General features: G+C 70.3%; 96 protein-coding genes, 1 tRNA gene and 1 pseudogene. 67 read left to right on the top strand and 31 right to left on the bottom strand.

Annotated elements, in window-relative coordinates; translation table 11 throughout:
* From ACTIF1_RS17285 to otnI, 5 genes are all read right to left on the bottom strand, one after another.
* Window positions 1-381: ISAs1 family transposase (locus ACTIF1_RS17285; protein WP_439597693.1), on the bottom strand; the 381-nt coding region annotated here is incomplete at its 3' end.
* Between the two features lie 116 nt (window positions 382-497).
* Entirely contained in the window at window positions 498-1,373 is an 876-nt protein-coding gene (locus tag ACTIF1_RS17280) for a helix-turn-helix domain-containing protein (protein WP_439597688.1), read from the bottom strand.
* Between the two features lie 301 nt (window positions 1,374-1,674).
* A complete protein-coding gene (locus tag ACTIF1_RS17275; RefSeq protein ID WP_439597687.1) occupies window positions 1,675-2,559 on the bottom strand; it encodes a 2-hydroxy-3-oxopropionate reductase in 885 nt (294 codons plus the stop codon).
* 23 nt (window positions 2,560-2,582) lie between these two features.
* Window positions 2,583-3,206 (bottom strand): nicotinamidase, encoded by a 624-nt coding sequence (locus tag ACTIF1_RS17270; protein ID WP_439597686.1) that lies wholly within the window; start codon window positions 3,204-3,206, stop codon window positions 2,583-2,585.
* A gap of 26 nt (window positions 3,207-3,232) precedes the next feature.
* Window positions 3,233-4,012: a 2-oxo-tetronate isomerase gene (gene otnI, locus ACTIF1_RS17265; RefSeq protein WP_439597685.1), complete on the bottom strand. Its 780-nt coding sequence runs from the start codon at window positions 4,010-4,012 to the stop codon at window positions 3,233-3,235.
* Between the two features lie 146 nt (window positions 4,013-4,158).
* On the opposite strand from otnI, the gene ACTIF1_RS17260 reads away from it, so the two are divergent.
* The 6 genes from ACTIF1_RS17260 to ACTIF1_RS17235 all read left to right on the top strand — a co-directional run bounded on the left by ACTIF1_RS17260 (window position 4,159) and on the right by ACTIF1_RS17235 (window position 10,922).
* A complete protein-coding gene (locus ACTIF1_RS17260; protein WP_439597684.1) occupies window positions 4,159-5,232 on the top strand; it encodes an AI-2E family transporter in 1,074 nt (357 codons plus the stop codon).
* 94 nt (window positions 5,233-5,326) lie between these two features.
* Window positions 5,327-6,925: an ABC transporter substrate-binding protein gene (locus ACTIF1_RS17255; RefSeq protein ID WP_439597683.1), complete on the top strand. Its 1,599-nt coding sequence runs from the start codon at window positions 5,327-5,329 to the stop codon at window positions 6,923-6,925.
* 68 nt (window positions 6,926-6,993) lie between these two features.
* Window positions 6,994-7,977, top strand: a complete 984-nt coding sequence (locus ACTIF1_RS17250; RefSeq protein WP_439597692.1) for an ABC transporter permease — start codon at window positions 6,994-6,996, stop codon at window positions 7,975-7,977.
* Window positions 7,978-7,979: 2 nt separating this feature from the next.
* Window positions 7,980-8,909 carry an ABC transporter permease gene (locus tag ACTIF1_RS17245; protein ID WP_439597682.1) on the top strand — a complete coding sequence of 310 codons (930 nt, stop codon included), beginning with the start codon at window positions 7,980-7,982 and terminating at the stop codon, window positions 8,907-8,909.
* The gene (locus ACTIF1_RS17240; RefSeq protein ID WP_439597681.1) at window positions 8,909-9,895 is read left to right on the top strand and encodes an ABC transporter ATP-binding protein; all 987 of its coding nucleotides are present in this window, start codon (window positions 8,909-8,911) and stop codon (window positions 9,893-9,895) included. The genes ACTIF1_RS17245 and ACTIF1_RS17240 overlap by 1 nt, the downstream gene beginning before the upstream one ends.
* On the top strand, window positions 9,888-10,922 hold the full coding sequence (locus tag ACTIF1_RS17235; protein WP_439597680.1) for an ABC transporter ATP-binding protein: 1,035 nt from the start codon (window positions 9,888-9,890) through the stop codon (window positions 10,920-10,922). Before ACTIF1_RS17240 ends, ACTIF1_RS17235 begins: the two co-directional genes overlap by 8 nt.
* Before the next feature lie 167 nt (window positions 10,923-11,089).
* On the opposite strand, the gene trpE is transcribed toward ACTIF1_RS17235, so the two are convergent.
* Entirely contained in the window at window positions 11,090-12,595 is a 1,506-nt protein-coding gene (gene trpE / locus ACTIF1_RS17230; protein ID WP_439597679.1) for an anthranilate synthase component I, read from the bottom strand.
* Window positions 12,592-14,493, bottom strand: a complete 1,902-nt coding sequence (locus tag ACTIF1_RS17225) for a SurA N-terminal domain-containing protein (protein ID WP_439597678.1) — start codon at window positions 14,491-14,493, stop codon at window positions 12,592-12,594. The genes trpE and ACTIF1_RS17225 overlap by 4 nt, the downstream gene beginning before the upstream one ends.
* 95 nt (window positions 14,494-14,588) lie before the next feature.
* On the opposite strand from ACTIF1_RS17225, the gene tpiA reads away from it, so the two are divergent.
* The 8 genes from tpiA to ACTIF1_RS17185 all read left to right on the top strand — a co-directional run bounded on the left by tpiA (window position 14,589) and on the right by ACTIF1_RS17185 (window position 20,148).
* On the top strand, window positions 14,589-15,320 hold the full coding sequence (tpiA, locus tag ACTIF1_RS17220) for a triose-phosphate isomerase (RefSeq protein ID WP_439597691.1): 732 nt from the start codon (window positions 14,589-14,591) through the stop codon (window positions 15,318-15,320).
* A 44-nt stretch (window positions 15,321-15,364) separates the two neighbouring features.
* On the top strand, window positions 15,365-15,697 hold the full coding sequence (gene secG, locus ACTIF1_RS17215; RefSeq protein WP_439597677.1) for a preprotein translocase subunit SecG: 333 nt from the start codon (window positions 15,365-15,367) through the stop codon (window positions 15,695-15,697).
* 103 nt (window positions 15,698-15,800) lie between these two features.
* On the top strand, window positions 15,801-17,435 hold the full coding sequence (locus ACTIF1_RS17210) for a CTP synthase (RefSeq protein ID WP_439597676.1): 1,635 nt from the start codon (window positions 15,801-15,803) through the stop codon (window positions 17,433-17,435).
* A 3-nt stretch (window positions 17,436-17,438) separates the two neighbouring features.
* Window positions 17,439-17,603: a hypothetical protein gene (locus tag ACTIF1_RS17205; RefSeq protein WP_439597675.1), complete on the top strand. Its 165-nt coding sequence runs from the start codon at window positions 17,439-17,441 to the stop codon at window positions 17,601-17,603.
* 58 nt (window positions 17,604-17,661) lie between these two features.
* A complete protein-coding gene (locus ACTIF1_RS17200; protein ID WP_439597674.1) occupies window positions 17,662-17,967 on the top strand; it encodes a hypothetical protein in 306 nt (101 codons plus the stop codon).
* 116 nt (window positions 17,968-18,083) lie between these two features.
* The gene (locus ACTIF1_RS17195; RefSeq protein WP_439597673.1) at window positions 18,084-18,296 is read left to right on the top strand and encodes a hypothetical protein; all 213 of its coding nucleotides are present in this window, start codon (window positions 18,084-18,086) and stop codon (window positions 18,294-18,296) included.
* Between the two features lie 76 nt (window positions 18,297-18,372).
* Window positions 18,373-19,650, top strand: coding sequence for a phosphopyruvate hydratase (eno, locus tag ACTIF1_RS17190; RefSeq protein ID WP_439597672.1), 1,278 nt, complete (start codon window positions 18,373-18,375; stop codon window positions 19,648-19,650).
* A gap of 144 nt (window positions 19,651-19,794) precedes the next feature.
* The gene (locus ACTIF1_RS17185; protein WP_439597671.1) at window positions 19,795-20,148 is read left to right on the top strand and encodes an FtsB family cell division protein; all 354 of its coding nucleotides are present in this window, start codon (window positions 19,795-19,797) and stop codon (window positions 20,146-20,148) included.
* An 83-nt stretch (window positions 20,149-20,231) separates the two neighbouring features.
* On the opposite strand, the gene ACTIF1_RS17180 is transcribed toward ACTIF1_RS17185, so the two are convergent.
* The gene (locus tag ACTIF1_RS17180; RefSeq protein WP_439597670.1) at window positions 20,232-21,425 is read right to left on the bottom strand and encodes an MFS transporter; all 1,194 of its coding nucleotides are present in this window, start codon (window positions 21,423-21,425) and stop codon (window positions 20,232-20,234) included.
* Window positions 21,426-21,665: 240 nt separating this feature from the next.
* On the opposite strand from ACTIF1_RS17180, the gene pdhA reads away from it, so the two are divergent.
* The 8 genes from pdhA to ACTIF1_RS17140 all read left to right on the top strand — a co-directional run bounded on the left by pdhA (window position 21,666) and on the right by ACTIF1_RS17140 (window position 29,639).
* Window positions 21,666-22,709, top strand: a complete 1,044-nt coding sequence (gene pdhA / locus ACTIF1_RS17175; RefSeq protein ID WP_439597669.1) for a pyruvate dehydrogenase (acetyl-transferring) E1 component subunit alpha — start codon at window positions 21,666-21,668, stop codon at window positions 22,707-22,709.
* Between the two features lies 1 nt (window position 22,710).
* Window positions 22,711-24,060: a pyruvate dehydrogenase complex E1 component subunit beta gene (locus ACTIF1_RS17170; protein WP_439597668.1), complete on the top strand. Its 1,350-nt coding sequence runs from the start codon at window positions 22,711-22,713 to the stop codon at window positions 24,058-24,060.
* 12 nt (window positions 24,061-24,072) lie between these two features.
* Complete coding sequence (locus tag ACTIF1_RS17165) at window positions 24,073-25,401, top strand: pyruvate dehydrogenase complex dihydrolipoamide acetyltransferase (RefSeq protein WP_439597667.1); 1,329 nt, start codon at window positions 24,073-24,075, stop codon at window positions 25,399-25,401.
* 105 nt (window positions 25,402-25,506) lie between these two features.
* Window positions 25,507-25,992 (top strand): GNAT family N-acetyltransferase, encoded by a 486-nt coding sequence (locus ACTIF1_RS17160; protein WP_439597666.1) that lies wholly within the window; start codon window positions 25,507-25,509, stop codon window positions 25,990-25,992.
* Window position 25,993: 1 nt separating this feature from the next.
* On the top strand, window positions 25,994-27,388 hold the full coding sequence (gene lpdA, locus ACTIF1_RS17155; RefSeq protein ID WP_439597665.1) for a dihydrolipoyl dehydrogenase: 1,395 nt from the start codon (window positions 25,994-25,996) through the stop codon (window positions 27,386-27,388).
* Window positions 27,389-27,392: 4 nt separating this feature from the next.
* On the top strand, window positions 27,393-28,364 hold the full coding sequence (gene lipA / locus ACTIF1_RS17150; RefSeq protein WP_439597664.1) for a lipoyl synthase: 972 nt from the start codon (window positions 27,393-27,395) through the stop codon (window positions 28,362-28,364).
* Window positions 28,364-28,834 (top strand): type II toxin-antitoxin system RatA family toxin, encoded by a 471-nt coding sequence (locus ACTIF1_RS17145; protein ID WP_439597663.1) that lies wholly within the window; start codon window positions 28,364-28,366, stop codon window positions 28,832-28,834. Before lipA ends, ACTIF1_RS17145 begins: the two co-directional genes overlap by 1 nt.
* 7 nt (window positions 28,835-28,841) lie before the next feature.
* Window positions 28,842-29,639, top strand: a complete 798-nt coding sequence (locus tag ACTIF1_RS17140) for a phosphodiesterase (RefSeq protein WP_439597662.1) — start codon at window positions 28,842-28,844, stop codon at window positions 29,637-29,639.
* 28 nt (window positions 29,640-29,667) lie between these two features.
* Here ACTIF1_RS17140 and ACTIF1_RS17135 read toward each other — a convergent pair whose 3' ends face one another.
* Window positions 29,668-30,666, bottom strand: coding sequence for a TraB/GumN family protein (locus ACTIF1_RS17135; protein ID WP_439597661.1), 999 nt, complete (start codon window positions 30,664-30,666; stop codon window positions 29,668-29,670).
* A gap of 112 nt (window positions 30,667-30,778) precedes the next feature.
* On the opposite strand from ACTIF1_RS17135, the gene ACTIF1_RS17130 reads away from it, so the two are divergent.
* Together ACTIF1_RS17130 and ACTIF1_RS17125 are read left to right on the top strand one after the other, a co-directional pair.
* Window positions 30,779-31,426 (top strand): glutathione S-transferase family protein, encoded by a 648-nt coding sequence (locus ACTIF1_RS17130; protein ID WP_439597660.1) that lies wholly within the window; start codon window positions 30,779-30,781, stop codon window positions 31,424-31,426.
* A gap of 55 nt (window positions 31,427-31,481) precedes the next feature.
* On the top strand, window positions 31,482-32,549 hold the full coding sequence (locus ACTIF1_RS17125) for a threonine aldolase family protein (RefSeq protein ID WP_439597659.1): 1,068 nt from the start codon (window positions 31,482-31,484) through the stop codon (window positions 32,547-32,549).
* A 6-nt stretch (window positions 32,550-32,555) separates the two neighbouring features.
* On the opposite strand, the gene ACTIF1_RS17120 is transcribed toward ACTIF1_RS17125, so the two are convergent.
* The 6 genes from ACTIF1_RS17120 to ACTIF1_RS17095 are packed head-to-tail and all read right to left on the bottom strand — an operon-like array spanning window position 32,556 to window position 38,774.
* Window positions 32,556-33,347 carry a substrate-binding periplasmic protein gene (locus tag ACTIF1_RS17120; RefSeq protein WP_439597658.1) on the bottom strand — a complete coding sequence of 264 codons (792 nt, stop codon included), beginning with the start codon at window positions 33,345-33,347 and terminating at the stop codon, window positions 32,556-32,558.
* Window positions 33,347-34,660 (bottom strand): LLM class flavin-dependent oxidoreductase, encoded by a 1,314-nt coding sequence (locus ACTIF1_RS17115; protein WP_439597657.1) that lies wholly within the window; start codon window positions 34,658-34,660, stop codon window positions 33,347-33,349. Before ACTIF1_RS17115 ends, ACTIF1_RS17120 begins: the two co-directional genes overlap by 1 nt.
* Before the next feature lie 19 nt (window positions 34,661-34,679).
* Complete coding sequence (locus ACTIF1_RS17110; RefSeq protein ID WP_439597656.1) at window positions 34,680-35,804, bottom strand: enolase C-terminal domain-like protein; 1,125 nt, start codon at window positions 35,802-35,804, stop codon at window positions 34,680-34,682.
* Entirely contained in the window at window positions 35,801-36,541 is a 741-nt protein-coding gene (locus ACTIF1_RS17105; protein WP_439597655.1) for an amino acid ABC transporter ATP-binding protein, read from the bottom strand. The genes ACTIF1_RS17110 and ACTIF1_RS17105 overlap by 4 nt, the downstream gene beginning before the upstream one ends.
* Window positions 36,542-37,201, bottom strand: a complete 660-nt coding sequence (locus ACTIF1_RS17100) for an amino acid ABC transporter permease (protein ID WP_439597654.1) — start codon at window positions 37,199-37,201, stop codon at window positions 36,542-36,544. It abuts the gene before it with no gap.
* Window positions 37,202-37,205: 4 nt separating this feature from the next.
* On the bottom strand, window positions 37,206-38,774 hold the full coding sequence (locus tag ACTIF1_RS17095) for an amidohydrolase family protein (RefSeq protein WP_439597653.1): 1,569 nt from the start codon (window positions 38,772-38,774) through the stop codon (window positions 37,206-37,208).
* A gap of 119 nt (window positions 38,775-38,893) precedes the next feature.
* Here ACTIF1_RS17095 and ACTIF1_RS17090 point away from each other — a divergent pair, with 119 nt between their 5' ends.
* Window positions 38,894-39,580: a GntR family transcriptional regulator gene (locus tag ACTIF1_RS17090; RefSeq protein ID WP_439597652.1), complete on the top strand. Its 687-nt coding sequence runs from the start codon at window positions 38,894-38,896 to the stop codon at window positions 39,578-39,580.
* Window positions 39,581-39,587: 7 nt separating this feature from the next.
* Here ACTIF1_RS17090 and ACTIF1_RS17085 read toward each other — a convergent pair whose 3' ends face one another.
* Genes ACTIF1_RS17085 through ACTIF1_RS17065 form a run of 5 tightly spaced genes read right to left on the bottom strand, consistent with a single transcriptional unit; the run spans window position 39,588 to window position 44,704 of the window.
* Window positions 39,588-40,976: a dipeptidase gene (locus ACTIF1_RS17085; protein ID WP_439597651.1), complete on the bottom strand. Its 1,389-nt coding sequence runs from the start codon at window positions 40,974-40,976 to the stop codon at window positions 39,588-39,590.
* The gene (locus ACTIF1_RS17080) at window positions 40,973-41,470 is read right to left on the bottom strand and encodes a CinA family protein (RefSeq protein WP_439597650.1); all 498 of its coding nucleotides are present in this window, start codon (window positions 41,468-41,470) and stop codon (window positions 40,973-40,975) included. The genes ACTIF1_RS17085 and ACTIF1_RS17080 overlap by 4 nt, the downstream gene beginning before the upstream one ends.
* Window positions 41,470-41,916: a phosphatidylglycerophosphatase A family protein gene (locus ACTIF1_RS17075; RefSeq protein WP_439597649.1), complete on the bottom strand. Its 447-nt coding sequence runs from the start codon at window positions 41,914-41,916 to the stop codon at window positions 41,470-41,472. Before ACTIF1_RS17075 ends, ACTIF1_RS17080 begins: the two co-directional genes overlap by 1 nt.
* Window positions 41,913-42,749, bottom strand: a complete 837-nt coding sequence (locus ACTIF1_RS17070; protein WP_439597648.1) for an alpha/beta fold hydrolase — start codon at window positions 42,747-42,749, stop codon at window positions 41,913-41,915. The genes ACTIF1_RS17075 and ACTIF1_RS17070 overlap by 4 nt, the downstream gene beginning before the upstream one ends.
* Window positions 42,746-44,704, bottom strand: coding sequence for a transglycosylase SLT domain-containing protein (locus ACTIF1_RS17065; protein WP_439597647.1), 1,959 nt, complete (start codon window positions 44,702-44,704; stop codon window positions 42,746-42,748). Before ACTIF1_RS17065 ends, ACTIF1_RS17070 begins: the two co-directional genes overlap by 4 nt.
* Window positions 44,705-44,810: 106 nt before the next feature.
* On the opposite strand from ACTIF1_RS17065, the gene dapA reads away from it, so the two are divergent.
* From dapA to ACTIF1_RS17040, 5 genes are all read left to right on the top strand, one after another.
* Window positions 44,811-45,689 carry a 4-hydroxy-tetrahydrodipicolinate synthase gene (gene dapA / locus ACTIF1_RS17060; RefSeq protein WP_439597646.1) on the top strand — a complete coding sequence of 293 codons (879 nt, stop codon included), beginning with the start codon at window positions 44,811-44,813 and terminating at the stop codon, window positions 45,687-45,689.
* Complete coding sequence (gene smpB, locus ACTIF1_RS17055) at window positions 45,689-46,180, top strand: SsrA-binding protein SmpB (RefSeq protein ID WP_439597645.1); 492 nt, start codon at window positions 45,689-45,691, stop codon at window positions 46,178-46,180. Before dapA ends, smpB begins: the two co-directional genes overlap by 1 nt.
* A gap of 107 nt (window positions 46,181-46,287) precedes the next feature.
* The gene (locus ACTIF1_RS17050; RefSeq protein ID WP_439597644.1) at window positions 46,288-47,136 is read left to right on the top strand and encodes an alpha/beta hydrolase family protein; all 849 of its coding nucleotides are present in this window, start codon (window positions 46,288-46,290) and stop codon (window positions 47,134-47,136) included.
* A 148-nt stretch (window positions 47,137-47,284) separates the two neighbouring features.
* Window positions 47,285-47,956 carry a sulfite oxidase-like oxidoreductase gene (locus tag ACTIF1_RS17045; RefSeq protein ID WP_439597643.1) on the top strand — a complete coding sequence of 224 codons (672 nt, stop codon included), beginning with the start codon at window positions 47,285-47,287 and terminating at the stop codon, window positions 47,954-47,956.
* Window positions 47,949-48,494 carry a glutathione peroxidase gene (locus tag ACTIF1_RS17040; protein ID WP_439597642.1) on the top strand — a complete coding sequence of 182 codons (546 nt, stop codon included), beginning with the start codon at window positions 47,949-47,951 and terminating at the stop codon, window positions 48,492-48,494. The genes ACTIF1_RS17045 and ACTIF1_RS17040 overlap by 8 nt, the downstream gene beginning before the upstream one ends.
* A 183-nt stretch (window positions 48,495-48,677) precedes the next feature.
* Here ACTIF1_RS17040 and ACTIF1_RS17035 read toward each other — a convergent pair whose 3' ends face one another.
* A complete protein-coding gene (locus ACTIF1_RS17035; protein ID WP_439597641.1) occupies window positions 48,678-49,331 on the bottom strand; it encodes a uracil-DNA glycosylase in 654 nt (217 codons plus the stop codon).
* Window positions 49,332-49,371: 40 nt separating this feature from the next.
* On the opposite strand from ACTIF1_RS17035, the gene folK reads away from it, so the two are divergent.
* The gene (folK, locus tag ACTIF1_RS17030) at window positions 49,372-49,881 is read left to right on the top strand and encodes a 2-amino-4-hydroxy-6-hydroxymethyldihydropteridine diphosphokinase (RefSeq protein WP_439597640.1); all 510 of its coding nucleotides are present in this window, start codon (window positions 49,372-49,374) and stop codon (window positions 49,879-49,881) included.
* Window positions 49,882-49,885: 4 nt separating this feature from the next.
* On the opposite strand, the gene ACTIF1_RS17025 is transcribed toward folK, so the two are convergent.
* The gene (locus ACTIF1_RS17025) at window positions 49,886-50,488 is read right to left on the bottom strand and encodes a hypothetical protein (RefSeq protein WP_439597639.1); all 603 of its coding nucleotides are present in this window, start codon (window positions 50,486-50,488) and stop codon (window positions 49,886-49,888) included.
* A gap of 7 nt (window positions 50,489-50,495) precedes the next feature.
* On the opposite strand from ACTIF1_RS17025, the gene ACTIF1_RS17020 reads away from it, so the two are divergent.
* From ACTIF1_RS17020 to era, 7 genes are all read left to right on the top strand, one after another.
* Window positions 50,496-50,891: a hypothetical protein gene (locus ACTIF1_RS17020; protein ID WP_439597638.1), complete on the top strand. Its 396-nt coding sequence runs from the start codon at window positions 50,496-50,498 to the stop codon at window positions 50,889-50,891.
* Window positions 50,892-50,972: 81 nt separating this feature from the next.
* Window positions 50,973-51,368, top strand: a complete 396-nt coding sequence (rpoZ, locus tag ACTIF1_RS17015; RefSeq protein WP_439597637.1) for a DNA-directed RNA polymerase subunit omega — start codon at window positions 50,973-50,975, stop codon at window positions 51,366-51,368.
* Between the two features lie 67 nt (window positions 51,369-51,435).
* The gene (locus ACTIF1_RS17010) at window positions 51,436-53,706 is read left to right on the top strand and encodes a RelA/SpoT family protein (protein WP_439597636.1); all 2,271 of its coding nucleotides are present in this window, start codon (window positions 51,436-51,438) and stop codon (window positions 53,704-53,706) included.
* 9 nt (window positions 53,707-53,715) lie between these two features.
* On the top strand, window positions 53,716-54,153 hold the full coding sequence (gene acpS / locus ACTIF1_RS17005) for a holo-ACP synthase (protein ID WP_439597635.1): 438 nt from the start codon (window positions 53,716-53,718) through the stop codon (window positions 54,151-54,153).
* A gap of 91 nt (window positions 54,154-54,244) precedes the next feature.
* Window positions 54,245-54,997, top strand: a complete 753-nt coding sequence (gene lepB, locus ACTIF1_RS17000; RefSeq protein WP_439597634.1) for a signal peptidase I — start codon at window positions 54,245-54,247, stop codon at window positions 54,995-54,997.
* 80 nt (window positions 54,998-55,077) lie between these two features.
* Window positions 55,078-55,749 carry a ribonuclease III gene (rnc, locus tag ACTIF1_RS16995; protein ID WP_439597690.1) on the top strand — a complete coding sequence of 224 codons (672 nt, stop codon included), beginning with the start codon at window positions 55,078-55,080 and terminating at the stop codon, window positions 55,747-55,749.
* Complete coding sequence (era, locus tag ACTIF1_RS16990; protein ID WP_439597633.1) at window positions 55,746-56,672, top strand: GTPase Era; 927 nt, start codon at window positions 55,746-55,748, stop codon at window positions 56,670-56,672. Before rnc ends, era begins: the two co-directional genes overlap by 4 nt.
* Here the strand turns inward: era and ACTIF1_RS16985 are convergent, their stop codons facing one another.
* Window positions 56,673-57,290 carry a DUF6498-containing protein gene (locus ACTIF1_RS16985; protein ID WP_439597632.1) on the bottom strand — a complete coding sequence of 206 codons (618 nt, stop codon included), beginning with the start codon at window positions 57,288-57,290 and terminating at the stop codon, window positions 56,673-56,675.
* 59 nt (window positions 57,291-57,349) lie between these two features.
* Here ACTIF1_RS16985 and recO point away from each other — a divergent pair, with 59 nt between their 5' ends.
* From recO to ACTIF1_RS16970, 3 genes are read left to right on the top strand one after another with little or no spacing between them, the layout of a single operon-like run.
* Window positions 57,350-58,093: a DNA repair protein RecO gene (gene recO / locus ACTIF1_RS16980; RefSeq protein ID WP_439597689.1), complete on the top strand. Its 744-nt coding sequence runs from the start codon at window positions 57,350-57,352 to the stop codon at window positions 58,091-58,093.
* Between the two features lie 33 nt (window positions 58,094-58,126).
* Entirely contained in the window at window positions 58,127-60,370 is a 2,244-nt protein-coding gene (gene parC / locus ACTIF1_RS16975; protein WP_439597631.1) for a DNA topoisomerase IV subunit A, read from the top strand.
* A gap of 57 nt (window positions 60,371-60,427) precedes the next feature.
* Window positions 60,428-61,555, top strand: coding sequence for an alpha/beta hydrolase (locus ACTIF1_RS16970; protein ID WP_439597630.1), 1,128 nt, complete (start codon window positions 60,428-60,430; stop codon window positions 61,553-61,555).
* A gap of 3 nt (window positions 61,556-61,558) precedes the next feature.
* On the opposite strand, the gene ACTIF1_RS16965 is transcribed toward ACTIF1_RS16970, so the two are convergent.
* The 3 genes from ACTIF1_RS16965 to ACTIF1_RS16955 are packed head-to-tail and all read right to left on the bottom strand — an operon-like array spanning window position 61,559 to window position 65,212.
* Window positions 61,559-62,335, bottom strand: a complete 777-nt coding sequence (locus ACTIF1_RS16965) for an arginyltransferase (protein WP_439597629.1) — start codon at window positions 62,333-62,335, stop codon at window positions 61,559-61,561.
* A gap of 38 nt (window positions 62,336-62,373) precedes the next feature.
* Window positions 62,374-62,853, bottom strand: coding sequence for an RDD family protein (locus ACTIF1_RS16960; protein ID WP_439597628.1), 480 nt, complete (start codon window positions 62,851-62,853; stop codon window positions 62,374-62,376).
* Window positions 62,854-62,872: 19 nt separating this feature from the next.
* Window positions 62,873-65,212: a penicillin acylase family protein gene (locus tag ACTIF1_RS16955; protein ID WP_439597627.1), complete on the bottom strand. Its 2,340-nt coding sequence runs from the start codon at window positions 65,210-65,212 to the stop codon at window positions 62,873-62,875.
* A gap of 393 nt (window positions 65,213-65,605) precedes the next feature.
* On the opposite strand from ACTIF1_RS16955, the gene ACTIF1_RS16950 reads away from it, so the two are divergent.
* The 4 genes from ACTIF1_RS16950 to ACTIF1_RS16935 all read left to right on the top strand — a co-directional run bounded on the left by ACTIF1_RS16950 (window position 65,606) and on the right by ACTIF1_RS16935 (window position 67,427).
* Entirely contained in the window at window positions 65,606-66,004 is a 399-nt protein-coding gene (locus ACTIF1_RS16950; protein ID WP_439597626.1) for a hypothetical protein, read from the top strand.
* 19 nt (window positions 66,005-66,023) lie between these two features.
* Complete coding sequence (locus tag ACTIF1_RS16945) at window positions 66,024-66,401, top strand: hypothetical protein (protein WP_439597625.1); 378 nt, start codon at window positions 66,024-66,026, stop codon at window positions 66,399-66,401.
* Between the two features lie 42 nt (window positions 66,402-66,443).
* Window positions 66,444-66,830: a hypothetical protein gene (locus ACTIF1_RS16940; RefSeq protein ID WP_439597624.1), complete on the top strand. Its 387-nt coding sequence runs from the start codon at window positions 66,444-66,446 to the stop codon at window positions 66,828-66,830.
* A gap of 150 nt (window positions 66,831-66,980) precedes the next feature.
* Window positions 66,981-67,427 (top strand): hypothetical protein, encoded by a 447-nt coding sequence (locus tag ACTIF1_RS16935; protein ID WP_439597623.1) that lies wholly within the window; start codon window positions 66,981-66,983, stop codon window positions 67,425-67,427.
* Between the two features lie 19 nt (window positions 67,428-67,446).
* Here the strand turns inward: ACTIF1_RS16935 and ACTIF1_RS16930 are convergent, their stop codons facing one another.
* The gene (locus ACTIF1_RS16930; RefSeq protein ID WP_439597622.1) at window positions 67,447-68,958 is read right to left on the bottom strand and encodes an aldehyde dehydrogenase family protein; all 1,512 of its coding nucleotides are present in this window, start codon (window positions 68,956-68,958) and stop codon (window positions 67,447-67,449) included.
* Window positions 68,959-69,105: 147 nt separating this feature from the next.
* Here ACTIF1_RS16930 and ACTIF1_RS16925 point away from each other — a divergent pair, with 147 nt between their 5' ends.
* The 3 genes from ACTIF1_RS16925 (at window position 69,106) to ACTIF1_RS16915 (ending at window position 72,248) form a co-directional block, all read left to right on the top strand.
* Window positions 69,106-70,314: a CaiB/BaiF CoA transferase family protein gene (locus ACTIF1_RS16925; RefSeq protein ID WP_439597621.1), complete on the top strand. Its 1,209-nt coding sequence runs from the start codon at window positions 69,106-69,108 to the stop codon at window positions 70,312-70,314.
* Window positions 70,315-70,342: 28 nt separating this feature from the next.
* Window positions 70,343-71,161, top strand: a complete 819-nt coding sequence (locus tag ACTIF1_RS16920) for an alpha/beta fold hydrolase (RefSeq protein ID WP_439597620.1) — start codon at window positions 70,343-70,345, stop codon at window positions 71,159-71,161.
* A 100-nt stretch (window positions 71,162-71,261) separates the two neighbouring features.
* Window positions 71,262-72,248: a Bug family tripartite tricarboxylate transporter substrate binding protein gene (locus ACTIF1_RS16915; RefSeq protein WP_439597619.1), complete on the top strand. Its 987-nt coding sequence runs from the start codon at window positions 71,262-71,264 to the stop codon at window positions 72,246-72,248.
* 3 nt (window positions 72,249-72,251) lie between these two features.
* On the opposite strand, the gene ACTIF1_RS16910 is transcribed toward ACTIF1_RS16915, so the two are convergent.
* From ACTIF1_RS16910 to ACTIF1_RS16900, 3 genes are read right to left on the bottom strand one after another with little or no spacing between them, the layout of a single operon-like run.
* Window positions 72,252-72,533 carry a hypothetical protein gene (locus ACTIF1_RS16910; protein WP_439597618.1) on the bottom strand — a complete coding sequence of 94 codons (282 nt, stop codon included), beginning with the start codon at window positions 72,531-72,533 and terminating at the stop codon, window positions 72,252-72,254.
* Entirely contained in the window at window positions 72,530-73,534 is a 1,005-nt protein-coding gene (gene hemB, locus ACTIF1_RS16905; protein ID WP_439597617.1) for a porphobilinogen synthase, read from the bottom strand. The genes ACTIF1_RS16910 and hemB overlap by 4 nt, the downstream gene beginning before the upstream one ends.
* Window positions 73,531-74,826, bottom strand: a complete 1,296-nt coding sequence (locus ACTIF1_RS16900) for an O-acetylhomoserine aminocarboxypropyltransferase/cysteine synthase family protein (protein WP_439597616.1) — start codon at window positions 74,824-74,826, stop codon at window positions 73,531-73,533. The genes hemB and ACTIF1_RS16900 overlap by 4 nt, the downstream gene beginning before the upstream one ends.
* A gap of 236 nt (window positions 74,827-75,062) precedes the next feature.
* Here ACTIF1_RS16900 and rpiB point away from each other — a divergent pair, with 236 nt between their 5' ends.
* The 10 genes from rpiB to ACTIF1_RS16850 all read left to right on the top strand — a co-directional run bounded on the left by rpiB (window position 75,063) and on the right by ACTIF1_RS16850 (window position 83,488).
* Window positions 75,063-75,524, top strand: a complete 462-nt coding sequence (gene rpiB, locus ACTIF1_RS16895) for a ribose 5-phosphate isomerase B (RefSeq protein WP_439597615.1) — start codon at window positions 75,063-75,065, stop codon at window positions 75,522-75,524.
* Window positions 75,521-76,822 (top strand): serine hydroxymethyltransferase, encoded by a 1,302-nt coding sequence (gene glyA / locus ACTIF1_RS16890; RefSeq protein ID WP_439597614.1) that lies wholly within the window; start codon window positions 75,521-75,523, stop codon window positions 76,820-76,822. Before rpiB ends, glyA begins: the two co-directional genes overlap by 4 nt.
* Window positions 76,823-77,015: 193 nt before the next feature.
* Window positions 77,016-77,468, top strand: a complete 453-nt coding sequence (gene nrdR, locus ACTIF1_RS16885; RefSeq protein WP_216838428.1) for a transcriptional regulator NrdR — start codon at window positions 77,016-77,018, stop codon at window positions 77,466-77,468.
* Between the two features lie 3 nt (window positions 77,469-77,471).
* Window positions 77,472-78,572 (top strand): bifunctional diaminohydroxyphosphoribosylaminopyrimidine deaminase/5-amino-6-(5-phosphoribosylamino)uracil reductase RibD, encoded by a 1,101-nt coding sequence (gene ribD, locus ACTIF1_RS16880; RefSeq protein ID WP_439597613.1) that lies wholly within the window; start codon window positions 77,472-77,474, stop codon window positions 78,570-78,572.
* Complete coding sequence (locus ACTIF1_RS16875; RefSeq protein ID WP_439597612.1) at window positions 78,573-79,175, top strand: riboflavin synthase; 603 nt, start codon at window positions 78,573-78,575, stop codon at window positions 79,173-79,175.
* Window positions 79,172-80,299 (top strand): 3,4-dihydroxy-2-butanone-4-phosphate synthase, encoded by a 1,128-nt coding sequence (gene ribB / locus ACTIF1_RS16870; protein WP_439597611.1) that lies wholly within the window; start codon window positions 79,172-79,174, stop codon window positions 80,297-80,299. The genes ACTIF1_RS16875 and ribB overlap by 4 nt, the downstream gene beginning before the upstream one ends.
* 40 nt (window positions 80,300-80,339) lie before the next feature.
* The gene (ribH, locus tag ACTIF1_RS16865) at window positions 80,340-80,837 is read left to right on the top strand and encodes a 6,7-dimethyl-8-ribityllumazine synthase (RefSeq protein WP_439597610.1); all 498 of its coding nucleotides are present in this window, start codon (window positions 80,340-80,342) and stop codon (window positions 80,835-80,837) included.
* A complete protein-coding gene (gene nusB, locus ACTIF1_RS16860; protein ID WP_439597609.1) occupies window positions 80,834-81,346 on the top strand; it encodes a transcription antitermination factor NusB in 513 nt (170 codons plus the stop codon). Before ribH ends, nusB begins: the two co-directional genes overlap by 4 nt.
* Before the next feature lies 1 nt (window position 81,347).
* Window positions 81,348-82,307: a thiamine-phosphate kinase gene (thiL, locus tag ACTIF1_RS16855; RefSeq protein WP_439597608.1), complete on the top strand. Its 960-nt coding sequence runs from the start codon at window positions 81,348-81,350 to the stop codon at window positions 82,305-82,307.
* The gene (locus ACTIF1_RS16850; RefSeq protein ID WP_439597607.1) at window positions 82,307-83,488 is read left to right on the top strand and encodes an MFS transporter; all 1,182 of its coding nucleotides are present in this window, start codon (window positions 82,307-82,309) and stop codon (window positions 83,486-83,488) included. Before thiL ends, ACTIF1_RS16850 begins: the two co-directional genes overlap by 1 nt.
* Before the next feature lie 45 nt (window positions 83,489-83,533).
* On the opposite strand, the gene ACTIF1_RS16845 is transcribed toward ACTIF1_RS16850, so the two are convergent.
* Complete coding sequence (locus ACTIF1_RS16845; protein ID WP_439597606.1) at window positions 83,534-84,079, bottom strand: outer membrane protein assembly factor BamE; 546 nt, start codon at window positions 84,077-84,079, stop codon at window positions 83,534-83,536.
* A gap of 107 nt (window positions 84,080-84,186) precedes the next feature.
* Here ACTIF1_RS16845 and ACTIF1_RS16840 point away from each other — a divergent pair, with 107 nt between their 5' ends.
* The 9 genes and pseudogenes from ACTIF1_RS16840 (at window position 84,187) to ACTIF1_RS16800 (ending at window position 89,697) form a co-directional block, all read left to right on the top strand.
* On the top strand, window positions 84,187-84,720 hold the full coding sequence (locus ACTIF1_RS16840; protein WP_439597605.1) for a ubiquinol-cytochrome C chaperone family protein: 534 nt from the start codon (window positions 84,187-84,189) through the stop codon (window positions 84,718-84,720).
* Window positions 84,717-85,244 (top strand): YceD family protein, encoded by a 528-nt coding sequence (locus tag ACTIF1_RS16835; protein WP_439597604.1) that lies wholly within the window; start codon window positions 84,717-84,719, stop codon window positions 85,242-85,244. Before ACTIF1_RS16840 ends, ACTIF1_RS16835 begins: the two co-directional genes overlap by 4 nt.
* Before the next feature lie 103 nt (window positions 85,245-85,347).
* Window positions 85,348-85,548, top strand: a complete 201-nt coding sequence (rpmF, locus tag ACTIF1_RS16830) for a 50S ribosomal protein L32 (RefSeq protein ID WP_439597603.1) — start codon at window positions 85,348-85,350, stop codon at window positions 85,546-85,548.
* A 43-nt stretch (window positions 85,549-85,591) separates the two neighbouring features.
* On the top strand, window positions 85,592-86,662 hold the full coding sequence (gene plsX, locus ACTIF1_RS16825; protein WP_439597602.1) for a phosphate acyltransferase PlsX: 1,071 nt from the start codon (window positions 85,592-85,594) through the stop codon (window positions 86,660-86,662).
* Between the two features lie 10 nt (window positions 86,663-86,672).
* Entirely contained in the window at window positions 86,673-87,647 is a 975-nt protein-coding gene (locus tag ACTIF1_RS16820; protein WP_439597601.1) for a beta-ketoacyl-ACP synthase III, read from the top strand.
* 137 nt (window positions 87,648-87,784) lie between these two features.
* Window positions 87,785-88,105 (top strand): integration host factor subunit alpha, encoded by a 321-nt coding sequence (locus ACTIF1_RS16815; RefSeq protein ID WP_168026892.1) that lies wholly within the window; start codon window positions 87,785-87,787, stop codon window positions 88,103-88,105.
* Window positions 88,102-88,384, top strand: a pseudogene (locus tag ACTIF1_RS16810) (MerR family transcriptional regulator); the annotation flags it as partial. The gene ACTIF1_RS16815 and the pseudogene ACTIF1_RS16810, both read left to right, overlap by 4 nt.
* A 192-nt stretch (window positions 88,385-88,576) precedes the next feature.
* A tRNA-Pro gene (locus ACTIF1_RS16805) sits at window positions 88,577-88,653 on the top strand.
* A gap of 96 nt (window positions 88,654-88,749) precedes the next feature.
* On the top strand, window positions 88,750-89,697 hold the full coding sequence (locus ACTIF1_RS16800; protein ID WP_439597600.1) for a Bug family tripartite tricarboxylate transporter substrate binding protein: 948 nt from the start codon (window positions 88,750-88,752) through the stop codon (window positions 89,695-89,697).
* Window positions 89,698-89,712: the final 15 nt, after the last annotated feature.

The raw sequence follows: 89,712 nt of genomic DNA, 5'->3' as shown, positions 1-89,712 counted from the left end.
CTGGGTGGCCGCCCCGGCCTCGAAGGCGCCGCGCAGTGATTTGCCGTCGATCGCCACCGTCTGCCCGGCCAAGCCCTCCTGCCCTGAGAGGCGGGCGGCGAAGGCCTCCGTGAAGCGCCGGAATGCCGCTTCGAAGGCCTCAGGGTCCAGCAGGCGAAACAGGCGAGAGAAGGTGTCGTGGCTCGGCACGCCGTGCGGCAAGGCCAGCACCTCGCGCAGCATTGCCAGCTTCGACGTGCCGAATTCCGCCATGTCGGCGCAGGTTTCAGCCCCTGCCAGCGTCGCCGCGAAGGCAATGAACAGCACTTCCGAAAGATCGTGCCGTGCATTCGCCGCCCGCGGATCCGGCACCGACGCAAACATCAACCCCAGACCCCGCATCCAACCCTCCAGCTCCGCCGTCGGGTCAGACACAGAATCCATACGTCACCTCAGCGCCAGCGCTTTCAGCAACGCCATATGCGATTCCCCTGCCCTTCAGGGGGAGGGAGCGGCTTTCAACCCGCCGTGGTGCGGATCAGGTCGCGGACGCGGGCGGCGGCGGCGGCGCCCTTCAGCGCGTCGCGCCAGGCCACTTCCGCCACGCGCTGATGCGCCGCCACGGCCTCATCCGCCGCGGTGATCGAGCCCACGCCGAGCCCGCCATTGGGCGGCGTATCCGCGGCGAAGGGGGAGGAGACGACATGCGCGCGTTCCCGCCCGCGCATCACCATGAAGCCCCCCGTGGGCTCGGTGCCGGAGGCGAGGCCGAGCTGCACGCCGATCGGCACGCTTTCCATCATGGCGGCGATCGCCTCCGCCTCGGCCCGCGCGGCGGCCAGGCAACGCTGGCGGGTACGCTCCGGAACGGCGAGGCCGGCGGCCACGCCATCCTGCAGGAAGCGGCGCAGCGAGGCCTCGCCCAGGATGGCGATGATGGTCGGCCGGCGGGCGGCATGCAGGCGCTTGCGGGCGGAAAGCAGGCCGAGCGCCTGGTCCGCGCTGGCGCGGGCCTGCAGGCGTTCCGGCGCGGCATCCGCGGCCTCCGTCCAGGCTTCGCCCACCGCGCCGTCGAAGGCATCCGTGGTGGTCTGGTAGCAATAGGCGCCGCCGACGATCAGGATCTGGTCGGCCTGCTCCTCCACCTGCCGCAGCCGTTCCTGGAAGGCGAGCGGACGGGCGAAATATTCGACGCCGATGCCGAGCAGCGACAGCGGGGAGATCTTCAGCAGCTCGGCCAGGCGCCGGATCGTGTCCAGCTTGATGACCTCGCCCTTCTCATACCGGTAGAGCGCGGCCCGCGAGACGCCCAGCCGCGCCGCGATCTCCTCCGCCCGGAGGCCCGATTCGAGGCGATAGGCACGCAATTGCTGACCTATATCCGCGAAACGCATGCAATCCCCCGTAGGTCCATTGATCCAGATACAACCATGATGCCGGAGACAGAATCTCAGGGACCACGCAACCGGCGCTAAAATGCGGGACGTGCGCGCCGGACGCAACGCGAAAAACACGGGAAAATTGTAGCCATATGGTGAAGACTACCCGTGGGGGTTGTGCGGCCGGCCGGTGCCTGCCCTTCGGGCGGGAGCGCGTCGCCGGGTGACGCGGCAGGCGGGATCAGCCGCCGCGTCCTTTCCGCTTCCTGGAACGACCCCCGGCCGGGGGCCGCCGAGACCTTGAAAGTCGGGGGGCTCAGGCGTCGGGGGCCACCTTGTGCGCGGCCAGCGTCTCCAGCGCCTTGACCATGCCGGAATGATCGAGCGCGGCGCCGCCCATGGCGGCACAGGCGGCGAAGAGTTGCGCGGTGGAGGCGGTGTTCGGCAGCGCGACTCCCAGCTCCTTGCCCGCCTGCAGCGCCAGGTTCAGGTCCTTCTGGTGCAGCTCGATCCGGAAGCCGGGCGCGAAGGTGCGCTTGATCATCCGCTCGCCATGCAGTTCCAGGATGCGGGAGGTGGCAAGGCCGCCCATCAGGGCCTGGCGCACCTTGGCCGGGTCGGCACCCGCCTTGCTGGCGAAGACCAGCGCCTCGCCCACCGCCTCGATGGTCAGCGCGACGATGATCTGGTTGGCCACCTTGCAGGTCTGGCCGGCGCCGGTCTCGCCCACCAGGGTGATGTTCTTGCCCATCGCCTCGAACAGTGGGCGGGCACGTTCGAAGGCGGCCTCGCTGCCGCCCACCATGATGGTCAGGCTGGCATTCTTGGCACCCACCTCGCCGCCGGAGACCGGGGCATCCAGATAGTCGCAGCCTTTCTCCGCGATGCGCGCGGCAAAGGCCTTGGTGGCGGTCGGGCTGATCGAGGACATGTCGATCACCAGCTTGCCGGGCGCCAGGCCCTCCGCGACCCCGCCGGCGCCGAAGAGCGCGGCTTCCACATCGGGCGTATCCGGCACCATCAGGATGATGACCTCCGCCGCCTTCGCCACCGCGGCGGCATCGGGCAGGATGGTCAGGGCGGACCGCAGCTCGGCCGAGAGGCTGGCGCGTTCCGGCGCCAGCACCTCGTGGCCGGCGGATTTCAGGTGCAGCGCCATGGGCTTGCCCATGATGCCGAGGCCGATGAAACCGATCTTCATGGCGTGTCTCTCCGTTGCGGAAATCAGGTGAGGACGGCGGCGGTGGTGAAGCGCACGCCGGCGGCGGCCAGCCGGGCGTCGCTCTCCTCCAGCGCCGAATCGGGCCCGAGGCGGGCGCAGGCATCCGTCACCACCCAGGTCTCGAAGCCGAGTGCTGCGGCATCCTCCGCCGTCCAGTCGACGCAATAGGGGCGGGTGATGCCGGCGATGAAGACGCGCCGCACACCCACCGCGCGCAGCCATTCGGCCAGGCCCGTGCCGGTGCTGCGGTCATTCTCCCGGAAGCCCGAATAGCTGTCGATCGCCTGGCGAAACCCCTTGCGGAGCACCAGCACGACCTTGGCCTGGTCGAGATCGGGGTGGATCCCGGCCCCCGGCGTCGCCCGAACCCCGTGGTCCGGCCAAAGGGTCTGCGGCCCGTAGTCCAGTTCCACCTGCTCAAAGGGCTGCCGCCCCGGATGCTGGGAGGCGAAGGAGGCATGGCGCGGATGGTGCCAGTCCTGCGTCACCGCGGCGCGGGCGATGGGGCCGGCGAGGATGCGGTTGATCACCGGGATCACCGCCTCCGCCCCCGGCACCGGCAGCTCCTCCGGGCAGAGATCCATGAAGGTCGGCTGCGGGTCGACGACCAGCAGCAGGTCCTGCACGGGATGAAGCGGGGCGGGGATGGCGGTCAGCCCTTGTAGGGGGCGAACCAGCCGAGGCCGGCCACCGTCTCGCCCGCCGGGCGGTATTCGCAGCCGATCCAGCCCCGGAAGCCCAGCGCATCGATGCGGTCGAAGACGAAGGGCCAGTTCACCTCGCCGGTGCCCGGCTCGTTGCGGCCGGGATTATCCGCCACCTGCATATGCGCGATCAGCGGCAGGTGCTTCTCCACCCGCTTGACGATATCGCCCTCGGTGATCTGGCAGTGATACAGGTCGAACTGCATGCCGATCTTCTCCGGCCCGATCGCCTGGATGATGGCGGCCGCCTGGTCCGTGGTGTTCAGGAAGAAGCCCGGGATGTCGCGGTGGTTGATCGGCTCGATCACCGGCTTCACGCCGGCCGGGCCGGCCAGTTCCGCCGCCCAGGCCAGGTTGGCGGCCAGCGTCGCCGTCATCGCGTCATGCGGCACGCCCGCCGGGGCCAGGCCGGACATGACATGGATGCGCGGGCAGCCCAGGGTGGCGGCGTAGTCCAGGGCCTTGCGAAAGCCTTCGCGGAATTCTGCCTGGCGGCCGGGCAGGGCAGCCTGGCCGCGCTCGCCGGCATTCCAGTCGCCGGGCGGGCCGTTGAACAGCACCTGGGACAGCCCGTTGTCCTTCAGGCGCTTCGCGATTTCGGCGGCCGGGAAATCGTAGGGAAACAGGAATTCCACCGCCTTGAAGCCCGCCTTCGCGGCAGCCTCGAACCGGTCGAGGAAGGGAACTTCGGAGAACATCAGGGAGATATTGGCGGCGAAGCGTGGCATGGCGGTGTCCTTCCCTCGACTTGCCCTGGGTGATGCCTTGGCCCCCGCCCGCGGGCAAGCCCGCCGCCGTTCCGCGAGGTGATGCGGTCCGTGCGTGCGCAAGCCCGGGGCTTCGGCTAAGGCTGGAGTCCCAGACCGGAGCCCGCATGAGCCAGGAATCCATCCGCCCCGCCCGCCTTCTCGGCCTGGCGGCGCTATTCGCCCTGGGGCTGGGCTGCTTCTGGGTGATGCGGCCCTTCATCTCCGCCCTGCTCTGGGCGGTGATCCTCACCTATACCACCTGGCCCGCCTTCCGCGTGCTGCGGGAGAAGACGGGGCTGGGGCCGGGGGCCGCGGCGCTGGTGATGGTGACGCTGGAATTCGTGCTGATCGCACTCCCCCTGGTCTTCGCCACGCCGACGACGCGGGAGGAGATCGAGGGGCTGCGCGCCTCCTTCGAGGGGCTGCTGGTCACCGGCCTGCCCAACCTGGCGACCTGGCTCGGCAGCCTGCCCTTCGTGGGGGAGACCTTCCGAAGCCTGCTCAGCGGCTGGGACACCACCTTCGCCGGCCTCTTCGAGACCATCAGCCCCTATGCCGGGCAGATCGCGAGCAATGCGCTGGCCGTGCTGCTGGCGCTGCTCTCGGGCCTGGCGGAGCTCATCATGGCCATCTTCCTGGCCTTCTTCTTCTACCGCGACGGCCCCGCCATGGCCGCGCATGCCGAGGCGGTGATGGAGAAGATGGCCGGCCCAGGGACGCGCCGGCTGATCCTGCTGACCGGCAATGTCACCCGCGGCGTGGTCTATGGCCTGCTCGGCACCGCCGTGCTGCAGGGGGCGATGACGGTCTTCGGGTTGTGGATCGCCGGCGTGCCGCAGCCGGTGCTGCTGGGCGTGGTGGCGGGCGTGCTGTCGATCCTGCCGGTCGGCGCGCCGCTGGTCTGGGCGCCGGCGGCGATCTGGCTTTTCACCCAGGGGGAGACGGCCTGGGGGCTGTTCATGGCGATCTATGGCGCGGCGGGCATATCCTCGGTGGACAATGTCATCCGCCCCTGGCTGATCAGCCGCGGCGCGGACCTGCCGCTGCTGCTGACGCTGCTGGGCGCCATCGGCGGGGTGATCGGCTTCGGCATCCTGGGCCTGTTCCTGGGGCCCGTTCTGCTGGCAGTGGGCTTCACCCTGCTGCGCGAATGGGCAGGCGATGGGCCGGCCACCAGCCAACGCGGCCCGAAGGCCTGAGATCGGGCTTCCGCCCGGCCAGGGGGCACGATATGGACAGGGGTTCATGCAGGCGGGCAGGACGACCCGCTGCCGAAACCAGGGGGCTTTGGGAATGATTGGGAAGGTGCTGATGGCGGCGGCGGCCGCGCTGGTGCTGGGCGCGGGCGGCCTGTCCGGCCCCGCCCAGGCGCAGACCGTGCGCTGGTCTGCGGCGGCGGATGCCAATACGCTGGACCCGCATAGCCAGAACATCGGCAGCGTCGCGCTGCTGCTGCAACAGGTCTATGACCCGCTGATCAGCCGCAATGCGGACCTTTCCCTCCGCCCGGCGCTCGCCACCTCCTGGACCGAAGCCGAGCCGACGCGCTGGCGCTTCGTCCTCCGCCAGGGGGTGCGCTTCCATGAGGGCCAGGCCTTCACGGCCGATGACGTGGTCTTCTCCATCGAGCGCGCGCTGGCGCCGACCTCCAACTACGGCATTTTCGTCGATACCGTGGATCGCGCCGTGAAGGTGGATGACTTCACCGTCGATATCTTCCTGAAGATCCCCGACCCGATCCTGCCGAACAAGCTGGCCTCGATCTACATCATGTCGAAGCCCTGGTCGGAGGCCAACGGCGCCACCCGACCGCAGAACACCCGGGCGCGGGAGGAAATGCACACCGTCCGCAACATGAACGGCACCGGCGCCTTCCGCCTGGTCTCGCGCGAGCAGGATGTGCGCACCGTCTTCCGCCGCCACGCGGACTGGTACGGCTGGCGCGAGGAGGGCAGCACGGAGGCCAATGTGCAGGAGCTGGTCTTCCGCCCGATCGCCTCGGATGCCACCCGCGTCGCCGGGCTGCTCTCGGGCGAGGTGGATTTCCTGCTCGACCCGCCGCTGCAGGATCTGGGCCGCATCCGCAACGCCCAGGGGCTGCGCGTGCTGGAGGGGCCGGAGATCCGGACCATCTTCATCGCCATGGATGTCTTCCGCGACGAGCTGCTGTACAGCGATGTGCGCGGGCAGAACCCGATGAAGGACCTGCGGGTGCGGCGCGCGCTGTACCACGCGATCGATATCCAGGCGATCCACCGCACCACCATGCGCGGCTTCAGCGTGCCCACCGGCACCTTCTTCCCGCCGCAGGTGAATGGCTATACCGCCGCCCAGGACGTGCGCCTGCCGCATGACCCGACGCGGGCCCGCGCCCTGCTGGCGGAGGCCGGCTATCCAAACGGCTTCGGCATCACGCTGGACTGCCCGAACAACCGCTACATCAACGATGAGCAGATCTGCCAGGCGATCGCCGCCATGTGGACGCGCATCGGCGTGCGGACCACGGTGCGGGCGCAGCCGCTGGCGCCCTTCTTCGCGCAGATCCAGCGCGACGATGTCAGCGTCTATCTGCTCGGCTGGGGCGTGCCGGCGCTGGATGCGCTCTATTCCTTCCAGTCGCTGCTGGCGACCCGCAACGGCGCGCAGGGCGACGGCATCTGGAACTACGGCCGCTATTCCAACCCGCAGATGGATGCGCTGATCACCCGCATGAAGACGCAATCCGGCCCGCAGCGGACCGAGGCGATCCATGAGGCGCTGCGCATCTACCGGGAGGACGTGCCGCATATCCCGCTGCACCACCAGATGATCCCCTGGGCGATGCGCGCCAATCTCCAGATTCCCCATGCGGCGAACAACCAGCCCTATTTCCGCTTCGCGCGCGTGAACTGAGACCGCCAGCCGCGGGTCCGGCCTTTCGCCGGGCCCGCGCAGCCTCATAACCAAGGATGCCCGCCCGCGTGTTCGCCTTCATCATCAGCCGGTTGCTGCAGGCGCTGCCCGTCATGTTGACGGTGGCGCTGCTGTCCTTCGCCATGTTCGCCTATGTCGGCGATCCCGTCGCCATCATGCTCGGGCAGGACTATACCATCGCCCAGCGCGACCAGCTCGTCGCCGATCTGGGGCTGGACCAGCCCTTCTTCGTGCAATTCGCGAAATTCGTGATCAATGCGGCGCAGGGCGAATTCGGCCTGTCCTACCGCCTGTCGCGCCCGGTCGCGCAGCTCATCGTGGAACGCGCGCCGGCGACGCTGGAGCTCGCCTTCTGCGCCGCCTTCCTGGCACTCGCCATCGGCGTGCCGATGGGCGTCTATACCGGCCTCTACCGCAATTCCTGGCTCAGCCGCTTCTTCCTGACCTTCAGCCTGGTCGGCGTCTCGCTGCCCACCTTCCTGATCGGCATCCTGCTGATCCTCACCTTCTCCGTCTGGCTCGGCTGGCTGCCCAGCTTCGGGCGCGGCGATACGGTGAATGTCGGCGGCTGGAGCACGGGGCTGCTGACCCTCTCGGGCCTGAAGGCGCTGATCCTGCCTTCCATCACGCTGGGCCTGTTCCAGCTCACGCTCATCATGCGCCTGGTGCGGGCGGAGATGATGGAGGTGCTGCGCACGGACTACATCAAGTTCGCCCGGGCCCGTGGCCTGACCAACCGCGCCGTGCATTTCGGCCATGCGCTGAAGAATACGCTGGTGCCGGTCATCACCATCACCGGCCTGCAGCTCGGCGCCATCATCGCCTTCGCCATCGTGACGGAGACGGTGTTCCAGTGGCCGGGCATGGGGCTGCTCTTCATCCAGAGCGTCGGCGCCGCCGATATCCCCGTGATGTCCGCCTATCTGCTGCTGATCGCGCTGATGTTCGTCACCATCAACCTGATCGTCGACCTGCTGTATTACGCGGTGGATCCCAGGTTGCGCATCGGCCGCGGCAAGGGGGCGCACTGACCATGTCCGCCACCACCCGCCCCAATGCCATCCGTCGCGCGCTCGACAGCGACCTGTGGTATTCCTTCACCCGGTCCCCGATCACCGTGGCCTCGGCCATCGTCGCGCTGATCTGCGTCGGCGGCGCCGTGCTGGCGCCCTGGATCGCGCCGCACAACCCCTTCGACCTCGCCTCGCTGCAGCTGATGGACGCCTTCAAGCCGCCGGCCTGGGAGGAGGAGGGCGACCGCCTCTATCTGCTCGGCACCGATGACCAGGGGCGCGACGTGCTCTCGGCCATCATGTATGGCGCGCGCGTTTCGCTGCTGGTCGGCTTCTTCGCCGTGCTGCTCTCCGTCTCCATCGGCATCACCGCGGGTCTCGCGGCGGGCTATATGGGCGGCACGGTGGATGCGGTGCTGATGCGCATCGCCGATATCAAGCTGACCTTCCCGACCATCCTGATCGCGCTGCTGATCGATGGTGTGGTGCGGGCTGCGCTACCAAGGGAGGTGCATGACCAGATCGCGCTCTATGTCGTGATCTTCGCCATCGGCATCAGCAACTGGCCCTCCTTCGCCCGCACCGTGCGCGGCTCCGCCATGGTGGAGCGCAACAAGGAATATGTGCAGGCGGCGCGGGTCATCGGCCTGTCGCGGGCGCGCATCATGGTCACGCATGTGCTGCCCAATGTGCTGGGGCCGGTGCTGGTCATCGCCACGTTGAACCTCGGCTTCGCCGTGCTGGCGGAGGCGACGCTCTCCTTCCTCGGTGTTGGCGTGCCGCCGACCCAGCCCTCGCTGGGCACGCTGATCCGTATCGGCAATGACTTCCTGTTCTCCGGCGAGTGGTGGATCACCATCTTCCCCGGCATTGCCCTCATTCTCCTGGTGCTGTCCGTGAACCTGCTGGGCGACTGGCTGCGCGACGCCCTGAACCCGAAGCTCCGATAATGACCGCACCCCTTCTCGAAGTCCGCAATCTGCGCGTCGAGTTCCCGACGCGCCGCGGCACCCTCGTCGCCCTCGACGACGTCTCCTTCTCCATCGCACCGGGCGAGGTGCTGGGCGTGGTGGGCGAATCCGGCGCCGGCAAATCCATGACCGGCGCCGCCATCATCGGGTTGCTGGAGCCGCCCGGTCGCATCGCCGGCGGCCAGATTCTGCTGAACGGAAGACGCATCGACAATCTTCCCTATTCGGAATTGCGGAAACTGCGGGGACGCGAAATCGGCGCGATCTTCCAGGATCCGCTGACCACGCTGAACCCGCTCTACACGGTCGGGCAGCAGCTGATCGAGACGATGGTCACGCACCTGCCGCTGAACCCGGCCCAGGCGCGCGCCAAGGCGATCGAATGGCTGGAACTGGTCGGCATCCCCGCCGCCAGCCAGCGTATCGACAGCTATCCGCATGAATTCTCCGGCGGCATGCGGCAGCGTGTGGTGATCGCGCTGGCGCTCTGCGCGGAGCCGAAGCTGATCGTGGCGGATGAGCCGACCACGGCGCTCGACGTCTCGATCCAGGCGCAGGTCATCTCCCTGCTGAAATCCCTGGCGCGGGAGAAGGGCACCAGCATGATGCTGGTCACCCACGACATGGGCGTCATCGCGGAAACGGCGGATCGCGTGGCGGTGATGTATGCCGGCCGCATCGTCGAGATCGGCGCGGTGCGCAATGTGGTGCTGGATGCCAGCCATCCCTATTCGGCGGGCCTCATGGGCTCCATCCCGCCGGTCGGGCGGCGGCTGGAGCGGATGCAGCAGATCGATGGATCGATGCCGCGCCTATCCGCCATCCCCCAGGGCTGCCCCTACAACCCGCGCTGCCCGAACGTCTTCGACCGCTGCCGGGTGGAGCGGCCGGAGCTGATGCCGGCGCGGGACAACCTCGCCGCCTGCTGGCTCTATGCCGAGCAGGGAGTGCCGCGCCATGCGTAATCCCGACAGCACCCCGATGCTCGAGACTATCGACGTCGCGCGCCACTTCGACGTCTCCCGCCCCCTGGTGCAGCGCCTGCTGGCCCGCGAGGGCAAGCGCACGCTGCGCGCGGTGGATGGCATTTCCTTCGCCATCCAGAAGGGCACCACGCTCTCGCTGGTCGGCGAGAGCGGCTGCGGCAAGTCCACCGTCGCGCGGCTGGTCGTCGGCCTCTATGGCCCGACCCGCGGCAGCGTGATCTTCGACGGCAAGGACCTGGCGGAGGCGCGGGCGGACAGCACCCAGCGCCGGCGCATGCAGATGATCTTCCAGGACCCCTATGCCAGCCTCAATCCGCGCTGGCGCGTGCGGGACATCATCGCCGAGCCGATCCGCGCCTTCGGCCTCTCCAGCTCGGATGCCGAGATCGATGCGCGCGTCGGCGAATTGCTGACCCAGGTGGGTCTCTCCCCGCTGGATGGCCAGAAATTCCCGCATGAATTCTCGGGTGGCCAGCGGCAGCGCATCTCCATCGCCCGCGCGCTCTCCTCCAACCCGGAATTTTTGGTGTGTGACGAGCCGACGTCTGCGCTCGACGTCTCGGTTCAGGCGCAGATCCTGAACCTGATGAAGGATCTGCAGCAGCGGCTGGGGCTGACCTATCTCTTCATCAGCCACAACCTGGCGGTGGTGCGGCAGGTCAGCGACCGCGTCGGCGTGATGTATCTTGGCCGGCTGGTGGAGCTGGCGCCGGCGGAGACGCTCTTCACCACCCCGCGCCACCCCTATACGCGGGCGCTGATGGAGGCGATTCCGGACCTGGAGATGACCGGCCGCCAGCGCATCCCGGTGGGCGGCGAGGTGCCGAGCCCAATTAACCCGCCCAGCGGCTGCCCCTTCCACCCGCGCTGCCCGCTGGCCAATGACCGCTGCAAGTCCGAGCGGCCGGAGATGTTGCCCGCCCGCGGCACGCCGGAGACGCTGACCGCCTGTCACGCGGTGGAGGAAGGGCGCGACCGGGTGGGAGAGCCGCTGATCGCGGCGTGATCCGAAAGCCCTGTCCCCCGAAGGGGGAGAGGGTTGGGTAGGGGGGCTTGGCCCGCCGCTCGATACCTATTCGACCAGATGCACAGCCGGTCGCGCGTGTTGGTAGCGGGCTTTCCTTCTACGCGGACCCCCCACCCAACCCTCCCCCCTAAGCAGGGGAGAGGGCTTTATCTCCTCTGCGCCGCGAAGCGCACGGCTTCCTCCGCCGCGCGGAACAGGGCGCGCGCCTTCTGGTGGGTCTCCTGGTACTCGGCCTCCGGGTCGCTATCCGCCACCACCCCGGCGCCGGCCTGCACATGCATCAGCCCGTCCTTCACCAGGGCGGTGCGCAGCGCGATGCAGATATCCATGTCGCCATCGGCGCCGAAATAGCCGACGCCGCCGGCATAGGCGCCGCGGCGGGAGGGCTCCAGCTCCTCGATGATCTGCATCGCCCGAACCTTGGGCGCACCGGACAGCGTGCCGGCCGGAAAACCCGCGGCCAGCGCGTCCAGCGCATCCAGCCCCGGGCGCAGCCGGCCCACCACCTCGGACATGATGTGCATGACCTGCGAATAGCGCTCGACCTGGAATTTCTGGGTGACGCGCACGGAGCCGATCTCCGCCACCCGGCCCACATCGTTGCGGCCGAGGTCGATGAGCATCAGGTGCTCGGCCAGCTCCTTCGGATCGGCCAGCAGCTCCCGCTCCAGCCGCGCATCCTCCTCCGGCGTCGCGCCACGAGGACGAGTACCGGCCAAGGGGCGCAGCTTCACCTCGCCATGCTTCACGCTGACCAGGATCTCGGGCGAGGCGCCTACCAGCGACAGCCCGTTCAGGTCCAGGAAGAAGAGATAGGGCGCCGGGTTCAGCCGCCGCAGCGCGCGATACAGCGAAAACGGCGGCAGGCCGAAGGGCGCGGTGAAGCGCTGCGCCGGCACCACCTGGAAGACGTCGCCCGCGGCGATGTATTCCTTCGCCTTCAGCACCGCCGCCTTGTAGCCCTCCGGCGTGAAGTTCGAGGACGGCGCCGGCGGCACCGGCAGGGCGGCGGGCGGCGCCGGGCGGGGCAGGGGGCGGTCGAGTGCCGCCTCCGCCTCATCCAGCCGCGCCTGCGCCAGGTCCCAGGCCGCCTTGGGGTCCATGGCCGCATCGGGCCAGACCGGCGTCACCAGCGTCAGCGTATCCCGCACATGGTCGAAGACCGCGACCAGCGTCGGGCGGATCATCACCGCCTCCGGGATGCCGAGCACATCCGGGTTGGTCTCCGGCAGGCGCTCCATCTGCCGGACCATGTCATAGCCGAGATAGCCGAAGAGCCCGGCAGCGATGGAGGGGAGCCCCGCCGGCATCGGCATGCGCGTCGCCTGGACCAGGGTCCGCAGGCTGTCCAGCGGCGGCGCCGGGTCGGACTCGAAGGCATGCGGGGCCGACAGGGCGTGGCGGTTGATCTCCGCCTTCCCGCCCCGGCAGCGCCAGACCAGGTCCGGCTCCATGCCCAGCGCCGAGAAACGCCCCCGCGCCGCACCGCCTTCGACGGATTCCAGCAGGAAGGCGTTCTGGCGTCCCTGCACCAGGCGGAGATAGGCGCCGACCGGCGTATCGAGATCCGCGACGCGCTCGCGGAACACCACCTGGCCGCGCCCGGCGGCGAGGCCGGCGGCGAAGGCGGCGAAGCTGGACAGCTCCGTCATGGCACCACCTGCTGCAACAAGGTCGGGCTGATCCGCGGCTCGGCGCGGGCGCGCAGCGCGGCGACATAGGCGGCGTTCAGGTCATCCGCCATCTGCTGCTGCGCGCTGCGCTTGGCATTCTCCAGCGCCGCCGGGTCGGCGGCGGGGTCGGCGGAGACGACCTCCAGCAGCTGCGCCACGGCGAAGCCGGCGGCTGTCGGCACCATGGTGGGCTCGTTCGCACGGATGTTGAACAGCACCGGCAGCAGCTCCCGCGGCACGGTCAGCCCCGGCGCACCGGGCTCCGGCTGGCGGCCGAAGGGGCCCATGCGGGTGCTGGCGAGGCCGGCGGCGGTGGCTGCGGCCTCCAGCGTCTGGCCACCGCGCACGGCGGCGAGCAGGGCGGCCGCCTTCTCCTCCTGCACCCGGCGGCGGGCGTCGTTGGTCCAGGCGAGGCGCACATCGGCCTCCACCTCCGCCAGCGGCCGCAGCGCGGGCGGGCGCACGGCGTGCAGCTCGATCCCGACAAAACCCTGGGCCTCCCGCATCTCCTGCAGCCGCGGCGCGCGGCCCTGCTCGGCGGCGAAGATGGCGCGGATCGTCTCGGCGCGGGCGGCGACGGGCACCGGCAGCACGGCGGGCAGGCCCTCGGCGTCGCGGCCTTCGGCATCCAGTGTCACGCGCGCCACGGTCAGCCCGTATTCGCGCGCGGCCTCCTCCAGCGAAGCGCCGCCGGCCAGCGCATCCTCCAGCCGATTGGCACGCTCGAAGGCCAGGTCGCCGGCGCGTTCCAGCGCCAGTTCCTGGCGCAGCCGGTCGCCGACCTCGGCCAGGGTCGAGGTGCTGCCGGGGGTGATGCCGGCCACGCGCATCACATGCCAGCCGAAGGGGGACCGCACCGGATCGGTCACGCCGCCTGCCGGCGCGGCGAAGGCGGCCGCGGCCAGGGCCTCGATCGGCAGGTCGGCGCGCGGCACATTGCCGAGCGCCAGGGCGGCGCCGCCGGCGGCCTGGGCGGCCTGCTCGATGGCGGCGAAATCCGGGTTGGCGCGCCAGGCCGCGGCGATCTGCCGGGCGGCGTCTTCCGTCTGCAGCAGCGCCTGCTGCAGGTCGCGCCGCTCCGGCGTCTCGAACTGGCTGCGGCGCGATTCATAGGCGGCGGCCAGGTCGGCGTCCGAGACCTCGATCTGGTCGGCCAGCGTCTCCGCCGTCAGCACGGCCAGCGTCGCCTCCCGCAGCGCGGGGGTGGAGAAGCGCTCGGGGTTGTTCTCATGGAAGCGGGCGAGCTGCGCCTCGGTCGGCGCCTCCGGCTCCGGCGCATCCAGCAGGGGCAGCTCAACCACCTGGGCCACGCGGCGTTCCTGCTCATAGCGCACCAGGGCGCGGGCCAGCCGGTCCGGTGCCGGGGCGCCGGCGCGCACCGCGCCCGAGAGCTGGATGCGCTGCAGGTCGTCGCGCACCAGGCGCAGGAACTGCGCCTCCGTCATGTCGTTCTGGCGCAGCCACTGGTCCAGGATCAGCCGGTCGAAGCGGCCGGCCGTCTGGAAATTGGGGATGGAGAAGACATAGGCCTGCACCGCCTCATCCGGCGTGGCGAGGTTCAGCCGCGCGGCCTCCGCGCGCTGGGCGCGTTCCGCGATCAGCTGTTCCACCGCCTGCATGGCGATCGCCCGGCGCAGCGGCTCCTCCGCCTCGAAGCCGGACCCCAGCTGGGCCTGCACGCGCTGCAATTCGCGCCGCGCGGCCATCTGCGCCTCCGGCACCTCGATATCCCCGCCTTCCATGCTGACCACGGCGGTTTCCCGGCCGAAATTGCGCACGGTGTCCTCGATGCCCCAGATGGCAAAGGACAGCACCAGCAGCAGGAACAGGACCTTGGCGAACCAGGTCTGGGTGAGGGCGCGGAACCAGGTGATCATACGGCCCCGGTAGCCGGAAACGCGCGCGGTTGCCAGCCCGGCGCGGCATTGCTACCCGCAGCCCAACCCGAGAGGAGACGCAGGTGACCCCAGGCATCCGACCGCTGATCGCAGGCAATTGGAAGATGCACGGCACGCTGCGGGAGGCCGCTTCCCTGGCGGAGGGGGTGCGGGCCGGCGCCGGGGGCCTTCCGGCCGATCTGCTGGTCTGCCCGCCCGTCCTGCATATCCCGGCCGTGGCGGCCGCACTGGGCGGCGGCGCCGTGGCGCTGGGCGCGCAGGATTGCCATGCGGCGGCCAAGGGCGCGCATACCGGCGATATCTCGGCTGCCATGCTGCGCGATGCCGGTGCCACCCATGTCATCCTTGGCCATTCCGAGCGCCGCGCCGATCATGGCGAGAGCGATGCGGTGGTGCGGGCCAAGGTGGCGGCGGCGCTGGGTGCCGGGCTGGTGCCGGTGGTCTGTGTGGGCGAGACGGAGGCGCAGCGCCTGGCCGGGGAGGCCGACTCCGTCGTCCGTGCCCAGTTGGCCGAATCGCTGCCGGACGGCTTCGGCGGCATCATCGCCTATGAGCCGGTCTGGGCCATCGGCACCGGCCGCACGCCGACCGAGGCCGATATCGCCGCCATCCATGCGACCATCCGGGAAAGCCTGGTGGCGCGCTTCGGTGCGGCGGGGCAGGGGATGCGCATCCTCTATGGCGGCTCCATGAAGCCCGGCAATGCCAGGGCGATCCTCGCCTTGCCGAATGTCGATGGCGGGCTGGTCGGCGGGGCGAGCCTGGTCGCCGCCGATTTCCTGGCGATCGCGGCGGCGGCGGCCTAGCCGCGCTGGCCTTCCGCCAGCAGACCCGCTAGAAGGCGCGCGCCATGACCACCATCCTCCTTGTCATCTTCCTCCTCGTCACCCTGGCGCTGATCGGGGTCATCCTCGTGCAGCGCAGCGAGGGTGGCGGCCTGGGCATCGGCACCTCCCAGGGCATGGGCGGGTTCATGACCGGCCGCGGCACGGCCAATCTGCTGACCCGCACCACCGCCGTGCTCGGCACTGCCTTCATGGCGCTGGCCCTGGTGCTGGCCATGCTCGGCAAGGGCCAGGCGCCGCGCGGCTCGATCCTGGATGCGCCGGCCGGCGGCGTGCCGGCCGCCACCGCCCCGGCCGTGCCGGTGGCACCCGCCGCGCCGACGGTGCCGAACAACTGATGTAACGCCCCCCGCGGCCTGCGCGGGGGTCATGCCTGCCAAAACCGGTTCCACACGCCGGACGGGTTCACATGCCCGTCCGGCTTCGCTATGAGGGGCGTCCATGACGCGGTTCGTATTCGTCACCGGCGGCGTGGTCTCCTCCCTCGGCAAGGGCATCGCAGCGGCATCGCTGGGTGCGCTGCTGCAGGCGCGCGGCTACAAGGTGCGCCTCAGGAAGCTCGACCCCTACCTCAATGTCGATCCGGGCACGATGTCCCCGTATCAGCATGGCGAGGTCTTCGTGACCGATGACGGGGCGGAAGCCGACCTCGACCTCGGCCATTACGAGCGGTTCACGGGTGTCCACGCCAACAAGGCGGACAACTGGACCACGGGCCGGATCTATTCGGACGTGATCGCGGCCGAGCGCCGCGGCGACTATCTGGGCGGGACAGTGCAGGTGATTCCGCACATCACGGACAAGATCAAGGACGTGATCCAGGCCGAGACCGACGGCTACGACTTCGTCCTGGTGGAAGTCGGCGGCACGGTCGGCGACATCGAATCGCTGCCCTTCCTGGAGGCGATCCGGCAGCTGGCGAACGAGCTTGGCCCGACCCGCAGCCTCTTCATCCACCTGACCCTGGTCCCCTACATCCCCTCGGCCGGGGAGCTGAAGACCAAGCCGACGCAGCACAGCGTCAAGGAATTGCTGGGCGTCGGTATCCAGCCGCAGATCCTGCTCTGCCGCTGCGACCGGCCGATCCCGGAGAATGAGCGCCGCAAGATCGCGCTGTTCTGCAATGTCCGACCCGAATCCGTTATCCCGGCCTATGACGCGGACAGCATCTATTCGGTGCCGATCAGCTACCATGCCGAGGGCCTGGACCGCGAAGTGCTGCGGCACTTCAACCTGTCCTTCTACGGCGAGCCGGACATGCGGCGCTGGGAGAAGATCGTCCAGTCGATCCGCGCGCCGGAGGGCGAGGTCTCCATCGCCATCGTCGGCAAGTACACGAACCTGCTGGACAGCTACAAATCCCTGGCCGAGGCGCTGACCCATGGCGGCATCGCCAACAATGTGAAGGTCAGGCTGAACTGGGTCGACAGCCAGGTCTTCGAGAATGGCGATGAGGAAGCGGTGAAGCGCCTGGAAGGCGTGCACGGCATCCTCGTGCCCGGCGGCTTCGGCGAGCGTGGCTCGGGCGGCAAGATCGAGGCGGTGCGCTTCGCGCGTGAGCGGAAGATTCCCTTCTTCGGGATCTGCTTCGGCATGCAGATGGCGGTGATCGAGGCGGCGCGGAACCTGCTGGACCTCAAGGGCGCCTCCTCCACCGAATTCGGCCCCTGCGCGGAGCCCGTGGTCGGCCTGCTGACCGAATGGACGCGCGGCAACCAGGTGGAGACGCGGGTGGCCGGCGGCGACCTGGGCGGCACCATGCGGCTGGGCTCCTATGTCGCCAAGCTCAGCGAGGGGTCCCTGGTGCGCGAGGTCTATGGCGAGGCCGAGGTCACCGAACGCCACCGCCACCGCTTCGAGGTGAATGTCAGCTACCGGGAGCGCCTGGAAGGCGTCGGCCTGCGCTTCGCCGGCATGTCGCCCGACGGCAGCCTGCCCGAGATCGTGGAAGTGCCGGACCATCCCTGGTTCATCGGTGTGCAGTTCCACCCGGAGCTGAAGTCCAAACCCTTCGCGCCCCACCCCCTGTTCAAGGGCTTTATCGGTGCCGCCGTGCGGCAGGCCAGGCTGGTCTGAGCCATGGATGAGAAGGCAAGGCTGAAGCGCTTCGGCATCGGCATGGCCGTGACCCTGGTGGTGACGGTGGTCGTGGGGGCGCTCTTCGGCTCGCTGGCCGTGCCGCTGTCGCTCGCCATCGGGCTGGGCGCGACGCTGCTGCTGGGCGGCGGGCGCAGCAAGGGCTGAGCTGGCCTGCGGGCGGGGCATCAACCTTTCGCTCAGCAAATTCTGTTGCACTGCCGTCATGCGCACCCTGAACGGCACAGACGGCAGCGAGACCTACCTCTTCGAGCCCGGAGACCTCGTGCGCCTGGTCCGCAGCGAGGGCGGCGCCCTGAATACCGTGGGGGCCGGCGACTGGGGCCTGGTGACAAAGGTGCATGCCTGTGGCGCCTTGGACCTCAAGCTGGCCGGCTATAGCCGCGCCAAGGATGCGGTGCTGACCCGGGCGGTGGCCGTGCCCTGTGGCCGGGTTGAGCCCTGCGATCGCCAGGGCATGCCGCTGAAGCGCGGCTTTTCGGCCGTCTGGGACACGCGCACGCCGCGCTGATTGCGCTTCCCCGCGCGCCGCGGCGGGCCCTATCCTGACGCCCTCCGCGCGGAGGCCCGCCCATTCCCGCCATCCCATCCGCCCGACCTTCCAGAATCGCGCTTCGGGTTTTCGAGGTGGCGGTCGCGACCGTGCTGCTCATCCTGCTGGCGGGGCGTGACTCCTCGCTCCTGGTGATCCTGGGCACGGGCCTAATCTGGGCCTGGTCCATCCTGCGCCTGGTGCGATCCGGCGTCGGTTCGGGCGGTGGCGTGGGCGGCGATGCCACGATGGCCGTCGGCCTCGATTCGGATGGCGACGGCGGTGATGGCGGCGGGGGCGGCGAATAGCCGCGCCGTGCCGGCTTGCCGAGCCGCCGAGGGACCTTTAAGCGACCGGCAACCCCCACAGCCGGAGCCCCGCCCCATGGCCGCCATCGCCGACATCATCGCCCGCGAGGTTCTCGACAGCCGCGGCAATCCGACGGTGGAGGCGGAGGTGGTGCTGGACTCTGGCGCCATCGGCCGCGCCATCGTCCCCTCCGGCGCCTCCACCGGCGCGCATGAGGCGGTGGAGCTGCGCGACGGTGACAAGGCGCGCTTCGGCGGCAAGGGCGTGCGCCAGGCCTGTGCCCATGTGGAGGGCGAGATCTTCGACGCCATCGGCGGCATGGACGCCGCCGACCAGGTGAAGATCGACGAGACGATGATCGAGCTGGACGGCACGCCCAACAAGTCGCGCCTCGGCGCCAATGCCATCCTGGCCGTCAGCCTCGCCACCGCCAAGGCCGCGGCGGTCGATCTCGACATGCCGCTCTACCGCTATGTCGGCGGCGTCTTCGCCCGCACCCTGCCGGTGCCGATGATGAACATCATCAATGGCGGCCAGCACGCCGACAATCCGATCGACATCCAGGAATTCATGATCATGCCGGTCGCCGCCGGCACGGTGGCGGATGCGGTGCGGATCGGCTCCGAGGTCTTCGCGCAGCTCAAGAAGGCGCTGCATGACGCCGGCCACAATACCAATGTGGGCGACGAGGGCGGCTTCGCGCCGAATATTGGCAGCGCGGAGGAGGCGCTGGGCTTCATCACCAAGGCCTGCGAGAAGGCCGGCCACCGGGTGGGGGAGGACATCTTGTTCGCCCTCGATGCCGCCTCCACCGAGTTCTACAAGGACGGCCGCTACGTGATGGAAGGCGAGGGCAAGACCTTCGATTCCGCGGGGATGGTCGACTACCTGGAGGCCCTGACGAAGAAGTTCCCCATCGTCTCGATCGAGGACGGCATGTCCGAGGATGACTGGGAGGGCTGGAAGCTGCTGACCGAGCGGCTCGGCGGCAAGGTCAACCTGGTGGGTGACGACCTCTTCGTCACCAATACCGAGCGCCTGCGTCGGGGCATCGAGACCAGCACCGGCAATGCCATCCTGGTGAAGGTCAATCAGATCGGCACGCTGACCGAAACGCTGGAGGCGGTGGAGATGGCGCATCGCGCCGGCTTCAAGGCGGTGATGAGCCACCGCTCCGGTGAGACGGAGGATGCGACCATCGCCGACCTCGCCGTCGCCACCAATTGCGGGCAGATCAAGACCGGCTCGCTCTCCCGCTCCGACCGGACGGCCAAGTACAACCAGCTGATCCGCATCGAGCAGGAGCTGGGTTCCGCCGCGCGCTATGCCGGGCGCAGCATCCTGCGCCGCTGAGCTACCACGGCTTGGCGCCGTATCGTGGCATGAAACACACGGTACGGTGGTTAACGCATTGAGAGGGCGTGATTCCGCTGGACAGGCGGGGTCACGCCCTTCTTGATGCGGCCATCAGCGGGGGGGCCTGCGCGGGTGTCTGACATGTATCTGCCGCCACAGCGGCGGGGGGGATTCGGGGCTTGGCTGTCGCGCCGTCTGCGCGCGGCCGTGCTGCCGGTGCTGTTCCTGGGAACGAGTGGCTATTTCGTCTGGCATGCGGTGCATGGCGAGCGCGGCCTGATCGCGCGCGACCAGCGCCAGGAAAGGCTGCAGGAGGCGCGGGCCGAGCTCGGCCGCGTGCGCAGCGAGCTGGAGGCGGTGGAGCGCCGCGTCGCCGGCCTGCGCGGCGACCGTCTGGATCGCGACCAGCTGGATGAGCGGGCGCGGCAGCTGCTGAACCTGGTCGACAAGAACGAGATCGTCGTCCCCTACGAGCCCGACCGCCGCCTGTTCTGACGGGAGCCTCAAGCCCTCTCCCCTGACAGGGGGAGAGGGTTGGGTGAGGGGGCCGCGACGAACGGCCAGGGCCTGCCATCAGCCTAGGCCACTGCCTCCGGCAGCGCGCGCAGCGGCGCCAGGCGGCTGGTTGCGACCGCCAGCAGCGACAGCCCAAAACCCAGCGCCGCCAGCCATACCGCCGCCGGCGCACCGAGCCAGGCGGCCACCGCGCCGCCGGCCAGCGCGCCCAGCGGCCGCACGCCGAAGACCGCCACCTGCATCACCGCGCCGACCCGGCCCAGAAGCCCGGGCGGCGTGACCGCCTGCCGCAGGCTGGTCTGCGCCACCTGCCACAGCATCGGTCCGAAGCCGAGCAGCGCCATGCAGCCCGCCAGCGTCGCGGCGCTGGGCGCCAGCAGCAGCGCCGCCACCCCCAGCACCGAAAGGCCCGGCCCGCTCAGCAGCACCTGGCCGAGCGGCAGGGCGCGCGCCGCCGCGGGGGCCAGCACTGCGCCCGCCACCAGCCCGGCGCCGTAGCAGCCCAGCGCCAGGCCAGTGGTGCCGGCCTCCAGCCCCAGCGGCCCCAGCGCGAGTGGCACCGCCACCGCCATCAGCGCGAAGAAGCCGGCATTCCAGGCGATGGCCGCGAGCGCAATGGCGCGCAGCAGCGGCTGCCGGCGGACGAAGCGCGCCCCCTCCGCCACCGCGGCGCTGAGGCCCGGGCGGGTCGCGGGCTGGGTCGCGGGCAAGGGCGGCAGACGCCAGGCCAGCCCCGCCGCCGCCAGCGCCGCCAGCGCGGCCAGGGCCAGCCCCGCCTGCGGCAGCCCGCGCGCGGCGAGCAGGCCCGCGAGTGGCGCCGCGGCCAGGGTGGCAAGCGCCCGGCCCAGCTCCAGCCGAGCATTGGCCGCCGGCAGCGCCGGGCGCGGCACCAGGGCCGGCAGCAGCGCGAAGGCGGCGAGCGCCGCCGCCACCACCCCGGCGGCGCCCAGGAAGGCCGCCAGGCCCAGCAGGACCGGCTGGCCCGCCGCCACGACCGCCAGGGCGAATCCGGCCGCGGCCGCCAGCCCGCCGCCGGCCAGCAGGCGGCGGCGGTCCATCCGGTCTGCCAGCACGCCCGCGGGCAGCGCCACCAGCAGCCAGGCGGCGCCCTGGGCGGCGACCAGCGCGCCGGTCAGCGCCGGGCCGGCGCCCAGGTGCAGGGCCGCGATCAGCGGCAGGGCGGCGAGCGCCAGCTGGTCCGCGCCATGCAGCGCGGCGAAGGCCAGGGGCAGGGTTGTTCGGCTCGGGTGTGGCATCGGCGCGGTTCCAGAATCTTGCGGCCGAAGGGGTGCGCCTTGCACGAATCAGCCGCCATCCGGCGGTTGCGCCGCAATGACGAAATACGGCCTGAAGAGGGGGCAAATCATGCTTAACCGCATTGCGGTTAATCGTCTTATTGCGTTGCACAATAAGCAGATTTTCGAATGCGGACATGCTTGCACCACGCGGAAGCCGCGCGTAGATGCGGAGGAAGGACGCCCTGAGGAGGATACCGCATGGCCGAGACCGCCGCCCGCGCAACCCGCGGAAAGGGGGCCTCCCGAGGGGGCAACCCGGGGGCCAACCAGCCTTCGATCAGCAAGGAAGAGCTGACCCGCGCCTATCGCGACATGCTGCTGATCCGCCGCTTCGAGGAAAAGGCCGGCCAGCTGTATGGCATGGGTCTGATCGGCGGCTTCTGCCACCTCTATATCGGCCAGGAGGCCGTGGTGGTCGGCATGCAGCTCGGCCTGAAGCCAGGCGACCAGGTCATCACCTCCTACCGCGACCACGGTCATATGCTGGCCACCGGCATGGAGGCCCGCGGCGTGATGGCGGAGCTGACCGGCCGGATCGGCGGCTATTCCAAGGGCAAGGGCGGGAGCATGCACATGTTCTCCCGCGAGAAGGGCTTCTACGGCGGCCACGGCATCGTCGGCGCCCAGGTCGCGCTCGGCGCCGGCCTCGCCTTCGCCAACTGGTACCGCAACGACGGCGCGGTGGCGCTGGCCTATTTCGGCGAGGGCGCCTCGAACCAGGGGCAGGTCTATGAGAGCATGAACCTGGCCGCGCTGTTCAAGCTGCCCTGCGTCTTCATCATCGAGAACAACAAATACGGCATGGGCACCAGCGTGGAGCGTGCCAGCGCGTCGCGCGACCTGTCGAAGAACGGCGCGCCCTGGGGCATCCCCGGCGAGCAGGTGAACGGCATGGACGTGGTCGCGGTGAAGGAGGCGGGCGAGCGCGCCATCGCCCACTGCCGCGCCGGCAACGGCCCCTATCTGCTGGAGATGAAGACCTATCGCTACCGCGGCCACTCCATGTCCGACCCGGCCAAGTACCGGACGCGGGAGGAGGTGCAGAAGATGCGGGAGCAGAACGACTGCATCGAGACCGCGCGCAAGATGCTGCTGGAGGTCTTCGACACCAGCGAGGCCGCGCTGAAGGTGATCGACGACGAGGTGAAGGCCATCGTGCAGGACAGCGCCGAATTCGCGCAGACCTCGCCCGAGCCCGACGAGAGCGAATTGTGGACGGACGTCCTGGTGGAGTCCCGCTGAGATGACGCAGATCCTGATGCCCGCCCTCAGCCCCACCATGACGGAGGGCAAGCTCGCCCGCTGGCTGAAGGCGGAAGGCGATGCCGTGAAGGCCGGCGACGTGATCGCCGAGATCGAGACCGACAAGGCGACCATGGAAGTGGAAGCGGTGGATGAGGGCACGCTGACCAAGATCCTGGTGCCGGAAGGCACCGAGGGCGTGTCCGTGAATACGCCGATCGCGGAGCTGGATGGCGGCGCGGCGGAAGCGCCGAAGGCTTCGGCACCCGCGCCGGACAAGGCGCCGGTCGAGAAGATGGAGGCGGCCAAGCCCGCCGCCGCCCCGGTGCCGGCCCAGGCCGCCGCGGCGCCCGAGAAGGACTGGGGCGCGACCAGGCCGATGACGGTGCGGGAAGCCCTGCGCGACGCCATGGCCGCCGAGATGCGTGCCGACAAGGACGTCTTCCTGATCGGCGAGGAGGTCGGCCAGTACCAGGGCGCCTACAAGATCAGCCAGGGCCTGCTGGACGAGTTCGGCCCGAAGCGCGTGATCGACATGCCCATCACCGAGCACGGCTTCACGGGCATGGCGGTCGGCGCGGCGATGACCGGCCTCAAGCCCATCGTCGAGTTCATGACCTTCAACTTCTCGATGCAGGCGATCGACCACATCGTGAATTCGGCGGCGAAGACGCTGTACATGTCGGGCGGCCAGCTCGGCTGCCCCATCGTCTTCCGCGGCCCGAACGGCGCGGCCAGCCGCGTCGCAGCCCAGCACAGCCAGTGCTACGCCAGCTGGTACGCGCATCTGCCAGGCCTGAAGGTGCTGGCGCCCTGGTCGGCGGCCGATGCCAAGGGCCTGCTGCGGGCCGCGATCCGCGATCCGAACCCGATCATCTTCCTGGAGAACGAGATCCTCTACGGCCAGACCTTCGACTGCCCGGTGGATGAGGACTTCATCCTGCCGATCGGCAAGGCGAAGGTGGAGCGCGAGGGCACCGACGTGACCCTGGTGGCCTTCTCCATCATGGTCGGCATGGCGATGCAGGCGGCCGAGGAGCTCGCCGCCCAGGGCATCAGCGCGGAGGTGATCAACCTGCGCACGCTGCGCCCGCTGGATATCGAGACGGTCGTGCGATCCGTGAAGAAGACGAACCGGCTGGTCACGCTCGAGGAAGGCTGGCCCTATGCCGGCATCGGCGCGGAAGTCGCCATGCAGATCCTGGAGAACTGCTTCGACGACCTGGATGCGCCGCCGGTGCGCGTGCATGGCCTCGATATCCCGATGCCCTATGCCGCGAACCTCGAGAAGCTGGCGCTGCCGCGGCTGGAACAGGTGGTCGAGGCCGCAAAGCGCGTGACCTACAAGTAAGGGGGACAGCACATGGCCACGAACATCCTGATGCCGGCGCTGTCCCCCACCATGACCGAGGGCACGCTGGCGCGCTGGCTGAAGAATGAGGGCGACACGGTCAAGGCCGGCGACATCATCGCCGAGATCGAGACCGACAAGGCGACCATGGAAGTGGAAGCCGTGGATGAGGGCGTCCTCGGCAAGATCCTGGTGCAGGGCGGCACCGCCGGCGTGAAGGTCAACGACCCGATCGCCGTGCTGGTGGAGCCGGGCGAGAGCGTCGCGCCGCAAGGCGCGCCAGAGGCGAAGGCGCCGGCGGCGCCGAAGGCCGAGGCGAAGCCGGCCCCGGCACCGGAGACGCCGAAGACCCAGCCGGCGGCGGCCCCGAAGGCGGAAGCGCCCAAGGCTGTCGACTCCGGCGACCGCACCATCGCCTCCCCGCTCGCCCGTCGCATGGCGGCGCAGGCCGGGCTGGAGCTTTCCGGCATCACCGGCAGCGGGCCGAATGGCCGCATCGTGAAGACCGATGTGGAGGCCGCGCTGGCCAGGCCGCAGGCAGGCAGGACGGAGGCCGCGAAGCCCGCAGCGGCCCAGGCCGCCACGCCGGCACCGGCCGCGGCCCCCGCCGCCGCGCCGAAGGCACCCGCGCCCGTCATCACGGCGCCGCATACCGCCGTGCCGAACAGCAGCATGCGCAAGGTGATCGCGCGGCGCCTTTCGGAATCCAAGCAGACGGTGCCGCATTTCTACGTCTCGATGGATATCGAGATCGATGCGCTGCTGAAGCTGCGTTCGCAGCTGAACGCGACCTCGCCCAAGGACGGGCCGGGCGCCTTCAAGCTTTCGGTGAACGACCTGGTGATCAAGGCCGCGGCGGTGACGCTGCGGCGCCTGCCGCAGGTCAATGCGACCTGGACCGAGGATGCGATCCTCCAATACCACGACGTCGATATTTCCGTCGCCGTCAGCATCCCCGACGGGCTGATCACGCCGATCATCCGCAAGGCGGACCAGGCGGGGCTGGCGTCGATCAGCAACCAGATGAAGGACCTGGCGGCGCGGGCAAAGAGTGGAAAACTGAAGCCGGAGGAGTTCCAGGGCGGCGGTTTCTCCATCTCCAACATGGGCATGTATGGCGTGCGCGACTTCGCCGCCATCATCAATCCGCCCCAGGCCGGCATCCTGGCGGTCTCGGCCGGGGAGCAGCGGCCGGTGGTGAAGGACGGCGCGCTGGCCATTGCCACGGTGATGACCTGCACCCTCTCGGTCGATCACCGCGTGGTGGATGGCGCGCTGGCGGCGGAATGGATCGCGACCTTCAAGAAGATCGTCGAGGAGCCGCTGAGCTTGATGCTGTGATGGCGCGCATGCCCCCACCCCGACCCTCCCCCGTAACCACGGGGGAGGGAGCAGTCCTTCTCCCTCCCCCGCCTTTGCGGGGGAGGGTCGGGGTGGGGGTGTGACGTGACCAACTTCACCCTGCGCGACGCGACCGAGGCGGACCTGCCGGAAATCCTCCGCCTGGTCCGCGACCTCGCCGAGTACGAGAAGCTGCTGCACGAGGCCGTCGGCACCGAGGCGGATTTCCGCGAGGCCCTGTTCGGCCCGACTCCACGCGTCTTCTGCACCCTGGCGGAACGCGATGGTCGCGCCATCGGCCAGGCGATCTGGTTCTACAACTTCTCGACCTTCACCGGCCGCCCGGGCATCTATCTCGAGGACATCTATGTCGAGCCCGCCCATCGGGGCCTCGGCGTCGGCATGGCCTTCTTCCGTCACCTCGCGAAGCGCGCCGTGGCGGAGAACTGCACGCGGATGGAATGGCAGGTGCTGGACTGGAACGCACCGGCCATCCGCTTCTATGACCGCATCGGCTCGGAAAGCCGCGATGAATGGCGCGTAAGGCGCCTCTCGGGTGACGCGCTGCGCGCCCTGGCAGGAGAATCCTGAAATGGCCGAGACTTTCGATCTCGTCGTCGTTGGCGGCGGCCCCGGTGGCTATGTCGGCGCCATCCGCGCCAGCCAGCTCGGCATGAAGGTCGCGCTGGTGGAGCGCGAGAATCTGGGCGGCATCTGCCTCAACTGGGGCTGCATCCCGACCAAGGCACTTCTGCGCGCCAGCGAGATCAACCATCTGCTGCACACGCTGGATGCCTATGGTTTTGCGGCCGACAATATCCGCTTCGACTTTGCGAAAGTCGTGAAGCGGTCGCGCGCCGTGGCGGGCCAGCTCTCGGGTGGCGTGAAGCACCTGATGAAGAAGAACAAGGTCACCGTCTTCGACGGCCACGGCAAGCTCGCGGGCCCCGGGAAGCTCTCCGTCACCAAGGACGGCAAGCCGGCGGCGGATATCCAGGCCAAGCACATCCTGCTGGCCACCGGCGCGCGGGCGCGCGTGCTGCCGGGGATGGAGCCGGACGGCAAGCTGATCTGGTCCTATCGGGAGGCGATGACCCCCGCGGCCCTGCCGAAGAAGCTGATCGTCATGGGCTCCGGCGCCATCGGCTCCGAATTCGCCAGCTTCTACCTGAACATGGGCGCCGAGGTCACCTTGATCGAGGTGATGGACCGCATCCTGCCGGTGGAAGACGAGGAGATTTCGGCCTTCGTCCACAAGGCCTTCGCCAAGCAGAAGATGCAGATCATCACCGGCGCGCGGGTGCAGGGCGTGCGCAAGGGTGCGGACAGCATCACCGCCATCGTCGAGGCGAACGGCAAGGTGCAGGAGATCACCGCGGACCGCATGATCTCCGCCGTCGGCATCGTCGGCAATGTGGAAGACCTTGGCCTTGAAGGGACCAAGGTGAAGGTGGAGCGCACCCATGTGGTGACGGACGCCTTCGGCGCGACCGGGGAGCCCGGCGTCTATGCCATCGGCGACCTCACCGGCGCCCCCTGGCTGGCCCACAAGGCCTCCCATGAGGCGGTGATCTGCGTCGAGGCGATCGCCGGCAAGCACCCGCACCCCATGGACGTGCTGAACATCCCGGGCTGCACCTATTGCCGCCCGCAGGTGGCCAGCGTCGGCCTGACGGAGAAGAAGGCGAAGGAGCTGGGCCACGAGGTCCGCGTCGGCCGCTTCCCCTTCATCGGCAATGGCAAGGCCATCGCCATGGGTGAGCCCGAGGGCCTGGTGAAGACCGTCTTCGACGCCAAGACCGGCGAGCTGCTGGGCGCGCATATGGTCGGGCCCGAGGTGACGGAAATGATCCAGGGCTACGGCATCGCCCGCACCCTGGAATCGACCGAGGCCGAGCTGATGCACACCGTCTTCCCGCATCCGACGGTTTCCGAGACGATGCATGAGTCGGTGCTTGATGCCTATGGCCGGGTGATCCACATCTAGCGCCATGAGCACCCGCCTCGAAATCGACCACCGGGCCGCCCGGACGGGTGCCGAAAGGCATCCTGAGAAGGCGAAGCGCCCCGACAACCCGATCCAGCGGAAGCCCGACTGGATCCGGGTGAAGGCGCCCACCAGCCCGATCTACCGCGAGACCCACGCGCTGATGCGGGCCAATGGCCTGGTCACGGTCTGCGAGGAGGCGGCCTGCCCGAATATCGGCGAGTGCTGGTCGCAGCGCCACGCCACCATGATGATCATGGGCGACACCTGCACCCGCGCCTGCTCCTTCTGCAACGTCATCACCGGCATGCCGAAGGCGCTGGACACGGATGAGCCGCGCCGGGTGGCCGATGCGGTGGCGAAGCTGGGCCTGCGCCACGTGGTCATCACCTCCGTCGACCGCGACGACCTGGCCGATGGCGGCGCCCGCCATTTCGCGGAAACCATCGCCGCCATCCGCGCCGCGGCCCCCGAGACCACCATCGAAATCCTGACCCCCGACTTCCTGCGCAAGGACGGTGCGCTGGAGGTGGTGGTGGCGGCGCGGCCCGACGTCTTCAACCACAACCTGGAGACGGTGCCCGCGCTGTATCCGACGATCCGGCCGGGCGCGAAGTACTACCATTCGCTGCGGCTGCTGGACCGGGTGAAGCAGCTCGACCCCACCATCTTCACCAAGTCCGGCATCATGGTGGGCCTCGGCGAGAAGCGGATCGAGGTGCTGCAGGTCATGGACGACATGCGCAGCGCCGATATCGATTTCCTGACCATCGGCCAGTACCTTCAGCCCACGGTGAAGCATGCGGCGGTGGATCGCTTCGTCACGCCGGATGAGTTCTCGGACTATGCGCAGGCGGCGCGCGGCAAGGGGTTCCTCCTCGTTTCCGCCACGCCGCTGACCCGGTCTTCCTACCACGCCGACCGCGATTTCGCGGCGCTGCGGGATGCGCGTATCGCCAAGCTGAAGGCCGCCTGATGCCCACCCATGCCGAGAAGCGGGTGCTGCCCTATACGGATGAGCAGCTCTTCGACATGGTGGCCGATGTGCGCCGCTACCCGGAATTCCTGCCCTGGTGCGTCGGCGCGCGCATTGTCTCTCGCACCGAGAACGAGCTGATCGCCGACCTCACCATCGGCTTCAAGATGTTCCGCGAGACCTTTCGCAGCCAGGTGACGCTGGAACGGCCGCATCATGTCCATGTGCGCTACCTGACGGGTCCCTTCCGCTACCTGAACAACCACTGGCGCTTCCGGCCGGTGGCGCAGGGGACGGAGGTCGATTTCTTCGTCGATTTCGAATTCAAGTCGCGCCTGCTGCAGGCCGTGATCGGCACCGTCTTCAACGAGGCGGTGCGGCTGATGGTGCGGTCCTTCGAACGCCGCGCCGCCAACCTCTATCGCCGCGCGCCCCCGCCGCCGGCTGCGACGCCCGCGCCTTCCGCCTGAGGCGGCCATGCTGATCGCCCAGCTCTCGGACCCGCATCTGCGGCCGCCGGGCGTGCTGTACCAGGGGCTGGTGGACTCCAACGCCATGTTCGCGGCGGCGCTGGACCAGCTTGCCAGCCTGGACCCGCAGCCCGACCTGGTGCTGCTCAGCGGCGACCTGGTCGATGAGGGGACGGAGGCCGAATATGCCCAGGCCGCCGCGCTGCTCGCGCGCCTGCGGGTGCCGCTGCTGGTGATCCCCGGCAATCACGATTGCCGGGAAGCCTTCCGGCGCAGCTTCGTGCATCATCCACATCTGCCGGCCTCCGGCCCGCTGCATTTCGCCGTCGATGGACCCGGTCCGCTGCGGGTGCTGGGCCTCGATGTCACCGTGCCCGGCGCGCATCACGGCGAGATGGATGCCGCCGCCTGTGCCTGGCTGGAGGCGCGGCTGGCGGAACAGCCGGGTCGGCCCACGCTCATCATGATGCACCAGCCGCCCTTCGCCAGCGGCATCCCCTTCATCGACCCCTATCGCTGCCATGGCGGCGAACGCCTGGCCGAGATCGTCGCGCGCCATCCTTCGGTGGAGCGCATCCTCTGCGGCCACGTCCACCGCTTCATGCAGCTCCGCTTCGCCGGCGCCCTGCTGATGACCGCGCCGAGCACCACCACGGCGCTCGCCCTGCGCCTGGCGCCGGGGGCCGAGCCGGCGAGCTTCGTCGAGCCGCCCGGGATGCTGCTGCACCATTGGCGGCTGGAGACCGGGCTGGTGACGCATCTGGTGCCGATCGGCAGCTTCCGGGGGCCGCTGCCCTTCTTCTGATCTTGGCCACCCGGCGGGACGCCGCGCGCTACGGCGTGGCGCCATAGGCCCGGATGCGCACCCGCTCCACCCGCATCCCGGCCTGGCGCAGCAGTGCCGGCACGCCGGTGGGCCCGGCGAGATGGGCGGAGCCGAAGGTCGCCACCACGCTGTCCTGCTGCAGGATCGGCAGCAGGCGCTCGGCCATCAGCGCATTGCGATCATCAACGAAGTGCCGGGCGAGCAGGATGCGGTCCGCGGGGTCCGGTGCGAGGGCCTGCATCGACACGTCGCGAAGCCGTTCGTAATCCTGCGCGAAGGTGGCCTCCCTGCGGGCCCGATCAAGCAGGGCGATGCGTTCGACGCTGCCCCGGTCCACCGCCAGCGCCTGCCGCAGGGCACCGTACCAGACGCGATCCGGCGCCCGCGCCATCATGGCCATGGCCTCGGACGGTGTCTCCAGTCCGTCCACCGGGATGTTGCGCCGGCGCGCTTCCGCCGCCAGCCAGGCATCACCCCCGATGCCGGGCGGCGGCACGGGCAGATGGCTGCCGGGAACGGGCTCGATCATGCCAGGTGCCGGCATCAGGTCCCGCATGACGCGCGCATGCTCGACGCAACCGGCCTCGTGCCAACGCGCCTGCGGGAAGGCGATGAACCGCGTGAACAGGTAGTGCGGCCGCAGCCGCGCCAGCGGGATATCGGGGATGCCGAGGCAATGCCGGAAGGTTGTCAGGATGGCAACCTGTTCGGGCGAAAGATGCGCCGCCGGGTCCAGCGACTGGCGGGCGATCACCAGGGAGGCATCGAAGCGTCCGTCCTCGCGCTGCTCCAGCAGGAAGCGGCTCGCCCCGTCCAGGATCGCGGGATCGGGCGGCCAATAGCCCTCGGTCACACGATGCGGTCCGCCGAGAATATGGGAAACCGGTGTCGCGCGGTCTGCCGGCGTCACCCGGAAGGCCGTGACGGTGGCGGGCGGGGGCGGGGCCGCCGTCCCGCAGGCGGCCAGCAGCAGGATCCAGATCGCAAGCCATGCCCTGACCGCCACGCCTCGCCCTCCGCACGGATGCCCACTCCGGAACGAAGCATCGCATGGCAGGCGCGCGGCTTCACGCCGTTGCGTGTTACGCGCCGCCGCCACTTCGCGCATGCTGCGACACATGTCCTACATCCTCTATGGCGAGGCCGGCTCCGGCTCCGCCCCTGTCGAGATGGCGCTGGCCGAGGTCGGCGCCCCGGTGGGACTGCGCGAGGTGCCGCTGGAGGGCGACCACCAGCTGCGCGCGGACTATCGCGCCATCAACCCCATGGGCCGGCTGCCGACGCTGATCCTGCCGGATGGCACGGTGATGACGGAAAGCCTCGCCATCCTGGTGACGCTGGCCGATATCCATCCCGGCCTGCTCCCGCCGCCGGGCGATTCCGGCCGGGCCCGGGCGCTGCGCTGGATGGCGCTGCTGGCCGGCGAATTCTATCCGCAGATCACCCGCTGGGATTATCCGGCCCGCTTCGGCGTGACGCCGGACCAGCACCAGGCGCTGAAGGATCGGGCGCAGGAGATGGCGCGCGACGTGATGCGGGTGATCGAGGCGCATGCGGGCCTCACCGGCGATCCGGCCTCGCCCTATCTGCTCGGCACGCGCTTCAGCGTGGCGGATCTCTATATCGCCGTGCTGTCCCGCTGGGCCGGCGGCCGCGTCTGGACCCCGGCCCACCTGCCGCGGATCGAGGCCCTGGCCCAGGCGGTGGCGCGGCGCCCGGCCATCGCGCCGCTCTGGGCGAAGCATCACATGGCCAGCGCGACTTGACGTAGCCCGGCACCCATAGCGGAGTGCGCCGGCACAAACGCCGGAGCCCCGCCGCATGGTCCACGCCCCCGAACGCCCGCCCGCCGGCGCGCCGCCCGTCCGCATCAACCTCTATTCGGACACCCAGACCAAGCCGACGCCGGCGATGCTGGATGCCATGATGCGCGCCGAGGTCGGCGACGAGCAGCATGGCGACGACCCCACCGTGCATGCGCTCTGCGACCGCATGGCGGCGCTGATGGGGAAGCAGGCTGCGGTCTTCATGCCCTCCGGCACCATGTGCAACGTCGCCTCGACCCTGGTGCATTGCCGCCCGGGCGAGGAGATCATCGCCCATGAAACCGCGCATATCCTGACCAGCGAGGGCGGCGCCCATGCCGCCCTCGGCAGCGTGCAGATTCTTCCCCTGACCGGCCCGCGCGGCATGTACTCGCCCGATGCCCTGCGTGGCGCATTGCGCGGCAAGTCGCGCCACACGCCGACGCAGCGGCTGGTGGAGGTGGAGCAGACGGCGAATACAGGCGGCGGCGCCGTCTGGGCCAAGACCACGCTGGATGAGATCGCCGCCATCGCCCATGGCGCGGGCCTCAATACGCATATGGACGGCGCCCGGCTGATGAATGCCTGCGTCGCCGCCGGCGTCGCGCCGGCCGATATGGTCGCGGGGTACGACAGCGTCTGGCTCGACTTCACCAAGGGCCTCGGCGCCCCGCTCGGCGCCGTGCTCTGCGGCAGCGCGGACTTCATCGACGAGGCCTGGCGCTGGAAGCAGCGGCTGGGCGGTGCCATGCGGCAGGCGGGCATCTGCGCGGCGGGGTGCCTCTACGCGCTCGACCACAATGTGGACCGGCTGGCCGAGGACCACGCCAATGCCAAGTCGCTCGCCCGCGGCCTGGCGCAGATGGAAGGCGTCGAGGTGCAGGACCCCGACACCAACCTGGTCTTCTTCACCATACCCGGCACCGGCGTCGCGGCCACGGAGCTGGTGCGGCGGGTGCGGATGGAGGGCCTGGCCCTGTCCCTGCTGGGCGGGCGTCTGCGCGCCTGCACGCATCTGGATGTGACGGCGCCGATGATCGAGGACGCGCTCGGCATCATCCGCGCCGCACTCGCCCGCGGATAGGATCCTCTACCGCGCAGGGTCCATGCCGAAATGCTCCCGGAACAGCCGGCGGTAGGTGCCGTCGGCCTTGCGGGCGCGGATGACGCCGCTCACCGCCGCCTCCATCTCCGGCTCCCCCTTGCGCAGCACCACGCCCTGGAAGGCGGGCTCCACGCCGCTGCCGGCGATGCGGAGCCCGGAATTGGGCGTGGTGGCCAGGTAGTGGGAGGCGGCGAGCCCGCTGGTCACCATGGCATCGATGCGATTGGTGCGGATATTGAGGATCAGGTCGGTGAAGCCCGGCAGGCTGCGCACCTCCCGCACGCCGGGGATGGCCTTGGCGATGCTCTCCTGCTGCGAACCGGTGCCGGCGCCGACGACCAGGCCGCGCAGATCCGCCATCTCCCGCACCCGCGCATTGTCGGCGCGCACCACGGCGACCGTGTCGTCATAGGCATAGGGTTCGGAGAAGGCGAAGGTCTGCTGGCGTTGCTCGGTGATGGTGACGCCGGACATGACGGCATCGTATTGCCCGGCCAGCAGCCCCGGCAGCATGCCGCGGAAATCCAGCTTGGACCAATCGGCGCGCAGGCCGAGATCGGCGCAGATCAGCTCGCCCCAGGCGATGTCGTAGCCGGTCAGGCGGTTGTTCTGGTCGGTATAGGTCCAGGGCACGCGGGTGCCGGTGGTGGCGATGCGCATCACGCCGGCGCGGCGGACCGAAGCCAGGTCCGCCCGCGCCAGGCGGGGCGCGGCCAGGGCGGGGGCCAGGGCCAGGCCGGCCAGGGCGAGCAGGCGGGAACGCGGGGTGAGGCGCATCAGCGGGGCTCCTTCTTGGGGCGGCCGGGTTTGGCGAGGCCGAGATTCGCGCGCAGCGTGGTGCCGGCATAGGCGTCCTGGAACAGGCCGCGACGGCGCAGCTCGGGGATCACGAGGTCCACGATCTCCCGCAGCGCACCGGGGAAGGGCGGCATGATGTTGAAGCCATCCGCCGCATGGGCCAGGAAGCGTTCCTCCATCTGGTCCACGATCTGCGCGGGCGTGCCGACCAGCTCCCAGTGTCCGCGCCCGCCCATGGTGGCGAGGTAGAGCTGCCGGATGGTCAGCCCATCGCGCCGCGCCCGATCCAGCAGCGTGGCCTGGTGGCCCTTGCCGGCCTGGGTCTCCGGCAGGTCCGGCACCGGGCCATCCAGCGGATAGGCGGAGAGGTCGATGCCGCCGAGCAGGGTGGAGAGCAGGGACAGGCCGACCTTGGGATGCACCAGGGCCTGCAGCTCCTCGAACTTCTCCCGCGCCTCGGCTTCCGTCCGGCCGACCATGATGAAGCAGCCCGGCATGATGTGCAGCTGGTCCGGGCTGCGGCCGAAGGTGGCCATGCGGCCCTTCAGGTCGGCATAGAAGGCCTGGGCGGCGGGCAGGGTCTGCTGGATGGTGAAGACCACCTCCGCCGTGCGCGCCGCCAGGTCCCGCCCGGCATCGGAGGAGCCGGCCTGCACGATCACCGGCTGGCCCTGGGGGGAAGGCGGGACGTTCAGCGGGCCGCGCACCAGGAAATGCTCGCCGGCGTGGTGCAGGATATGCAGGCGCGCCGGGTCGAAGAACAGGCCGCTGTCCTGGTCATGCAGGAAGGCATCCTCCTCCCAGCTCGACCACAGGCCGCGCACCACATCGACGAATTCCTCGGCGCGGGCGTAGCGGTCGCCATGCGGCATCTGCACGGGGGTGGAGAAGTTCTGCGCCTCCGCCGCGAACATGGAGGTGACGAGGTTCCACCCGGCGCGGCCGCCGCTCAACTGGTCCAGCGAGGCGAAGCTGCGGGCGACATGATAGGGCTGGGTATAGGTGGTGGAGGTGGTGGCGATCAGCCCGATGCGCTGCGTCACCTGCGACAGCGCCGGCAGCAGTTGCATCGGGTCCAGGATGGCGCCGCGGTCGCTGCGGCTGAAGAAGTCCATATCCGCCCAGACATTGTTGGTATCGGCGATGAACATGAAGTGCAGGCAGGCGGATTCGGCGAGCTGCGCCAGGTCGCGGTAGTAGCCGAAGTCGATCCCGGCCATCCGCGTGGCGGCCGGGTGGCGCCAGGCGGCGACGTGGCGGCCATAGGGTTCGACGAAAAGACCGAGCGTCATCTGCCGGCGTTGTGTCATCTCAAGGCACTCGCAAATCGGGGTCGGGCAGGCTGGGCATGCGATGGCGGGCCAGCGCGGCGGGATCGGGCCGCAGGCCGAGGCCCGCGGCTTGGGGAAGGGTGAAGTGGCCGTCGCGCAGCCGCGCGGCGCCGGGGAACAGCGCCTCCCACATGGCCAGGCCGCGCACCGGCCATTCCAGCATCCAGCCATTCGGCATGGCGGCCAGCGCATGGGCATGGGCCACCACGTTCAGCAGCGTGGTGAAGGAATGGCTGCAGACGCGCGGCGCCAGCGGGGCGGCGGCCAGCGCGGCCAGGATGCCGCAGCGCGTCACATCGGGCTGCAGCACGTCCACAAGCCTCGCGATGCGGGTGAGGCCGGGTAGCCCGCATTCGCCCTCGCCGGCTGCGATCGGCACGGGGCTGGCGGCGCGCAGCCGGGCCTGGCCGTCCAGGTCGTCGCGATCCAGCGGCTCCTCCAGCCAGGCCAGGTCGAAGCGGGCGAAGGCGCGTGCGCGGGCCAGCGCCGTCGGCTCGTCGAAGGCCTGGGCGGCATCCACCATCAGCAGCGCGCCGGGCGCCGCGGCATCGCGCGCGGCTTCCAGGAAGGCGAGGTCGCCGTCCAGCGAGGCGCCGAAGGGCGGCCAGCCGATCTTGTGCGCGGCGAAGCCGGCGGCGCGTTCCGCCGCGATGCGCACGGCGGTGCCCTCCGGCGTGGCGGCGACCTTGGCGCTGGCATAGCAGGGCAGGGCGCTGCGCGGCGCGGCGGCCAGCAGGCGCGCCAGCGGCAGCCCGGCACGCTGGCCCGCCAGGTCCCAGAGCGCGATCTCCGCCGCCGCGATGGCCTGCATCACGACGCCGTCGCGCCCGATCCACTGCGTGCCCTTCTCCATCCGCCGCCGCAGTGCCGGCACATCCGCCGCATCCTGCCCCAGCAGGATGTGGCGCAGCCCCTGGGCGGTCACATGGGTGACGGGGGCTTCCACCACGGCATGGCAGAGCCAGGGGCTGCCATGCGCCTCGCCCCAGCCCTCGCGGCCATCCTCGGTGACGATGCGCAGCAGGAAGCACTCCTCCTGCCGCCCGCCGGGAGTCTCGGGCGGCAGGCGGAGCGGATGCGGCTCCACCGCCGCGATGCGGCTCACGCCTTCAGCACCTTGCCGAGGAAGGCGCGGCTGCGGGCTTCCCTTGGGGCCGCGAAGAACTCGGCCGGCCGGCCCTGCTCGACGATCGCGCCTTCCGCCATCAGCACGACGCGATGCGCCACTTCGCGGGCGAAGCCCATCTCATGCGTGACCACGATCATGGTCATGCCCTCGGCGGCCAATTGCGTCATCACCGCCAGCACCTCGCCGACCAGTTCCGGGTCCAGCGCGCTCGTCGCCTCGTCGAACAGCATCACGCGCGGCTGCATCGCCAGTGCCCGGGCGATGGCGACGCGCTGCTGCTGGCCGCCGGACAGCTGCGCGGGATACTTCGCCGCATGGGCGGAGAGCCCGACGCGCTCCAGCAGCGCGCCGGCGCGCGCCTCGGCCTCCCGCTGCGGCAGCCCCAGCACCTGTCGCGGCCCCTCCATGACATTGCCGAGCGCCGAGAGATGCGGCCACAGGTTGAAGGACTGGAACACCATGCCGACGCGCTGGCGCAGCCGCGCCAGGTCGCGCATCCGCTGGCCGCGGCCGATCGGCTCGCCATCGATCAGGATGCGGCCGCTGTCATGCCGTTCCAACTGGTTCACGCAGCGCAGCAGCGTGGACTTGCCGGCGCCGGAGGGACCGATGACGGTCACCACCTCGCCCTCCGCGATGTCCAGCGTGATGTCGCGCAGCACCTCCGCCGTGCCGAAGCGCTTGCAGACGCCCTCGAAGGATACGACGCTCATCTATTTCACCGTGTAGTAGCCGAGCCGGCGCTCGAGCACCGTCTGGGCGATCTGCAACAGGCTGGTCATCAGCAGGTACAGCAGGCCGGTCATGACCATGACCTCCACCACCCGGTAGGTGGAGGAGTAGATGCTCTGCGCCGTCAGCATCAGGTCCGGCACGGCGATGACGGAGACCAGGGAGGAGTTCTTCAGCAGCGTCGTCGCCTGGCCGATATAGGGCGGCAGGGCCGGGCGCGCGGCCTGCGGCAGCACGATGCGGCGCATCGCCTGGGCGGGCATCATGCCGATGGCGAGCGCCGCTTCCCGCTGCCCGGCGGGCACGGCGCGGATCGCGCCGCGGAAGATCTCCGCGAAATAGGCGGAGGAATTCAGCGACAGCGCGATGATGCCACCCTCCCAGGGTCCGACGCGGATGCCGGCGGCAGGCACGGCGTAGTAGATGGCGAAAAGCTGCAGCAGCAGCGGCGTGCCGCGCACGATCCAGACATAGGTCCAGGCCAGGCCCGGCCCGACGCGGCCAGGCCCGATGCGGACCAGCGCGATGCCGAGCCCCAGGATGCTGGACAGCGCCAGGGAGGCCGCGCTGATGGTCAGCGTGATCCAGCAGGCCTCCACCAGATGCGGCCCATAGGTGGCGACGAAGCCCCAGTCGACCATCGGGTCAGGCCCTGCCGTTCATGCGGTAGAAGGGCTCGCTGACATCGAGATGGGTGAGCATCCTGCGGTGCCATTCGTGGAAGAAGGGCCGCACGGCATTGATGCCGTCGATGCGCGCCTGCGGCGCCGGCGCCGCCTCATGCCGCGCCACGTAATCCCGCACTTCCTTGTAGAGCGCGGCGACATCCATCGTCGTGATCGCGCGGTCGCGCATCACGACCTTGCCGTCGACGACGACATCCGTGACGTCCTGTCCCTTGGCCCGCCACAGCACCAGGTCCGGGATGGACAGCCGGTCCGAGGTCCAGGGATCGCGCAGCAGGGAGGCGGTGTCCAGCACGACGAGATCGGCCGGCGCGCCCGGCACCAGGCGGCCATGCTCCGGCGCGAAGCCCAGCGTGCGCGCGGCATTCACCGTGCCCATCGCCAGCACCTGCGGCGCCGTCAGCACCGGCGTGGCGCCCAGGTCGAAATCCGGCACGCGCGACAGGGTCGCGGCCAGGCGCAGTTCCATGAAGGGATCGTCGTCATCGTTCAGCGACTTGTCGTCGATGCCCATGGCGACATTCACGCCGGCGCGGATCATGTGCCAGATCGGCGAGATGCCGTTGCGCACATGCAGGTTGCAGGAGGCGTGATGGGTGGTGGAGGCGCCACGCGCGGCCATCAGCTCGATATCCGCCTCGCTCAACCAGACCGCATGGCCCAGCGTGGTCCGCGGCCCCAGCACACCCTGCCGGTCCAGATGCGTGACCAGCGAATGGCCGTAGGTCTTGATGCTCCAGGCGCGCTGGTGCGGCGTCTGCTGCGTATGGATATGGATCGGCAGGCCGCCATGCGCCGCGGCGCTTTCGCGGATGCGGGCGAAGAAGGCATCCGTGGTGCCATGCGCCCAGGAGGGGCCATGGAAGATGCGCGACATCGGCCCGTCATGCGCCGCGTGCAGCGCCTCGAACAGCGCCATGTACTGGTCCTGGATCGCCACCGGGTCGTAGCGCGTCAGCGGCTCGACGAAGGCGCGCTGGGCGGGCGGCAGGGTTTCCAGGAAGCCCTGCTCATCGACGCAGAAGCGGTTGCGGTCGCGCATCGCCGGCGAATAGGCCAGGCGGATGCCGGCGCGCCGATAGGCATTGATCGCCGCCTGCGCTTCCTCCAGCGCCCGCGGGCCCTCGTCGTTCCAGCCGGTGTGGTGGATGGCCGTCGCGCCCATGCGCAGGTGCCGCACGGCGGAGAGCGCGGCGCAGAGCTCGTTCGGCAGATAGACCATCGACGACCAGTCGAGGAAGGCATTCTCCAGATAGTCGTAGAGGACGCCCTTCTGGATCGGCGACAGGCCGCGCCCATGCGAATGCGCGTCGATCAGACCGGGCATCACCACGGCATCCGCCTGGCCCATGACCGGCAGCTCGGGATAGGCCGCCATCAGCCGGGCGGCATCGCCGACCTCGGCCACCTGGTTGCCCAGAAGCCGCACCGCGGCATCCCGCTGCACCGCGCCTGTCGTGGGATCCGTGAGGACCCAGCCACCCCTGATCAGCATCGTTCGAGCGCCATCCATCACCAGGCCGGGCATGACACTGTCATGCCGCAGCCATTGACCAAGCCGACTGGACGCTCTCCCGATTGTTATACGTTGATCCGGGACCGCAGACACGGCAAGAGGTTTTCGGTGATTATCTTTGGGAAGGGCGGATGACGACATTCCGGCGCGGCCGGTCGGCCTGGCGCTCCGCGCTGGTGCCGTTGCCGGAGATGATCGCCGATGCGGTGGCGGAGGCGATCGCCCTCGGGCGCCTGCTGCCGGATGAACGGGTGGTGGAGGCGACGATCGCGGCCGAACTCGGCGTCAGCCGCGTGCCGACGCGGGAGGCGCTGAAGGTGCTGCATACCCAGGGCATCCTGACCGGCGGCCGGCGCGGCTTCCGTGTCGCCGCCTTCGATGCCGAGATGATCGCCCGCATCATGGAATTGCGCCTGATGCTGGAATGCCTGCTGCTGCGCGATGCCATCGCCCATTGGCGCGCCGGCCAGGCCGATGTGGCGGTGCTGGATGCCGCGATCGCGGAGCTGGAGGGGGCCGCCAGGCGGGGCGAGAAGCTGGGCTCCCTGCGTGCCGACCTCGCCTTCCATCGTGCCATCGGCCAGGCGGCGGGGAAGGGCATCACGCTGACGCTATGGGAGGCGATCGCGCGGCATGCGCTCATCATCTTCAGCCGGCCGGAGTATCGCGACGATGACCTGGCCGCGGTGGTGACGCAGCATCGCGCGCTGCGCCAGTTCATCCAGGACCAGATCGCCGAACCCGGCCCGCTCGAGGCGCTGCGCCAGGGGATCGAGGCGCATCTGCTGCAGGTACCCCGCGCGCGAGGCGCGGGGTAGGCGGGCGCTACCCGGCCAGCTTCGCCAGCAGCCGCGCATGGCTGCGGGCGCCCTGGTGGAAGCAGCGCATGTCGAACTTCTCGTTCGGGCTATGCACCTGGTCGTCCTCCAGCCCGAATCCCATCAGCACGGTGTCGAGCCCCAGCACCTCCTTCATCGAGGAGACGATGGGGATGGACCCGCCGCAGCCGATCATGGCGGCGGGCTTGCCGTATTCGTCGGCCAGCGCCGCCTGGGCTGCCTTCACGAATTCGCTGTCCGCCGGCACCTCGATCCCCGGGCTGGCGCCGCCGCCCTGGAAGGTGGCCGTGGCATCCGCGGGCAGCCGCGCATTCACGAAAGCCTTGAAGGCGTCGAAGACCTTCTCGTGGTGCTGGCCGGGGACGAGGCGGAATGTGATCTTGGCGTGGGCCTCGCTGGGAATCACGGTCTTGCTGCCGGCGCCGGTATAGCCGCCCCAGATGCCGTTGATATCGGCCGTCGGCCGCGCCCAGAGGCGTTCCAGCGCGCCGCGGTCCTTCTCGCCGACCGGCACCGAAAGCCCGATGGCGCCCAGGAAATCGTGTTCCGAGAAGCCCAGCGCCTGCCATTGCGCGCGCAGTTCGGGCGAAAGCTCCGGCACGCCGTCGTAGAAGCCCGGCAGATTCACCCGGCCGTTCGCGTCGTGCAGGTCACCCAGGATCTTCGTGATCAGGTTGTTCGGGTTCAGCGCGCTGCCGCCATACATGCCGGAATGCAGGTCCCGGCTGGCCGCCCTGATGTCGAGCTGCACGAAGCACATGCCGCGCAGGCGCGTGCTGAGCGCCGGCGTGTCGATGTCCCACATGCCGGTGTCGCTGATGATGGCGACGTCGGCCTTCAGCTCATCGACATTGGCTGCCATGAAGGGGGCGAGGTTGGGGGAGCCGATTTCCTCCTCGCCCTCGATGACGGCGGTGATGGCGCAGGGCGGGCCGCCGGCGACCTTCTGCCAGGCGCGCAGCGCCTCGATCCACATCAGCACCTGGCCCTTGTCGTCCACCGCCCCGCGCGCAACGACGCGCTGGCCATGCGGGCCTTCCACGATCGCGGGCTCGAAGGGCGGGCTGGTCCAGAGCTCCAGAGGATCCGGCGGCTGCACGTCGTAGTGCCCGTAATACAGCAGGTGGCGCTTGGCGCCCTTCGCCGGTCCGGGGTGGTGCGCCACCACCACGGGATGCTTCGGCGTCTGGCGCAGGCTGGCCGTGAAGCCAAGTTGCAAAAGCTGGTCGCGCACCCATTCGGCGGCGCGCACGCAATCCGCCGCATGATCGGGCTGCGCGCTGATGGAGGGAATGCGCAGCCAGTCCACCAGGCGCGCCACCGCCGCGTCGCGGCCGGCGTCCAGGGTGGAGAGAAGCTCTTCGGTCAGGCTCATGCAGAATGCTCCAGGGCGCGGCGGATCAGGGCGAAGGCGGCGGCGACGGTGGCGGCGCGGATCGCCGTGCGGTCGCCGGGGAAGATGTGGTGCTCGGCGAGCGTCGGCGCACCGCGCAGCGTGCAGGCCAGGTGGACCAGCCCCACCGGCTTGGCCGCGCTGCCGCCGCCCGGCCCGGCGATGCCGGTGCAGGAGACGGCGAGATCGGCCCCGGATTCCCGCGCCGCACCCTCCGCCATCTGCCGCGCCACCGGCTCGCTCACCGCGCCCAGGGTCTCGATCATCGGCGCGGGCACGCCGACCATCGCGGTCTTGGCCGCGTTCGAATAGGTGACATAGCCGGCCAGCAGGGTGGCGGAGGAGCCGGGGATGGCGGTCAGCGCCGCCGCGATCAGCCCGCCGGTGCAGGATTCCGCGGTGGCGAGGGTGAGGTTCCGGGCCTGCAGTTCCCCCAGCAGTGCCGCGGCGTCCTGCAATGTGGCTTCGGACAGCATCAGGCGAGGACTCCCGGGACCAGGGCATGAAAGGCCAGCAGGGCGGCGGCGGCCAGGGCGCCGGCCATCACATCATCCAGCATCACGCCGAAGGCGCCGGGCTGCCGGTCGAACCAGGACACCGGCCAGGGCTTCGTGATGTCCAGCAGACGGAACAGGGCGAAGGCCAGCAGCGCGCCCGGCAGGGTCGCGGCCGGCAGGGCGGCGAGCGCCAGCAGCATGCCCGCCCCCTCATCCGCCACGAACCAGCCCGGGTCTTCCACGCCGTCGCGCAGCACCTCGCCGGCCGCCCACCAGCCCGCGACAAGGCACAGCGCGGCCAGGCCGAGGCAGGCCACAGGCCCCAGCCACAGCGCCGGCAGCACGAGGGCCGAGCCCCAGGTGCCCGGCCCCGGCCGCAGCCGGCCGACGCCGCCCAGCGTCGCCACCAAAAGGGCAGGGGTCATGGGATGCGGTCGAGGAAGGCGTCGAGGGCGGCCACCGCCTCGGGCTCCTCCAGCGTCGGGCAATGGCCGGTGCCGGCCACCTCGACGAAGCGCATGTCGGCCCGCGCCTCGCCCATGCGCAGCGCGGTGTCTTCCGACAGCAGTTCCGAAAGCGCGCCGCGCAGCAGCATTACCGGCACATGCGCCAGCGCCCCGAAGGCGGGCCAGAGGTCGGGCATCGCGCCGGCGCCCTGCATGGCCTGGGCGATCCGGATATCCCAGCGCGGATGCCAGGCCCCGTCCGGACCGGCCCGGTAGGTGCCGGCGGCGAAGCGCTGCCAGGCGGCCTCGTCCATCACCATAGGCGGCAGGGTGGCCTTGAGATGCGCCACCGCCGCCTCCAGCCCTGGCAAAGCGGGGTCGCGGCCGACGAAATCCTGCACATGGCCGAGCGCCACCGGCTCCAGCTTCGGCCCGACGTCGTTCAGCACCACGCCGGCCAGCGCGGTGGGGCGCAGAATGCCGAGGATCATCGCGAGGATGCCGCCATAGCTGGTGCCGACGATCACCGCGTGGTGGCAGTGCAGCGCCGCCATGCAGTCCAGCACATCGCCCAGGCTGTGCTGGATGCCGTAGCGCGCCACGCTCTCCGCCCGCCCGCTCTCCCCATGCCCCGCATGATCCAGCGCCAGCACCCGTCGCTTGCCGGCATGCCGGGCGGCCAGGGCATCGAAATCCTCGGCCGTGCGGGTCAGGCCCGGCAGGCACAGGATCGGCGTGCGCCCCTCCGGCCCCGCATGGTCCAGCGCGGCGAGCTTCAGCCCATCCCGCGCGGTCACAAAAACGCGGCTCATCGGCGGCCGGCCATCAGGCTGGCGAGCGGATGCGGCTGGTCGCCGGTGGCCGGGTTGCGGGCGCGATAGACCACGACATTCTCGATCACCCGCTGGACGTAGTTGCGGGTCTCCGAGAAGGGGATCTGCTCCATCCAGTCCAGGATATGCGGCCCGTCCGCCGCGCGCGGGTCGCCATAGGTGGACAGCCACTGGTCGACCCGCCCGGGGCCGGCATTGTAGCCGGCGGCGGCCAGCGGCATGGCGCCGCTGAAGCGGCCGAGCAGGTCGTTGATGAAGGCGCTGCCGAGGCGGAGGTTATGCGCGGCGTCGGTGGTCAGCATCGCCGTGGTATGCGGCACGCCCAGCCGCCGCGCGACGCCCGCGGCGGTGGAGGGCAGCAGCTGCATCGGCCCCCGCGCATTGGCGGAGGAGACGGCCGAGAGGTCGAAATTGCTCTCCTGCCGGGTGATGGCATGCACCAGCGCCGGCTCCGCGCCATCGGTCGGGGCTGGGTAGGGGGTGGGCCAGCCATCCTCCAGCAGCATCACGCCATCGGCGCCAGCGCGGCGGGCGATCCAGACCGCGTGGTCCGGCCGTCCGATGGCGACCCCGAGGCGCGCCACCAGCCAATGTTCGGAGGCCTCGGGCGAAAGCTCCTCCAGCCGCAGCAGGAAGATCCGCGCCCGGTCGGACTGGCCGAGATCGGCGAGCGCGATCACCGCCCGCACCAGGTCCCGCCCGAGGAAGCGCAGCCCCGCCGCCTGGTCCGGCGCCGGGGAGGGGATGGCGCCGATCCGCGCCGCGAGCTGGGCCGGGCTTTCGCCGAGCGAGACGCTGGCGAGCTGTCCGTAGAAGGCCACCGGCAGGGTCGCGGCCTCCTGCCACCTCGCCTGGGCCTGCGCCGCCTGGCCCAGCGTGGCCAGCGCCGCGCCTTCCCAATAGGCGCTGCGGGCACGGGTGATGACGCTGCGGCTGCCCTCGCCGACCCGGGCGAAATGCGCCCGCGCCTGGGCCGGCTGGTTCAGCCGGCGCAGCGCGATGAAGCCGGCCAGGAACTCGCCCTCCTGCCGGGGCTCCCCGGCCTCGACCTGGCCGTGATTGGCGGCCAGGCGATAGGCGCTGGCGGGGTCGCCGAGGCGCAGCAGCTTGCGCGACAGCACCTGGCGTTCCACCCAGATGGCGCGCTGCGCCTCCGGCGTCAGGTCGCGCTGCAGCGGCTCGGCGGCGTTCCAGACGGCAGCCGCTTCGGCATCGCGCTCGGCGCGGCGCAGGTTGCGGGCCACATCATGCGCCACCCCGATATCGGTCGGCGTGCCGGCAAAAGTGCCGGCGCGGGCGGCGAGGCGGGCTTCCAGCACCGCGCGGCGGCGCGCATCCAGCACCGGCAGCACGCGGGCGGCGCCATCGGCCCGGCCGGCCCAGAACAGCCGGTCCGCGCGCTGCCAGTGGTCCTCGGCGGTCAGCGCCGCGGCATTGCGGGCGAGAAAGTCGGCTTCCGAAAAGCTGTCGCCATCGGCCTCGCGCCAGCCGGCGCGCAGTGCGGCCGCGGCCTCCGCCGTGCGGCCGGCGCGGGACAGGGCATCGGCGTAGCGCTGGACGCCCGCCAGGGTCCGCGGCGCGCTGCGGGCGAATTGGCGCAGGGCCAGGGCGTCATCGGCCTCGCCGACCAGCGCCTCCTCCGCCCGGATCGCGACCGTGATGGGCATCGGCCAGTCCGGATTGGCATCCAGCCAGCCGACGATCTCGGCCGCGCTGGCGCCGCCCTGGCGGTTCTGCACCCGGCTCCAGACCACCAGCTTGCGCACCACGGGATCGGCGGCCAGCGACAGGCTGTCGGCCTCCAGGAAGCGGTTCTGGCGCACCGCCTCCAGCGCCTGGCGGCCGGCGGCACGCGCCGAATCGCTGGCCCAGGGCTGCGCCTGGGCTGGCAGGGCGAGGGTGAGGAGCAGGAGAAGCAGGGGGATACGGCGCATGCCCGGCAGTCTAGCGCAAAACGCCGCGGGTCTCGCGCCCTTGTCGCAGGGCAGGGGGGCCATTACTCTCTCTCCCCTTCATCAGCTTGAGCACGGCAGGAAAAACATGTTCAGGGGATCGCTCGTGGCGTTGATCACGCCCATGCACGCCGATGGGTCCCTGGACGCCAAAGCGTTTTCCGATTTCGTCGCCTGGCAGATCGCCGAGGGCACGCAGGGCCTGATTCCGGTGGGCACCACCGGCGAAAGCCCGACGCTGAGCCATGCGGAACACCACCAGGTGGTCGATCTCTGCATCGCCGCCGCCGCCGGCCGCGTGCCGGTGATCGCCGGCACGGGGTCGAACAGCACGGCGGAGGCGGTGGACCTGACGCGCCATGCCAAGGCTGCCGGCGCGGACGCCGCGCTGGTGGTGACGCCCTATTACAACAAGCCGACCCAGGAAGGCATGTACCGCCACTTCATGGCCATCGCCGATGCGGTGGACCTGCCCATCATCATCTACAACATCCCGCCGCGCAGCGTGGTGGACATGTCGGTGGAGACCATGGCGCGGCTGGCGAAGCACCCGAATATCGTGGGCGTGAAGGATGCGACCGCGAACCTGACCCGCCCGCTGCACACCACCGCCGCCATCGGCCCGGACTTCTGCCAGCTTTCGGGGGAGGACCATACGGCGCTCGCCTTCCTGGCCGCCGGCGGGCATGGCTGCATCAGCGTCACCGCCAATATCGCCCCCCGCCTGTGCCGGGAGATGCATGACGCCTGGGCGGAAGGTCGCATCAAGGACGCGCAGGCGATCCAGGCCCGGCTGACCCCGGTGCATGACGCGATGTTCTGCGAGACCTCCCCCGGCCCCGTGAAGCTCGCCGCCAGCCTGCTCGGCCACGGCACCGATTTCTGCCGCCTGCCCATGGCCCCCGTGGCGGAGTCGACGCGCAGCCGCGTCCGCGCCGCCATGACGGGGGCCGGATTGCTGAACTGATGGCGGAGCCCAGGAAGAAGAAAAGCGCGCTGATCAGCCACGGCATCGCCGCCCAGAACCGCAAGGCGCGCTTCGACTACAAGATCGGCGAGGAGATCGAGGCCGGCGTGATGCTGGTGGGGCCGGAGGTGAAGTCGCTCCGCTCCGGCCGGGCCACGCTCACCGAGGCCTGGGCCGGCGAGCGCGACGGCGAGATGTGGCTGTTCAACTGCTATATCCCCGAATGGCAGGCCGGCAGCCATGTGGCGAGCTTCGAGCCGCGCCGCCCCCGCAAGCTGCTGCTGCACCGCAAGCAGGTGAAGGAACTGTCCGCCAGCATCGCCCGGGACGGCATCTCGCTGGTGCCGCTGGCCATCCAGTTCAACGAGCGGGGCGTCGCAAAAATCCTGCTCGGCGTGGGCGAGGGCAAGAAGAAGCACGACAAGCGCGCCGCCATCGCGGAACGCGACTGGTCGCGCGACAAGGCCCGGCTGATGCGCGACCGGGGCTAGCATCGAAGCCCTCCCCCGGTTGGGGGCGGTGGGCTGGTTGGGTGGGGGCACCTCGACACGGTGCCGCAATGACGGGCAGGCTCCCGCGAGATGCTGGAGCCGTGCCGATGCGCAAAATCCTGATTCTCCTCGCCCTGCTGGCCGCTTCCTGCGCCGGTCCGGCGCCCGCCGCCGACCCGGCGCTGCTGGGCATCGCCATCCCCGGCACGGGGCGGGAGATTCCGGCCCGGCTCTGCCGGCCCGATGTCGCGGGGCCGGTGCCGCTGGCCGTCATCAACCACGGATCCCCCGCCAATGCCGCCGCCCGCGCCGGCATGGAGCCGCAGCCCTGCTCGGCGGAGGCGGTGCGCTGGTTCCTCGACCGCGGCTTCGCCGTGCTGCTGCCGCTGCGCCGCGGCTATGGGGCGGAGGCGGGAGCCTGGGCGGAAGCCTATGGGCCCTGCGCCAATCCGGATTTCGCGGCCGGCGGGCGGCAGACGGCGCAGGATATCGCCGCCGCCGTGGCCGCCGGCCGCGCCCTGCCGGGTATCCGGCCGGACGGGGTGCTGGTGGTCGGCCAATCCGCCGGTGGCTGGGGCGCGCTGGCCCTGGCCTCGGCCCCGCCGGAAGGGGTGGTCGCGGTGGTGAACATGGCCGGCGGCCGCGGCGGCTGGGCCGGCGGCCAGCCGAACAGCGTCTGCGCGCCCGACAGGCTGGTGGCCGCCGCCGGCCGCTTCGGCCAGACGGCGCGGCTGCCGACGCTGTGGATCTACACCGCCAATGACAGCTTCTTCGCCCCGGAGCTGGCACGGGCCATGCACCAGGCCTTCACCGCCGCCGGCGGCCGCGCGCAACTGGTGGCCCTGCCGGCCTTCGGCGCCGATGGCCACGGCCTGTTCTTCGGCCGCGGCGGCAGCGCGGTCTGGGGCCCGGTGGTGGAACCCTTCCTGATGGCGCAGGGGTTTCGCACCCGGTAGGGACGGGCGGTCATCAGCCGCCCCGGGCCTGGCTTAGGGTCCGGCCCGGGCGCGGGGCGGATCGAGCCATGGCCTGGATGTTCCGAAAGCTGCGGCGCCCCTTGCATCCGCTCGCCGCATCGGCACCTATCGCCACGAGGAGATCGCGATGCCCGAGGACGAGGATATCCCGCTGACCGGAAGGGTGCGGGAGAAGCTGGTCGAGACCAAGCAGGGCTGGGCCCGGGATGGCCGGCTGCTGACCGGCACCACCTCCACCCCCGAGGCCGATCGCCTGCCGCCTGGCCAGCGCCTTGTGTCCGATTTCCCGGTGCTCGACCTGGGCGTGCAGCCGGATGTGAGCCGGGAGAAGTTTCGCCTGCGGATCGAGGGCCTGGTGGCCGCGCCGCTGCGCCTGACGCTGGACGAATTTTTGGCCATGCCGCAGGCGCGCCGCCGCAATGACATCCATTGCGTCACGCAGTGGTCGCGCTACGACAATGACTGGGAGGGCGTGCCGGTCCCGGACCTGCTGGCGCTGGCGCGGCCGAAGGAGGAAGCGCGCTTCGTCGCGCTCACCAGCTACGACGGCTACACGACGAATCTCGCCATCGAGGATTTCGCGCGGCCCGAGAACCTCTTCGCCCATTCCTGGGCGGGCGCGCCGCTGGAGCGCCAGCATGGCGGGCCGCTGCGGCTGGTCGTGCCGCATCTGTATTTCTGGAAGAGCCCGAAATGGCTCACCCGTGTCGAGCTGCTGCGCGAGGACCGGCCCGGCTTCTGGGAGGTGCGCGGCTACCACAATCGCGGCGATCCCTGGATGGAGGAAAGGTATGGCTGAGGTCCCGCGCCGCGCCCTGCTGGCCACGCCCCTGCTGATGGCCGCGGCCCCCGCCCAGACCGTCTTCGACTTCCGGCTGGAGGCGCTGGAGGGCGGGCCGCTGGCGCTGTCCGAGTTCCGCGGCCAGGCGCTGCTGGTGGTGAACACCGCCAGCTTCTGCGGCTATACGCCGCAGTATGAGGGGCTGCAGCGGCTGCATGACCGTTTCGCGCCAATGGGCTTTGCCGTGATCGGCGTGCCCTCCAACGACTTCCGGCAGGAAAGCACCGAGGCCGCGAAGATCCGCGAATTCTGCGAGACGGTCTATGGCATCACCTTCCCCATGGCCGGGCTGACCACGCTGCGCGGGCCGCAGGCGCATCCCCTCTTCGCCTGGCTCGCCGCGCGCGCCGGCGGGCCGCCACGCTGGAATTTCCACAAGTACCTGGTGGCGCGGGACGGGCTGGCGGTGCGCAGCTTCCCGACCTCCGTGGCGCCCGAGAATCCCACGCTGCTGCAGGCTGTGCAGGCGGCCCTCGGTGGCATGCCGACGGGGTGAGAGGGAGTCTGCAACTTTGATGTTGCTGCCCCGTTACCCCGCTGTCGTGAACCGAGGGACACCCCATGAACAGCATTGTCTATATCGTCGGCGCCGTGGTCATCGTCATCGCCATCCTGAGCTTCCTCGGGCTGCGCTGAAGAATGGACGGGGGCGTGGCCTGCCGCGTCCCCACCCGCCTTCTCAGGCGATGAGGGGGAGGATCCGCTCCACCGCGGTCTCGAACATCTCCGTCGTCAGGCGGCCCGTATTCTGGTTGTAGCGGCTGACATGATAGCTGTCCGCCAGCACCACCCCATCCGGCAGCACGTGCTGCGCGCCATGGGCGAATTTGTACCGTGCCACGGGAATGCGGTGGCTCTTCAGAAATGCATTATGCGCCACCAGCCCCAGCGCCAGCACCACGCGCAGCTGCGGCATGGCCGATCGCTCCGCCACCACGAAGCGGTTGCAGGTGGTGATCTCGGCCGGCGTCGGCAGGTTCTCGGGCGGCACGCAGCGCACCGCATTGGCGATCCGCACGCCGCGGAGCTGCATGCCGTCCTTCGGATCCTCCCGGTATTCACCGGCCGCCAGGCCGTATTTCAACAGCGTGGCATAGAGCAGCTTGCCGGCGAAATCGCCGGTGAAGGGCCGGCCCGTGCGATTGGCGCCGCGCACCCCGGGCGCCAGGCCCAGCACCAGCAGCCGCGCCTCGCTCTGCCCCCAGCAGGGCACCGGCCCATTGTGCCACTCCGGCCATTTTTGGCGATTTTCCATCCGATAGGCCACCAGGCGCGGGCAGAGCGGGCAGTCGTGGCTTGGCGTCTCGGGCGTCCCCGGGTTGGGCGGCTGCAAGGCGTGGTCTTTCCGAGGTTCGGGCGGTAGAGCGCGGGATATGATCCTGATCGCCCTTGGCGCCAACCTGCCCGGCCCGGATGGGCGTGATGCCCTGGCCACCTGCCGCGCCGCCGCCGCGGCGCTGGATGCCTTGCCCGGCCTGCGGCTGCGGGCGCTGTCCCGCTGGTATGCGACCGCCCCCGTGCCGCCCAGCCCCGGCGCGCCCGACTATGTCAATGGCATGGCCCGGCTGGAGCCGCGCCCCGGCGCCACGCCGCCCGACCCCGCGGCGCTGCTGGCCGCCTTGCAGGGCATCGAGGCCCGCTTCGGCCGGGTCCGCCCCTATCCCAATGCGCCGCGCACCCTGGACCTGGACCTGATCGACCTGGACGGGCTGGTCCGGGACGCGCCCGACCCCATCCTGCCGCATCCCCGCGCCCATCTGCGCGCCTTCGTCCTGGCGCCGCTGGCGGATGTGGCGCCGGGCTGGGTGCATCCCGGCCTCGGCGCCACGGCGGCGGATCTGCTGGGGCAGGTGGGGCGGGCCGGGGTGCGCCCGCTCGGCTGAGGCTTCAGGAGATCGGCGTGCCGGCGCGGAAGGCCTGCGGGTTGCGGGCTTCCTCCGCCACCAGGGCCACCAGGAAGCGGCGAATATTCTCCCGCACCGAGCCCTCATTGGCCAGGCGCAGCCGCTCGACCGCGGCGAAGGCGGCGCTGAAGGGGGCGGTATAGGCGGCCTCGATGGTGCGTTCGAAGACCACGGCGCCGGTCTCCACCGAGGTCAGCCGATAGGCGACGGTCGAGGTGACCTCCAGCGAGGCGCCCATCAGCGGCTGCCGCAGCGCGCCGAGCGTGGCATCCAGCCGGAAGCGCCCGCCCTGGATGGCCAGCATCGCATGGGTGCCGAGGCTCTGCCGCAGCGCGCTCGCAAAGGCCTCGTTGGAGACCTGGGAGGTCCACATCGGGTTGGTCTCCTGCCCGCCGCCCAGCGTGCCGGTGGCCACCGCCTGCCGCAGCCCGGAGCCCTCGGCGATCATGGTATCGGCCGAGAGGGGCACCGTCATCGCCCCCGGCGTGGCGCCGCTGGCGCAGGCCGCGAGCGGCAGGATCAGCGCCAACGCCAGCCCGCGCAGGGCGCGACCCCATCTTCCGCCGGCGCTGCGGGCATGGAACATTGCGGTTATGACAAAAGCATTCGGCACGCTGGCGATCCTCTTTTTCCTGACGGGCTGCGGTGCGCGGCAGGCGCAGCCGCCCGCCGAATCGACCGGGCTCGATGATCGTTTGAGCTGCGCACACATTCAAGGCGAGCTTGCCGCCAATCAGGCGCGGCTGCCGGAACTGGCGCGGGAATCGGAACGCCGCGGCGCGGACAATGCCGGGATGCTGCTGCTGATGGGCCTGGGCGGATGGCCTTCATGGACAATGGCGACACCCAGCGCAGCGAGACGGCGGCGCTGGAACGGCGCAATGCCCGGCTGCGGGACCTGGCGGCCGCCCGCGACTGCCCGCCCGGAAGCTGAACTCGCGCGCCTTGCAAGCGGCGCCCGGGCTGGCTACATGGAGCGTTCACCATAGGGTGGGGAGGGGAGTCCCGCGCGCAGCGCCTGCGCCTCGGGTTCCCCGCACTATTCCCCCCGCATCGGGATTGGAGCCGCCATGGCGCGCGTTACGGTCGAGGACTGCATCCTCCGCGTTCCCAACCGCTTCGAGCTGGTTCTGCATGCGGCGCAGCGCGCCCGCAATGTGAGCCGCGGCGAGGAGCTGACGGTCGATCGCGACAATGACAAGAACCCGGTCGTTGCGCTGCGCGAGATCGCCGAGGGCACGGTCGACCTCGACCTGCTGCAGGCCGACCTGGTGAAGTCGCTGCAGCGCGCGCCGGAGCCGGAGCCGGCGGAGGAGGAGGTGCTCGACCTCATCGCCACCGACGAGAACATCTTCGGCGTCATGGACGTGAACGAGGAAGCGATCGGCGACGGCGCCGGGCTGGAAGACCTCTCGGCCGACGATATCGAGGCGGCGATCGCCGCCGAACTCGGCGGAAAGCGCTGACGCCGGATCGACCGCGCAGGGGCCGCGAGGCCCCCGCGCCCCGGCCAACGGCCAGGATCGGCCGCAAATGAACGCGCCCGACGGCATGCCGGCCGGGATCGCCCTGGACCCTCCGCCCGCCGCCCCGGCGCCCGCCCCCGCGGGCCCGACACCGGCCGGGGAGACCATCGGCCAGGAACTGGCCCGCCTCGTCGCCGCCTATTCCCCCCGCGCCGATACGGCCATGATCGAGCGCGCCTGGGTCACCGCCAGCGCCGCGCATGAGGGCCAGAAGCGCGACAACGGCGACCCCTATATCATCCATCCCGTCGCCGTGGCCCGCACCCTGGTGCAGTACCGGCTGGACGCCGCCTCCATCGCCACCGCCCTGCTGCATGACGTGGCGGAGGATACCAAGGTCGGCCTGGCCGAGCTGGAAAAGCGCTTCGGCAAGGAAGTCGCGCGGCTGGTGGATGGCGTCACCAAGCTGACGCGCCTCGAACTGCAATCCGAGCGCACCAAGCAGGCCGAGAATTTCCGGAAGCTGGTCCTCGCGATGTCCGAGGATATCCGGGTGCTGCTGGTGAAGCTGGCGGACCGTCTGCACAACATGCAGACGCTGCACTTCGTCCCGCAGGAAGCCCGGCGACGCAAGACCGCCCGGGAGACCATGGAGATCTTCGCCCCGCTGGCGGAGCGCATCGGCATGGACGCGCTGAAGACGGAGCTGGAGACGCTCGCCTTCCGCGAGCTGGAGCCGGATGCCAGCCAATCCATCGTCGCCCGCCGCGGCTTCCTCTACGGCCAGGGCGCCGACCTGATCGCCGAGATCCGCACCGACCTGAAGCGGGTGCTGGAGGAGGCAGGGATCAACCTGCTGGAGCTGACGGGGCGGGAGAAGTCGCCCTATTCCATCTGGCTGAAGATGCACGGCAAGAGCATCGAATTCGAGCAGCTCTCGGACATCATGGCCTTCCGGGTCATCGTCCCGGACCAGGCCGCCTGCTACCAGGCGCTCGGCGTGCTGCACTCGGCCTATCGGGTCGTGCCGGGGCGGTTCAAGGATTATATCAGCACACCGAAAACCAACGGATATCAGTCCATCCATACCGGCCTGACGGTGCCGGAACGCCGAAACGCCAAGATCGAGGTGCAGATCCGCACGCGGGAGATGCACGAGGTCGCCGAATACGGCGTGGCCGCGCATTGGATCTACAAGCAGGGCGGCGAGGCCGCGCGCGACCAGCAGAAATTCCCCTGGGTGAAGGCGCTGCTGGAAATCCTGGAACAGGCGAGCGAGCCGCAGGAGTTCCTGGACGCCACGCGGCTTGAGCTGCACCGCGACGAGGTCTTCTGCTTCACGCCCAAGGGCGAGCTGATCGCGCTGCCGCGGGGATCCACCTGCGTCGACTTCGCCTACCAGGTGCATAGCCAGGTCGGCGACCAATGCGTCGGCGCCAAGATCAACGGCCAGATCAAGCCGCTGCGCACGCCGCTGGAAAACGGCGACCAGGTGGAGATCATCACCGCCCGCGGCGGCACGCCCAATCCGCAATGGGCAAGATTTGTTGTCACGGGGAAAGCCCGCGCCCGCATCCGCCGCTTCGTGCATGCCGAGCAGCGCCAGCAGCAGCAGCAGGAAGGCCGCGCCGCCATCGCCAAGGCCTTCCGGGCGGAAGGCGTGGAATTCTCCGAGAAGCATATGGAGCCGGCGCTGAAGGCGCTGAAGCAATCCAGCTTCGAGGAGCTCTGCCTGGTGGTCGCGGCGGGCGGGGCCAGCGCCAAGGATGTGCTGCACGCGGTCTATCCCGAGCTGCGCGGCCCGCCGCGGGCGGCCGATTCCCTGCCGCTGGCCCGGTCCCGCCCGCGCGCCGTGCCGTTGGCCAAGGGCGGCTTCAAGCGCGACGTCACCATGGGCATCACCGGCCTGGTGGCGGGGATGGAGGTGCACTTCGCCGGCTGCTGCCACCCGCTGCCGGGCGACCGCATCCTGGGGATTGTCACCACGGGCAAGGGCGTGACCGTCCACAAGACGGATTGCCACAATCTCTCGGGTTTTGCCGAAAGCCCGGAACGCTTCATCGACATCGACTGGGACTATGGCGGCGGCGCCGGCGTGGCGCATACCGGGCGGATCGACGTGGTTACCGGCAATGACCGCGGCGTGCTCTCGGCGGTGACGGAGGCGATCGCGCGGCAGGACGGCGCCATCGAGAATATCCGCATCGTCCATCGCGGTCCGGATTTCCAGGAGATCGCGGTGGATGTGGAGGTGCAGGACCTGCGCCACCTGTCCAATATCATCGCCGCGCTGCGGGCGCTGCAGGGCGTGGCGCAGGTCGAGCGGTCGAAGGGTTAGTTCGTCTCCATGATTATCGGCCTCGGCAGTGACATCATCGACATCCGCCGCATCGAGCGGGTGATGCAGAAATACGGTGACCGTTTTCTCGCCCGCATCTACACGCCGGCGGAGCGCGCCAAGGCGGAGCGGCGCACCGAGAAGATCCGCGCCGCCACCTATGCCAAGCGCTATGCGGCGAAGGAGGCCGCCTCCAAGGCGCTCGGCACGGGCTTCCGGGCCGGGGTCTTCTGGCGCGACCTGGGCGTGGTGAACCTTTCCTCCGGCCAGCCGACCCTGCGGATGACGGGCGGCGCCGCGGCCCGGCTGGCCGCCATCACGCCCGCCGGCCTTGTGTCCCATGTCGCGCTGACCATGACGGACGAGTTCCCCTATGCCCAGGCCATGGTCATCATCACCGCGGTCCCGCTGCCGCGCATGATGCCCCCGTCATCGCAGCTTCCTTGACAGGTTGCATCGCCTCGCGCTCTATCCCGCCCCGCAGTGACGCGTCCGGCATTTGGGGCGTCCGTTGAGGATGCCCGCGCAAATTCCCACCATGGCCAAACACAAGTCGGGCGGCTGGCTCGAATCCATCAAGACGGTGGTCTATGCCGGGCTCATCGCCATCGGCATCCGCACGGTCGCCTTCGAGCCCTTCAACATCCCCTCCGGCAGCATGATCCCGACGCTGCTGGTGGGCGACTATCTCTTTGTCTCGAAATACTCCTACGGCTATTCGCGGCATTCCATGCCCTTCAGCCCGAACCTCTTCCAGGGCCGGATCTTCGGCAGCCTGCCGGAGCGGGGTGACGTCGCGGTGTTCAAGCTGCCGCGGGACAATGCGACGGACTATATCAAGCGCATCATCGGCCTGCCGGGCGACCGCATCCAGGTCCGTGCCGGCGTGCTCTATGTGAATGGCCAGTCCGTGCGGCGGGAGCTGATCGGGCCCTATACGGTGGAGGGCGACGGCCCCCGCCTGGTGGTGCGCGAATACCGCGAATTCCTGCCGCCGCAGCCGGGGATGGTGGCGCATGCGCACAACATCCTGGAGATGTCGGACGACCAGCCCTTCGACAATACCGGCGAATACCGGGTGCCGGAGGGCCATGTCTTCGCCATGGGCGACAACCGCGACAATAGCCTGGACAGCCGGGCGCAGAATGCGGTGGGCTTCATCCCGGTCGAAAACCTGGTGGGCCGCGCGGAATTCATCTTCTTCTCCGTCGATGGCTCCGCCCGCTGGTGGGAGGTCTGGGCCTGGCCGATGGCGATCCGTTGGAGCCGCCTGCTCAGCGCGGTGCGGTGAAGGCGCCGAACACCCCAGGCCGGGGGCGTGGCGGGCGCGCGCAGCCGGCGGCACCGCAGGCGGAGGGGGCGGATGACCCCATCGCGGCGCTGGCCGCGCGGCTGCCGCACCGCTTCCAGCGGCCCGAATTGCTGCTGCAGGCCCTGACCCACCGTTCCGCCGCCGATCCACGCCGGCAGATGCTGGACAGCAATGAACGCCTGGAATTCGTCGGCGACCGCGTGCTGGCCCTGGTGATGGCCGAATGGCTGGCCGAACGCTTCCCGCAGGAGCGGGAGGGGGATCTCGGCAAGCGCCTCGCCGTGCTGGTGGCGCAGGACAGCCTGGCGCGGGTGGCGGCAGCCCTCGGCGTCGGCCCGGCGCTGCGGGTGACGGTGAATGAGGAGCGCAGCGGCGTGCGGGGGCGGGCCTCCGTGCTGTCCGATGCGCTGGAGGCGATGCTGGGCGCGCTCTATCTGGATGGCGGGCTGGAGGCGGCCCGCGCCCTGATCCGGCGCGAATGGGATGCGCTGCTGGAGGGGCCCTTGCGGCCGCCGGTCTCGCCGAAAAGCCGGCTGCAGGAATGGACGCTGGGGCGCGGGCTCGGCCTGCCGGACTATGTCATGATGTCCACCACCGGCCCCTCCCACAGCCCGGTCTTCGTGGTCCGCGCCGTGGCGGCGGGGCAGGAGGCCGAAGGGAAGGGCGACAACAAGAGGGCCGCCGAGCAGGCGGCCGCGGAGCGACTTTTGCAGATTCTGGGCGCGGCATGAGCGAGACCGAAACCCCGGCACCGGCCGAAGGCCCGCGACGCTGCGGGCTGGTGGCGATTGTGGGCGCGCCCAATGCGGGCAAGTCGACGCTGGTGAATGCGCTGACGGGAACGAAAGTCTCGATCGTCTCGCCCAAGCCGCAGACCACGCGCTTCCGCATCCGCGCCGTGGTGATGCAGGGCCAGGCGCAGATCGTGCTGGTGGACACACCCGGCATCTTCGCCCCGCGCCGGCGGCTGGACCGCGCCATGGTGGCGGCCGCCTGGGGCGGTGCGCAGGATGCGGACCTCGCCGTGCTGATCGTCGATGCCCGCGCCGGGCTGACGGATGAGGTGCGGCAGATCACCGAGAAGCTGAAGCAGGGCGGAAGGCGCGCCATGCTGCTGCTGAACAAGGCCGACCTGGTGGACCCGCCGCGGCTGCTGCCGCTGGCCCAGGCGCTGAACGAGATTCTGCCCTTTGCCGAGACTTTCATGGTCTCCGCCTTGAAGGGCAGGGGTCTCGACCGCGTTCTGGCGGTGCTGGCGAAGAACCTGCCGGAGGGCCCCTGGCTCTTCCCCGAGGACGACCTCTCCGACCTGCCGCAGCGCATGCTGGCCGCCGAGATCGTGCGCGAGCAGGTGCTGCGCCAGACGCATGAGGAAGTGCCGCACCACGCGACGGTCGAGACCGAGAGCTGGACCGAGCGCAAGGACGGCAGTGCCCGGATCGACGTGACCATCTACGTCACGCGGTCCACCCAGAAGGCCATCCTGATCGGCGACGGCGGCAGCAAGATCAAGAATATCGGCCAGACCGCGCGGCGGGAGCTGGAGGCGCTGCTGGAACGGCGCATCCATCTCTTCGTCAATGTGAAGGAGCGCGCCGGCTGGGACGAGGAGCGCGGGCGGATCAGGGCGCTGGGGCTCGACGACGCCGGCTGACTATCCGGCGGCGGCGGGGGCCGCGCGATGCTCCCGCCAATGCGCCCGCAGGTCCATCACGATCTTCGCCACCACCAGCAGTGCAAGGGTGGGGGTCGCATCCTGCAGCGCGAGGGCGATGGCCCCGCCGAGCATGATAACGAGGTGCAGCAGCATCACCCGTCCATAGGGCTGGGTCATCAGCGCCTTGGGCGCCACCTGCCGCCATTCCCCGGCGCCCCAGAAATTCAGCGCAAAGGACAGGCCATGGCTGGCGACCAGCCCCAGCATGGGCCAGAGCAGGCCGGATGACTGCCCGAGCATCGCCAAGGCCCCGTCCATCGTCGTCCCGCCGCCCATCAGAACCACCAGGAAGGTGCCATGCCCGTAGGTGAAGATGCCGTAGTGCAGGGCGAAGACGGGGATCAGGAACAGCAGCTCCCGCTCCCGCCGCAGCACCAGCACCGTACCCATGCGCAGGACCTGGAACAGGCCGATGACGACGTTCTCGGCCCAGAACAGCAGCATCAGCTCGAAGCTCGACCAATAGCCCAGCAACGCACCGGCCAGCGGGATGAGATTGGCCAGCACCAGGCCAGCGGAGGAGGCGAGCAGGGGTGTCTTCAGATGGGCGAGCATCCCGCTTCCATGCCGGCTTCCCAGCCGCCCCGCAAACCCCCACCTTCCGGGCCGTGACCATCGAATGGACCGCCCCCGCCGTCATCCTCGACATCCGTCCGCATGGCGAGGGCGGCGTCATCGCGACCCTGCTGACGGAGGAACACGGCCGCCACGCCGGTCTCGCCAAGGGCGGCGCCTCCCGCGGCCAGGCGGCGCTGTGGCAGCCGGGCAACCTTGTGGAGGCGCGCTGGGTGGCGCGCCTGCCGGAACAGCTCGGCGCGCTGGGCGCGGAGCTGGTCCACCCCGCCGCGGCGCTGGCCATGGAGGACCCGCTGGCACTCGCCGCGCTTCGCTCCGCCTGCGCCGTGGCGGAGGCCGCGCTGCCGGAGCGGGAGGCGCATCCGCGCATCTTCCACGGCCTGGTCGCCTTCATCGCGACCCTGGCGCGCGGCACCGACCTCGCTTTGCCCGACCTGGTGCGGTGGGAGGCCGATCTGCTGGCCGATCTCGGCTACGGCCTGGATTTCTCCGCCTGCGCCGTCACCGGCAGCCATGACGACCTGACCTTCGTCTCGCCGAAATCCGGCCGCGCCGTCTCGGAAGCCGCGGCCGGGGAATGGCGCGACCGGCTGCTGCCGCTGCCGGCCTTCCTGCTGGGGCAGGGGCCTTCCGGCCCCGCGGATTGGGCGGCGGGGCTGCGTCTGACCGGCCATTTCCTGGCCCGCGACGTCTTCGGCGTCCACAACCGCGGCCTGCCCGCGGCGCGGGAGATGCTGGCGGACCGGGTGGCGGCGCTGGTAACACCCGAGCCGCCGGTCTAGACACCACCCTGAACAAAGCACGAATCAGCGCCAATGCCAGACGACATCAAGGGCCTGCCGCCCGAGGGCGGCAATATGCGGGAAACCGGGCTGGCCGATGCGCTGTCCGAGCGCTACCTGGCCTATGCCCTGTCCACCATCGTCAGCCGGTCCCTGCCGGATGTGCGGGACGGGCTGAAGCCGGTGCATCGGCGGCTGCTCTACGCCATGCACCAGCTGAAGCTGGATCCCGCCGCCGGCTTCAAGAAATGCGCCCGCATCGTCGGCGACGTGATGGGCAAGTACCATCCGCATGGCGACAGCAGCATCTATGAGGCGCTGGTCCGCCAGGCGCAGGATTTCGCCGCGCGCTATCCGCTGGTCGAGGGCCAGGGCAATTTCGGCAATATCGACGGCGATAACGCCGCGGCCATGCGCTACACCGAGGCGCGGCTGACCGAGATCGCCCAGGCGCTGCTGGAAGGCATCGAGGAAAACGCGGTGGATTTCCGCGCCACCTATGATGGCGAGGAAAAGGAACCGCTGGTCCTGCCGGCCGCCTTCCCGAACCTGCTGGCCAATGGCGCGGCCGGCATCGCGGTGGGCATGGCAACCTCCATCCCGCCGCACAATGCGGGCGAGCTGTGTGATGCCGCCCTGGTGCTGATCGACAACCCGCAGGCCGGCATCGATGACCTGCTGGCGCATGTGAAGGGCCCGGATTTCCCGACCGGCGGCCTGCTGGTCGAAAGCCCGGAATCGATGCGGGAGGCCTATGCCACCGGCCGCGGCGGCTTCCGGCTGCGCGCGCAATGGACGGTCGAGCCGCTGAAGAACGGCACCTGGCAGGTCGTGGTCCACGAAATCCCCTACCAGGTCCAGAAGTCGCGCCTGATCGAGCAGATCGCGGCGCTGATGGAGGAGAAGAAGCTCCCGCTGCTCGGCGATGTGCGCGACGAATCCACGGATGTGGTGCGACTGGTGCTGGAGCCGAAGTCGCGGGCCGTCGACGCGAAGATGATGATGGAGACGCTGTTCCGGCACACCCAGCTGGAAACCCGTTTTCCTCTCAACATGAACGTCCTGGACGCCGACCGCACCCCGCGCGTGATGGGGCTGCGGGAGGTGCTGCGCTGCTGGCTCGACCATCGCCATGTGGTGCTGGTGCGGCGGTCGGAGCATCGCCTGGCCGCCATCGCCCGGCGGCTGGAGATCCTCGACGGCTACCTGATCGTCTACCTGAACCTGGACGAGGTGATCCGCATCGTCCGCGAGGAGGACAAGCCGAAGGAGGCGCTGATGGCCACCTTCAGCCTGACCGAGACCCAGGCCAATGCCATCCTCGACATGCGGCTGCGTGCCCTGCGCAAGCTGGAGGAGATGGAGATCCGGCGGGAGCACACGAAGCTCAGCAAGGAGCAGGCGAAGCTGCGCGGCCTGCTGTCCAGCGATGCCAAGCGCTGGGCTGCCATCGCCGACGAGATCCGGGAGACCCGGAAGAAATTCGGCGAGGAAACGGCGCTGGGCAAGCGCCGCACCATCCCCGGCACCATCGAGCCCGGCGCCGTGGTGGACGAGACCGCCTTCATCGAGCGCGAGCCGATCACCATCATCCTCTCCGAAAAGGGCTGGATCCGCGCGCAGAAGGGCCATCTCGGCGCCGATGCGGAACTGCGCTTCAAGGAAGGCGACAGCCTGAAATACGCCCTGCATGCGGAGACCACGGACCGCATCGTGGTGCTGGCGACCAACGGCAAGGCCTATACCGTGAAGGCGGATGCCATCCCGCGCGGCCGCGGCGATGGCCAGCCGGTGCGGCTGCTGCTGGACCTGTCCAATGGCGACGATGTGGTGACTCTGTTTGTCCATCGCGAAGGCCGCCGCTTCCTGCTGGCCTCCACCGACGGCAAGGGTTTCGTCGTGAAGGGGGAGGAGCTGCTGGCGGAGAAGCGCACCGGCAAGCAGGTGCTGGTGGTGGATGCGGCGGTGGAGGCCTTGCTCTGCGTGCCGGCGGAGGGCGACAGCGTCGCCACCATCGGCAGCAACAACCGCCTGCTGGTCTTCCCGCTGTCCCAGGTGCCGGAGATGACGCGCGGCCGCGGCGTGCAGCTGATGCAGCTGAAGGACGGCGCCACGCTGAACGACGCCAAGGTCTTCGCCGCCAAGGAGGGCCTCGCCTGGCGCTATGGCGCCGGGGTCAAGACGGAGACGGACCTCCGCACCTGGGCCGGCCAGCGCGCGGGGGCGGGCAAGATGCCGCCCGACCGCTTCCCGAAGTCGCGCAAGTTCGGAGTCTGATGGACAGCGCCCCCGCCGCGTGATCCGATCCGCCCCCGGAACCAGAAGGGGGCGGAGATGCCGAAGCCGGGCAAGCCTGCGGCGCCGAAGGCCAAGCGCGCCAGCACCGTGCTGCATTTCGCCACCAACCGCCCGCGCCTGTCGGACGGTTTCGCCCAGGATGCGGACCTGGTCCCCGGCGCCGCCCAGCGCCTTTACCTCGGCAGGGCGGAGGTTGGATGGGTCGGCGACCCGATCGACACGGAGGCGCCGCGCGCCCTGCTGCGTGCCCCCGATATCGCCGGCGAGGACGACTTTGGCGACCCGATCGGCGGCAGCTGCGCCCGGCTGCTGGATGACTGGTTTGCGAGTGCCGCCGCGCGCGGCGCCGTGCCGGTCTTCTACATCCACGGCTTCTCCAACGGCTTTGCCGATGCGCTGCAGCGGGCGGCGCAGATCGAGGAGTTCTATGAGGCGGAGAAGCTGGCCCTCGCGCCGCTGGTCTTCTCCTGGCCCTCGGATGGACGGGTGCTGGACCCGCGGCTTTTCGCGGCCGAGGAGGGGCTGCGGGCGCAGTATCTGGACGATCAGCGGGATGCGACGGCCTCCGCCCCCGCGCTCGCCCGGCTGATCCGGGAGATCTGGCGGGCGCGGGAGCGGGCGGGGCGTCCGCGCGTGGCGCTGCTGGCCCACAGCATGGGCAACCATGCCCTGGCCTGCGGGCTGGAGGCGATGAACAACGGCCTGCTGACCCGCGAGCTGGAGGGGCTTTTCGCCCAGGCCGCGCTGGTCAGCGCCGATGTCCCCGCCACCAGCTTCGAGCCCGGCCAGCCGCTGCGCCTGCTGCCGCAGATGGTGGAGCAGGTGACGGTCTGCATCAGCCAGGACTGCACCCTGTCGGTCGCCAGCCAGATCGCCAATGGCAATCGGCGGCTCGGCCATTACGGCCCGACCAGCCTCGCCAGCCTGCCTTCGCAGGTGGTGGTGGTGGACTGCTTTCCGGGGCTGGACTGGGGCTCGCGCGACCGCATCCTGGCCAAGGGCGGCACGGAATGGGACGTGGTGCAGCACCAGTGGTACCGGAACGATCTGAAGGCCCGCGCCGCCCTGGCCGCGCTGCTGTCCGGCGGCAAGCCGCCCTTCAAGATGCTGGAGGCGGCACAGCAGCAGGAGGCCGAGCGCAGCCGGCATGCCGTGCTGGCGTGAGCCTCAGCCGGTGACGGTCAGCTTCTCCTCCGGCGCCAGGGCCGCGGCATGGTCCTGGTGCTCGGCCAGCACGCGCCAGACACCGCCCGAAAGGGTCTCGCTGGGGCGGAAGCGGGATTTGTAGGACATCTTGGCGCTCTGCGGCACCCAATAGCCCAGATAGACATAGGGCAGGCCCAGCGCCCGGGCGCGGGCCACCAGCCAGAGGATGGTATAGGTGCCGAGGCTGCGCTTGCCGGCCTCCGCCTCATAGAAGGAATAGACGGCGGAGAGACCGTCGGAGAGCCAGTCCGTCAGGCAGGCGCCGACCAGACGGCCACCTGGTTCGCGGAACTCCACGATGCCGGTCGTGATCGGCGTGTCCTCCACCATGGCGCGATAGTCGTAGAAGCCCATGGCCGCCATGTCGCCATCGCCGTGGCGGGCGCCCTGGTAGCGCTGGAACAGGGCGAATTGCTCGGCGCTGGCCCGCGCCGGCAGTTCCGCCGTCAGCAGGTCGGCATTCTGGCGGAAGATGCGGCGCTGGGTGCGGTCCGGCGAGAAATCGCCTGCGACGATGCGGATCGGGATGCAGGCGCGGCAGCCGGGGCAGACCGGCGAATAGGCGATATTGTGGCTGCGGCGGAAGCCGGCGCGGGAGAGCCGGTCATGCAGCGTCTCCGCCTCCGCCCCCGCCAGCTCGGTGACAATCTTCCGCTCGGTCCGCCCGGCCAGGTAGGGGCAGGGCAGAGGCGCGGTCGTATAGAAGAACTGGGGGCGACGTGCGGGGCGGTGCAGCATGTTTTCGGGCCATAGTCTCCGCGCAAGCCGGCCGCAAATCAACCATCCTCGGCGGCAAGACCCTGTGTGGAGGAACGCCGGGCCAGTGTCGCACTGCGCAGCACCAGCGTGCCCGAGAAAAGGTCGTGCAGCGTCCGCCGGCGGTGGGAAAACAGCGGCGCCAGCAGCGGCACGCCGCCCGCGGCCCAGGACAGGGCATAGAGGGTGGTGGAGGTGAAGGCCTGGCCCAGCGTCGGCGCGCTGCCATCCAGCTCCGACCGCACGGCGAGGCCCATCAGCGCCTGGCCCGGGGTGGCCGAGAGCGGGGAGGCGATCGACAGCGTGCCATAGAGAATCGGCAGCAGCAGCGCCCAGGGCAGCAGCAGCAGCCCGCCGACCAGGCCGATGGTCAGCATGGCGAGCAGCGCCGCGCCGCCCCAGACCAGCCAGGACAGGATCAGCAGCAGCAGCGCATCCACCGCCCAGGCGGCCAGGCGGCGCCGCAGCACGCCATCGAATTCATCAGGGGTGGCCTGCACGGCACCTCTCCGGAGTGTCTCATCGGGTCAGTCGGATGGACCCCGCCTCGTTTTCAGGCTGCCGACCCAGGCGCAGAACGTCCCCGCTTGTCCAACGTTGCAGCAGGCTTGCGAAATTATCGGAAAGCGGATGGCCGGACTGGCCGGTGGCGATGATGGCCAGCGTCCCCTCCGGATCCGCCAGGTCCGCCACCATGCGCAGCCCGGCGCCGTGCTGGTGGGCGAAGGGATTCGTGCCGGTGCCGCGCATGCCCCCGCGGGACAGCGTCTCGTTGTCGCCGCCGGTGCCGGCCTGCAGGCGGGTGAGCTGGGCGAGGCCAGGGACGAAGCGCAGCAGCGGGTGCTCGAAGCTCGCCACATGGGCCGCGCCCCAGCGCCAGGCGGCCGGGTCGCTGCCCTGAGCGGATTCGAGCTCCGCCACCGCCTCGCCCAGCGCGCGGGCCAGCAGGGGTCCGCAACCCTCCGCCCCGCACCAGGCGGCGCCGCGGGCGGGGTCCAGCAGGAGGCGTTCCAGGAATTCCGGCCCGCCCGCGGTGCCCTCCGGCGCCCCGCCGGCCTGCAGCGCCAGCTGTCGGAAGCGGGCGAGCCAGGCGTGGTGGATCAGCGGCTGCGGCAGATCGGCGCGCATCTCGCCGTTCCAGTCCGCCAGCAGGGCATGGGCGCGGGCGGGCAGGCCGGCCGGCGGCGGCACGGCGCGCAGCACCGGCAGCAGCGCCTGCGCCAGAAGCGAGGTGACGTCGTTCTGCATGGCCGCGAAACCCGCCGCGTCATGCTGCGGCCGCGCCGCCAGCAATTGCCGGATGCGGCGCAGGCGCCAGTCGCCATACCAGTCGCGGCCGAGGAAGACCGGGTGGTCGGCCGGTGCCGGGCGGGAATTGGCATTGGCGATCTGGCCGCTTTCCGGGTCCTCCACATGCGCCATGGCGTCGAAGGGCACGAAGCCGGTCCAGTCCATGCTGCCGTCCCAGCCGCGCGCCGGCAGGCTGCCATCGCCGCTGGCGCGGATCGGTGTGCGCCCGACCAGGTATTGCGCGATGCGCCCGGCCGCATCCGCCACCATCAGGTTCTGCGGTGGGCTGCTGAACAGCGCGGCAGCCTGCCGCGCCTCGGCGATGGAGGTGGCGCGGTTCAGCGCGAGCAGGGAGGCGGCGGCCGTGTCATCCGGCTGGAGATTTGCCATGGCGACCGCCAGCACATGCCCTTCCGCCGCCGCCAGCCCGTCGAGGTCCGAGATCACCGGCCCGTGCCGCGTCTCCCGCACCCGCAGGATCTCGGGCTCGGCCTGGCCGCGCACGGCGATGCGTTCCTCCCGCACCAGGAAGGGCCGGGGCCCCTCCGGCGTCAGATAGGCATCCGGCCCCGCCAGCCGCTCCACAAAAACGTCCTGCGTATCCGAATGGGTGGTGGTGAAGCCCCAGGCGAGGGACTGGTTGCGGCCGATGACGATCGCCGGCACGCCAGGCGCCGTGGCGCCGGCCCGGAACTGGCCATCGGGCAGGTCGATGCGCGCCAGGTACCAGAGGATCGGCGCGTTGAAGCCGAGATGCGGGTCATTCGCCAGCAGCGGCGCGCCGCTGGCGCTGCGCCGCCCGCCCACCGCCCAGGCATTGGAGGCGGAGGATGGCAGCGGCGCATCCTCGCCGAAGACCGGGATCGCCTGCAGCACCCGCGCCAGGTGGGGCGCGCTGGGCAGGGCCGCGAGATCCGGCCGGCCGGCGCTGCCATCCCGCGGCCAGAGATCCTCGACCTTCTCCGCCGGAAGGGCCTCGACCAGGGCAGCGCGCTCCAGCTCCCGCCGCCAATTGCCGGACAGCCACAGGCCCATGACCTTGCCCCAGAGCAGGGAGTGCTCCGGCCGCCAGGGCTCCGGCTCGCCAATCACCAGAAACTCCGGCGCGGCGAGACGGCCGCGGGCGGCGATCAGCGCATTCACCCCCTCCGCATAGGCCACCAGCATGTCCCGCGTGCCGGCATCGAGCGCGGCGAGGTCGGCCTCCGCCCGCGGCAGCAGGCCGAGGGTGCGGGACATGCGGTCGAGCCTGAGGGCGGAGGGGCCGGCGAGTTCCGTCAGCCGTCCTGCGGCGCTGCGGCGCATCGCCTCCATCTGGAACATGCGGTCCCGCGCATGCAGGTAGCCCATGGCGACGGCCGCATCGCGCTCCGTCTCCGCCCGGATGCGGGGGATGCCCTGCGCGTCCAGCGTGATGGCGACGGGGGCGGAGAGGCTGGGGATCGCCAGCTCCTCCCGCGCATCGGGCAGGGAGGTGAAGACCACCGCCGCGGCGAAGGCGATGGCGAGGCCGGCCAGCAGCACGACCAGCAGGAGGAGACGCCCGGTGAGGCGGAGGAGGAAGCGCATGGGCGCCAGATGGACCGGATGGGCGGGGAAGGGAAGGGAGGGCCGGGAGAGCGACCGGCTCGGGCTGTTTCGTGGCGCCGAAGGCAAGACATGTGATGCAGCCAAAGCCTATCGCGCCCATCGGAATGGACTTGCTTCCCCGTAACGGCCCGGATGTTAATGCAGTAACCGAAATCCAGCACAGAAGAACCAATGGCGTGTTCCAAGAATGAGCAGAGATCCGGGCGGGGATTGCATTTTTTGGAGCAATGAAGCCTTGCGGGCCTTTGTATCTGTCCTGATTGCTGCGTGCCTTCCTGCTTCGCTCAGGAGGATCCCCGCATGACCCGCCCCGGCGGCGCTGCGGGGCGCCCACCCGAGTTGCACCCGCTGAGGCCTACCAAAGGAGGTTCCATGGCTCGCCCTCTTGCAGGCCTCGCCGCCTGTCCCGCCTTGGCGCTGCTGCTGGCCACCGCACTGCCGGCCGAAGGCCTGGCGCAGGCGGGCGCGGCGCGCATCTGCGTCGCCAATCGCGGCGCCTTCGTCATCGCCGCCGAGATCCATGCCCGCCAGCCGGTGCCGACGGGGGCGACCAGCGCGCGGACGCTGCGGCTGGTCGCCAGCAACGCCAGCCTGCCGGCGCTGCAGGAGCTTTGCGCCACCATGCCCGATGCCACCGATCGCGTGGTGGTCAAGGTCCAGCTGCATACCGGCCTCGGCTGGCGCCAGGCCTGCGAGGTGACGATCGACCCGGTCCGCACGGCCACCGTCACCGTCGGCGGCACCACCTTCAACAGCCACTGCACCCAATAGGATGCGAGAGGAGAGCTTCATGCCGCGTCACCCTGCCGTCCTCCCCGCGGCCCTGGCCCTGCTGCTGGCCGGCGCCCTGCCAGGCGAGGCTGCGGCGCAGGAGCATCGCCTCTGCGTCCAGAACCGCGGCGGCTTCGTCATCAGCACGCAGATCCGAGGCATGGTGCCGGGCGCCTCGGGGCGGCCGGAGGCGCGCACCCTCGGGCTGCAGGCGGGCATCCCGGTGATGCAGGGGCTCTGCGTGAATGCGCCGGAGGGCACCACCCAGGTCGAGATCCTGGTGCGGGTCTTCAACGGGTCCGACTTCGTGGAGGCCTGCCGGGTGCGGGTGCAGCCGGTGCGCGCCATCACCGTCACCGCGCATGGCACCACGCTGCAGCATCACTGCACGCAATAGGCGCGAAGCAACCCGATTCCCCCCAAGAACAGGAGACGCCGCATGCCCCGCCACCTGATGCGCTGCCTGATGCTGCCTGCCTTGCTCGCGCCCCTGGCCGCCTCCGCGCCGCCGGCTGTGGCGCAGGAGGTGAACGGCACGCCGGTGCGGATCTGCATCCAGCAGCGCGGCGCCTATGTCGCCAATATGCTGATCACTGCGCGCTACTATATCGAAGGGGGCGGGCTGCACACCCAGGCCATCCTCAGCGACAGTTCCGTGCCCGTGGGGCAGCAACGATGCGGCACGGCGCCGGCCGGCACCTGGGAGGTGCGGGTGGTGCTCTCCGTCGTCGGCGGGCGGGAGGCCTGCCAGCTGACCATCCGGCCCGTGGTGCCCACCACCATCACCATGGGCGGGACCTCGCTGCAGGCCCATTGCAGCCGCTGACGGATTTCATCACGCCTGCCCGCGTGAACGCCACGCCGTCCATGGTCCCGTAGCGGCCAGTTCAGGGATGGACCCGGCCCCACAGCGGCCCGGCCGAAACCGCGTCACCTCGCGCCGAAGCGCAGCATTGCAAGAAGGTCCAGATCGAACATGCCAAATCGACAGACGCCGCGCGGGCCGGGTTCCGTGACGCATGGGGCGGAGGTGATGCCAGGCGACGCATCCTCCTGGCGCGGCGCCGGCCGCATCGCCGCGCTGGCGGCCCTGCTTGCCGCCAGCGGCCCGGCTCTGGCGCAGCCCAGCGATCGCCCGATCGAGATCTGTGTCGATCACCGCGGCGGCTATGTCGGCAGCATCGATATCGATGCCTTTCAGCGCTCCGGGCTGCCCGTCATCAAGCTGATCACGCGCAGCAACTTCCTGCTGGGGCAGCGGCATTGCGTCACGGCACCGGCCGGTGCCGTCGGCGTCCGTGTCTCCGCCTATTCCGACACGGGCTTCAATATCGTCCATGCCTGCCACATTTCGCTCTTCCCGGTGGTGGCCACCACCGTCACGATGCGGGGCACGTCCTTTCACCCCTATTGCACGCGGTAGCCCGCCAGGCGGCGCGGCCTCAGCCCATGTTCACCATGATGGTCTTCTTGTGGGTGAAGTGCTCCAGCATCGATTCCAGCGAGGCTTCCTTGCCGAGGCCGGAGGACTTCACGCCGCCATAGGACAGGTTCGCCTGCACCACGAGGTTCTGGTTGATCTGCACCAGCCCCGCCTCCAGCCGATGCGCCAGGTCCAGGCCGATCTTCAGGTTGTTGGTCCAGAGCGAGGCCGCCAGGCCGTATTCGCTGTCATTCGCCTCGGCCAGCACCGCTTCCGCATCGTCGAAGGGCTGGATCACGGTGACCGGCCCAAAAATCTCCTCCCGCACCAGGCGGGAGCTGCCATCGAGGCCGGTGAAGATGACGGGCTGCACGAAGAGCCCCTTCTTCAGCGCCGGGTCGGTCGGCATGGCGGAGCAGACATGGGCGGTGGCGCCGGGCGTCTTTTTGCCCTCTTCGATGAAGGCCTTCACCTTTTCCAGCTGACCCTGGCTGACGATGGTGCCGATGTCCGTCTTCTCGTCCAGCGGGTCGCCCATGACCATCCTGTCCACCGCCTGCTTCATCTCCGCCACGAAGCGGTCGAAGATCGGGCGCTCGACATAGATGCGGCTGGCCGCGGTGCAGGACTGGCCCTGGCGCGTGAAGCGCATGGAGGTCAGCGCGCCGGCGACCGTTTTCTCGAAATTGCAATCCGCGAAGACGATCATCGGCGACTTGCCGCCGAGCTCCAGCGTGACCGGGATCAGCTTCTCGGCCGCTGCGCGGGCCACGATCTTCCCGGTCTCGACGGAGCCGGTGAAGGTCACCTTCTTCACCAGCGGATGGGCGACCAGCGGCGCGCCGCATTCCGGGCCCATGCCGGAGACCATGTTGAAGACGCCGGGCGGCAGGATGCGGTTCATGATCTCGCAGATCCGCAGCACGGCGAGCGGCGCCTCCTCGGCCGACTTCACCACCACCGCATTGCCGGCGACCAAAGCGGGCGCGACCTTCAGCGCCATCAGCAGCATCGGCACGTTCCAGGGGATGATGGCGCCGACCACGCCCAGCGGCTCCCGCACCGTCACGGAGAGCACATCGGGGGCGAAGGGCACGCTTTCCCCCTTCAGCTCGCCGCCGAGGCCGCCGAAGAATTCGAAGACATCGGCCACCACATTGGCCTCGACGCGGGATTCCGTGCGCAGCGCCTTGCCGGTCTCGAGCGCGATCAGCAGGCCCAGCTCATCGACATGGGCGCGGATGGCCGCTGCACAGGCATGCACCAGGGCGCCGCGCTTGCGGGCCGGGACCTTGGCCCAGGCCTTCTGGGCCTTTGCGGCGTCCTGCACGGCGGCGTCCACATCCGCCGCATCGCCTTCCGCGGCCTCCGCCACCTGTTCCCCGGTGGCGGGATTCACCACCGCAAAGGTCCTGCCGGAGCGCGCCGGCACATAGCGCCCGCCGATCAGATGCACGCCGGACAGCGCGCGCGCCAGGGCGAAGGGGTCGGTGGTCGGCGCCTCGGGCGTCTTGTGGGGCAGGTCGAGCATGGGTTTCCTCCCGCGGGAACACGGCACTATAAGCGGCCGCCATAGTCTTGGCGCCCGATGGCCGCAGGATGCGGTGCCGGGCGCCGGGCGGCAATGCCCCGGGGAATGCCCGGCTCGGCCACAGATTGGGAAGGGACTGGATTGACCATGGAGAAGGCGCCGAGCGGACCCTTGCGCGGCCTCAGGGTTCTGGACCTCACGCGCGTCCTGGCGGGCCCCACCTGCACGCAGATGCTGGGGGACCTGGGTGCCGAGGTCATCAAGATCGAGAAGCCGGGCTCCGGCGACGATACCCGCGGCTTCGCCCCGCCGGTCTGGCCGGAGACGGAGGAAAGCGCCTATTTCCTGGGGGTCAACCGCAACAAGAAGTCGCTGACGCTGGATATCGCCAAGCCGGAGGGCCAGGCGATCGTGATGCAGCTGCTGGATGGCTGCGACATCCTGGTGGAGAACTTCAAGGTCGGCGCCCTGGCCAAGTATGGTCTCGGCTTCGAGCAGCTGGCCCAGAAATTTCCCGGGCTGATCTACTGCTCCATCACCGGCTTCGGCCAGACCGGCCCCTATGCGCCACGCCCGGGCTATGACTCGCTGATCCAGGCCATGGGCGGCGTCATGTCCCTGACCGGGGAGCCGGATGGGCTGCCGCAGAAGGTGGGCGTGCCGGTGGCGGACCTCTTCGCCGGCCTCTATGGCTGCATCGGCATCCTGGCGGCGCTGCGCCACCGGGAACGCACCGGCCAGGGCCAGCAGGTGGATATCGGCATGCTGGACACCAGCGTGGCCTGGCTGGCGAACCAGGGCATGAACTACCTGGCGACCAAGGAGAATCCGCCGCGGCTGGGCAACCAGCACCCGAATATCGTGCCCTACCAGGTCTTTCCGACGAAGGACGGGCATATCGTGCTCTCCGTCGGCAATGACCCCACCTTCGTGCGGTTCTGCGAGGTGACGGGCCAGCAGGCGCTGCTGGGCGACGAGCGCTTCGCGACCAATGCGGCGCGCGTCGCCAACCGCCAGTTCGTGACGGAGACGCTGACGCCCGTGATGCAGTCCCGCACCACGGACGAATGGGTCGCGGCGCTGGAGACGGCCAAGATCGGCTGCGGCCCGATCAATACATTGGAAAAGGTGTTTGCGGACCCGCATGTGCAGGCCCGCAAGGTGGTGGTCGAGATGCCGCATGCCTCCGGCGCCACGGTGGAGGTCATCGCCAATCCGGTGCGCCTGTCCTCCACCCCGGCCGACTACCGCGTGCCGCCGCCGCAGCTCGGCGAGCATTCGGAGGAGGTGCTCTCCGGCCTGCTCGGCCTGGGCGAGGCGGAAATCGCCGCGCTGCGCGCCAAGGGTGTGGTCTGAGATGCGGGCGGGAAGGCTGCACTACCTTATGGGTGCGGCCTTCCACCAGCTGGCCTGGACGGAATGGGGACCGGCGGAGGGCGCGCCGGTGGTTTGCGTCCATGGCCTGACCCGCAATGGGCGGGATTTCGACGTGCTGGCCCAGGCGCTGGCCGGGCAGGGCCGGCGGGTCTTCTGCCCGGATCTGCCGGGGCGCGGCGACTCCGACTGGCTGCCCGACCCGCGCGCCTATGCGCCGCCCGCCTATGTGGTGGCGCTGGCGCATCTGCTGGCGCGGCTGGAGGGGCCGGTGGACTGGGTCGGCACCTCGCTGGGCGGCATCTGCGGCATGCTGCTGGCCGCCGCCCCCGGCACGCCGATCCGCCGCCTGGTGCTGAACGATGTCGGCAGCCTGGTGCCCGCCGCGGCCCTGCGGCGCATCACCGCCTATCTGGCGGAGGCGCCGGCGCAGGCCGACCTGGCCGGGTTCGAGGCCTATCTGCGCAAGGTCCATGCCCCCTTCGGCCGGCTGAACGACGCCCAATGGCGGCACATGGCCGAGACCAGCACGCGCATGCGGGCCGATGGACGACTCGCCTTGCATCACGACCCGGCCATCGCCGTGCCGCTGGCCGAGGCCCAGGAGGGGAAAGGGATCGGGCCGATCGACCTGCGCCCGGTCTGGCAGGCGGTGCGCCAGCCGGTGCTGATCCTGCGCGGCGCGGAAAGCGACGTGCTGGAGGAATCGACCGCCGCCGCCATGGCGCAGCGGCCGGGGGTGGAACTCGCCACGCTGCCGGGCATTGGCCATGCGCCCGCCTTGATGGCGCCGGACCAGGTGGCGCGGATCCTCGCCTTCCTGGGCTGAGAGATCGTTGGCATGGATGATTGACGCCGCGGCCTTCGCTTCACTAGCCTTGCCGGGCAAACGCCCCGCCAAAGGGGCGAAGCGGGAGGAAAACAGCGTCATGCAGCGCCGAAACCTGATGCTGGCCGCCCTTGGATCGCCCTTTGTGGCCGCCAGCCTGGCCCAGGGCCAGGCCCCGGCCTGGCAGCCCAGCGGCCCGGTCCGGATCATCGTGCCCTTCCCGGCGGGCGGCACCACGGACATCCTGGCGCGGCTCTATGCGCAGCGGCTGACGGAGACGCTGGGCGTTTCCGTGGTGGTGGAGAATCGCGGCGGCGGCGGCGGCTCCATCGGCGCGGATGTGGTGGCCAAGGCGGCGCCGGATGGGCAGACCCTGCTGTTCCACAACCTCACCTTCTCCACCACCACCGCCGCGCTGGAATTCGTCGGCCGCGCGCCGCATGTGCTGGAGCGCGACTTCGCCCCCATCAGCCTGGGCGCCAATGTGCCGATGCTGCTGCTGGTGGGCGCGCAGGTGCCGGCGCGCAACCTGGCGGAGTTCGTCGCCTGGGCGAAGGCGCAGCCCACGCCGCCCTTCTATGGCTCGACCGGCCCCGGCAGCACGATGAATCTGATCGGGGAGGTGGTGAAGCGCGACGGCGGCTTCCAGATGGAGCACGTGCCCTTCCGCGGCGCCGCGCCCCTGGTGCAGGAGATGCTGGCCGGCCGCATCGCCTTTGGCGGGGACCAGCTCTCCTCCTCCCTGCAGCATGTGCGCAGCGGCGCGCTGAAGCCCATCGCCACCCTGGCGGCGAGCCGGGCGCGCGCCCTGCCGGATGTGCCCACGGTGCGCGAACAGGGTTTTGCCAGCGCCGAGATGCTGGGCTGGAACGGCTTCTTTGCCCCGGCGCGGACGCCGGAGCCCGTGCTGGCGCGGCTGAATGCGGAGATCGCCGCCGCGGCCCGCTATCCGCAGCTGGCCTCGCGCATCGCGGAGCTGGGCGCGGAACCGGGCGGCAATAGCGCGGCCGAATTCGGCGCCGCGGTGCACGAGCAGATCGCCGCCGTGCGCCCGCTGGTGCGCGAGCTGCGGATGCAGGTGGAGTAGGCGTCAGCCCTGCCGCGGCCGCATCGCCCGGCGGATATGGCGCGGCGGCCTGGCCGACTCGATGCGGAGCAAGCCCAGTCGCAGCGCCAGCGACTGTAGGGCGGAGAAGCTGCCGGGCGGCGGGGCGGGCAGGGGTGGCAGCCTGGCCGTGCCCGGCCGCGCCCCCCGCGCCCGGTGCAGCCGCCACCAGGCAAGCGCCTTCTCCGGCCCCGGCGCCGCGTGCCGGAAGGCGAGCAGCGCCTCCACCTCCGCCCGCTGGGCCCGGATCTCCGCCAGTTCGCTCACCCCGCCCGCAGCCTCCGTGCGGCTTCCACCGCGAAATAGCTCAGCACGCCATCGGCGCCGGCACGCTTGAAGCCCAGAAGGCTCTCCATCATCGCCCGCTCATGGTCCAGCCAGCCATTGCGGACGGCGGCCATGATCATCGCGTATTCGCCCGACACCTGATAGGCGAAGGTGGGCACGGCGAAGCGCTCCTTCACGCGGCGGACGATGTCGAGATAGGGCATGCCCGGTTTGACCATGACCATATCCGCACCCTCCGCCAGGTCCAACGCCACTTCGCGCAGCGCCTCATCCGTATTGGCGGGGTCCATCTGGTAGGTCTTCTTGTCGCCGCCCTTGAGCGAAGCGCCGGAGCCCACCGCCTCCCGGAAGGGGCCATAGAAGGCGGAGGCGTATTTCGCGGCATAGGACATGATCCGCGTATGGATCAGCCCCTTCGCGTCCAGCGCGCTGCGGATGGCGCCGATGCGGCCGTCCATCATGTCCGACGGCGCGATGATGTCGATGCCTGCTTCCGCCTGGATCACCGCCTGGATGGTGAGAATTTCGACCGTCTCGTCATTGGCGACATACATGCCGCCCGGGCCGGGCCGCAGCACGCCGTCATGGCCGTGTTCGGTATAGGGGTCGAGCGCCACGTCGCCGACCAGGCCGAGATCCGGGAATTCCTTCTTCAGCAGCCGCGCCGCGCTGCACATCAGGTTTTCCGGGTTCTTGGCCTCCGTCCCCTCGCCATCCTTCCGCTCCGGATTGGTGGCGGGGAAGATGGCGATGGCCGGGATGCCGAGCTCCGCGGCTGGCGCCACATGCGCCGCCAGCCGGTCCAGCGTCACCCGCTTCACGCCGGGCATGGAAGAAACCTCGGTCTCGATGCCCTGTCCCTCGATCAGGAAGATCGGCCAGATCAGGTCATCCACCGAAAGCCTGTTCTCCGCCACCATGCGCCGGGTGAAGGCATCCACCCGGTTGCGGCGGGGACGGATCGCGGGGTAGCCGGTCATGCCGCGGCGGCCGCCAGCGCCTGGTCGAGGTCGGCCAGGATGTCGTCGATATGCTCGATGCCGATGGACAGGCGCACATAGCCGGGGCTGACGCCGGAGGCCTTCTGCTCCTCCGCCGAGAGCTGGCTATGCGTGGTGGTGGCCGGATGGATGGCGAGCGACCGCGCATCCCCGATATTCGCGACGTGGTAGAACATTTTCAGCGCCTCGATGAATTTCTTTCCGGCCTCGGCGCCCGCCTTCAGCTCGAAGCCCATCAGGCTGCCATAACCACCCTTCAGCGCGGCATCCGCCCGGCGCTTGGCTTCGCCGGTAATCAGGCTGGGATGCGTCACGCTGGCCACCGCGGGATGCGCGGCCAGGTGGGCCGCCACCTTGATGGCATTGGCACAATGCCGCTCCATCCGCAGCGGCAGCGTCTCCAGCCCCTGCAATGTCAGAAAGGCGTTCATCGGGGCCATCGGCGCGCCGAGGTCGCGCAGCAGGATCACCCGCATGCGGATGATATAGGCGATCGGCCCGAGCGGCTTCACCGCCTGGGTCCAGACCGCGCCGTGATAGCTGGGGTCCGGCTTGTTCAGGGTGGGGAAGCGCGCTGCATTCCCCTCCCAGTCGAAATTGCCGCCATCCACCACCATGCCGCCGATGCTGGTGCCATGGCCGCCGATCCACTTGGTGGTGGAATGCATGACCACCGCCGCGCCCAGCGCCAGCGGCTTGCACAGGATGGGCGCCGCCGTGTTGTCCATGATCAGCGGCACGCCGAGCTTGCGGCCCAGTGCCGCCACTTCCGCGATGGGGAAGACCTGCAATTTCGGGTTCGGCAGCGTCTCCGCATACCAGCAGCGGGTGCGGTCGTCGGTCGCGCGGACGAAGGCCTCGGGGTCGGCCGGATCGACGAAGCGGACCTCGATGCCGAAGGATTTCAGCGTATTGGCAAAGAGGTTCCAGGTGCCGCCATAGAGATCGGTGGAGGAGACGATATTGTCCCCCGCCTCGCACAGGTTCAGCACGCAGAAGGTGGTCGCCGCCTGGCCGGAGCCCAGCGCCAGCCCCGCCACGCCACCCTCCAGGGCCGCCACGCGCTTTTCCAGCACGTCCACGGTGGGGTTCATGATGCGGGTATAGATATTGCCCATCTCGGCCAGGCCGAAGAGGCGGGCGGCGTGGCCGGTGTCCTGGAACTGGAAGCTGGTGGTCTGGTGGATCGGCACCGCGACGGAGCCGGTGGTCGGATCCGCCCGCCAGCCGGCATGCAGTGCGATGGTCTCCGGATTCTCGGACGACGCCATGTTCTGTCTCTCCTGTCCCCAGGCCTTTGCCTTGGGCGCATCCGTTCCACGTCCGGGGGGGCGGAGGCAAGGCGGAGGGATTGCACCCTTGTTTCGCCTCTGCCGCAGCGCGTGTTTCTCCTGTTGCACGGCAGCGGCGGCAGGCTTTGCCATGCGGCATGCCGAGGGCGGCATTGCGGCGCAAGATATGGCGGCAGTGGTTCCTGGCGGCCACCGGAAGTGGTAACAGGCTCGGCATGACCCCCGCCGCCACGCCCATCGCCCTCGGTTCGGACCATGCCGGCATCGGCCTGAAGGCGACGCTGCGCGCGGCGCTGGAAGCCGCCGGCCATCCGGTGCTGGATTTCGGCACGCATGGGCCGGAAAGCGTGGACTACCCGGATTTCGCCGCCGCCGTCGCCGGCGCGGTGCTGGAAGGCACCGCCCGCTTCGGCGTGCTGGTCTGCGGCACCGGCATCGGCATCTCGATCGCCGCCAATCGCCATGCCGGCATCCGCTGCGCCCTGGTGCATGACGCGACCGGCGCCCGCCTGACGCGCCAGCACAACGATGCCAATGTGCTGGCGCTGGGCGCCCGCATGATCGGCGCCGAGGTGGCGCTGGATGCGCTGAACGTCTTCCTCACCACGCCCTATGAAGGCGGCCGGCATGACCGCCGCGTCCTGAAGCTCAGCCCCGGATGGAGCCAGCCCGCATGAACGAGACCACTCCGGCGATGACCCCCGCCCGCTTCTTCTCCGCCGGCGTGGGCGAGACGGACCCCGAGATCGCCGCCACCCTGCAGAACGAGCTGATCCGCCAGCAGGACGGCATCGAGCTGATCGCCAGCGAAAACATCGTCTCCAAGGCGGTGCTGGAGGCGCAGGGCTCGGTGCTGACCAACAAGTATGCGGAGGGCTATCCCGGCCGCCGCTACTATGGTGGCTGCGAGGTGGTCGATGTGGCGGAGACGCTGGCGATCGAGCGCGCCAAGAAGCTCTTCGACTGCGGTTTTGCGAACGTCCAGCCGCATAGCGGCGCCCAGGCCAACCAGGCGGTCTTCTTCGCCCTGATGCAGCCCGGCGACACCTTCATGGGGCTGGACCTCGCCGCGGGCGGCCACCTGACCCATGGCGCGCCGGCCAACCAGTCCGGCAAGTGGTTCAAGGTGGCGCCCTATACGGTGCGCCGCGACGACCAGCGCATCGACATGGCGGAAGTGGCCCGCATCGCGCGGGAGACGAAGCCGAAGGTCATCGTGGCTGGCGGTTCCGCCTATGCGCGGCACTGGGATTTCGCCCAGTTCCGGGCCATCGCCGATGAGGTCGGCGCCTATCTGATGGTGGACATGGCGCATTTCGCCGGGCTGGTCGCCGGCGGGGCGCATCCCTCGCCGCTGCCGCATGCCCATGTGGTGACCACCACCACCCACAAGACCCTGCGCGGCCCGCGCGGCGGCATGATCCTCACCAATGACGAGGCACTGGCGAAGAAATTCAACAGCGCCGTCTTCCCCGGCCTGCAGGGCGGCCCGCTGATGCATGTGATCGCCGCCAAGGCGGTCGCCTTCGGTGAGGCGCTGCGCCCGGAATTCCGGGCCTATGCGAAGCAGGTGGTGGCCAATGCCAAGGCCCTGGCGGCGGAGCTGAAGGGACAGGGGCTCGACCTCGTCACTGACGGCACCGACAACCATCTGGTGCTGGTCGACCTCCGCCCGAAGAAGCTGACCGGAAAGGCGGCGGAGGGCGCGCTGAACCGCGCCCACCTGACCTGCAACAAGAACGGCATCCCCTTCGATCCGGAGAAGCCGATGGTGACCTCCGGCGTCCGCCTCGGCAGCCCGGCGGCGACCAGCCGCGGCTTTGGCGAGGCCGAGTTCAAGCAGGTCGGCCAGATGATCGGCGAGGTGCTGGACGGCCTGGCGCAGGCGAACAGCCCGGAAGCCAATGAGGCCATCGAGACCCAGGTGAAGGCCCGCGTCCTCGACCTCTGCCGCCGCTTCCCGATCTACGGCTGATACGGATGCGCCGCCCCCTTCCCACGACGTCCCGAAAGCCCTCTCCCCCCAACGGGGGGCGAGGGTTGGGTGGGGGGGGCTGCGGCGGATCAGGCGCGCGTTCCTTCTTCTGCGCGCCCCCCCCACCCAACCCTCCCCCCCCTGTGGGGGGAGAGGGCTTAACCCTTCCGGCGGGGCTGGGGGTCTAGAGACGATGCGCTGCCCCTTCTGCGGCCACGAAGACACCCAGGTGAAGGACAGCCGCCCGGCCGAGGACGGCGCCTCGATCCGCCGCCGCCGGTCCTGCCCCGCCTGCGGCAACCGCTTCACCACCTTCGAGCGTGTCCAACTGCGCGAGCTGCTGGTCATCAAGACCGATGGCCGCCGCGTGCCCTTCGACCGGGACAAGCTCGCCCGCTCCGTCCGCGTCGCGCTCCGCAAGCGCCCCTTCGACGAGGAGCGCATCGAGCGCATCGTCAACGGCATCCAGCGCCGGCTGGAGGTGGAGGCCGATAGCGAGGTGCCCTCCCGCCGCATCGGCGAGGTGGTGATGGAAACCCTGCGGGATGTGGACGAGGTGGCCTATGTCCGCTTCGCCAGCGTCTACCGCAATTTCCGCGAGGCGAAGGATTTCCGCGCCTTCCTCGGGAATATCGAAGGCTCCTGATCCGTGGCGGATGAAGACCATATGCGGGCCGCGCTCGCGCTGGCGGCGCGTGGCCTGGGCAATACCTGGCCCAATCCGGCGGTCGGCTGCGTCATCGTGGCGGCGGATGGCCAGGTGGTCGGCCGCGGCTGGACCCAGCCCGGCGGCCGCCCGCATGCGGAGACGGAGGCGCTGAAGCGCGCCGGCACCGCCGCCCGCGGCGCCACCGCCTATGTCACGCTGGAGCCCTGCTGCCACTGGGGCCGCACGCCCCCCTGCACCGATGCCCTGACCGCCGCCGGCATTTCTCGCGTTGTGGTGGCGCTGCGGGACCCGGATCCGCGCGTGGACGGTGAGGGCTTTTCCCGCCTGCGCGCGGCCGGGATCGCGGTGGAGGAGGGGTTGCTGGCGGAGGAGGCGGCAAGGCTCAATGCCGGCTTCATCAAGCGCCTGCGCCAGGGCCTGCCCCTGGTGACGCTGAAGCTGGCGACCAGCCTGGATGGCCGGATCGCGACCTCCAGCAAGGAAAGCCGCTGGATCACCGGCCCGGACTCCCGCCGCGCCGCCCATGCGCTGCGCGCCCGGCACGACGCCATCCTGGTGGGATCGGGCACCGTGCTGGACGACGACCCGGACCTGACCTGCCGCCTGCCCGGCGGCGTGCCGGTGCCCGCGCCGCGCGTGGTGGCGGATGCGCGGCTGCGCATCCCCGTCACGGCCAGGCTGGTCCGCACGGCGCGGGAGACGCCGACCCTGGTCGCCACCACGCCCGGCCACCCCGATGCCGCCCTGGCACCGCTGCGCGAGGCGGGCGTCGAGATCCTGGAACTGCCGCCGGGGCCGGAGGGCCTGTCCATGCACGGCCTCCTCTCGGCCCTCGCCGCGCGGGGCATCACCCGCGTCCTGGCCGAGGGCGGCTCCGGCATCGCGGCCTCCCTGCTGCGGGAGGGGCTGGTGGATCGCCTCGCCTGGTTCCACGCGCCGCTGGTGATCGGCGGCGACGGCATACCCGCTTCCTATGCTCTCCCATTGCCGGAACTCGCCAAGGCGCCCAAGTTCCGCCGCGTGGCGCACCGCACCATCGGCGCGGATGTCCTGACCGAATTCGAGCGTGAGGCTGGCTGAATGTTCACGGGGATCATCACCGCCCAGGGGGAGGTGACCGCCATCGCGCCGATCGGGCAGGGGCAGGACATGCGCCTGACCATCGGCGTGCCCGATGGCTGGCTGGAGGGCGCCGTGCTCGGCGCCTCAATCGCCTGTTCGGGCTGCTGCCTGACGGCCGTGGAACTGGCGCCGGGCACCTTCACGGTGGAGGCCTCGGCCGAGACGCTGGCAAAGACCACGCTGGGCGGCTGGCAGGTCGGCCGGCGCATCAACCTGGAGCGCCCGCTGAAGATGGGCGACGAGCTGGGCGGCCATGTGGTCTCCGGCCATGTGGACGGGCTGGGCGAGGTGCTCTCCGCCACGCCGGAGAATGGCTCCACCCGCTGGCGCTTCCGCGTGCCGGCCGCCATCGCGCCGTTCATCGCTCCGAAAGGCTCCGTGGCCATTGATGGTGTCTCGCTGACGGTGAACGAGGTCGAAGGCCAGGAATTCGGGGTGAACATCATCCCGCATACGACGGAGGTGACCGGCTTTGCGCAGCTTCGCCCCGGCGAATTGGTGAACATCGAGATCGACATGCTGGCCCGCTACGTCGCCCGCCTGCGGGAGTTCGAGGCATGAGCACCACCGCCACCCGCACCACCAATTTCCACGACTTCCTCAGCCCCACCGAGGAGCTGCTGGAGGAAGCCCGCCGCGGCCGCATGTTCATCCTGGTGGATGACGAGGACCGGGAGAATGAGGGCGACCTGGTCATCCCGGCGCAATTCGCGACGCCGGACGCCATCAACTTCATGGCCAAGCACGCCCGCGGGCTGATCTGCCTCGCCATGGCGCGGCAGCGCGTGGAACAGCTCGGCCTGCCGCTGATGGCGCAGTCCAACGGCACCCGCCACGCCACCGCCTTCACCGTCTCCATCGAGGCGCGGGACGGCGTGACCACCGGCATCTCGGCCGCCGACCGGGCGCGGACGGTGGCGGTGGCCATCAATCCGGAACTGGGGCGGGAGCATATCGTCACCCCCGGCCATGTCTTCCCGCTGGTGGCGCGCGATGGCGGCACGCTGGTCCGCGCCGGGCATACCGAGGCGGCGGTGGACTTTTCGCGTCTCGCGGGCCTCAACCCCTCGGGCGTGATCTGCGAGATCATGAACGACGACGGCTCCATGGCCCGCATGCCGGACCTGGTGGCCTTCGCCCAGCATCACGGCCTGAAGCTCGGCACCATCGCCGACCTCATCGCGCATCGCCGGCGGACGGAACGGCTGGTGCGCCGGGTGGAGGAAGGCAGCGTCGAGGGGGTGGGCGGCACCTGGCGCGTGGTGGTCTATGCCTCGACGCTCGATCATGGCGAGCATCTGGCGCTGGTGAAGGGCGACCTTTCCGGCCCCAGCCCGGTGCTGGTGCGGATGCATGCCACCTCCCTGCTGCGCGACATGGTGGGCGGCAAGGTGGAGGACGACCTGCATGCGGCCATGCGCGCCATCTCCCAGGCCGGGCGCGGCGCCGTGGTGATGCTGCGCGACTGGCGGCTGGACGGCCTGTCCCAGCAGGTGCGCGCGGCGCGGGAACGCAGCCTGGTCTCGCCGGAGATCCGCGACTATGGCATTGGCGCGCAGATCCTGGCGGATCTGGGCTTGCGCGACATCATCCGCCTGTCCGACAACCCCCGCCCGCTGGTCGGCCTGGAGGGCTATGGCCTGACCGTGGTCGAGACGCGACCGATCCCGAAAGACAGCACATGATGCCTGCGGCCCCCGGCCGCTGGCGTTTGAGGGTAGAAATATGAGCACGAAGGACGCCCCGGCCCGTACGGCCAAGGGCCTGGCGGGCGAGCCGCCGCGCATCCTGGTGATCCAGGCCCCCTATTATGGGGAGGTGGTCGGCGGCATGCTGGCCGGTGCGCGCGGCGTGCTGGAAGGCATGGGTGCCAGCCTCGAAGTCGTCGATGTCTCCGGCGCCTTCGAGCTGCCGGCGGCGCTGCGCATGGCGCTCGGCGCGCCGGATCGCTGGGACGGCTTCCTGATGCTCGGCTGCGTGGTGAAGGGCGAGACGGACCATTACGACTTCATCTGCCAGGCGGTCTGCCAGGGCGCCATGACCGTCTCCTCCGAATACGGCGCGCCGCTCGGCTTCGGCCTGCTGACGGTGGCCAATCTGGACCAGGCCATCGCCCGCTCCCGCGACGACCAGCACAACAAGGGCGCGGAGGCGGCGCATGCCGTGCTCGGCCAGATCGCGCTGGCCCGCCGCTGGCATTTCTCGCATTGGGCGCGCCGATGAGCGGCCAGAAGGGCAAGCCCGCCGCCCCGGGCGGCCGCCCCCGCACCGGCGCCCGCGTCGCCGCCGTGCAGGCGCTGTTCCAGAGCGAGCAGGCCGGTGAGAACCCCGAATCGGTCATCGCCGAATTCGTCCGCCACCGCCTCGGCCCCAATGAGGCTGATGACGGCTATGGCGAGGGCCGGATTCCGGAGGCCGATGCCAAGCTTTTCGCCCGCATCGTCCGCAATACCGCGGCGCAGATCGAGAGCCTGGACGAGACCATCGGCCGCGCGCTGGCCAAGGACTGGCCGCTGGAGAAGCTGGACCCCGTCCTGCGTGCCCTGCTGCGGGCGGCCGCGGGCGAGTTGGCGACGCCGAAGGACCCGCCGGCCCGCGTCGTGATCAACGAATACCTCGACATCGCGAACGGCTTCTTCGTCGGCGACGAGCCGCGCTTCGCCAATGGCGTGCTGGATGCGCTGGCGCGCGCCTACCGCGCCGAGGAATTCGCACCGGCCCCGCGCGGCTGAGATGACCCTGCCCGCCGAGTTCGGCCTGATCGCGCGCCATTTCGCGCCGCTGGCCGGCAAGGGGGGCCTGGGCCTGGGTGACGACGCCGCGCTGCTGGATCCGCCGCCGGGCCGCAGCCTGGTGCTGGCGGCGGATGCCATGGTGGCGGGGGTTCACTTCCTGCCCGAGGACCCGCCGGAGACGCTGGGGCGCAAGCTGCTGCGGGTGAACCTCTCCGATCTCGCGGCCATGGGCGCGACGCCGCTGGCCTATCTGATGACCACGGCCTTCCCGCGCGGCGTGACCCAGGACTGGATCGCGTCCTTCGCCGTCGGGCTGGCGCTGGACCAGGCGGAATTCGGCATCGAGCTGCTGGGCGGCGACACGGTGGCGACCGATGGGCCGGCCACCTTCTCGCTGACCATCCTCGGCCATGTCGCGCCCGGCGCGGCGCTGCGGCGGGTGGGGGCGCGGGTGGGGGACGAGGTCTGGGTCTCGGGCAGCATCGGCGACGGCGCGCTCGGCCTGCTGGCCCTGACCGGGCGGCTGCCGCCGGACCCGCATCTCGCGGCCCGCTACCGCCTGCCGCAGCCACGCGTGGCGCTCGGCCTGCGCCTTGCCGGGCTGGCGCGGGCGGCGATGGATGTCTCGGACGGGCTGGTGCAGGATCTCGGCCACCTCGCCCGTGCCGCCGGCTGCGGCGCGGTGATCGAGGCGGCCGAGGTGCCGCTTTCCGCCCCCGCCCGCGCCGCGCTTGCCGCCGACCCGGCGCTGCTGCCGCGCATTCTCACCGGCGGCGACGACTACGAGCTGATCTTCGCCGCCGATCCGGCCGATTCGGACCGCATCCGGGCCGCCGCCGCCGAGGCCGGGGTGCCGGTGACCCGGATCGGCACTTTCAACGCCGGGCAGGGGGTGCGTGTCCGCGGCCCCTCCGGGCAAGATGTCCCGCTGCCTGCCAGCGGATGGAGCCATTTCTGATGCCTGCTGAAGAAGCCCGCATGAAGCGGGACGTGCGGATCCTGTTCTTCTGCCAGGCGCTGATGAATGCCTCGGTGGTGGGCCAGGTCGCGATGGGCGGCCTGGTCGGCTATAGCCTCGCCTCCGACAAGTCGCTCGCCACCCTGCCGCTCGCCTTGCAGATGGTGGCCACCATGGCCGCCTCGATCCCCGCCGGCATCATCTTCGCCCGCCTTGGCCGCCGGGCCGGCTTCCTGATGGGCGCGGCGGGGTCCTTCTGCGGCGCGCTGACCTTCGCGCTGGGCATCTGGCTGGGCGATTTCTGGGTCTATGCCCTGGGCGCGCTGCCCGCCGGCATCGGCTTCGGCATCGCCCAGCACTACCGCTTCGCCGCCGCGGAGGTCGCCTCCCCGGCCTATCGGCCAAAGGCCATTTCCCTGGTCATGGCCGGCGGCGTGCTGGCCGCGATCTTCGGGCCGGAGCTGGTGAAGCACAGCCGCAACCTCTTCGAGCCCTTCCTCTTCCTCGGCACCTATCTGATCCTGGCGCTGCTGCCGATCGCCTGCGCCGTGCTGCTGACCAAGGTGCGGCTGCCGCCGCCGCCGCCCCGGCCCAAGGTCGCCACGCCGCTGACAAAGATCCTGCGCCGCCCGGCCTTCCTGGCGGCCGCCGGCACCGGCGCCATGGCCTATGGCACCATGAACCTGCTGATGACCTCGACGCCGCTCGAGATGATGGCCTGCGGTTTCGGCGTCGGCGCCAGCGCCACGGTGATCCAGGCGCATGCGGTGGCGATGTTCGCGCCGGGATTCTTCACCGGAAGGCTGATCGCCCGCTTTGGCGCCCGCACCATCATCGGCGCGGGCGTGGCGCTGAATGCGCTCTGCGTCGGCGTCGCCGTACAGGACGAGACCTTTGGGCACTTCATCGTCGCCCTGGTGCTGCTCGGCCTCGGCTGGAACTTCATGTTCACCGGCGCCACCACCCTGCTGGGAGAGTCGCATTCGCCGGAGGAGCGGGTGCGGGCGCAGACGGCGAACGACTTCATCGTCTTCGGCACGGTGGCCTGCACCGCGCTCGGCTCCGGCGTCATCCATGCGACGGCGGGCTGGTATGTGCTGAACCTGATGCTGCTGCCGGCGCTCTTCTTCGCGCTGGGGCTGACGCTTTTCCTCAGGCCGGCCCGGACGCAGCCGGCCTGACTGTTTCGGGAACAGGCGCTTGTGCCTGTTCCCTCAGGCGCGACCTCAGCGGGTCGGCGCGCCGATCGTCTGGTTGTTCTGGCCACCGAGGCCCGGTGCCAGGCGTCCGATATTGCCGAAGAGCTGTTGCAGCAGGGTCCGGTCATTGCCCGGCGCCGGGGTGATGCGGGTGACCACCGGCACATCCCGCGCATCCTCCGGCCCCACGCGCTTGATCTCCTGCACCACGCCGGCCTGGGTGAAGGTGATGGCGACGGTGCGCTGGTCCTCCACCGACAGGGTCCGCCCCGGGCGCTGCCGGGTGACGCTGCTCATGTAGTACCAGGTGGAATTGTCGAAGGTCCCGGTATGGGAGGGGGAGCCGATCAGCGCCTCCACATCGGCGCGGGAGCTGACGCCGGGCGTGATCTGCGCCAGCGCCTCCTCCTCCACCGCATGGCCGCGAAGCTGGCGCGGGCTTTCGAAGAGGCTGGCGCCGGGGACGGAGGGCATCCAGGAACAGCCCGCCGTGGCCATCAGCGCGGCGAGCGCCAGGCCCAGGCGGGGGGTTCGACCGGCCGCGAAGGGCCGCAAGATGTTGACCGCGTGCATGGGGCGCTCCATGTGGCGGCAATGCCACCCGGACGGGTCGCGGTCAACGGCCGCCCACCGGGCGGTGCCTCAGGATGCAGCTGCCCGGGTCGGCTGGATGGGAGTGGATGATGGGCCTGCTCGGCCTTTTCACGCGCAAGCCGCATGAACGTGCGGGCTTCGCCCTCTACGGCGCGGCGGTCGCCGCGGCGCGCCAGCCGGATTTCTTCGCGGGACTCGGCGTGCCCGATACGCTGGACGGGCGCTTCGACCTGGTCTCGCTGCATGTCGCGCTGTTGATCCGCCGGCTGCGGCGGGATGCGGACCCGGCCGGGCCGAAGCTGGCCCAGGCGGTCTTCGACGCCATGTTCGCCGATATGGATGTGAACCTGCGGGAGATGGGGGTTGGCGACCTGGTGGTGGGCAAGCGCGTGAAGCGGATGTGGGAGGCCTTTCACGGCCGCGCCGCGGCCTATGAGGCGGCGCTGGATGCGGCGGATGCCGCGGCCCTGGCGGAGGCCCTGTCGCGCAATATCTGGCGCGGCGAGACGGTGCCGCACGGCGCGGCCGAGGCACTCGCCGACCATGCGATGGCCATCTCGGCCCTGCTGGCGCCGCAACCCATCGAGGCGCTGAAGCGCGGCGAGGCACGATTCGCATGACCCCCGAATTCTCCCGCCCCTATCGCCTGGGCGCCGGCGAGGCGCGCAGCCTGGAATTGCGCACCCGGCCGGAGGAGGGGGCGGCGCTCGCCCTCCGCTTCGGCATCCCGGCCGTTGCGCGGCTGGAGGCGCAGCTGACGCTCGCGCCCGAGACCGGCGGCACCACCCGGCTGACCGGCCGGCTGCAGGCCGATGTGGTGCAGGAATGCGTGGTGACGCTGGAGCCGGTGGCACAGCAGGTCGATGTGCCGCTCGACCTCCGCCTGCTGCCGGAGGGCACGCCCGCCACGGATGACGACCCGGAAAGCCCGGATGAGATCGAGACCTGGGGCGGCGTGGTGGATCTGGGCGAGGTGGTGGCCGAGCAGCTGGCCCTGGCGCTGGACCCCTATCCCCGCGCCCCGGATGCGGCGATTCCGCCCGAGCTGAACGGCGGGGCGCTTGAGCCCGAGCCCGATATGGACGATACGCCCCCCGAGCGCCCGAATCCCTTCGCCGCCCTGGCCCGCCTGAAGCGGAACTAGGCGGCCGAAGCGGCCCGGGGCCGCTTGCGCCCCAGGGTCGCGCGGTGCTAATGCCCGCGGCTCCGCTGATATTGCAGCTTGTTGACGAGAAAGGCTCGGCACCATGGCCGTTCCGAAGAAGAAGGTTTCGCCCTCCCGCGCCGGTATGCGCCGGAGCCATCAGGCTCTGACCGCCGCCGCGCATATGGAGTGCTCCAACTGTGGCGAGCTGAAGCGCCCGCACCACATCTGCTCCCATTGCGGTCATTACGACGGCCGTGAAGTGATGGCGGCCGACAAGGCCAAGGGCGTCGTCCGGGTCTGACACGCACGGAAGGGCAAACGCCGATGTGGCGAGGGCTCTGAGCGTGGCGGGAAAGGCTCCCGCGGGCCGGGCTTCGGGTGAATTCGCCCTGGCGATCGACGCCATGGGCGGGGATCATGCCCCCGACTCCATCCTGGACGGGCTGGAACTGGCGGCGGAGCGTCATCCGCAGGCCCGTTTCCTGCTGGTGGGCGACGAGGTGCGTCTCGGCGCGCTGCTGGCGCGGCGGCCGCGTGCGGCCAAGGCCTGCAGCCTGCGCCATGCGCCGGAATCGATCCCTGGCGACATGAAGCCCACCGCCGCGCTGCGCGTGCGCGGTTCCTCCATGCGCGTGGCGATCGATGCCGTGGCGCAGGGCGAGGCCTCCGGCGTGGTCTCCGCCGGCAATACCGGCGCGTTGATGGCATTGGCGAAAATCGTGGTGAAGACGCTGCCGGAGATCGACCGGCCGGCGCTGGCCGCGATCGGGCCTTCGGCGCGGGGCGACGTGGTCATGCTCGACCTCGGCGCCAATCTGCAATGCGATGCGCGCAACCTGATCGAATTCGCCATCATGGGCGATGCCTTCGCCCGCGCCGTGCTCGGCCTGACGAATCCGACGCTGGGCCTGCTCAATGTCGGCTCCGAGGAGCTGAAGGGCGATGAGCGCGTGCGGCAGGCGGCCGAGACGCTGCGCGACAGCCATATCGGCGCGAATTTCCGCGGCTTCGTCGAAGGCCACGATATCGCCGCCGGCACGGTCGACGTGATCGTGACCGACGGCTTCACCGGCAATGTCGCGCTGAAGACCGGGGAGGGGGCGCTGAAGCTGATGCGCGACCTGCTGCGCCAGGTCTTCACCAGCTCCATCCCCGCGCGCATGGGCTATCTGCTGGCCCGCCCGGCGCTGGACCGGCTGCGCGAATGGATGGACCCGCGGCGCTACAACGGCGCCGTGCTGATCGGCCTGAATGGCGTGGTGGTGAAGAGCCATGGCGGCACGGATGCCGTGGGCTTCGCCCATGCGGTGGATGTGGCGATGGACATGGTGACGCACCGCTTCAACGACCGCATCCGCGAAGGCCTCGCCTTGCTGCCCAGCCCGACCCCGCGGCTCGCCACCACCCCTCGCTGAGGCCTGCCCCATGTCCAGCGCGATTCGCGGCGTGATCGCCGGCACCGGCGGCTATCTTCCCGCGCGCTCCGTCAGCAATGACGAGCTGGCGGCGGAGAAGAACCTCGACACCACCGATGCCTGGATCGTCGAGCGCACCGGCATCCGCCGCCGCCATTTCGCGGCGGCCGGCGAGACCGCCTCCTCCATGGGCGCGGCCGCCTGCCGCGCCGCGCTGGAACAGGCCGGGGCGACGGCGGCGGATGTGGATGCGGTGATCGTGGCCACCGCCACGCCGGACAGCGCCTTCCCCTCCACCGCCGCCCGGATCCAGGGCGCTCTCGGCGTCACCCGCGGCTTCGCCTTCGACCTCGCGGCCGCCTGCACCGGCTTCATCTATGCCCTCTCGGTGGCCGATGCGATGATCCGCACCGGCCAGGCGCGCGGCGTGCTGGTGGTGGGGACGGAGGTCTATTCCCGCATCCTGGACTGGTCCGACCGCGGCACCTGCGTGCTCTTCGGCGACGGCGCCGGCGCCGTGTTTCTGCGCGCCGAGCAGGACACCGGCCGTGGCCTGCTCTCCACCCACCTGCACTCGGACGGCCGGCATGGCGACATCCTGCAGGTCGATGGCGGCGCCGGCTCCACCGGCGGCACCGGCGTGGTGCGCATGGCGGGGCGGGAGGTGTTCAAGCACGCCGTCACCAAGCTGGCCTCCGCGGTGGATGAGGCGCTGGCGGCCAATGGCCTGGGCCATGACGACGTCGCCTGGCTGGTCCCGCACCAGGCCAATATCCGGATCATCGAGGCGATGGGCCGCAAGCTGCATCTCGGCCTCGACCGCGTCGTGGTCACGGTGGACCGCCACGCCAATACCTCCGCCGCCTCCATCCCGCTGGCGCTGGCGGAAGCCACGCGGGACGGCCGCATCAAGCCGGGCGAGCTGGTGCTGATGGAGGCCATCGGCGGCGGGCTGACCTGGGGCGCGGCGCTCGCCCGTTTCTGAGCGAATCCGGCGCCTTGTGAGGCGCGGCTGCCACAGTGTGTGAGCTTCCGGCCACACCGTTCCAACCCCGTGGTTGACGGCCGTCCCGGAACCCGGCTTTCTTGTGACTTGAAGGGGTTGCAAGGACCTGCTCTGGCATGACGACGATCACGCGGGCCAATCTGGCGGAAGCGATCTACGCGCAGGTGGGACTCTCGCGCAACGAGAGTGCCGAGCTGCTGGAGACGGTGCTGGAGCGCATGTCGGCGGCGCTGGAGGCGGGGGAGGCGGTGAAGATCTCCGCCTTCGGCTCCTTCGTCGTGCGCCAGAAGGGCCGAAGGGTGGGCCGCAATCCCAAGACCGGGGTCGAGGTGCCGATCCAGCCGCGCAAGGTGCTGGCATTTCGGCCCTCCCATGTGCTGAAGGCGCGGCTGAACCCCGGGCTGGCCATCGGGCGCACGGCCGATGATGACGCATGAGTGACGAAACGCTGGAGGGCGACGCCAGCCGCGCCCGGCCCCGCAAGGCGGCCACCGCCTTCCGCACCATCAGCGAGGTGGCGGACGACCTGCAGATTCCGCAGCATGTGCTGCGCTTCTGGGAAACCAAGTTCCCCCAGCTCAAGCCGCTGAAGCGCGGCGGCGGCCGGCGCTACTACCGGCCGGAGGATATCACGCTGCTGCGGCGGATCTCCGACCTTCTCTATACCCAGGGCTATACCATCAAGGGCGTGCAGCGCCTGCTGCGCGAGGGGGGGCTGGAGGAGGCCGGCCACGCGCCGGAACTGCCGCTCGGCGACATGGAGGAGCCAGAGGCGCCGGAGCCGGTGCGCGATGCGCTGGATGCGCTGGAGCGACTGGCGCATGAACTGCGGGCGCTGGCGGCACGCGCCTGATTTTGCGCCCCGGGGGTTGGCGGCCGCGCCCCCCCGGTGCTATTGCCGCCGCAGTCGGAGCGTAGCGCAGTCTGGTAGCGCATCAGTCTGGGGGACTGGGGGTCGTGGGTTCGAATCCCGCCGCTCCGACCATCCGAAGCCGCAACCCCGCGCTTCCCGATCCATCCCCGCGTTGACGCGCTGACCTTCCGGCGCCAGCCTTCCGCCAACAAGAGCGGAGGAAGCGCCATGCTGCGCCGTTGCCTGCTGCTGGCCGCGCCCGGGCTCGTGGCCCTGCGGTCGGCCCGCGCCCAGGGACCGGACTGGCCACGCCGCCCGGTGCGGGTGATCGTCCCCTTCGCCGCCGGCTCCTCCTCCGACACCGTCGCCCGCCAGGTGATGGCCCGGGCGCAGGATCCTCTCGGCGGGCAGGTGGTCATCGAGAACCGCGCCGGTGCCGGCGGGCTGATCGCCAGCCAGGCCGTGGCCCGGGCCGAACCCGATGGCTACACGCTGCTCTGGAGCGGCGGTACCGCCATCACCCAGGCCGTGATGCAGCGCAATCCCGGCTATGACTGGGCCCGCGACTTCACCCCCATCACCCAGATCGGTGAGCAGCCCGCGGTGCTGTGTGTCCGCCAGGCGGCGCCCTGGCGGGATGCGGCGGCGCTGCTGGCGGCCTGCCGGGAAAGCCGGGAGGGGCTGCGCTACGGCTCCGGCGGAGTCGGCACGCCGGCGCATATGGCGGCGGCCGCCATGCTGAAGCTGATCGGCGCACAGGGCGTGCATGTGCCCTATCGCGGCGCCAATCAGGCGGCGCTGGCGGTGGAGCAGGGCGAGGTCGACTGGTCCTTCGCCATCAGCAATATCGCCGTGCCGCGGGCCCAGGACGGGCTTGTGCGCATCCTCGTCACCGGCGGCGCGCGGCGCATGCCGGTGATGCCGGAGGTGCCGACACTGGGCGAGGTGGTGCCCGGCGGGCCGGTGGTGACCAGCATCGCCTCCCTCGTCGGGCCCGCGAACATGCCGCCGGCAGTGGTGGCCCGGATCCACGCCGCGGTGAGCCGCGCGGTGCAGGGCGACGCGCCCTTCCGCGAGGCGATGGTCCGCGACGGCGGCGAGATCATCCTCTCGCCTAGAGCGTTTTCACCTCAGCCGGAATCGGATTGGGGATTCCGGCACGGGTCGTCAGTGTGATTCATAGGCGTCCGG

The sequence above is a fragment of the Falsiroseomonas sp. genome (assembly GCF_051860665.1).
In the GTDB taxonomy this organism is placed as follows: domain Bacteria; phylum Pseudomonadota; class Alphaproteobacteria; order Acetobacterales; family Acetobacteraceae; genus Falsiroseomonas.
Note: the sequence above shows the minus strand (reverse complement) of the source record. Positions and strands in the feature narration are given on the sequence as shown.

Bases quoted from the DNA above. Each gene is read 5' to 3' on its own strand.
- ACTIF1_RS16900 (WP_439597616.1), bottom strand. From the start codon at position 74,826: ATGGCGTCGTCCGAGAATCCGGAGACCATCGCACTGCATGCCGGCTGG.
- ACTIF1_RS17070 (WP_439597648.1), bottom strand. From the start codon at position 42,749: ATGAGCCGCGTTTTTGTGACCGCGCGGGATGGGCTGAAGCTCGCCGCG.
- ACTIF1_RS16930 (WP_439597622.1), bottom strand. From the start codon at position 68,958: ATGCTCGACCTGCCCCACAAGACGCCCGAGGCGCCGACCACCGACCCC.
- ACTIF1_RS16970 (WP_439597630.1), top strand. From the start codon at position 60,428: ATGCCGAAGCCGGGCAAGCCTGCGGCGCCGAAGGCCAAGCGCGCCAGC.
- glyA (WP_439597614.1), top strand. From the start codon at position 75,521: ATGAACGAGACCACTCCGGCGATGACCCCCGCCCGCTTCTTCTCCGCC.
- ACTIF1_RS16925 (WP_439597621.1), top strand. From the start codon at position 69,106: ATGGAGAAGGCGCCGAGCGGACCCTTGCGCGGCCTCAGGGTTCTGGAC.
- ACTIF1_RS16850 (WP_439597607.1), top strand. From the start codon at position 82,307: ATGCCTGCTGAAGAAGCCCGCATGAAGCGGGACGTGCGGATCCTGTTC.
- ACTIF1_RS17105 (WP_439597655.1), bottom strand. From the start codon at position 36,541: ATGAGCGTCGTATCCTTCGAGGGCGTCTGCAAGCGCTTCGGCACGGCG.
- ACTIF1_RS17235 (WP_439597680.1), top strand. From the start codon at position 9,888: ATGCGTAATCCCGACAGCACCCCGATGCTCGAGACTATCGACGTCGCG.
- ACTIF1_RS17145 (WP_439597663.1), top strand. From the start codon at position 28,364: ATGCCCACCCATGCCGAGAAGCGGGTGCTGCCCTATACGGATGAGCAG.
- ACTIF1_RS17120 (WP_439597658.1), bottom strand. From the start codon at position 33,347: ATGCGCCTCACCCCGCGTTCCCGCCTGCTCGCCCTGGCCGGCCTGGCC.
- ACTIF1_RS17010 (WP_439597636.1), top strand. From the start codon at position 51,436: ATGAACGCGCCCGACGGCATGCCGGCCGGGATCGCCCTGGACCCTCCG.
- ACTIF1_RS16955 (WP_439597627.1), bottom strand. From the start codon at position 65,212: ATGCGCTTCCTCCTCCGCCTCACCGGGCGTCTCCTCCTGCTGGTCGTG.
- ACTIF1_RS17205 (WP_439597675.1), top strand. From the start codon at position 17,439: ATGGATGAGAAGGCAAGGCTGAAGCGCTTCGGCATCGGCATGGCCGTG.
- ACTIF1_RS17050 (WP_439597644.1), top strand. From the start codon at position 46,288: ATGCGCAAAATCCTGATTCTCCTCGCCCTGCTGGCCGCTTCCTGCGCC.
- dapA (WP_439597646.1), top strand. From the start codon at position 44,811: ATGTTCAGGGGATCGCTCGTGGCGTTGATCACGCCCATGCACGCCGAT.
- ribH (WP_439597610.1), top strand. From the start codon at position 80,340: ATGAGCACGAAGGACGCCCCGGCCCGTACGGCCAAGGGCCTGGCGGGC.
- ACTIF1_RS17170 (WP_439597668.1), top strand. From the start codon at position 22,711: ATGACGCAGATCCTGATGCCCGCCCTCAGCCCCACCATGACGGAGGGC.
- ACTIF1_RS17275 (WP_439597687.1), bottom strand. From the start codon at position 2,559: ATGAAGATCGGTTTCATCGGCCTCGGCATCATGGGCAAGCCCATGGCG.
- ACTIF1_RS17125 (WP_439597659.1), top strand. From the start codon at position 31,482: ATGGTCCACGCCCCCGAACGCCCGCCCGCCGGCGCGCCGCCCGTCCGC.
- ACTIF1_RS17165 (WP_439597667.1), top strand. From the start codon at position 24,073: ATGGCCACGAACATCCTGATGCCGGCGCTGTCCCCCACCATGACCGAG.
- ACTIF1_RS17130 (WP_439597660.1), top strand. From the start codon at position 30,779: ATGTCCTACATCCTCTATGGCGAGGCCGGCTCCGGCTCCGCCCCTGTC.
- ACTIF1_RS17100 (WP_439597654.1), bottom strand. From the start codon at position 37,201: ATGGTCGACTGGGGCTTCGTCGCCACCTATGGGCCGCATCTGGTGGAG.
- eno (WP_439597672.1), top strand. From the start codon at position 18,373: ATGGCCGCCATCGCCGACATCATCGCCCGCGAGGTTCTCGACAGCCGC.
- ACTIF1_RS17200 (WP_439597674.1), top strand. From the start codon at position 17,662: ATGCGCACCCTGAACGGCACAGACGGCAGCGAGACCTACCTCTTCGAG.
- ACTIF1_RS17065 (WP_439597647.1), bottom strand. From the start codon at position 44,704: ATGCGCCGTATCCCCCTGCTTCTCCTGCTCCTCACCCTCGCCCTGCCA.
- ACTIF1_RS17080 (WP_439597650.1), bottom strand. From the start codon at position 41,470: ATGCTGTCCGAAGCCACATTGCAGGACGCCGCGGCACTGCTGGGGGAA.
- folK (WP_439597640.1), top strand. From the start codon at position 49,372: ATGATCCTGATCGCCCTTGGCGCCAACCTGCCCGGCCCGGATGGGCGT.
- pdhA (WP_439597669.1), top strand. From the start codon at position 21,666: ATGGCCGAGACCGCCGCCCGCGCAACCCGCGGAAAGGGGGCCTCCCGA.
- lipA (WP_439597664.1), top strand. From the start codon at position 27,393: ATGAGCACCCGCCTCGAAATCGACCACCGGGCCGCCCGGACGGGTGCC.
- ACTIF1_RS16920 (WP_439597620.1), top strand. From the start codon at position 70,343: ATGGGTGCGGCCTTCCACCAGCTGGCCTGGACGGAATGGGGACCGGCG.
- ACTIF1_RS17085 (WP_439597651.1), bottom strand. From the start codon at position 40,976: ATGAGCCTGACCGAAGAGCTTCTCTCCACCCTGGACGCCGGCCGCGAC.
- ACTIF1_RS17225 (WP_439597678.1), bottom strand. From the start codon at position 14,493: ATGATCACCTGGTTCCGCGCCCTCACCCAGACCTGGTTCGCCAAGGTC.
- hemB (WP_439597617.1), bottom strand. From the start codon at position 73,534: ATGACCGGCTACCCCGCGATCCGTCCCCGCCGCAACCGGGTGGATGCC.
- ACTIF1_RS17040 (WP_439597642.1), top strand. From the start codon at position 47,949: ATGGCTGAGGTCCCGCGCCGCGCCCTGCTGGCCACGCCCCTGCTGATG.
- nrdR (WP_216838428.1), top strand. From the start codon at position 77,016: ATGCGCTGCCCCTTCTGCGGCCACGAAGACACCCAGGTGAAGGACAGC.
- era (WP_439597633.1), top strand. From the start codon at position 55,746: ATGAGCGAGACCGAAACCCCGGCACCGGCCGAAGGCCCGCGACGCTGC.
- ACTIF1_RS16875 (WP_439597612.1), top strand. From the start codon at position 78,573: ATGTTCACGGGGATCATCACCGCCCAGGGGGAGGTGACCGCCATCGCG.
- acpS (WP_439597635.1), top strand. From the start codon at position 53,716: ATGATTATCGGCCTCGGCAGTGACATCATCGACATCCGCCGCATCGAG.
- ACTIF1_RS16950 (WP_439597626.1), top strand. From the start codon at position 65,606: ATGGCTCGCCCTCTTGCAGGCCTCGCCGCCTGTCCCGCCTTGGCGCTG.
- ACTIF1_RS17140 (WP_439597662.1), top strand. From the start codon at position 28,842: ATGCTGATCGCCCAGCTCTCGGACCCGCATCTGCGGCCGCCGGGCGTG.
- ACTIF1_RS17090 (WP_439597652.1), top strand. From the start codon at position 38,894: ATGACGACATTCCGGCGCGGCCGGTCGGCCTGGCGCTCCGCGCTGGTG.
- ACTIF1_RS16965 (WP_439597629.1), bottom strand. From the start codon at position 62,335: ATGCTGCACCGCCCCGCACGTCGCCCCCAGTTCTTCTATACGACCGCG.
- rpmF (WP_439597603.1), top strand. From the start codon at position 85,348: ATGGCCGTTCCGAAGAAGAAGGTTTCGCCCTCCCGCGCCGGTATGCGC.
- ACTIF1_RS17210 (WP_439597676.1), top strand. From the start codon at position 15,801: ATGACGCGGTTCGTATTCGTCACCGGCGGCGTGGTCTCCTCCCTCGGC.
- ACTIF1_RS16985 (WP_439597632.1), bottom strand. From the start codon at position 57,290: ATGCTCGCCCATCTGAAGACACCCCTGCTCGCCTCCTCCGCTGGCCTG.
- ACTIF1_RS16835 (WP_439597604.1), top strand. From the start codon at position 84,717: ATGACCCCCGAATTCTCCCGCCCCTATCGCCTGGGCGCCGGCGAGGCG.
- rpiB (WP_439597615.1), top strand. From the start codon at position 75,063: ATGACCCCCGCCGCCACGCCCATCGCCCTCGGTTCGGACCATGCCGGC.
- ACTIF1_RS17180 (WP_439597670.1), bottom strand. From the start codon at position 21,425: ATGCCACACCCGAGCCGAACAACCCTGCCCCTGGCCTTCGCCGCGCTG.
- ACTIF1_RS17045 (WP_439597643.1), top strand. From the start codon at position 47,285: ATGCCCGAGGACGAGGATATCCCGCTGACCGGAAGGGTGCGGGAGAAG.
- otnI (WP_439597685.1), bottom strand. From the start codon at position 4,012: ATGCCACGCTTCGCCGCCAATATCTCCCTGATGTTCTCCGAAGTTCCC.
- smpB (WP_439597645.1), top strand. From the start codon at position 45,689: ATGGCGGAGCCCAGGAAGAAGAAAAGCGCGCTGATCAGCCACGGCATC.
- ACTIF1_RS16940 (WP_439597624.1), top strand. From the start codon at position 66,444: ATGCCCCGCCACCTGATGCGCTGCCTGATGCTGCCTGCCTTGCTCGCG.
- ACTIF1_RS17280 (WP_439597688.1), bottom strand. From the start codon at position 1,373: ATGCGTTTCGCGGATATAGGTCAGCAATTGCGTGCCTATCGCCTCGAA.
- ACTIF1_RS16815 (WP_168026892.1), top strand. From the start codon at position 87,785: ATGACGACGATCACGCGGGCCAATCTGGCGGAAGCGATCTACGCGCAG.
- ACTIF1_RS17115 (WP_439597657.1), bottom strand. From the start codon at position 34,660: ATGACGCTCGGTCTTTTCGTCGAACCCTATGGCCGCCACGTCGCCGCC.
- ACTIF1_RS16945 (WP_439597625.1), top strand. From the start codon at position 66,024: ATGCCGCGTCACCCTGCCGTCCTCCCCGCGGCCCTGGCCCTGCTGCTG.
- trpE (WP_439597679.1), bottom strand. From the start codon at position 12,595: ATGACGGAGCTGTCCAGCTTCGCCGCCTTCGCCGCCGGCCTCGCCGCC.
- ACTIF1_RS16840 (WP_439597605.1), top strand. From the start codon at position 84,187: ATGATGGGCCTGCTCGGCCTTTTCACGCGCAAGCCGCATGAACGTGCG.
- rpoZ (WP_439597637.1), top strand. From the start codon at position 50,973: ATGGCGCGCGTTACGGTCGAGGACTGCATCCTCCGCGTTCCCAACCGC.
- lepB (WP_439597634.1), top strand. From the start codon at position 54,245: ATGGCCAAACACAAGTCGGGCGGCTGGCTCGAATCCATCAAGACGGTG.
- parC (WP_439597631.1), top strand. From the start codon at position 58,127: ATGCCAGACGACATCAAGGGCCTGCCGCCCGAGGGCGGCAATATGCGG.
- ACTIF1_RS17020 (WP_439597638.1), top strand. From the start codon at position 50,496: ATGACAAAAGCATTCGGCACGCTGGCGATCCTCTTTTTCCTGACGGGC.
- ACTIF1_RS16935 (WP_439597623.1), top strand. From the start codon at position 66,981: ATGCCAAATCGACAGACGCCGCGCGGGCCGGGTTCCGTGACGCATGGG.
- ACTIF1_RS17260 (WP_439597684.1), top strand. From the start codon at position 4,159: ATGAGCCAGGAATCCATCCGCCCCGCCCGCCTTCTCGGCCTGGCGGCG.
- thiL (WP_439597608.1), top strand. From the start codon at position 81,348: ATGACCCTGCCCGCCGAGTTCGGCCTGATCGCGCGCCATTTCGCGCCG.
- ACTIF1_RS17245 (WP_439597682.1), top strand. From the start codon at position 7,980: ATGTCCGCCACCACCCGCCCCAATGCCATCCGTCGCGCGCTCGACAGC.
- lpdA (WP_439597665.1), top strand. From the start codon at position 25,994: ATGGCCGAGACTTTCGATCTCGTCGTCGTTGGCGGCGGCCCCGGTGGC.
- nusB (WP_439597609.1), top strand. From the start codon at position 80,834: ATGAGCGGCCAGAAGGGCAAGCCCGCCGCCCCGGGCGGCCGCCCCCGC.
- ACTIF1_RS16845 (WP_439597606.1), bottom strand. From the start codon at position 84,079: ATGCACGCGGTCAACATCTTGCGGCCCTTCGCGGCCGGTCGAACCCCC.
- ACTIF1_RS17185 (WP_439597671.1), top strand. From the start codon at position 19,795: ATGTATCTGCCGCCACAGCGGCGGGGGGGATTCGGGGCTTGGCTGTCG.
- ACTIF1_RS17025 (WP_439597639.1), bottom strand. From the start codon at position 50,488: ATGTTCCATGCCCGCAGCGCCGGCGGAAGATGGGGTCGCGCCCTGCGC.
- ribB (WP_439597611.1), top strand. From the start codon at position 79,172: ATGAGCACCACCGCCACCCGCACCACCAATTTCCACGACTTCCTCAGC.
- ACTIF1_RS17255 (WP_439597683.1), top strand. From the start codon at position 5,327: ATGATTGGGAAGGTGCTGATGGCGGCGGCGGCCGCGCTGGTGCTGGGC.
- ACTIF1_RS17075 (WP_439597649.1), bottom strand. From the start codon at position 41,916: ATGACCCCTGCCCTTTTGGTGGCGACGCTGGGCGGCGTCGGCCGGCTG.
- ACTIF1_RS17095 (WP_439597653.1), bottom strand. From the start codon at position 38,774: ATGCCCGGCCTGGTGATGGATGGCGCTCGAACGATGCTGATCAGGGGT.
- secG (WP_439597677.1), top strand. From the start codon at position 15,365: ATGACCACCATCCTCCTTGTCATCTTCCTCCTCGTCACCCTGGCGCTG.
- ACTIF1_RS16800 (WP_439597600.1), top strand. From the start codon at position 88,750: ATGCTGCGCCGTTGCCTGCTGCTGGCCGCGCCCGGGCTCGTGGCCCTG.
- ACTIF1_RS17240 (WP_439597681.1), top strand. From the start codon at position 8,909: ATGACCGCACCCCTTCTCGAAGTCCGCAATCTGCGCGTCGAGTTCCCG.
- ACTIF1_RS16915 (WP_439597619.1), top strand. From the start codon at position 71,262: ATGCAGCGCCGAAACCTGATGCTGGCCGCCCTTGGATCGCCCTTTGTG.
- ACTIF1_RS16820 (WP_439597601.1), top strand. From the start codon at position 86,673: ATGTCCAGCGCGATTCGCGGCGTGATCGCCGGCACCGGCGGCTATCTT.